Source organism: Shinella pollutisoli, from assembly GCF_024609765.1.
Taxonomy (GTDB): Bacteria; Pseudomonadota; Alphaproteobacteria; order Rhizobiales; family Rhizobiaceae; genus Shinella; species Shinella pollutisoli.
In genome coordinates, this window is sequence record NZ_JANFDG010000013.1 from 1 (window position 1) to 108,477 (window position 108,477).

Consider the following 108,477-nt stretch of genomic DNA (forward strand, 5'->3'; position numbering starts at 1 on the left):
GCAATCATCCGAGACGGAAAACCATGGCAAAACGCTTGACGGCTAAGACAGTCGCTCTCCCCGCAAGCGGGGAGAGGGGACGTGCCCTACGCAAGCTTTGAGGATCGGGAAAAACGGCACGGCATATCTCCTTCTCCCCGCTTGCGGGGAGAAGGTGGCCGGCAGGCCGGATGAGGGGCAGCCTCTCAACCCTCCGGCGGCGTCGCGAGCGCCGCGCCGATCAGCGCCTTGGCGTCCTCGCTGTCCCAGGCGGCGGGGCCGTTCATGGCGGAGACCAGGCAGCCCTTCTCGTCCATCAGGAGCGTCACCGGCAGGCCGAAGGCCAGCCCCTCCTTCTTCAGCGTGTTGAACACGCCCATCGAGGCGTCGCGGTAATAGGCGAGCGCGTCGACGCCGGTTTCCGAAAGGAAGGCCTTGGGCTTCTCGTCGTCGCCCGTGTCGATGTTGACGGCGACGACCTCGAAGCGCTCGCCGCCCATGTCCTTCTCCAGCGCGTTCAGCGCCGGCATCTCCTCGCGGCAGGGCACGCACCAGGTGGCCCATAGGTTCAGGAGCACCGTCTTGCCGGAAAAGTCTGCCATCGTCCTCGCCTCGCCCGCGGGGCCCTTGAAGGCGAGCGCCGGCAGCGTGCGGTGCTCGTCCACCGTGCGCATGGCGGCGACCTGGCCCTTCGAGAAGGGGGTGAGCGCGGCGGCCTTCGCGGCGGCGTCCTTGCAGGCGCCGGCGTCGGCGACGGCATTGCCAGACCCGCTTTCCTTCACGTATATCGCTGCGGCACCGGCGAGAAGTCCGGCAAGGCCGGCGATGGCGATCCATTTCATCGACGGCAGGCCGAGCGTCTTCCTCACTGTCATTTCACTCTCCAGGATGGGCATGCCATGGCTGACGGAAACTCCAAATCCTCGAACCAGATGTGGGGCGGCCGCTTCGCCTCGGGCCCGGATGCGATCATGGAGGAGATAAATGCCTCCATCGGCTTCGACAAGAAACTATATGCGCAAGACATCCGCGGCTCAAAGGCGCACGCCGCCATGCTCGCCCATCAGGGCATCATTTCGGCGGAAGACAAGGACCAGATCGTCGCAGGCCTCGACACGATCCTCGCGGAGATCGAAAGCGGCCGGTTCGAATTCTCGCGCCGGCTGGAGGACATCCACATGAATGTCGAGGCGCGGCTCGCGGCGCTGATCGGCCCGGCCGCCGGCCGGCTGCACACCGCCCGCTCGCGCAACGACCAGGTGGCGCTCGACTTCCGCCTCTGGGTGAAGGAGGAGATGGGCCGGACCGAAAAGGCGCTGACAGGGCTGATCTCGGCCTTCCTCGACCGCGCGGAAGAACATGCCGACACCGTCATGCCCGGCTTCACGCATCTCCAGACCGCCCAGCCCGTCACCTTCGGCCACCATTGCATGGCCTATGTCGAGATGTTCGGCCGCGACCGCTCGCGGGTGCGCGACGCCATCGCCCGCCTCGACGAATGCCCGATCGGCGCGGCGGCGCTCGCCGGCACCGGCTTTCCGATCGACCGGCACATGACGGCGCAGGCGCTCGGCTTCCGCGAGCCGACCCGCAATTCCATCGACACGGTCTCCGACCGCGACTTCGCGCTCGAATTCCTGTCGATTGCCGCGATCGCCGCCACGCACCTGTCGCGGCTGGCGGAGGAGATCGTCATCTGGTCGACGCCGCAGTTCGGCTTCATCCGGCTGTCGGACGCCTTCTCCACCGGCTCCTCGATCATGCCGCAGAAGAAGAACCCGGACGCCGCCGAGCTGGTGCGCGCCAAGACGGGCCGCATCAACGGCGCGCTGATCGCGCTGCTCACCGTCATGAAGGGCCTGCCGCTCGCCTATTCCAAGGACATGCAGGAGGACAAGGAGCAGGTCTTCGACGCCGCCGAGAGCCTGGAACTGGCGATCGCCGCGATGACCGGCATGGTGCGCGACCTCACCGTGCGCGCCGACCGCATGAAGGCCGCCGCCGGCTCCGGCTATTCGACGGCGACGGACCTCGCCGACTGGCTGGTGCGCGAGGCGGGCCTGCCCTTCCGCGACGCCCACCACGTCACCGGCCGCGCGGTCGCGCTTGCCGAGGAACGCGGATGCGAGCTTTCCGAGCTGCCGCTCGCCGATCTCCAGGCGGTCAACCCGGCGATCACCGACAGGGTCTACGGCGTGCTGACCGTCGAGGCGTCGGTCGCGAGCCGCACCTCCTTCGGCGGCACGGCGCCGTCCGGCGTGCGCAGGCAGATCGCCTGGTGGCGCGAGCGGCTGTGACGGAATCGGGGTGCACAAGGCGGGGCGAATTCGCTATAGCAATTCCAGCAAAAGTGCTTGAGCGGGATTGCGTGGAGACACTCCAAGGAAGAGTCCTCCCGTCATCGGCCGCAGGCAGGGAAGGTTTCATGACACGCATCGACATCGGCAGGCTGGCGCTCGTGCTCTGCCTTTCCGCGGCGGTTCTTTCCGGCTGCGGCCGCAAGGGCGACCTCGACCTGCCGGGCGGCGGCAAGCCCGTCGTGAAGACCGTCAACGGCAAGCAAGTCGAACAGGTCGAGGACACCCCCTTCGTCCTCGATCCCCTTCTCTGAGGCAGACCCCGTGAACCATTTCGAATATCGCGACGGCATCCTTCATGCCGAGGACGTGCCGGTTCCCGAGATCGCCAGGGCCGTCGGAACGCCGTTCTACTGCTACTCGACCGCGACGCTGGAGCGCCACTACAAGGTCATGGTCGATGCCTTCGCGGGGGCCGACATCATGGTCTGCTATGCGATGAAGGCGAATTCCAACCAGGCGGTGCTGAAGACGCTGGCGAGGCTCGGCGCCGGCATCGACGTGGTCTCGGAAGGGGAATTGCGTCGGGCGCTCGCCGCCGGCGTCCCCGCCGCGCGCATCATGTTCTCCGGCGTCGGCAAGACGCCGCGCGAGATGGACCTCGCGCTGGAGGCCGGCATCTACTGCTTCAACGTCGAATCGGAGCCGGAGCTGGAGGTGCTGAACGCGCGCGCCGTGAAGGCGGGGAAGACGGCGCACGTCTCCTTCCGCATCAATCCCGACGTCGACGCGCGCACCCATGCGAAGATCTCGACGGGCAAGAAGGAGAACAAGTTCGGCATCACCTTCGAGCGCGCCCGCGCCGTCTATGCCCGCGCCGCCGGCCTGCCGGGGATCAAGGTGACGGGCATCGACATGCATATCGGCAGCCAGATCACCGACCTGCAGCCCTTCGACGACGCCTTCCGGCTGCTCAGCGAGCTGGTGGAGACGCTGCGCGCCGACGGGCACGTCATCGACCACGTCGACGTCGGCGGCGGCCTCGGCATCCCCTACCGCACCGACAATTCGCCGCCGCCCTTGCCGGACGCCTATGCGGAGATCGTCAAGAACCAGCTGAAGGGGCTCGGCTGCAAGATCGTCACGGAGCCGGGGCGGCTGATCGTCGGCAATGCCGGCATCCTCGTCACCGAGGTGATCTACGTGAAGGACGGCGGCGAGAAGACCTTCGTCATCGTCGACGCGGCGATGAACGACCTCGTGCGGCCGACGCTCTACGAGGCCTGGCACGAGATCCAGCCGGTGGTGATCTCCGCCGCCAGCGCCCCGCGCATCCGCGCCGACGTGGTCGGCCCGGTCTGCGAGACCGGCGACTACCTGGCGCTCGACCGCGAGATGGCGATGCCGAAGCCGGGCGATCTCATCGCGGTCGGCTCGGCGGGGGCCTACGGCGCGGTGCAGGCCGGCACCTACAACAGCCGCCTGCTGGTGCCGGAGGTGCTGGTGAAGGGGGACGCGTTCCACGTCGTGCGCCCGCGGCCGACCTACGAGGACCTGATCGGCCTCGATTCGCTGCCGGACTGGCTCGCCTGACGCCGCCGGCGGCACGATCACGATTTCGCGCCTGCCCTCGTCTTCGCCACAAAGAGTGCTATCTTGCGCGGGAAAGACCAGCAACGGAAAGCGGCGAACGATGGCGACTGACAGGGAAAAGCCCGGCGACGGGGCGGCGGCCACGCCGGTCGCCCGCCGGCTTGCCGCAAAGCGTGTCGCCGCGCAGACGATCCTCTACCTGGAGGCGCTGGCGCCGCGGCTGCTGCCGCTTCTCTCGGTCGTCGCCGTCTTCCTCGCGCTCGTCTGGTTCGGCTATTTCCGCCACGTGCCGGCCTGGCTGCACATCGCCACGCTCGCCGTCTTCGGCCTCGCCTCCGTCGGCCTTGCGCTGCGCCTTGCCGGCATCGGCTGGCCGAGCACCGACAGCGCCTGGCGGATGCTGGAGCGGCGCAACGGGCTCGCGCACCAGGCGATCCGCCTGCAGGAGGACCGGCCGGCCGGCGGGGACGCCTTCTCCGATGCGCTCTGGCGCGAGCATCAGGCGCGCATGGCGCGGCTCATCGGCCGGCTCGACGTCGGCACGCCGCAGCCGGACATCGCCCGCCACGACCGCCATGCGCTGCGCGCCGTGCCGCTGCTGCTGCTGGCGGTCGCCTTCGCCTTCTCCTATTCCAACCGCGGCGGCCTGATCGCCGACGTCGCGGCCTTCCGCGCGCCGGCCGAGGCGGCGCCGGACGTGCGCATCGACGCCTGGGTGACGCCGCCGGCGCATACGGCGCGCGCCCCCGTGTTCCTCACCGGCAGCGAGGCGGCGGAGAAGGCCGAGGTGCGTATCCCGCAGTTCAGCGAGCTCACCGTGCGCGTGACCGGCGGCAGCGGCACGGAGGCGGTGCTCTACCGGGCGGCGGGCGAGGAGACGGTGACGGCGCTGAGGCCCGAGGCCGGGACGGCGGAGGCGGGCAAGGCGCCCGCCGCGGCCGTCAAGGGCGCGGAGACGATGCGCTACACGATCCTGAAAGACGGCACGCTCGACATCGCCGGCCGGCAATGGACCTTCTCGGTCATCCCCGACCGCGTGCCGGAGATCGCCTTCGACGGGACCCCGCGCCGGACGGTGGCCGCCGCACTCGAGATCGGCTTCGTCGCCAAGGACGACTACGGGCTGCAGGAGGCGCATGCGGAGATCGTGCCGGTGGACGAGGCGCCGGACGCCAGGCCCCTCTATCCGCTGCCCGAATACCGGCTCGACCTGCCGCGCCGCAGCGCCCGCGAGGCCAAGGGCACGGCGAGCCGCAACCTTTCCGAACATCCGCTCGCCGGCAAGCGCGTGAGGATCACGCTCGTCGCCAGGGACGCGGCCGGGCAGGAGGGGCGCAGCCAGCCGGTCGAGATGGTGCTGCCGGCGCGCACCTTCACCGAGCCGCTCGCCGCCGCCGTGGCCGAGCAGCGGCAGGTCTTCGCGCTCGACGCGCGGCGCATGCCCGAGGCGATCGCGCTCGCCGAGGCGCTGACGATCCGGCCCGAGGAGACCATCCCCAACCTCACGCACTATCTCCTCATCGAATCGGCCGCCGCCCGCATGCGCCTGTCGCGTACTGAGGACCAGATGCGCGAGACGGCGGACTATCTCTGGGAGATCGCGCTCGGCATCGAGGACGGCAACCTGTCGCTCGCCGACCGGCGCCTGCGCGACGCGCAGAAGGCGCTCGCGGAGGCGCTGGAGCGGAACGCCTCCGACGAGGAGATCGCCAAGCTGATGCAGGAGCTGCGCGACGCAATGCAGGCCTATATGGAGGAGCTCGCCCGCCAGGCCGCGAAGAACGGCGAGATGCGCGACAACGCCATGCAGCAGCGCGGCCAGGTGCTGCGCCAGCAGGACCTGCAGCGCATGCTCGACCAGATCGAGAACCTCGCCCGCTCCGGCGCGCGCGACCAGGCGCAGCAGCTTCTTTCCGAGCTACAGCGGATGATGAACAACCTGCAGGCCGGCCGGCCGCAGCAGCAGGGACCGCAGAACGACGCGATGCGCCGGGAGATGGACCGGCTCGGCCAGCTGATGCAGCGCCAGCAGCAACTGATGGAGGAGACCTTCCGGCTCGACCAGGCCCTGCGCGACCGCATGCTCGGCGCCGGCCCGTCGCCGGAGGAGAACGGCGAGATGCAGCCGGGCGACCGCGGCGAGGGCAAGCCCTCGCCCGACCAGATGACCGAGGAGCAGCTCCGCCAGGCGCTGAAGGACTTGAAGGCGCAGCAGGATGCGCTGGGCGAGATGCTCGGCGAGCTGCAGAAGGGCCTGAAGGGCATGGGGATGGAGCCGGGCGAGGGCTTCGCCGAGGCCGGCCGCGAGATGGAGGGCGCCTCCGAATCGCTGGGCGAGGGCCAGGGCGAACCCGCCGTCGGCAGCCAGGGCCGGGCGCTGGAGGCGCTGCGCAAGGGCGCGCAGACCATGATGAGCCAGATGCAGGCGATGATGGGCGAGGGCCAGGGCGAAGGCCAGGGCCTGCCGCAGGCGGGCCGCAACGGCCGCGATCCGCTCGGCCGCGAGCGGCAGGCCGACAGCCAGGGTCCCGATTTCGGCGGGCCGACCAAGGTGCCGGAGGAGATCGACATCCAGCGCGCGCGGGAGATCCTGGAGGAGATCCGCCGCAGGCTCGGCACGGGCGCGTCCCCCGGCTTCGAGCGGGATTATCTGGAGCGGCTGCTCGGCATCCGGTGATCGATCGGGATGCGGCGTCGCAGCTTCCCCTTCTCCCCGCGGGGAGAAGGTGGCCCGAAGGGCCGGATGAGGGGGTGGAACGTACCGCAATCTCGCCTTCGGCGTCCCCCTCATCCCGCTGCCGCGACCTCTCCCCGCAGGGGGGAAGGGGTAAAAGGCGGACTCTGATCCAGTCCGCCGCAGGCTCGGTACGGGCGCTTCTCCGGCTTCGAGCGGGACTATCTGGAGCGGCTGCTCGGCATCCGGTGATCGATCGGGATGCGGCGTCGCAGCTTCCCCTTCTCCCCGCGGGGAGAAGGTGGCCCGAAGGGCCGGATGAGGGGGTGGAACGTACCGCAATCTCGCCTTCGGCGTTCCCCTCATCCCGCTACCGTGGCCTCTCCCCGCGGGGAGAAGGGGTAAAAGGCGGACCCTGATCCAGACGGAATTGTTTTTAGGCGGCGAGCGCCTGCGCCACCGCGAGCCTGATGTCGGGCAGGCTGAAGGGCTTTTCCACCACGTCGACGATCTTCGCCGAGAGGTCGTCGGCGCGCTCGCGCTGGTCGGCATAGCCGGTCATCAGCAGGATCTTCAGCGCGGGATGGGCGGCGGCGGCCTTGTGGGCGAGCTCGATGCCGTCCATCACCGGCATGCGGATGTCGGAGAGCAGGAGGTCGAAGCCGCCTCCGGCGAGCGCGTCGAGGCCGGCCGCGCCGTCCGCCGCCTCCACCGTCTCGTGGCCGTCGAGCCGCAGGGCCCGCGCGACGAAGACGCGCAGCGAATCCTCGTCCTCGGTGATCAGGATCTTCGCCATCAATCCCCCTTTCCGGCCGTCCATCCGGCCGCATTGCCACACGACAAGACCAGAGTTTCCTTGTCGATCGGTAAACGGGCGATGAGGATTTCTTCGAGGGTTCAGTCGGCGTCGCCGGTCACGATGCCGACATAGGGCAGCTCGCGGAAGGCATAGGCGACGTCCATGCCGTAGCCGACGACGAAATAGTCCGGACACGTGAAGCCGACATAATCGGCCTTGAGGTCCGTCTTGCGCTTCTCGTGCTTGTCGAGCAGCACGGCCACCGTCACGTTGCGGGCGCCGCGCTCGTACATCAGCTCCTTGGCGAAGCTCAGCGTGCGGCCGGATTCGAGGATGTCGTCGATGAGGAGAATGTCGCGGCCGGTGACGTCGCTGTCGATGTCCTTGATGATCTTCACGCCCTGCGAGACCGTGCCGGTGCCGTAGCTCGACAGCGTGATGAACTCGACCTCCGGGGCGATGCCGGCATTGTGCATGGCGCGGATGAGGTCGGCGGCGAAGATGAACGACCCCTTGAGCACGGCGATGACGAGCAGGTCGTGCGTCGGCCCCTTCATGATCTCGGCGGCGAGCTCCGCATTGCGCCGGGCGATCTCTTCCGGGCCGTAGAGGGTCTCGATCTTCTTTCCGCGGACAACCTGCATCGCCGGAAAACTCCTTCGTTGGACAGGCAAGCCGCTTAGCACAGTCAATCGGCGACGGAAACCGAGACTTTCGGGAGTTTGCCGCCGGCATGCGGGATGCGCAGCGCGAAGCGGTCGCCTTCGCCCGGCGCCAGGACCCGCGCGGCGACGGTGACGCGGCGCTGCAAGGCCCTGCCGGCGGTCTCGATCGTCACGTCGAGCGGGCTTGCCGCCTGCACCACGCCGCTGACATTGTCGAGCCGGCCGTGGATCGCCAGCACGCGCATGCCGTTCCTGTCCTCCAGCCGGACGGAAAGGTCGCCGACGGCAAGCGGCGCGGCCGGCTGGCCCGCGGGAAGGGCGGCCCTCAGCGCGCCGAGGCCGCCCGCATAGGCGAAGACGAAGACGCAGAGGGCGGCGACCAGACCGGCGAAGGCGCGGGCGGGCAGGCGCTGCAGGCCGCGCTCGCCGAGCCGGGCGGCCGCGGCGAGGAGCCGCAGGGTCGCGGCCAGCCGCGGCGCGGTCCCGGCCGCCGTCCGCAGGCGGCGGTTGTCGTTGGAGGTCGCCGCGCGCCGGGAGATCACCACGAAATGGGCATCGACCACGTCGCGCCGCGCCGCGGTGCGGGCGGCGTTCCGGCCGGGGGCCTTCGGCTCCGGCGGCAGGAGGTCGATGCGGGGCTCGGCCCTCGCCCTGGAAGCGGTCATCGCAAACTCCACGCTCGGGTCCCCTTTTCGCAAAAGCCGACCGCGAAAAGTGGGGCATTGAATGAAATCCTTACGAAACGTAAACCATAGTGGTTAATGCTTCGGAAACCGGGAGGCCCTCGCGCCGCCGTTTCACAACCGGGTTGACCATTGATCCACTTCGAGAACGTCGGATTGCGCTACGGGATGGGGCCGGAGATCCTCCGCGACCTCACCTTCGATATTCCGCACCGCTCCTTCCAGTTCCTGACGGGACCGTCCGGGGCGGGCAAGACGACGCTGCTGCGTCTGCTCTTCCTGTCGCTGCAGCCGACGCGCGGCATCATCCGCACCTTCGACCGCGAGATCTCGGCCATCCCGCGCGACGAGCTGCCGATGCTGCGCAGGCGGATCGGCATCGTCTTCCAGGATTTCCGGCTGCTCGATCACCTGACGACCTACGAGAACGTGGCGCTGCCTTTGCGCGTGCGCGGCAAGGACGAGGCTTCCTATCGCGCCGACGTGCTGGAGCTCTTGAAATGGGTGGGCCTCGGCGAGCGCATCAACGTGCTGCCGCCGGTGCTGTCGGGCGGCGAGAAGCAGCGCGCGGCGATCGCGCGCGCGCTCATCGACAGGCCGGAGCTGCTGCTCGCCGACGAGCCGACCGGCAATGTCGATCCGCCGATGGCGCGGCGGCTGCTCAGCCTCTTCCTGGAGCTCAACCGGCTCGGCACGGCCGTCGTCATCGCCACCCACGACCTGTCGCTGATGGACCAGGTGGAGGCGCGACGCATGATCCTCTCCGACGGGCGGCTCGACATCTATGACTGAGGGGGAGCCGAAAGCCCAGGGCCCGCGGCGGCCGGAAATGCGGGTGCGGCCGACCGCGCCCATCGTGCCGCCGTCGAACGTGTCGGGCAACGCGCTGATGCTCGTCATCGCCATCATGGCCTTCCTCGCCTGCCTCACCTTCGGCGCCGTCTCGATGGTGCGGGCGACGGCGGCGAGCTGGCAGAGCCAGATCTCCCGCGAGGTCACCATCCAGATCAAGCCGGACGACGCGCTCGACATGGAGCAGGCGCTGAAGGACGCGCGCGACCTCGCGCTCACCTTCGCCGGCACGCGCGACGGCACGATCGTCGACCGGGCGGCGACGGCCCGCCTCCTCGAGCCCTGGCTCGGCGAGGGGCTGAACCTCGACGAGCTGCCGGTGCCGCGCCTCGTCATCGTCACCATCGACGAGCAGAACCCGCCGGATTTCGCCGCCATGCGGCAGGCGCTCGCCGGAAAGATCCCGCAGGCCTTCCTCGACGACCACCGCACCTGGGTCGACCGGCTCGTCGCCATGGCGCGCACCACGGCGCTGATCGGCACGGGCGTGCTCGTGCTCGTCTTCTCGGCCATGGTGCTGACGGTGGTCTTCGCGACGCGCGGCGCTCTCTCCGGCAACCGGCACATCGTCGAGGTCCTGCATTTCGTCGGGGCGGAGGCGGGCTTCGTCGCCTCCGAGTTCCAGAAGCATTTCCTGAAGATCAGCCTCAAGGGCTCGTTCGCCGGCGGCTTCCTCGCGGCACTCTGCTTCGCCGTCGCCGGCTTCTGGCAGGGCCGGTCGATCGCCACGCCCGAGAGCGACCAGGCGACGGCGCTGTTCGGCACCTTCTCGATGGGGCTCACCGGCTATCTCGGCATCGCCGCGACGATGGTCGTCATCGCGCTGCTCACCACGCTCACGGCCCGGTTCACGGTGATGCGGACGATCTACGAGATCGACCTCATCCGTTCCGATCCGTCGCGCACCGACCAGTTGCCCGACTCATGACGCGACGTCGGCGGAGGGTTGCCGCAAACCGGACTATCGGTTGCCGCAATCTCGGATTATGGACGAAGACATGAATGCGCTGGAACGGGTGAAGCCGGGGTTGCCGCAGGGCGCCCGGGCCGAGGGCGGACGGGGCGGACGCCGCCGCGGCCCGCTGCGCATCGCCGTGCGCGTCGTTCTCCTCTGCCTGTTCCTCGTCGCCGCCGCCGGCGTGGCGGGCTTCCTCTATTTCGCCGAGACGGTGGCCGGGCTGGAAGTGCCGGCCGATCCCAAGGCGGACGCCATCGTCGTGCTCACCGGCGGCTACCAGCGCATCGACCACGCGATCGGGCTGCTCGAAAGCGGGGCGGGCGGGCGGCTCCTCATCTCCGGCGTCAACCCGGCGACCAGCGGCAACCAGATCCGGCGGCTGACGCAGAGCTCGTCCGCATTGTTCGAGTGCTGCGTCGACATGGGCTACGACGCGATGGACACGATCGGCAACGCCAACGAGACGGCGCGCTGGATCAGCGACCACGGCTTCCGCCGCGTGCTGGTGGTGACGAACAACTACCACATGCCGCGGAGCCTGCTGGAGCTGAAGCTCAGCGACCGGCGGACGGAATTCGTCGCCTATCCCGTCGTCAACACGGACCTCAGGAACGGCAACTGGCTGCGCCAGCCCGGCATCCTGCGCGCGCTGCTTTCGGAATACATCAAGTACAGCGTGGCGCGGCTGCGTGCCGTCGCCGGCGCGCGCACCTCCACCGGGCTTCGCGGCGACATGATGGGGGTCGCCGGCGGCTGATGCCGTGCGGGGAGTTTCCCCGTCTGCCAATATCGTGTAGGGCAGCACGACGCGTTCCGCTCACAGGCTGCCCGAATGATCATTCTGCGTTCCGTCCTCTTCAACACCCTCTTCTACCTGAACCTCATCGCGCAGATGATCGTCATGACGCCGGCCTATTTCCTGCTGCCGCGCAAGAAGGCCTACGGGATCGCCAAGACCTGGGCGCGGTCCTGCCACTGGCTCTTCGCCAAGGTGGTCGGCACGACCTTCGAGATCGAGGGCCTGGAGAACGTGCCGAAGGGCACCGGCTACATCTTCGCACCGAAGCACCAGTCCTTCTGGGACACCTACGGGCTGCTGCCGTGGATGGACGACCCGTTCTACATCCTCAAGCGCGAGCTCATGTGGATCCCGCTGTTCGGCTGGTATCTCAGGAAGCAGCGCATGGTGCCGGTCGACCGCAGCGCCCGCGGCAAGGCCATGGCCGCCGTCATGGAGCGCGCCAAGGCGGAGATGCGCGCCGGCCGCCAGCTCATCATCTACCCGGAAGGCACGCGCCGGCCGCCGGGGGCGGCGCCCGAATACAAATACGGCATCGCCCGGCTCTACCGCGATCTCGGCGTGCCGGTGGTGCCGATCGTCATGCATCCGGGCCTGTTCTGGCCGCGGCGCAAGTTCATCCGCTATCCCGGCCACTTCAAGGTGCGCGTGCTGCCGCCGATCGCGCCGGGCATGGAGCCGGACGCCTTCCTCGCCCACCTGATCGACGTCATGGAGACGGCGAGCGACCGGCTGCTCGTCGAGACGGCGGAGGCGAACCCGAACCTGCCGCTGCCATTCTCCGCCGCGGCCCGGCTCGCCGAGCTGAAGGCGCGCGCCGCCTGATCAGCGCGCAGCCGGGGCGAGCGCCTCGGCGGCGCGGCCGACGTCCTCCAGCCAATGGTCGCGGATGCCCATCTCGCGCAGGTGAAGCAGGGTGTTCCTGACATAGTCGATGTTCGGCCCGGCCCGGCCGACGGCGGAGCCCACGGCCGATGCCGCCTCCTCGATCGTCAGCGCGCCGGCATACTGGTGATGGGCGCGGTCGATGATGTAGGCGAGTGCGGCGACCCGGCGGCCGTCGCCGAGCGTCGCCGGCAGCGTGCGCTCCAGGTAGACATGCGTCACCAGCTCGCGCTCGCGCAGGTAATCGACCACGGCCTCCCAGCGGTCGGGGGCGACGCGGAAGGCCATGCCGCGGCAGGAGCCGCCCCGGTCGAGCCCGAGCACGAGGCCGGGCCGCTCCTCCGTGCCGCGATGGACCCAGGAGCGCACGCAGAGAGAGCGGCGGAAGCCGTAGAGATGGGCCGCCTGCCGCTCCTCGTATTCGAAGCCCGGGTTCCACATCAGCGACCCGTAGCCAAAGACCCAGAAATCGTTCATATCCACCGTCATCCGGACCCATTCCCCAAAAGCCGCCGCAATTGCCGGCCTTTGTCGCGCTCGCGGACAAATCATCCGCCTCACAATTGGGAGAACAGCATGGCATCGTCAAGCCGCGCCGCGACGTCGGGCACCACGCGCAAGCTCGCCTGGCTCGCGGCCGCCGTCGTCCTTACCGTCGCGCTCTATTCCGGCGGCTGGTTCTATGCGGCGGGCTGGCTGAGGGACCGGCTCGCCGGCCGGCTGGATGCCTCGCGCGAACAGATGGTCTCGCTCTCCTGCGGCGACCTCTCGGTGCGCGGCTTCCCCTTCCGCATCGGCGTCTTCTGCGACACGGTCGGCGTGGACGACCGGCCCTCCGGCCTGTCGGCGACCTTCGGCGCGCTGCGTTCGGCCGCGCAGGTCTACCGGCCGGGCCATGCGGTCCTCGAGCTCGACGGGCCGGCGCAGGTGCGGGTAACGCCCGACCGCGTCTTCGTCGCCGACTGGTCGCTGATGCGCGCGAGCGCCGTCGCCTGGACCGACGGGCTCGACCGCGGCTCGCTCGCCTATGACGGGCTGAAGGGGCGCCTCAACGCGCCCTCGGCCGGCCTGTCGCTCGGCGTCTCGGCCGCGCATGGCGAGGCGCATCTGCGCCGGTCGGGCGAGGCGCTGGACGCGGCCGGATCGGCCGCGGGGCTGGCGCTCGACGTCGGCGGCCGCGTGCTGCCGCCGCTCGACGCCGCGGTCGACATGACGATCGCCGACGCCGCCCGCTGGATCTCGGCGGAGGGCCCGCCCGAGGACGCGCCCTACGGCGTGAAGCTGGAGCTGCGCCGGCTCTCGCTCGATCTCGGCGGCGGCCGCCGGGCCGCGCTCTCCGGCCCGCTGACGATCGGCGAGGACGGTTTCCTGTCCGGCACGCTCGATCTCGACATCGAGGGCGTCTCGGCCTGGCGCGACCGCGTCGTCGAGGCCTTCCCGGAAGTGGAGGAGACGGCGCGGCGCATCGCCCAGGCGATCCTCGGGCTTTCGGGCGGCAGGGAGCGGGCGGTGGTGAAGCTCAACCTCCGCGACGGCACCGTCTATCTCGGGCCCTTCCCCATCGCCTTCGTACCACCGATTTGACGGGCCTCAGCCGTCCTCGCCGACAGGGCGGCCGAAGTTGGGGGCGGCCGTGTCCTGGCCGGCGTCGATGATCGAGCGGCGGATGGCGCGGGTGCGGGTGAAGAGGTCGAACAGCTTCTCGCCGTCGCCCCAGCGGATCGCCCGCTGCAGATAGGCGAGGTCCTCGGAGAAGCGCGCGAGCATCTCCAGGATCGCGTCCTTGTTGTGCAGGCAGACGTCGCGCCACATGGTCGGGTCGGAGGCGGCGAGGCGCGTGAAGTCGCGGAAGCCGGAGGCGGAATACTTGATGACCTCCGATTCCGTCACCGTCTCCAGGTCGTCCGCCGTGCCGACGATGTTGTAGGCGATGATGTGCGGCAGGTGCGAGACGATGGCGAGCACCTTGTCGTGGTGCTCGGCGTCCATCTCGTCGACGTTCGAGCCGAGCGCGCGCCAGAATGCGGCGAGCTTGCGCTTGGCCTCCTTGTCGGTGCCGTGGACGGGGGTGAGGATGCACCAGCGGCCCTGGAACAGCTCGGCGAAGCCCGCGTCCGGGCCGGAATGCTCGGTGCCGGCGATCGGGTGCCCGGGGATGAAATGCACGGTCTTCGGCATGTGCGGCAGCATCTGCGCCACGACCGAGCTCTTGGTGGAGCCGACGTCGGTGACGATGGCGCCGGGCTTCAGGTGCGGGGCGATCTCCTCGGCCACCTTGCCGGAGGCGCCGACCGGCACCGAGACGATGACGAGGTCGGCGTCCGCGACGGCCTTGCCGGCGTCCTGCACGTAGTCGGTGCCGAGATCGAGCGCGCGGGCGCGCGCCAGCGTCTCCTCGCTGCGGCTCGACACCGTCACCCTGTCCGCCAGCCCCTTGGCCTTCACGGCGCGGGCGATGGAGGAGCCGATCAGGCCGATGCCGATCAGCGCGATCCTGTCGAAATGGACGTCCGTCATGTGCCTTCGAGCCCCCGTTTTCCGTGCAATTAACGGCGGGGCCGCGATTTGTCGAGGCCTACAGGCTCTCGCGGGTGGTCGGCACGCCCTGCGGCGCCAGCACCGGCACGAAGACGCGGCGCGAGGCGCGGGCGGCGACCGGCAGGCCCTGGTAGAGCCGCTTCTGCGCCTCGACGACGATGACGCCGGAGAACATCGGCCAGAGGCTGCGGCCGAGCCGCTCGAACAGGCCGCGCAGCTTCTGCACAGTGCGCAGCTTGGAGGGCGGGAAGAACAGCGCCTCGGCCGTCGCGCCGGGCGTGAAGTTCGTCTCGCGCAAAAGCGCGGTGAGCTGCCCGCGCGAATAGGGCCGGCCGGAGCCGAAGGGCGTGTGCTCCATGCGCGCCCACACGCCGCGCCGGTTCGGTACGACGATGACGAGGCGGCCGCCGGGGGCGAGCACGCGCCAGAGCTCCTTCATCGTCTCGCGCGGGTTCTCGGCGAATTCCAGCGAATGGACCATCAGCACGCGGTCGACCGAGGCGTCCGGCAGCGGCAGTTCCTCGTCGAAGACGAGCGCCGTCGAGGAGAGCTCGCCGGGCGGCCAGTTCACCGCGCCCTGGCCGGCGGGCATGAAGGCGAAGGTGCGCTCGGTATCGGCGCGGAAACGGTCGAGATAGGGTACGGCATAGCCGAGGCCCACCAGCCGCTCCTCCGGCAGGCGCGCCCACAGCGAGACGAGCGCCATCGTGATGGAGTGGCCGGCGAGGCGGCCGAGGCGCGAATGGTAGAATTCCCGAAGGTCGACGATATCGGTGTGCATGGCGGGAATGTGAGCGATGGGCCGGTGGACTTCAAGGCCGGTTGGCTTACATTCCCCCTGACCGCTCGACGAAGGATGGATGCCATGGCCCCGCTCGACATAGACCTTTTTTCCTGCCGCAGCGACAATTTCGGCGTGCTCGTCCACGATCCCGCGACCGGGCTGACGGCGAGCATCGACGCGCCGGAGGAGAAGGCGATCCTCGATGTGCTTGCCCGCCGCGGCTGGACGTTGAGCCATATCTTCACGACCCATCACCACGGCGACCACGTCGAGGCGAACCTGCCACTGAAGGCGCGTTTCGGCGCGACGATCGTCGGGCCGGCGCGGGAGGCCGCGCGCATTCCCGGCATCGACCGGACGGTGGACGGGGGCGACGCGTTCGATTTCGCCGGCCGGCGGGTGGAGGTGATCGCGACGCCGGGCCATACGGCGGGCCACGTCTCGTATCACCTGCCCGAGGAGAAGCTGCTCTTCGCCGCCGACACGCTGTTCGCGCTCGGCTGCGGCCGGCTGTTCGAGGGCACGGCCGCCGACATGTGGCAGTCGCTGTCGAAGCTCGCCCGGCTGCCGGACGAGACGCGCGTCTATTTCGGCCACGAATACACGCTGTCGAACGCCCGCTTCGCCGTCACCGTCGACCCGGACAATGCGGCGCTCGCCCGCCGTGCGGCCGAGATCCAGCGGCTGAGGGCGGACGGCGCCTTCACCGCGCCGACGACGATCGGCGTCGAGAAGGAGACGAACCCGTTCCTGCGCGCCGGCGACCCGGCGATCCGCCGCCATCTCGGCATGGAAGGGGCGGGCGATGCGGAGGTCTTCGGCGAGATCCGGGCGCGCAAGGACCGGTTCTGATATCAGGCCGTTGCGGGCGCGCGCCTGCGGAAGATCATGTCGCGGGCGGCGAGCACCGCGCCGCCGGTGACGAGCAGGCAGGCGAGGCCGATGCGCCAGGACGGCTCGGCGAAGCCCGTGACGACGAGGACGAGGGTGGAGAGCAGCGGCGCGGCATAGCTCGCGGCGCCGAGGATCTGGATGTCGCCGTTCTTCACGCCGTAGTCCCACGCGTAGAAGGCGGCCCCCACCGGCATGAGGCCGAGGCCGGCGACGGCGAGCCATTCGAAGCCCGTCTGCGGCCAGACGGTCGTCTCCAGCATCAGGTGGCAGAGGAAGGAGAGGAGCGAGGTGGCAAGGCAGAAGCCGGTGACGACGTCCGTCGAGACCGCGCCAAAGCGGCGGGTGGCGAGCGAATAGGCCGCCCAGGCGAAGGCGCAGAGGAAGGCCGCGGCGTAGCCGAGGAGATAGGCGCCGTCGAAGGAGAAGCCGTTGCGGCCGACGATCAGCACCGTGCCGGCGAGCCCGGCCAGCGCGCCGGCGACGTGGTGCCCGCGCAGCCGCTCGCCCGGCAGCAGCGCCGAGCCGACGACGATGAAGAGCGGCCAGAGATAGGCGATCAGGCTCGCCTCGACGGCCGGCGCGTTGCGCAGCGCCGTGAAATAGAGGAAGTGGTAGCCGAACAGGCCGGCGATGCCGGTGGCCCACACCTTCGCCGGCTGCCTGAGCAGGCGCATGCGCTCCGGCCTCGCGGCGAGCACGGTAATGCCGGGCAGGCTGCCGATCAGGAAGCAGATCGCCGAGAGCTGGAACGGCGGCATCCGGCCGGAGGCGGCGGTGAAGAGCGCGAGCAGCGCCCACATCAGGATCGCCGAGAAGCCGATCAGCGTCGCGCGCAGGGTCAAGGCCTGTCCTTTCCGGGGGAGTTCGCGTTCACTTGCCGAAGCGCGTCGCCGAAACGGTGACGGGGCCGAGCCTGGTGGGGATCTGCGCATAGACGGGCGCATAGACGTCGGCACCCTCCGCCTTGGCGAACCAGACCTCCATCGTCGTCAGCTTGCGCAGGTATTCGACGTCGTGGCGGCCCTTGCGATAGCCGGACTTCGGGATGAAGCGGATGCCGCAGACGACGGCCTCGCCCTCGAAGCCCTGGGTGGAGAAGGGCCGCGTGCCCTTGGAGCTGAGCTTCAGGTCGAGGCGCGATTCGCCGTCGAAGATCGGCAGGGTCTTCGGGCAGACGCGGCTGCCGGCGGGGATGATGAGGCCGGAGATCGGATCGAGCACCGAGCGCATGTCGCCGCGCGTCACGGGAACCCAGTTCTTCGGCCGCCGGCGCGGCGGCGTCATGCTGGCCTGGACGACGTTGCCGTTGCGGAAGGTGACGTCGATCTCGCGGCTGCGCTTGCCGCTCCGGTAGGAGACGGAATAGCTGGTGGCGCTCAGCCGGTTGCGGCGGATGACGCCGGAGACCGAGGTGGTGCCCTGGGTGCTGGAGAATATGTCGGCGAGGCCGGCCGAGCGCAGGCTGCCGGAGATCACGTAGCGGTTGCCGTCGAATTCCGAGCGGAAGGAGGCCGTCGCCACCGGCAGGCCGGAGAGGCGGATGCTGTAATCGGTGCGGTGCTCGCGCTCCGCCGAGGCAAGCGGTGCGGCGAAGCCGAGAAGGGCAAGCGATGCGGCCGCACCTGCAATCCATCCACGCCAGTTCATTTTCCCACGACTCCCGTTCGAGACGTTCCGCAACGTGCCAGAAAGGCAAACCAATGCGGCAAATCTGCGCCGCGGCCGATCCGCCACCCGTTGCTATTGCCTGCGAATCGCGGCACTTGGCAACTGAAATCCGCCGACGCCGCAGGTTTGGCTTGACGTTGCCGCCCGGTGTGACTATAGAACCGCGACTTTCCTAAAAGGCCAGACGGACCGCGGCCGGTTACGGTGCCGGAAACGTATTGTCCCGAACACAAGAAAAATAGGTGTAACCATGTCCCGTAGTTGCGAATTGACCGGCAAGGGCGTCCAGTCGGGCAACAATGTGAGCCACGCGAACAACAAGACCAAGCGCAAGTTCCTGCCGAACCTGTGCAACGTCACGCTGATCTCCGACGCTCTCGGCCAGCGCTTCCGCCTGCGCGTTTCCGCTGCAGCGCTCCGCTCGGTCGAGCATCGCGGCGGCCTCGATGCCTTCCTGCTGAAGTCGGACGAGAACGAACTGTCGATGCGCGCCCGCCTGCTGCGCCGCCAGATCGCCAAGAAGACCGCCGCCTGATCAAGGCTGCAGGCCGCACCGATCCGATCGAGGCTTGACCGCACGCCGGTCAGGCCTCGCTCTTTTGCCGGCATCGTCGTTTCTCCAACTGGTGGCATCACCCAGGATAAAAAAATGCAAGCGAACCGCATTACCCTCGTCTACGTCCTCCTGATGACCGCCGTCGTCGTCGCCTCGAACGTGCTGGTGCAGTTCCCGCTTTCGGGCACGCTCTTCGGCATCAGCCTCGGCGACCTCCTCACCTACGGCGCCTTCACCTATCCGGTCGCCTTCCTCATCACCGACCTCACCAACCGCCAGTTCGGGCCGCGGGTGGCGCGGCGCGTGGTGGCGGCGGGCTTCATCGTCGCGGTGTTCTTCTCGTTCGCCGCCTCGACGCCGCGCATCGCCATCGCCTCGGGCTCGGCCTTCCTCGCGGGGCAGCTCCTCGACATCTCCGTCTTCAACCGGCTGCGCCGGCAGACCTGGTGGCGCGCGCCGCTGATCGCCTCGCTGATCGGCTCGATGCTCGACACCGTGCTGTTCTTCTCCTTCGCCTTCGCGCCGGCCTTCTCGCTGTTCGGGCCGAACGACGACTTCGCCATCGAATGGGCGCCGATCCTCGGCGTGCTTTCGGCCGAGGCGCCGCGCTGGATCTCCTGGGCGATGGGCGATTTCTCGGTGAAGGTGCTCGTCGGCTTCGTCATGCTGCTGCCCTACGGGGCACTGATGAGCAGGCTGAAGCCGATGCCGGGCGTGGAAAAGCTCGCCTGAGGACGATAGCGCTTCAAGCCCCCTCATCCGGCTGCCGCCACCGTCTCCCCGCACGGGAGAAGGCGAAGAACGCAAACGTCTCGTCTTTCCTTCTCCCCTGCGGGGAGACGGTGGCCCGGAGGGCCGGATGAGAGGGCGGCGCGGCTCTACTTCTCCTGCAGCAGGCGGAACTCCAGCATCAGGTTGCGCTGGAGGATCGAGTGGTTGTCGTCGGAGACGACGACGATGCGGATCTCGCCGTCCTCCATCGCCACCACGTCCATGCCTTCCATGTTGTCGATCTGCTGGCTGAGGTCGGCGTCGATCAGCACCTCGCCGTCGAGGACGGCGCCGGGGCGGATCGCCGCGCCGTCGAAACGGCGGATGCGCATGCCCACGCCGTCCGACAGGCGGAAGCGGCGTTCCAGAAGCAGGAGGTCGCCGTTCGGCAGGAAGGCGCCGTCGGTCACGTCCCACGGGTCCTCGCGCCGCACCGCGAAGGTGCCGGCACGCGGGCCGTCGAGGACGGCGGCGAGCAGGTGGCCGTCGGCATCGAGGCTGCGCTCGGCGACGGTGACGGGCACGGCGCCGAGCGGCCCCGCCTCCGGCGCCATGGCGAGCGTCTCCAGCCCGCGATTGGTGCGCATCTCCGAACGCGGGAAGGGGAAGGGCAGGCGGCGCGACGGCTTCGCCTCCATGAAGCCGGGGTCCGGATAGGCGTCGATGCGGTGGCGGCCCTCGTAGCTGACGAGAAGCTCGCCCGCGCCGATCGCCAGCCCCTCCGCATCCATCCGCGCCTTGTTGCTCTCCGTCCGGCCGTTCTCGTCGAGCATCGAGCGCACCGCCACGTCGGCAAGTCCGCCGAGCCGGCCGTCCGCGCCGCGCGTGACGCGGCCCGTCAGCCAGTGGCCGGTGTCGAGCACGGCGACGAAATGCTCGCGGTCGGCGCGGAAGCGGATCGCCGAGACGGCGCCGAGCAGCGGGTCGGACGAGGAGTAGACGATGCCGCCGAGGAATTCGAGCTTGCCGAACACCTGTCTGTCGGAGCCGAAGGCGAAGCTCGACAGGGCGCGGCTTGCGACGGGGAGATCGGTGCCGTCGGCGGCCGCCGGTTGCAGGCTCGCAAGCGAAAGGCAGGCCGACAGCGCGAGGAGGCGCAGGTGGCGTCCGACGCGAAGGCCGGCCACGCCCTCAGCCCGCCCGGCGCCGGCCGGCCGGCCGGCGGCTCGTCGATTCGTCGGCGAAGAGCGAGGCGAGCTGCTCGGTCATGGCTCCGGCGAGCTCGTCGGCATCGACGATGGTGACGGCGCGGCGGTAGTAGCGGGTGACGTCGTGGCCGATGCCGATGGCCAGCAGCTCGACCGGCGAGCGCGTCTCGATCTGCTCGATCACCGCGCGCAGATGCCGTTCGAGATAGTTGCCGGGGTTCACCGACAGCGTCGAATCGTCGACCGGCGCGCCGTCCGAGATCATCATCAGGATGCGCCGCTGCTCGGAGCGGCCGAGCAGGCGGTTGTGCGCCCAGATCAGCGCCTCGCCGTCGATGTTCTCCTTGAGCAGGCCCTCGCGCATCATCAGGCCGAGGTTGCGGCGCGCACGCCGCCAGGGGGCGTCGGCGGCCTTGTAGACGATGTGGCGCAGGTCGTTGAGGCGGCCCGGCGATTGCGGCTTGCCGCTCGCCAGCCATTTTTCGCGCGACTGGCCGCCTTTCCAGGCCTTGGTGGTGAAGCCGAGGATCTCCACCTTGACGCCGCAGCGCTCCAGCGTGCGGGCGAGGATGTCGGCGCAGGTGGCGGCGACCGTGATCGGCCGGCCGCGCATCGAGCCGGAATTGTCGATGAGCAGCGTCACGACGGTGTCGCGGAAGGTCGTGTCCTTCTCGCGCTTGAAGGAGAGCGGCTGCATCGGGTCGATGATGATGCGCTGCAGGCGGGCGCTGTCGAGGTAGCCCTCCTCCAGGTCGAATTCCCAGGCGCGGTTCTGCTGCGCCATCAACCTTCGTTGCAGGCGGTTGGCGAGCCGGCCGACCGCGCCCTGCAGGTGGGCGAGCTGCTTGTCGAGGAAGGCGCGCAGCCGCTCGAGCTCGGCCTCGTCGCAGAGTTCTTCCGCCGTGATCGTCTCGTCGAATTCCTCGGTGAAGACGGTGTAGTCGACCTTCTCGTTGAAGTCGGTGAAGGGATCGGCCGGGCGGCGGGTCTCGCCGGGCGTCTCGCTGTCGTCGCTGTCGTCGTCGGCGAGGTCGTCGTCGGAAATCTCCGCGCCGTCCATCTCGCCTTCGTCCATCTCCTCGTCGGAGGTCTGGTTCTCCTCGGCGGGTGCGGCCTCGTCGCCGGCCTCCTCCTGGGATTCCGTGTCCTCCTGCTCGTCGCTGCGCGGCTGGTCCTCGTCCTCCGGCGTCTCGCTGTCGTCCGGCTCGATCTCCTCGTCGCTGAGGTCTTCGGCGACGTTCATGGAGGCGAGCATGTGACGCACGACGCGGGCGAAGGCCTGCTGGTCGTTCATCGTGCCGGCAAGCCCGGTCATGTCCGTGCCGGCCTTGTCCTCCAGGTAGTCGCGCCAGAGGTCGAGCACCTTGCCGGCGGAGGCGGGCGGGGCCTGGCCCGTCAGCTTCTCGCGCACGATGAGGGCGACGGCCTCGGCGAGCGGCGCGTCGGCCTGGCGGCTGATCGCGCCGAAATTCGCCTTGGTATATTTCTCCGACAGCACGGCGTCGAGATTCTGTGCCATGCCGCGCATGCGGTTGGCGCCGATCGCCTCGACGCGCGCCTGCTCGACGGCGTCGAAGATGGCGCGGGCGTCCGCGCCCTCGGGCGACATGGTGGCGTGGACGCGGGCGTCGTGACAGGCCTTGCGCAGCGCCATGGAATCGCCGAGCCCGCGGGTGACGGCGACCTCGGACGGCGTCGGACGCTTGGAGAGCTCCGGCAGGCGGATGCGCTCGCCGGTCATGCCGGGACGCTCGTTGGCGAAGGAGACCTCCACCTCGGCGTCGCCGGACACCGCGCGCACGCAGCCCGTCACCGCGCGGCGGAACGGCTCCACGTCGACCACGCCGCCGGGCTTCGGCCTCAGATTGTCACCGCGAGCAGCCATGGCCTTCTCCGCGCGGCCCTCAGGCCGTCGCCTCCAGCACGATGTTGGCCGCGCTCTCCTTCAGCTCGACGCCGAAGGCGCGCTGGTAGAGCTCGGCCACCAGCGTGCGCTCCAGCTCGTCGCACTTGTTGAGGAAGGTGACGCGGAAGGCGAAGGCGATGTCGCCGAAGATCTCCGCGTTCTCCGCCCAGGTGATGACCGTGCGCGGGCTCATGACGGTGGAGAGGTCGCCGTTGATGAAGGCGGCGCGCGTCAAGTCGGCGACGCGCACCATGCGCGAGATCGTCTCGCGGCCGTCCTTGGCCGAAGCGAGCTTCTTCACCTTGGCGGCGACGATCGACACCTCGTTGTCGTGCGGCAGGTAGTTGAGCGTGGTGACGATCGACCAGCGGTCCATCTGCGCCTGGTTGATCTGCTGCGTGCCGTGGTAGAGGCCGGTCGTATCGCCGAGGCCGACCGTGTTGGCAGTGGCGAACAGGCGGAAGGCCGGATGCGGGCGGATGACGCGGCTCTGGTCGAGCAGCGTCAGCCGGCCGGAGGATTCCAGCACGCGCTGGATGACGAACATCACGTCCGGACGCCCCGCGTCGTATTCGTCGAAGACGAGCGCGACATTGTGCTGGTAGGCCCAGGGCAGGATGCCGTCCTTGAATTCCGTGACCTGCAAGCCGTCCTTGATGACGATCGCGTCCTTGCCGACGAGGTCGATGCGGCTCACGTGGCTGTCGAGGTTGACGCGCACGCAGGGCCAGTTGAGGCGGGCGGCGACCTGCTCGATATGGGTCGACTTGCCGGTGCCGTGATAGCCGGAGACCATGACGCGGCGGTTGTGGGCGAAGCCGGCGAGGATGGCGAGCGTCGTCTCCCGGTCGAAGAGGTAGTCCGGGTCGAGATCGGGCACGTAGGCGTCCGGCTTGGAATAGGCCGGCACCCGGATGTCCGTGTCGATGCCGAAGACCTCCCTGACGGACACCGTGGTGTCGGGGAGGTTGGAAATGTCGATATCCATCTTGCTCATCACGTCTCCGCGGGCGAAAGCCGCGCGTGCGCCCGCCCCAATATCTGCTGTCGCCGTTCAGGCTTTCGCCTAGCCGCATTCGTGCAACGCCGGATGATTCCATCCGGTTGCAAGATGCTCTAGCAGAAGCCGGCCTGCTTTAACAATTGATATGCCTGGATGACCGCCCGAAAACGCTCCTCCGAGCCCCTGTCTCCGCCATTTGCATCGGGATGATGCTTTTTGACAAGGGCCTTGTAGGCCGACTTGATGTCGTCCGCGGTGGCGGTCGCCGTCAGGCCCAGCGTGTCGTAAGCCTTGGCCTCCAGGGTCTTCAGTTTTCGCGCGCGCGGTTCGGGCCGCGCGTTGCGGCCCTGTTCGAAGAAGCCGAAGGGGTCGCGGATGCGCTGATTTGCCCCGGCGGTGCCGGAGCGTGCCGTGCCCTGCGCCGGGCCGTTCTTCGCCGCCTTGTTGACGCCGATGGTCCAGGTCGGGCGGTGGCCGGTGATCGCCTCCTTCTGGTAGCGGGCGATCTCGCTGTCGGAAAGGCCGGAGAAGTAGTTGTAGCCCTTGTTGTATTCCTTGACGTGCTCGAAGCAGAACATGAAATACTGGCCTTCCGCGTTGCGCCCGACCGGCGCGCGGTGCACGGCATTCTCCTCGCAGCCGTCCCACTGGCAGGTGGGCGCCGTGCGTTCGGGCCGCTCCACCCGCCGCCGCGTGCGGATGCGGTCGAAATATTTGGAATCGAGTTTCATGGCCCTGATTATGGGGTCGCGGGGCCCCGCCAACAAGAATTGACAAAGCGGATTGTTGCTGGCTTGGTGGAACCATTTGCGAGGTTTTCCGATGTCCATCCGCACAAGCATCGAGGAGAAGCTGACGGCCGCTTTCGCGCCCGAGCGTCTCGAGGTGATCAACGAGAGCGGGCTGCATGTCGGCCACCAGCCGGGCTTCGACGGCGAGGGCGAGACGCACATGCGGGTGCGCATCGTCGCGCCGGCCTTCGCCGGCATGGGCCGCGTCGCCCGCCACCGGGCGATCAACGACCTGCTGACGTCGGAATTCGACGCGGGGCTGCATGCGCTCGCCGTGGAAGCCGCCGCGCCCGGCGAGCCGGTCCGCTGGTGATCAGGACGCGGCCGGCGGCAGGTCGGCGGGGCGGATGCGCAGCCGGGTGAGGCGGTTCTTCACCCGCTTCATGACGATGAAGCGCTTGCCGTAGAAGGTGAAGGCCTGGCGCTCCTCGGGGATCGACTTCGATTCGTGGATGACGAGGCCGGCGATCGTCGTCGCCTCCTCGTCCGGCAGGTTCCAGTCGAGCGCGCGGTTGAGATCGCGGATCGGCACGCCGCCGTCGACGACGATGGAGCCGTCCGCCTCCTGGCGTACGCCCTGCAGGTCGATGCTGTGCTCGTCGGAAATGTCGCCGACGATCTCCTTCAGGATGTCCTGCAGCGTGACGAGGCCCTGCACCTCGCCATATTCGTCGACCACGGTCGCGAAGATCTCCTTGCGCCGGAAAAAGGCGTTGAGCTGGTCCTTGAGGCTGGTGGTCTCCGGCACGAACCACGGCCTCTGCGCCACTTCGGTGATGTCGAGGTTCCTCGGCTCGACGCCGGGCTGGGCGAGCGCGCGCAAAAGGTCCTTGGCATGGACGACGCCGACGATGTTGTCGGTCGAGCCGCGCCAGAGCGGCATGCGCGTATAGGGGCTTTCGAGCATCGCCTTGACGATCGTCTCGGGCGGGTCGTCGGCATTGAGGCCGCGCATCGCCGTGCGGTGGATCATGATGTCGGAGACTTCCAGCGCGGAGAGGTCGAGGCCGTTGCCGACGCGGTCGGCCCGGCCGGCGTCGGACTGCGACGGGCCGGCGCGGCGCTCGCCCTCGCTCTCGGCCGCCTGCGGGCGGCGCAGATATGCGTCCCTCCAGCGCAGCAGGAGGACGAGGCCGACGAGCAACCCCGCGACCAGCGGCAGGAAGAGCCAGTAACCGGAGGCGACGGGCACGGCGCCGTTCATGCCGACAGCTTCTCCTTCAGGAAGGCGAGGACCTCGGACTGCGGCACGTCGTCGGCGACGAAGGACCGGCCGATGCCGCGCGTCAGGATGAAGGTGAGCTTGCCGGCCTTGACCTTCTTGTCCTGGGCGATGGCGTCCATCAGCACCTCGGCCGGCGGCAGGCCGCCGGGGATCTCATGGACGGATGTCGGCAGGCCGACTTCCCTGAGATGCGCCTCGACGCGGCTGCCGTCGTCGGGGCTCGCGAGGTTCATGCGGGCGGAGAACTGGTGGGCGAGCACCATGCCGATCGAGACCCCCTCGCCATGGACGAGGCGGGCGCTGTCGTATTGCGTCGCCGCCTCCAGCGCGTGGCCGAAGGTGTGGCCGAGGTTGAGCAGCGCGCGCTGGCCGTTTTCGCGCTCGTCGGCGGCCACCACGTCGGCCTTGGCCTGGCAGCTCCCGGCGATCGCCTCGATGCGGGCGGGACCGCCGGCGAAGACGTCGCGCCAGTTCTTCTCCAGCCAGTCGAAGAAGTCCGGCTTGTCGATCAGCCCGTATTTGGCGACCTCGGCATAGCCGGCGCGGAACTCGCGGGGCGAGAGCGTGTCGAGCACGTCGGTGTCGGCGAGCACGAGGTCGGGCTGGTGGAAGACGCCGATCAGGTTCTTGCCGTGGGGGGAGTTGATGCCGGTCTTGCCGCCGACGGAGGAATCGACCTGGGCGAGCAGCGAGGTCGGCACCTGGATGAAGCGCGAGCCGCGCCGGACGATGCCGGCGGCAAAGCCGGTGAGATCGCCGATGACGCCGCCGCCGAGCGCCACCACCGCGTCGTTGCGCTCGATGCGGGCGGCGAGCACCTTGTCGCAGACCGCCATCAGCGGCTCGAAGCTCTTCGTCTTCTCGCCGGCCGGCAGGACCAGCGAGACGGCGTCGATGCCTTCGGCGGCAAGGGCCGCCATGAAGGCGTCGAGATAGAGGGGAGCGACGTGCTCGTCGGTGACGACGGCGATCTTCCGGCCCTTCAGGCGGCCGGCGATCTCGCGGCCGGCCGAGGCGATCAGGCCGGGGCCGATCAGGATGTCGTAGGCGCGCTCGCCGAGCTCGACGCGGACGGTGCGGCGGTTGGGGGTGTCGGCGGTCATTCGCTTCCTGCGTTCCTGCGGGTGGAGGCGATGGCGGCGAGCACCTCCTCCACCATGGTTTCCTTCTTCACGTCGCGCGACATGACCGTGAGATCCGCCTCGGCATAGACCGGGTAGCGGGCGTTCATCAGGTTCTCCAGCGTCTGGCGCGGGTTCTCCGTCTTGAGCAGCGGGCGGGTGTCGCGCTTGTTGACGCGCTCCCAGAGCACGTCGAGGTCGGCCTTCAGCCAGACGGTGAGGCCGCCGCGCTTGATGTGCTTGCGCGTGCGCTCGTTGATATAGGCGCCACCGCCGGTGGAGACGACGCGCGGGCCGGTGCGCAAGAGCCGCTTGATCACCCGGGTCTCGAGCGCGCGGAACTCCTCCTCGCCATAGGCGGCGAAGAGGTCGGTGATCGACATGCGCGAGACGCGCTCGATCTCGTGGTCGGAATCGATGAAGGGAATGCCGAGCGCCTGCGCCGTCAGCCGGCCGATCGCGGATTTCCCCGCCCCCATCAGGCCGATCAGCACGAGGTTGCGCCTGCCGAGCGCGGCGCGCGCCTCTTCTGCGAGCGTGAGGGGAGGCTGCTGGAGCGTCTCGGTCATGGGGCGGCCCGGTTTCTGTCCGCTCCGGTATCGGACAAAATTGTCCGAAGCGTCAAGCCTGCGGTGGGTCCTCGGCTCGACCCCGAGGATCCACATCCCTTGCGCTCGGCAGATGGCGGGGCGATATAGGAAGGACCCTGCGGAGAGCATCATGCCGACCCTGTTCCGATTCCTGTTCTTCTGCGCCGTGATCGCCGGGTCGATCTACGGCACCATGGTCGCGCTCGTGACCTTCGTCGAGCCGACCGAGCGCGAGGTGACGATCCGCATCCCCTCCGAACGGGTGAACCCCGCGCCATGAGGGACCCGTCGGCGCTGCAGGTGGAATCCTTCCTGGAGATGATGAGCGCCGAGCGGGGTGCAGCCGCCAACACGCTGCAGTCCTACGAGCGCGACCTTTCGGATGCGCGCGCCTTCCTCAACGGGCGCGGCGTGCGGTTGACGGAGGCCGCCTCCGGGGATCTGAGCGCCTATCTCGCCCATCTGGCGGGGCAGGGCTTCGCCCCGTCCTCGCAGGCGCGGCGGCTGTCGGCGCTCCGACAGTTCTACAGGTTCCTCTACGGCGAGGGGCTGCGGGGCGACGACCCGACCGGCATCCTCGACGCGCCGAGGAAGGGCCGGGCGCTGCCGAAGACGCTGAGCGTCGAGGACGTCGGCCGGCTGATCGAGCGGGCGGCGGCGGAAGCCGCGGAGCCCGGGCCGGACCTGCTCGTGCGCCGCCGCCTGCATGCGCTGGTCGAGCTCCTCTATGCGACGGGCATGCGCGTCAGCGAGCTCGTCTCGCTGCCGGCGAGCGTGCTGTCGCAGGCGGGGCGCTTCCTCGTCGTCCGCGGCAAGGGCAACAAGGAACGGCTGGTGCCGCTGTCGCGTGCGGCGATCGCGGCCCTTGCCGCCTATGGCGAGGCGCTCGCCGCCGGGACGGGCGACGATCCGGCGACGGGAGACTTCCTCTTTCCGGCGAAGAGCAGGGAGGGCCACCTGCCGCGGCAGGTCTTCGCGCGCGACCTGAAGGCGCTCGCCGGTCGGGCCGGAATCCGCGCCGCGAGCCTCTCGCCGCACGTGCTGCGCCACGCCTTCGCGAGCCATCTGCTCCAGAACGGGGCGGATCTGAGGGCCGTCCAGGAACTCCTCGGCCATGCGGACATTTCGACGACACAAATCTATACGCATGTGCTGGAAGAACGGCTGCATGCGCTGGTTCAGGCCCATCACCCCCTTGCCAAACAGGCAAAAAAGCCGGATTAGGACCCCCACCGCTTGCGACCGGCCCCCGGGGCCGCGTGCGCCCGAGGCGGTTTGAGCAAACGATCGGAAACGCATCTCATGCACAATTACCTCGATTTCGAAAAGCCCATCTCGGACCTCGAAGGCAAGATCCACGAGCTGAAGAAGCTCGCCGAGGACGATGAGAGCATCGATACGACGGACGAGATCGGCCGTCTGGAGGTCCGTGCCCGCGAGGCGATGGCCGACATCTATTCCAAGCTCACCCCCTGGCAGAAGACGCAGGTCGCGCGCCATCCGCAGCGGCCGCATTTCCTCGATTTCGCCGGAAGCCTGTTCGACGAGTTCACGCCGCTCGCCGGCGACCGCAAGTTCGCCGAGGACGAGGCGATCCAGGCCGGCCTCGGCCGCTTCCGCGGCGAGCCCGTCGCCATCATCGGCCAGGAGAAGGGCAACGACACGAAGTCGCGGCTGCGCCACAACTTCGGCAGCGCCCGGCCGGAAGGCTACCGCAAGGCGATCCGCATCATGGAGATGGCCGACCGCTTCGGCCTGCCGGTCGTCACCCTCATCGACACGGCCGGCGCCTATCCGGGCATCGGCGCGGAGGAACGCGGCCAGGCGGAGGCCATCGCCCGCTCCACCGAGATGTGTCTCAACGTCCGCGTGCCGATCGTCTCCGTCGTCATCGGCGAGGGCGGCTCGGGCGGCGCGATCGCCATCGCCACCGGCGACCGGGTCTACATGCTGGAGCACGCCATCTACAGCGTGATCTCGCCGGAAGGGGCGGCCTCCATCCTCTGGCGCGACTCCACCCGCGCCAAGGAGGCGGCGAGCAACATGAAGATCACGGCCGAGGACCTGAAGGCGCTCGGCGTCATCGACGGCATCATCCCCGAGCCGGTGGGCGGCGCGCACCGCGATCCGGAAACGGTGATATCGCGCACCGGCGACGTGATCGCCGCGGCGCTGAAGGATCTTTCCGCCAAGCCCGGTGACCAGCTTCGCAAGGAGCGGCGCCAGCGCTACCTCAACATCGGCCGCCAGCTCTGAGAACCGGGGCTTCCGCCCCATCTCGGCCACATTCCTCGTGTCTGAACGGGGCGGTCTTCCGACAGCCTCGCGAAAGAATTTCCGGTTAACGATTTATGAAGTATAAGCCGGGAGAATTGCGCGTCCGCCGGTCGGCGCGACGGTTTACGATCTGATGATTGTCATGGGCTTTCCGTAATGCGCCTGAGAGTTCTCGCTGCCGTATCGCTCCTCGCCGTGGCCGCCGCCGGCTGCACGAACGAGACGCTCGACACCGTCGACATCAAGTCGGTGAAGAACAAGGTCGAGTACCAGCTTTCCGGCAAGGTGCTCCAGAAGATGGCGTCGATGAACATCGACCGGCTCGCGCCGGTGATGGTCCGCATCTTCAAGGAGGAGGGCACGCTGGAGGTCTGGAAGGCCGACCGCACCAACCGCTTCCAGATGGTCAAGAGCTACAAGATCTGCGCCTGGTCGGGCAAGCTCGGGCCGAAGCGCAAGGAGGGTGACCGCCAGGCGCCCGAGGGCTTCTATCCGCTCTCCCGCCACCATCTCAATCCGAATTCGAGCTATTATCTGGCGATCAACACCGGCTTTCCGAACACCTACGACCGCGCCAACAACGCGAGCGGCAGCCATCTGATGATCCACGGCGCCTGCTCCTCGTCGGGCTGCTACTCGATGACCGACGAGCAGATGGTCGAGATCTTCGCCTTTGCGCGCGACGCCTTCAAGGGCGGGCAGGAGACGATCCAGCTCCAGGCCTTCCCCTTCCGGATGACGGCGGAGAACATGGCGCGGCATCGCGACAATCCGAACATGGAATTCTGGAAGATGCTGAAGGTCGGCTACGATCACTTCGAGGTGACGAAGCGGCCGCCGGAGGTGAAGGTCTGCGAGCGGAAGTACGTCTTCAACCAGCAGTCGGAGAAGGCCTTGTCGCCGACGGCCGCCTGCCCGGCGATGACGACGCCGGCGGCGCTCGAGATGGCGCTCGCGAGCTACAACAAGTCCTACGAGACGGCCTACGCGACGGCGATGAAGAAATACGAGGGCACGGTCTGGCTCGAGCCGTCGGAAGCGCAGCGCAAGGCGATCGTCGCCGACCAGCGCAAGGGCCGCGAGCTCGCCTACGCCCCGACCGGAAGCTCGATCGACGCCGGCAAGCTGATGACGCTGCGTGAGATCGAGGAGCAGAAGAAGCGCGCCGAGGAGGCCGAGCGCCGCAAGATCGAGGCGGAGGCCCGCGCCGTGCAGGAGGCCGAGGAGCGCAAGGCCCGCGAAGCCGAGGCGCTTGCCGCCGACGTCGCGGCGAAGAAGGCGGAAAAGGCGGCTGCCGGTGCCGCCGCGGCCTTGCCGGTGCCGGAGGAGAACCCGGGCGTGGACGTCGCCGCGGAGATCCAGCCGAAGAAGCCCTTCTGGAAGTTCTGGCAGAAATGACGGACGTTGCCGCCGCATCGGACGTCTATGACCTGCGCGGCCTGAAATGCCCCCTGCCGGTGCTGCGCACGCGCAAGCGCCTCTCCGCCATGGCGGCCGGCGCCGCGCTCTGGGTCGAGACGACCGACCCGCTCGCCGTCATCGACATCCCCCATTTCTGCCGCGAGGACGGCCATGTGCTGGAGGCGAGCGAACGGCTCGCCGACGGGCACCGGTTCTTGATCCGCAAGGCCGGGTGAGGCGGACGGGGCTTTGCCCCTCGTCCGGCTGCCGCCACCTTCTCCCCGCAGGCGGGGAGAAGGGGATGGGGCGGGGTCTTCCTTCCTTCTCGGGCACAGGAAACCCGTGCCCCCAGCGCTCCCCGCCCCGCTTGCGGGGAGAGGATGCCGGCAGGCAGGTGAGGGGCAATATCCCGTACGTCTTCTAAAACTTGAACCCCGGGACCGCCAGCGGGTTGTCCTCCAGCGCCGCGCGGTCCGGGCGGTCGATCTTCGGCGTGCCGGTGAAGGCGTCGAAGAGGTCGCGCACGAAGGCCTCCGGCAGGTCGCGGGTGATCAGCACCATGCGCGTGCGCCGGTCGGACGGGTCCGGCCAGGCGGCAAGCCGTTCCGGCGGGTGGAACACGCTCTGCACGCCGTGCAGCACGACGGGCCGCTCGGGATTGGTCGAGAGCTGGACGATCGCCTTCATGCGCAGGAGCTTCTCGCCATGAGCCGAGCGCAGCAGGTCGACGAACATGTCGAGCGCCATCGGATCGATCGGGCGATCGTGGACGATGGAGAAGGAACGGATCGTCGCGTCGTGGCGCGTCACGTCGTGGGCGTGCTGATGGTGGTGATGGTCGTGCCCGTGCCCATGCTCGTGGTGATGATGGTGGTGGTGACCGTCGCCATGGGCCTCCTCGTGCAGCCAGCGGCGCACGTCCGGGCTCTTCGTCTCCGGATCGTAGAGGCCGTTGACGAGAAGGTCGGGCGTGATCGGCGCCTCGGCGTCCGTGACGGCGGCGCGCGGGTTGAGCGCGGCGATCTCGCCTCGCACGGCGGCGACGGTGCCGGCGTCGGCAAGCGTCGTCTTGGTCAGCACGATGCGGTCGGCGACGGCGGCCTGCTTCACCGCCTCGGCATGGCTGGCGAGCGTCGAAAGCCCGTTGACGGCGTCGACCACCGTCACCACGCCGTCGAGGGCGAAGGACTGGGCGATGACGGGATTGCCCATGATCGCCTGCAGCACCGGCGCGGGATCGGCAAGCCCGGTCGTCTCGATGACGACTCGCTTCAGCGACCGGATGCGGCCCGTCTGCAGGCGGTCCATCAGGTCGGCGAGCGTGTCGACCAGCTCGCCGCGCACGGTGCAGCAGAGGCATCCGTCGGAAAGCTCGATGATGCCGTCGCCCGAGCGCTCGACCAGCAGGTGGTCGATGCCGACCTCGCCGAACTCGTTGACGATGACGGCGGTGTCGGAAAGCGACGGCTCCTTGAGAAGACGGTTCAGGAGCGTCGTCTTGCCCGCGCCGAGGAAGCCGGTCACGACGGAGACCGGTACGCGCTGTTCGGCCGAGATCATGGGGACTCCTGTCAGAAGACGGGGCGCGGGATCGGGACCGGCACGTTGGCGATGTCGCCCATGCCGGCGGCGACCGCCTTGCCGCCCGCCGCCGTCTTCGGCTCGTCGCCGCCGATCAGGCCGGCGAAGACGAGCTTCAGCGGCCGGTTCAGCTCGTGGATGTGCGGCGAGGTGAGCTTCTGCCGGCCCGCCTCGTCGCGGCCCTCGCTGCGCACCTTGGCGGCGTGCTTCGAGCAGATCTCCTTCGAGACGTCGGCGACCATGTCGCGCGTCTCGCCGTAGGGGCGGAGCTGGCCGAGGGTGGGCGCGTTGCCGGCATTCATCGTCAGGCCGCGCTGGAGCATGTCGGCGGAGATGTCCGCCCGCGCCCCGAGGCTGTCGGAGCCGAGCACGACGGAGACGACGCTGCGGCCGCCCCGGGTGGCCGAGGAGACCTGGTTGAAGCCGGATGCGCAGATGAAGCCGGTCTTCATGCCGTCTGCGCCGTCGAAGCGGCCGATCAGCATGTTGTAGTTCGGATACTGCTTCTTGCCGGTGGTGAAGCCTTCAAGCGCGAAATAGCCGGCATATTGCGGGAACTCGCGCTTCAGCGTCACGGCGAGCACGGCGAGGTCGCGCGCCGTCGTGTACTGGCCCTTGCCGGGCAGGCCGTTCGGATTGATGAAGCGGGACGAGCTCATGCCGATCCGCTGCGCCTCGGCGTTCATGCGGTCGACGAAGGCCTGCTCGGAGCCGGCGACCGATTCGGCGATGGCGACGGAGACGTCGTTGGCCGATTTCACCAGGATGATCTTCAGCGCGCTGTCGAGCGTCATCTTCTGGCCGGGCTTGAAATACATCTTGCTCGGCGGCTCGGCGGCGGCGTGCTTGCTCATGACGACCGGGCTTTCCAGCGTCAGCTCGCCCGCCTTGATGGCGCGGAACACGGTATAGGCCGTCATCAGCTTGGTGAGCGAGGCGGGATACCACTTCTGGAACGCGTCCTCGTGGTCGAGGACCTTCAGCGTGTTCACGTCGACCAGCATGCGGGGGCCGGCGGCGGCGCCGGTGGCCAGGAGGGAAGCCATCGCCAGAAGCGCCGGGCCAAGGAGCCGTCCGCGCCGGCGCGTCGTTCGTCCAGTCATCTCGTTTCCTCGAAATCGGGAGTTGTTTCCAACCGTCGCCCTATTTAACCTATGTGGCACCGCGATGGCAAAGCCAACGAAAGACGTTCGCCGGTTTCCGGCGCAAAACACCGACAGGAACATTGCATGCCCATATTGAACCGCGCCGCCGAGATGCAGGACGAGATCGCCGGCTGGCGCCGGGAACTGCACCGGCAGCCGGAACTGCTCTTCGCCGTCGAGAAGACGGCGGCCTTCGTGGCGGAGAAGCTGCGGGCCTTCGGCGTCGAGGAGGTGGTGACGGGCATCGGCCGCACCGGCGTCGTCGGCCTCATCCGCGGCAGGGCCGAGGGGCGCACCATCGGGCTTCGCGCCGACATGGACGCGCTGCCGATCGAGGAGGCGAGCGGCAAGCCCTGGGCCTCGACCGTCCGGGGCAAGATGCACGCCTGCGGCCACGACGGCCACACGGCGATGCTGCTGGGGGCTGCGAAATATCTCTGCGAGACGCGCAATTTCGCAGGCCAAGTCGCCGTGATCTTCCAGCCGGCGGAGGAAGGCGGCGGCGGCGGCAACGAGATGGTGAAGGACGGCATGATGGAGCGCTTCGGCATCGCCGAGGTCTACGGCATGCACAACCTGCCGGGCATGCCGGTCGGCGCCTTCGGCACGCGGGCGGGCGCGATCATGGCCGCGACCGACGAGTTCGTGATCGCCGTCAAGGGCCGCGGCGGCCATGCGGCGCTGCCGCACCGGACGGTGGACCCGATCGTCATCGGCGCGCAGGTCGTGACGGCCCTGCAGACCATCGTCTCGCGCGTTGCCGACCCGATCGCCTCGCTCGTCGTCTCCGTCACCAAGTTCAATGCCGGCTTCGCCCACAACGTCATTCCCGAGGAGGCGCAGCTCGCCGGCACGGTACGCACGCTCAGCCCGGCGATGCGCGACGAGGCGGAGGCGCGCATCCGCCAGATCTGCGCCGGCATCGCGGCGGCGAACGGCGCGGAGATCGCCGTTTCCTATCACCGCAACTATCCGGTGACGGTCAACCATGCCGAGGAGACGGGCCACGTCGTCGCCGTCGCGCGCGAGATCGCCGGCGAGGCGGCGGTCGAGCCGGCGCTGGCGCCGATGATGGGGGGCGAGGATTTCTCCTACATGCTGCTGTCGCGGCCCGGCGCCTTCGTCTTCATCGGCAACGGCGACACCGCCGGGCTGCACCATCCGGCCTACGACTTCAACGACGACGCCATCCCGCACGGGGTGACCTACTGGGTCAAGCTCGCCGAGAGCCGGCTCTCGGCATAAAAAGCGCCCGGCTGCAGGGACGGTCAGCCGGGCGAGGCGGGGAGGATCGAGGGGACGGGCAGGCGTCAATCGCAGATGCGGACGCGCTTGACGACCAGGTTGCCCCACTTGTCGTAGCGCTTGATCTTCTTCCAGAAGCAGTGGTGGCCGTAGTCCTCGTAGACGGAGACGTAGCCGCCGTGGCCCCAGCCATGGCCGAAGCCGAAGCCGATGGACAGGCCGCCGGCCTGCGACGGGGCGGCGAAGGACAGCGCCGCGAGCGCGGCGACGGCGGCGGAAAGAACGATTCTGCGCATGGGAACTCTCCTGTGGTCCGGCGGGATGGAACCATTTCCATCCGATGACCCACTTTCCCACGGCCGCCGGCCTTCCGCTGTTTCGCACGGAACAGGCCCGCGACGGCCGCAAAATCGCTTGGCTTCCAGGACGAGCTTTTGTATGGGTTCTGGTCAGTGGTCCCGTAGCTCAGCAGGATAGAGCACCAGATTCCTAATCTGGGGGTCCCGCGTTCGAATCGCGGCGGGATCACCAATAAAATCAATAAGTTAAGCCGCTGAAATCCCCGACTTTCATGTGCCATCGCTTGCCGAATTTTACCAATATTTACAGTGCTTCCGCGAGTTAGCGGGGATTCCATGGCGCAAAATTGGCGCAAAATGGCTCGCGGCGTCATGGGATATTGGGGAGCGGAACTAGCTTGTTCCGGGATAGCGGAACAATGGAATCAGCCGCCCGACTTGATCCAGCGCATCGCGATCAGCATCAGCGCATCGCTGATCCACATCGCGCAGGCGCCGATCAGAAACCCCACCGTGCCGATCGTGACGGCCGGGTCCTCGGGGAGCGGTAGCGCGGTCTTGTAGAGTGCGTGCACCGCGAACGACGTCAGATAGCCGGCGGCGATGGCGCCGCAGATGGGGGAGACGATGCGCTCCCGCAGGGTATGCCTGCGGGAGGAAAGAGCGCGTAGGACACCGCCCGCGCCGCCCGCGACGAGCACCGAGCCGTTGAGCCCGAGCGCGTCGAGCGTGCTCTGGATGATGGTGGCGAGTTCGAGCTTCATTGTACCTCGTCCTCAGCGGGGGTGATCGGATGGAGCGCGGCCAATGCCTCTACGCCCCCGCCCTGTCGATTTCGTCCTGGATGCGCCGCAACGTTTCCTTGTCCACGACCGGCGGCTGAACCTTGGCGAGGCCGGAGATCCCGTCGCGCAGGACGTTGATCGCGCCTTTCAGGACCGCCATGGCGGTGATGGCGACGCTGGCCCACGTGGGGCTGAGCCAGGACTGCGAGCATTCGAGCGCACCGGTGACGATGGTGGTGCACCCCGTGGCCAGCATCACGGTGGTCACGAGCCCGACGAGGGCGATGAGGACATTGAGGAGGTTGTGCACAAGGTTCGTGTTCATCGGGATTTCCTTTCGTCTGGGGATCAGGCGGCGAGGCCGAGCGGGTCGCGCCGGACGTCGAAGGACGGGCAGGCCTTGGCCGCCACCTCGTTGTGGCCACGTACCCGCTTGATGCCGCGATGCTTTGCGCGGAGAGCGTCGGTGAGCCAGAGCAGGGATGAGCGCTGTGCAGCCGTGCGGGTGTCCTTGGCCGTCTTTCCGTCCGCGGCGAGCCCGCCGACGTAGACGATGCCGACCGAGTTGAGGTTGTGCCCCTCGACGTGCGCGCCGATCTGCCCGATCGGACGACCGAGATGGATGCTCCCGTCCCGGTAGATGACATAGTGGTAGCCGATGTCGCTCCAGCCGCGGGCCTTGTGCCACGCGCGGATGTCGGCAACGGTATAGTCTTTTCCCTCCGGCGTTGCCGCGCAATGAATCCAGATCGTGTCGATCGCCCTGGTCGTATCGAGGAGGATGAGGCTTGCCGCGTTCGGCGGCGGGTTTGCCCCGCTCGGGACAACAGCGGCCGCCGGCACAGCGCCAGCCATCGCCGATTTGTCGGGTTCGGGCCGGCCGGACGTTACGGGCGTTGTCGCCCGTTTAAGCGCCGTCGTCGTTTGCTGGCCGACCAGTCCGTCGACAACCAGGCCGAGGCGCGACTGGATCGCCCGGACCGCCGCATCGGTCTTTCCGCCGAAATCGCCGTCAATGGACAGGGGGGGCGCGGCTCCCGCGAGATTGAGGAGCCGCTGCAGTTCCTTTACCGTGGCGCCTTTGCTGCCGCGTTTCAGGATGCTCGTATTCGGGGTGGAGGGCTTCGTCGCGGACATGGGCAGCTCCCGTTGGGGTTGCCGCACTCATGCGCGAGGTCGAGCTTTCAATATCACGCGCGTCTTATTGCAACAATGCGGAAATTCCAGTAGTTTCCGCAGCAACGCGCATGAGTGCTGACCCTTCCCCTTCAGGAGACTGGCACTCATGACCCAGACCGTTGTCGCCTTCGGCGACCCCAAGGCCCAGAAGAAATGGTCCGGCGCGCTCTTCATCGACATCACGAAAAAGAGCTACTTCGACCGCAAGTTCATCGGCACCAGTGACGAGTTCGCGATCCAGCGGCTGACCGATCTCGAATCGGAAGCCGGCGATACGATCACGTTTGATCTGTCGATCCAACTCCGCAACAAGCCGACCTATGGCGACAACCGGCTGGAAGGCAAGGAGGAGAACCTCAAGTTCGCTTCCGACCAGATCAAGATCGACCAGATGCGCCACGGCGTGTCGGCCGGGGGCAAGATGTCGCGCAAGCGCACCGCCCACAACATGCGTCAGGTCGGCAAGGCCCGTCTGTCCGACTACTGGTCGAAGTTCAACGACCAGATGATCTTCATCTACCTGTCGGGCTCGAGGGGCATCAACGAGGACTTCATCGAGGATGTCGCCTGGGTGGGGCATGCCGAGAATCCGATCCAGGCGCCCGACAGCGACCACATCCTCTACGGCGGCGCCGCGACGTCGAAGGCGACGCTTGCCGCCAACGACAAGATGACCCGCGCCGTGATCGAGCGGGCCCAGGTGGGCGCCCGTATGATGGCGGCGCGCGATCCCAAGAACGCCAGCATGACGCCCATCATGATCAACGGCGAGGCGCACTACGTCATGGTCATGAACCCGTACCAGGAACATGACCTGCGCAATTCGGACCAGGGCGGCTGGCTCGAAATCCAGAAGGCGGCGATCACGGCAGAGGGCCGTGCCAATCCCATCTTCAAGGGCGGGCTCGGCATGATCAACAACACCGTGCTGCATTCGCACGAGTGGGCGATCCGCTTCCGCGACTATGGCGCCGGCAGCGACGTGCATGCCGGCCGCGCTCTCTTCATGGGTCGCCAGGCCGGTGTGATCGCCTTCGGTTCGGCCGGCGGGTTCCGCTACACCTGGACGGAGGAAACGAAGGACCACGGCAACGAACCCGTCGTTGCCGCCGGCGTGATCAACGGCGTCAAGAAGACCCGGTTCCAGGGGCGCGACTACGGCGTCCTGTCGATCGACACCGCCAGCAAGGACCCGAACGCGGCCTGATATCGGCGTGCCCGGCACGCCGGGCGCGCTGCTCGTCCCACTTCACAAGGATCTTCGTCATGACGCTCATCCAGAGCAAATACGCCAAGGGCATCGCTCCCATCGCCTATCCCTCGGTCGCCGGTGGCGTCGTCGCCATGAGGTTCGCGCACACCATCGCCGCGGCGATGCAGGTCGGCGACATCCTCGAGCTCGGGGTGATCCCCGCCGGCACGCGCGTCGTGGATGCCATTCTCGACTGCGACGACATCGACACCGACGGCGCGGCGGCGGTCTCCTTCGACGTCGGCATCATGTCGGGCGACGTCGGCGCAGACGACGGTGCCAGGACCTGCGGCAACCAGTTCTTCAGCGGGTCCACGATCGGCCGCGCCGGCGGCGTCGAACGTGCCTCGATCAAGACGGCGTTTCGCACGGCAGCGGCGGCCGCGGACCGCGCCATCGGCGTGAAGTGCACCGCCGCGGCGGCCGCCTTTGCCGCCGGCCAGATCGGCCTGACCGTCCTGCTCGCCACCGAATAGGCCGACCAGCGCCCGTAGCCGAAACCGGGAAAGGGGGCGCAGTGCCCCCTTTCTGTTCAGAAGAGATCGGAGAGAGCCATGAAACCCATCGAATGCCTTCTCGGAGCGGTAGCCATCACCGTCGGCAGCGAGACCTATCACTTCGAACGCGACGAGCATGGCCGTTTCGTCACCGAGGTCGAGAACCTGGTGCACCGGTCGTGCCTGCTTTCGGTCGCACACTATCGTGAGGTCGAAGAAGAGCCTCCCGTGCCCTCGTCGGAGACCGAGGACGACGATACTCATGACGAGCACGACGGCGACACCCCCGACGCCGACACCCCCGACGGCACCCGGGCTCAGCAGCGCGGGCGCGGCCGGCGCAAGAGGTAATTTCGCATGATCGTCGCCAGCGACATCATGACCAAGGCGGGCGTCCAGCTCCTCGACGAGGACCATATCCGTTGGCCGCTCGCCGAGCTGGCGGGCTGGATCAATGAGGGCGTGCAGGCGATCGTGCTCGCCAAGCCCTCCGCCTCCTGTACGACGGTCGCCCTGCCGCTGCAGAAGGGCACGCGGCAGATCCTGCCGGATGCGATCGACGACAAGGCGACGCTGCAGCTCGTCGGCATCAACCGCAACCTGAAAGGTGCGGCGGAGCCGCGCGAGGGCGGCCGGGCGATCCGCACAGCGGCACGCGCCTTGCTCGACGCTCAGGAGCCCAACTGGCACGATCCCTCCTATGTCCCGTTCCGCCGGGAAGTGCGGCAGGTCATCTACGACGAGAACGTGCCGACCGAGTTCTACGTTTACCCGGGAAATGACGGCACCGGCCTGGTCGAGGCGGCCGTGTCCACGCTGCCGCCGCCGGTGGCCCCGGCTCCCGACGCTGACCCCGACGCGCTCGCGAGCTGGCTCGCGCCGGTCGGTCTTGCCGATCCCTATAGCGGGCCCCTGCTCGACTATGTGCTGTCGCGGTGCCACCAGAAGGACGACACGGCTGCCGACGGGGTAAAGGCGCAGTCGCACTACCAGCTCTTCGCCGCGGCGCTGGGGATCAAGGTCCAGTCCGAGGGCACGTCCAATCCGAACCGGAGGCGATGATGGGCCTGCGCGTCGACATCGACGAATTCCTGCCGTGGGCACTGGTGCACGCGCCGAACTGCTCGGACCTGATCGCCTACCGCTACCTGCGCGAGGCTGCCCGCGATTTCTGCGAGCGCACCAAGGCGTGGCGCGAGACGGATGAGATGCGGCTCGATCCGATGGGATGCGAGGCGATCTGCACCGTCCCGGATGCCGATATCGTCAGCATCGAGAATGCGGCGGTCGACGGCGTTCCCCTCGAGCCGGTCACGCTGGCCTGGCTCGACGAGCATCGTGCCGGCTGGGAGCGGCGGACCGAGGAGGGCTCGCCGCAGTTCATTACCCAGGTCGAGCCCAACACCGTCGCGGTTTTCCCGCGTTCCAGCGGCAGGCTGAGCATGCGCCTCGTGCTCAAGCCCTCGCTGACGGCAATGACCATGCCGGCCTTCCTCCTGGGCAAATGGGCGAGCGATATCGGCAAGGGCGCGGCGGCGCAGATCCTGCTGCTGCCGATCGACGACGGCGGCGGCGATCCGGCCAAGGCGGCCGACCTGGGCGCCGCGTTCCAGCGCCGCATCAACGCGGAGATGTTTTCGGTCGCCAAGGGTCAACAGCGGGCACCGCTCCGCACGAAAGCGAGCTTTTTCTGATGGGCCTTTCCACCTACGCCGCGAATGCCCTGATCGACCTGTTCACGCGGGGCGTAGCCGTGACGCCGCCGGACCGCGTCTACATCTCGCTGCACACCGGCCCGTCCGACGACGGCGCCAACGAGGTGGTGGTAGGTCTGTGGCCGAGTTATGCCCGCGTCGACCTGGCGCAGGGCGGCGCCATCGCGACCGGGTTCAGCGCGGCCGACGCGAAGGCGACCGAAAACCTCAAGCAGCTCCTGTTCCCGGCGTACGACGGCAGCGACCCCCTCGTCATATCGCATTTCGCCATATGGGACGCGCCCATCGGTGGCAACGCGATCTGGTGCGGCGGTCTCCTTGCCGACAAGAACCTTCTGCCGACCGACGAATGCGTCATCTATCCCGGCGATATCGATCTATCGGTGATGTGATGCTGAGCCGCGGCGCCCTCAATGGATCGGAGATCAACGCATTCGACCTCGACGGCGGACGTGTCGTGCAGGATCTGGCCGCCGGCGCCGTCAGCTCGGTCGCCGCTGATCTGCGCATCATCCGGCGGCAGAGGGCCAGCGGAATCGGGACCCCCGTTATCTCGGCCTCGCTGCACCTTCGGGGCATGCGGCTGCGCGGATGGTCCGTGGCCGTGGCCTTCGGGATGGCGAGCGCGCGCCGGCGCGTCGGCGCGGAAGGGTTCGATGCGGTCGGCACCGGGGCGATGGCGCGGGCAATACGGCGCCATCGCGTCCGCGTCAGCGGGGAAGCGGCCGCGGCGGCAATGCTGCGGCTTTCCGTCTCCTTCACCGCCCCGACGGAGTTCCGGCGCGTGATGCGGCTCCGGCAGCCCATGTCGATGCGCGCCGCGCCGCAGGCGTCCGCGCTCGTCGTCGGGGCGGAGCCGCGTACCATGGTCGTGCCGGCGGCGGAGGGGCTTGCGTGACGGACGTTATGCAAAAGGCGCCAGCCGACGAGCTCGACTACGACATCGACTTTTCGCGGTGGCTGAAGGGCTCGGACCGCATCATCGATGCCGAGACGACGATCGCCGGCGAGACGTCCGTTTCGGTTGTGCGCACCGACTTCGCAGATCGCTCCGTCCGGGTCTGGCTCTCCGGCGGGATGGCTGGCGAGAACGGGTTGATTTCGGTCCTCGCCACCACGGTCGAGGACCGGAAGAAAGAATTCTGCTTCGTTATCAAGGTACGGGACTGCTGCTAATGGCTGTTTTGCTCTCCAACAATGCGACAACCGTCCTTTCCGTCGCGGTCGAAGCGGGGGACACGGTCCTTTCGGTTCCGGTGGACGATGCTGCGAAGTTTCCCGTGCCGACGGTGGCGGGGGCCTGGTTCCCTCTGACCATCATCGACCCGCTCGGTCAAATGGAAATCGTGCACTGCACGGCCCGCGACGGCACCGCCCTTACCGTGACCCGGGCGCGGGAGGGAACCGCCGCGCGGGACTTTCCGGCCGGCTCCCGCGCCGATCTCCGTCTCACCGCCGCGGCCCTGGCGGATTTCAGGACCCAAGCGAGCAACGCCGCCAACCTGACCTCCGGTACGGTGCCTTCGGCGCGGCTCTCCGGTTCCTACACCGGAATCGTTGGCGTGGGTGCACTTAACGCCGGATCGATCTCGTCGGGCTTCGGCAACATCAACATCGGGACCGCAACCTTCACCGGCAACGGCTCCGGCCTCAGCTCGCTGAACGCCTCCAACCTGACGGCGGGAACGCTGCCGAACGCTAGACTGGCAGGGAACTATTCCTTCGAGAACCTTAGCCTCACCACGCGCCTAACCTGTGACAACGTCTATATGACGGGCGGCGTCGCCTACTTCAGCAGCAATGATTGGCTGAGTTTCAGCGCCACGACGAACATCTACACGTTTCTGGCAAACAGCAGCCCCCAGTCCTCGACTGTGGTGGCCGGGAAGTTCGGCAGGAGAGGCTCGGGCACCGGTTATGAGAACTGGGACGTCACCCAGAATGTCGAAGCCGTCGCCGTCGGCATCATCAGCAGCACGGTGCCTTGTGGCCTTGGCGCAGCGACCAACGATGCGGCTGCGCTTCAGATCAACAGGTTTCAGACCGCCGGCGCCGTTGCGGGGTGGCGCTACAACGGGACCGTGGTCGGCACCATCTCCTGCAATTCCTCATCGACGTCGTACAACACGACGTCGGACGAGCGCAAAAAGGAGGATTTCCAGCCGATCGACGTCGAGCTTATCGACCAGATCAACGTCTACGATTTCAAGTGGATCGATTCCGACGAGCGCGGCCAGGGCGTCAAGGCGCAGGAGACGTTCTCGGTTTTCCCGAACGCGATTTCCTACGATCCGAATGAAGATCTGTGGGGCGCCGACTACAGCAAGTTCGTGCCGCTTCTTCTGGCGGTCGTGAAGCATCAGCGTGGGCAGATCGCAGATCTGCTCGCCCGCGTCGCCACGCTCGAAGGTTCGTGACGTCGTCATCGCATCGAGGTGGTGAATGGTTGCGCTGAAACTCTCAGCCTTCGGTGGCGAGCAGCCTCTGATCAAACCGCGGTTGTTGCCGGACACCGCGGCCAAGGAAGCGATTGACGTTCGCCTGGTGAACGGAGCGCTCGGGCCGGTCAACAAGCCGACCAAGAAGGCGACGGTCGCCAACAAGGATCACAAGACGATCTATCGCCACCTCGGCACGTGGTTGTCCTGGGCGGGGCATGTGCATGCCGCCCCAGGCCCCGTCGCGCAGGACCGCCTGTATTTCACGGGCGACGGCGCTCCCAAGGTCCGGATCGGCGGCGTGAACTATCCTCTCAAGGTGCCGCGCCCCAGCGCGCGCCTGACGACGTCCAAGACAGGCACGGGCTCGGGAGACATCCAGAGCCGCCTCTACGTCTACACGTTCGTGACGTCGTTCGGCGAGGAGAGCGCGCCGGCACCGGCGAGCGCGATCGTGACGTGGCGCCCGGGCCAGACGATAACCCTGAGCGATTTTCAGGCCGCGCCGGCGGGCCGGTCGATCACGCGCCAGCGCATCTACCGCAGCCAGACCGGCACGACGGGAACGTCGTTCTTTCTCATCGCCGATCGTGCCGCATCGACGGCAGATTTCGTCGACAATGTCGCGGTCGACGCGTTTCAGGAGCCGCTGAAGACGGCGAGCTGGTCGGAGCCGCCGGACGGGCTGTCGGGCCTGATCGCCATGCCGAACGGCATGATGGCGGCGTTCGAGGGCAAGAACGTCTACTTCTGCGAGCCGTGGCACCCCCATGCGTGGCCCGAGAAGTATATCATGCAGGTCGATTCCGAGGTGGTCGGCCTCGCCGCGGTCGGCGGCATCCTCGTCGTCATGACAAAGGCGCATCCGTATCTGATGTCCGGCGGGCGTCCCGACGCCATGCGGAGCGAGAAGCTTGAACGGAGCTACCCGTGCATCAACGCCCGCTCCATTGTCGATCTGGGCTATACGGTCTGCTACGCGTCGCACGCAGGCCTCGTATCGGTCGGCATTGACGGCTCGGTCGCGCTGTTGACCGAGAGCCTTTTCTCCGTCGAGGATTGGCGCGCGTTGTCGCCCACGACAGTTCTCGGCGGCCAGTTGCACGGCCAGTACGTGCTGTTCTACGACACGCTCCATCCGGACACGGGCGAGCGCGATGTCGGCGCGATGTTTCTTAACACGGCCGGGCAGCCCTATATCGTGCGCACCTCGGCAAAGGCGGCGGCGTGCTATTTCGACGTGGCGGAGAACGTCCTCTATTTCAAGGAGGCCGGCAGTGTCATCGTGCTCCAGTTCGACCCGCCTGCCGGCGTGCCGTCGACGCTGCACTGGCGATCGAAAGAGTTCTGGCTCACCGCGCCCGTCTCGCTCGGAGCGATCCTGGTCGATGCGGCCCCCGATATCTCGGAAGAGCAGATCGCGGCGATCAAGGCCGAGATAGACCGCATCGTCTCGGAGAATGCGGACCTGCTCGCCGGCGGCGCGCTCGATGGGGAGCTGAACGCCTGCCCGCTTAACCATTTCGCGCTCAATGGCGACGCGCTGCAGCCGGTCCCGCGCTTGGCGGATTTCGCGAGCGTGACGATAGCGGTCTATGCCGACGGGGAACTGCTGCAGGTCCTGACGCGCACGGGCAAGATCATGAGGCTCAAGGCCGGCCGCAAGGCGCGGTGCTGGGAAGTCGGTGTCTCCGCCAGCCGGGAGATCGAGCAAATCGTGGTGGCGAGCAGTGTCGAAGAGCTGAAGGGAATTGTCTGATGTCTTGGAACGAGCGCCAACTGGTCGAAGCTGTCGAGGTGCTGGAAGGGAGCCGTCCAGGCACGCGTGAGAACGCGGCGGTGCGGATCGAGGATTTGGCCGGGTTGATGGAATTGCAGGATCTGCAATCCTCGGAGGTCACCGCCGCCCCGAGCATGGACGACTTCAACTTGCTGCGCCAGGACGTCCGCGAGCTCCATACACGTCTGACTGCCGTCATCCGCGCGCTGGAAACGAGGCTCGCATGAAGGAGGTGGTCTACGAGCCTGCCGACGAGATGATCGCGTGGGCTCGCGAGCGCATCGACGGCGCGGGCTTCCGTGACGATGCAAGGGCGATCGGGCTGCGCGAGGATGGCGCGTGGCGCGGTGTCGTCGTCTACGACAATTTCACGACCACGGGCTGCTGGATCAGCGTCGCGTCGGATGCGAGCCGGCGCTGGCTTACAAGAGAATTCATCGTCCGCTCTATGATCTATCCGTTCGTCCAACTGGGATACCCGCGTATAAATGCCTGTGTGTCCTGCAAGAATGCCGCATCGCTCGCCTTCTGCGACGGCTTCGGCTGGACACAGGAAGGTGTGATGCGAGAGGCGGGTAGCGAGGGCGAGGATCTGATCATCTTCGGCTTGCTTCGCCGCGAATGTCGCTGGCTACCCGGGCGGCTTACTGGAAAAGTGAGCCGTCACCGTCTATAGTCACGGCGCCGGCGCATGAGTGCGGGTTTCCTCTAGGGAGATCGCATCATGGGAAAGCCCTCCAGCTCTAGCGCGCCCGCTCCTGATCCGAAGATCGGCGAGGCTGCCCTCAAGCAGGCCGAGACCGGCGAGGACTGGCTCACGTTCGCGCGCGATGCGTTCAAGATCTCGACCTCCCGCCAGACGAGCCTCGACAAGCTGACCAAGCGCGTCACCGAGCAGCAGCTCGGCCTTGCGGACTTGCAGGCGTCCTGGGCCAAGAAGGACCGGGCACGCTATGACAAGGTGTTCAAGCCGGTCGAAAACTCCTTCATCCGGCAGGCGAAGAACTATGCGACGAGGGCGCGTCAGCGCCAGGCCGCGGCGGAGGCCCGTAGCGACGTGCAGCGCGCGGCGGCGACCCAGCGGCAGATCGCCGAGCGAGACGCCGCAGCGCTCGGCATCAATCCCGCGTCGGGACGCTATGCCGGCATCCGCGCCGAGCAGGATCTCGATACGGCACTGGCGTCGGCCGGCGCGGAAAATAACGCCCGGCAGATGGTCAGGGACAAGGGGCTGGCGCTCAAGGCGGACGTCGTCAATCTCGGTCGCGGGCTGCCGGCGCAGGCCGCCGCGGGCTCCGCCGGCAGTGTTGCCGCCGGCGGAACGGCTCTTTCCGGCACCCAGGCGAGCAATAGCCAGTTCCTGGCGTCCACCGGCATCATGTCCGGTGGCTTCGGCGGAGCGATGCAGGGTTATGCCGGGCAGGCGAGTACCCTCAATCAGCAGTACGGATTGCAGCTCGACGGCTGGAAGACCGAGCAGCAGATCGCGGCGCAGAACGCCGCCGGCATGGGCAGCTTCCTCGGCGGCATCGGTGGTCTCATCTTCTCCGACGAAGAACTGAAGGAGAACAAGGAGGAGCTTCCCGAGGGCGCTGCGCTGGATGCGGTGCGCGAAATGCCGGTCGAGGAGTGGGACTATAAGCCCGGGGTGGCTGATGAGGGACGTCACGTCGGCACCTATGCCCAGGACTTCCAGCGGGAGACCGGACGTGGAGACGGCAAGACCATTCCCGTGCAGGATGCGATCGGCATCACGATGGCGGCGGTGAAGGACCTCGACAGGAAAGTCGACGAGCTCGGCGCCTCAATCGGGCTGGCTGGTGTCGGCGAGCGCAGGAAGAAGCGTAATGTTGACCGGCCCCCTCCGCAAGACGAGCGTGCCTACGCCGTATAGAGAACACGCGGTTGACCGGTGAGAGCCGCGCATCGCAAACGGTGAGAAACAGGAGAGACCTCACATGCCCCAGAACCCCGTCCGATTCACTTACGCGACCAGGCCGGTCGAGGCGCTCGCCTTCGTCTGGCCGGGGTCCTCCGACCTGAGTCCGGAGGAGATCGCCGCCATCCAGGCGCTGAGCGAGCAATACGACGTGCTCATTCGCGCGGATGCGGCGAGCGGCAACCTGAAGCTCCAGGGCTCGAACGGCAACTGGTCGGCTGCGCCGGGCGACATCGTGGTCATCCGCCACGACACGTACGAGATCTTCGTATCCTACGATCTTTTCCACGCGAAATACGCCAAGGCGGCCTCGGAGCTTGGCGACGGCATCCCGCTGGCGCGGCCCGAGGCCCCGGCCGATGATGAGGAGGACGCGTAATGCTCGGAATCGGCCTCGGTGGCTTCATGGACGGCTTCCAGCGCGGTCAGCAGGTGCGCGACAGGATGGATGCGCGGTCGCGCCGGCAGGCCCTGCAGGAGCGCGAGGACCTCGACTACAATCGCGAGCTCGAGCAGCGTAACAAGATCGAAGCCATCGGTACGCAGGCACAGAGCGAGTTCGACAGCCAGGTGCAGTCCGGCGCGCTCTCGCCGGAGGACTTCGACAATTTCTGGAGCCGGTACACGATCCCCAAGCTGAAGCAGCAGTATCTGCTCAACGGTGACATCGACAGCGCCGAGCGCGTTCAGAAGTGGGGTGACAGCGAAGACGCCCGCGAGGGTGGCAGGTTGTTCACGAGCGCGCTCTTGAAGGCCCAGACCGGGGACGCGGCCGGCGCCCTTGATGACGCGATGAAGCTGGGCAAGCTCAAGGGCTACATCTCTCACGGCTATGAGATTCTCGGACAAGATAGCATTGTCCTGGAAGAAGGCGGGCCGATCGTCGGCTATGAGATTAAGCTCAAGGGGCCGGATGGGAAAGAGCTGCTGCAGTCCGTGAAAACTGAGAATTTACCGCAGCTTATCGCGACCTTCGGCAACCCTAATTCGGCGTGGGAAAGCCAGGTCGCGGCCGAGAAGGAACGAGCGAAGAGCGAGCAGGAGCTGAAGACCTATCGCGACAAGAAGCTGATCGACAAGGAGTTCGGCCTCGGCGGCGAATCGAAGCAGCGAAGCGACGCGGTGACGAACCTGCGCAAGCGGATGGACGGTGGGCTGGCCGGCGATGAGACGAAGTTCGACGACCTGCCGCGCGAGGAGCAGGAGAGACTGATCCAGCGGGAAATCGAGCTGATCAGTGGTCAGCCCGGCCTCGCGGCGGAGAACCAGGAGACGCTGCGGCGGAAGGTTCTGGTCGACACGGTGACGGGCAGGGCGATCGATCCGGCCGCGGAGGCGTCGCGGCGGGAGCGGGCGGCCGCGTCACAGGCGGAGAAGGCGCGCAAGCGTGCCGAGGCCGAGAGGCGTCCGCCCGAGGAGAAGCGACAGTCCGACGTGGAATTCATGCTGCGTTCCGCCGAGGAGGCGGTGCTGGCCGGCGAGCCGGCGGAGCGCATCGAGCGCGAGCTGCTCAACGAGGGCATTCCCGTCGAGCAATGGCCGGGAAGCCTCCGTCAGGCCCTTTCCGAGGCGAAGCAGAAGTCGATCGGGCTGCCGTTGATGCGATAGCTCAAGACTGGTTCCGCCGCGGCGAAGATCGTTCCGAATTTCAGAGTCTTCCTTCTGCCGAAATTCTACGGCATCCCGTGACGCAACAACGAGGTGAAAAATAACGAAACTTGATGAACCCAGCGTAGATTTCAACCGTTTCTTAAGGTAGGAGCAATCCACGAGGCCCATTATGGTGTGACGGCGCACGCCAGAAAACCCAGGGGAAGAGCATGGACAGGCATCTTGAAGTCACTCGGATGTTCAACGAGATGATCGAACAGGGCTACATCAAACCTCGTCCGCTGACGGAAAGCACGGAAGATTTGCGCTTCCCGGGAGAATTGCCGTATATTCCGACTATTGCAACCTATGGAACAGTTGATGTTCCTACAGTAGGGAAAGTCGGGGAGCATGCCGAATTGGGATACGGTTCTTAAAGAGATCGCAGTAGAGCGCGCAGCGTCGCTTCCATCGCCGCATGACACAATTCGGCGAAGATACTTGAAGAAGCTGTTCGATTATACCGGCCGTAATGTGATTGCCTATTATTCAGGCTTCCTTACGAAGTCAATAAACGGCATGGAAGTGAATGACGAGGACAAGAATGCGTTTATGCTCTGTATTAATGAGCTCGAACGCGACAAAGGTCTCGATCTGATCCTTCACACGCCCGGCGGAGATTCGCAGGCAACACTTTCTCTGGTCGACTACCTGCGAAGTATGTTCGGCGCGGACATGAGGGCAATCGTGCCTCAAATTGCTATGTCCGCTGGAACTATGATCGCATGCTCCTGTCGGTCGATCGTGATGGGGAAACATTCGAGCCTGGGACCGGTGGACCCCCAGTTTGGGCATATCGCGGCAGCAAATCTCCTGAGCGAGGTCAGGAGAGCTCGAGACGAGATTCTTGCGGATCACCGCAACGCCTTGTTTTGGAATCCGATCCTGTCTCGGATCACTCCGTCTTTTATTGAGCGCTGCGAACTTGCTGTCGCCGATTCCAATGAGTTCCTTGAGGCGACGCTTCGCGAAAACATGCTCTCTGACCTAAAGGGCGCAGAGCAAGACAGTACGGTCGAGAAAATCAAGGAAGTTTTCGCCAATAACATAGGCAAGGCACACAATACGCATATCCCGGCGAAGCAATGCGCGGCCCTCGGCTTGAAGATCGAGGAATTGGAGGCGGATCAGACATTTCAGGATTTAGTCCTGACGATCCACCATTGCTATATGCATACATTGGCCAACACGGCTGCGTTTAAAATAACCGAGAATCATCTGGGTAGAGCGCTCGTCAAGCAGCAAGCCTCTCAGGTCGTAGAGGTTCCAATGAGTCAGTTGGTGCCATTTGAGATGCCTTCGGGTAGTCCGCCTCCGAGCCAAGGAAGTGAGATGCTATCTCCTCCGCCGCTGCCCACCAAAGAGCCGCGCGCAGAAAGGCCGAGAGCAGCAAGAGTTGGCAGCGGGTGAGGACGCTGCCAAAGGCTTTCCCAGCCGGCGAGGTTAATCAGGCCGATAGCGAAGCTCATCGCGCGAACCAGATTCACCTCTGGGAGTGGGCTTGCCCGCCGAAGGGCATTCCCGTCGAGCAATGGCCGGGAAGCCTCCGTCAGGCCCTTTCCGAGGCGAAGCAGAAGTCGATTGGCCTGCCGCTGATCCGCTAGCCTGGGGCTGAACAAAACGAAAGAACGAGGCCAACAGAGAAAGAGGGAGCCCGCGGCTCCCTCATACTTTATATGATTGATTTAACGTTGTGGCTCGAGCTTCTTCAACTCGCGCTTCAAGGTTTCCGTGAAGGCCTTTGAAGCCGTTTCCACAACGGTCCGCGTCGTCTCTTCACGTTGCTTCTTCTGAATGATGAGCGGCAGGCGTGAATCGGACGCTCTTCGTCTGCCGGTAGCCGCTTCTCTTTGATCAAGCGTTGCCATCTGCGTCTCCGTTCCGTTTTGCGGCTAGAGGATGAAATCTCCCTTCACGAAATCTGTTCGCGCATCGATGAGTATGGAGAAATCTGCCTTGCCGTCGCCGTTGACATCGCCGTAAACGTAGGTGTCGCCCGACTTCTTTTGGTAGCGCAGCTCACCAGCGTCTTTGGAAAACTTCTTGGTTCCGATGAAGTCGAAGGACTGGTTACCCCTGGCGTGGGTGTCGGCATCGATAGCCTTGAGGTCGATCTTGTCGCCGGCCTTTCGCGAAAAGTCCTTGATCGTATCGCGACCGGAGGCGGCGACGGTCGAATCCTTCGTTGAGTTGAAGACGAAGGTATCTTTGCCGGAGCCGCCGTAAAGCGTGTCACGGCCCGTGCCGCCGTAGAGCTTGTCGCTACCGGAGTCGCCTCTCAGCGTATCGTGGCCAGAGCCGCCCAGCAGCCGGTCGTTCCCGGTGCCGCCAGAAAGCAAGTCGTTGCCTGCCTTGCCATCAAGCGTGTCGTTGCCGGCATTGCCCTTCAGAACGTTGGCACTTCCGTTGCCCTTGAGCGTGTCGCTGCCCTTGCCGCCGCTCACGTGTTCGAAGTTGCGGATCAGAAAGGTGCCGTTGCCGGTGTTGACGACGTCGACTGTTGCGAGGTCGACGGAAAGGCCCTTCTTGAAGCGTGAAAAGTCGACCGTGTCCGAATTGGAGTCGCCCTTGCTCGATACACCCGAGCCGCCATTGATCGAGACGAAGTCGCTCTTGTCGGTGAGAGGGCTCAGAATGATCCTGTCACTGTCACGGCCGAGATTTATGTAGCCCGCTCCGCCAGCGCCCAGATCGACAGTGTCGTTTCCCCGTTCCGTATCGAGAATGGAAATATATCCTTTGCCCGTTTTGATCGTATCCTTGCCGCCGCCGCTTAGGATTGTATCTACCTCGACGTCGCCGATGGTAATCTTGTCTGCGCCACTGCCGCCCGAGATGATCCCAACTGTCGTCTTGTTCAACGCGATATCGCTTCCGCCAGAGTTGACCAGCGAAATGAACTCGACAAAGCGGTTAGTCCCTCCCGAGGTCGAATCCTTTATGATCGCCTTCGTGTTGAAGGCAAAGCGCAGCATTGCCACGGTCCACGAATCACCAGAGAGCGTAAATTCCGCGGTCTGGACAGCATTCGTCTTGGCTTGAGTCTCCACCGACATGATGAACCCGTTCGAGCCCCAGACATAGCTTTCATTGCCGATTGTAAACGAGGTCTTTCCGTCAAGTGATCTGCTAATATTTGAAGTGATTGTTCCCATAATGCTACCCCTCATCGAGAATTCGTCATAAAACGGACACAGCGGTGTCCCGAAGTTTTGTAACCTTGGGTCGCAGACTTGGCAAGGTTCAAACGGATATTCGAGGGTTGAGGCCCTCCAGATGCAAAAAAAAGCCCCGCACGACGGCGAGGCTTGAAGGCGTCGCTCTTGGCTCACAGCGACGCAGGGGAGACCTTGGGAGGTCCCTTGCCCATCTACGACTTTCGTCTAATGCGGGGAAGGTCTGATTCCGCGATTCCGGTACGCTCGGCGAAATATTGCCTGGCTACTATCCCTTCTTCATCTTCTTAGCCACAGCGTTCGCCTTCTCGTGCGAGCCGCTGCGGAGGCCTACTCGCTTTTAGCGGCTGCCACCCCATGCTTCGCTTCGGACTCTGCCTTTTTGGCCTGCTCCACCTCCTTCAGCTTCTTCCATCGCTGCGAATACTTCCGGAAATATTCGAAGTATCGGTCATTGCCGGTTTCTTCGCGCAGGACGTCGAAAAAGGGGGCCAGAGTCTTGTAGTCGTCGATCCACGCAGTTCGGAAGGTGTCCCGGATCAGCCCTTCGTCCAGGACGTGCTTTTCTATCCCCGCCGCCATGATTTCGTAGTCATTGGCGATGTTGAGAACGGCCTCGAACTCCTTCACGAACTGCTCGTCCCCGTCGGGGGCTTTCCGCGCGTATTTTGAGAAGGCAGTTTTCCGTCGCTGAAGCTGGACGTATGTCTCGCGCGCCGCGATATAATCCTTGTCCCATTGCTTTTTCGCCAGAGCGTCCCACGCGGCCTTCACCTTGGCGTTGCGCGTGTTGGCCTCTGCAGTGAAGCTGGCGACGACGATAGCCGACAGGACCGCGGCGACGGCAGCGATCATGCCGGCGACAGGCGTGAAGATTTCCTTGTACTCGGCAATGAATTCCGGGTGATAGATTCTCACCCAAACCAAAGCCGCCCCGACCAGTGTGGGCGGAGCGGCTGCGGTGAGAAGTCCAGGAAGGCTGACATTATGGGTGCCAAGCCTCATTTTCCGATGGTGCCGCCCCAGCCTTCGCGGGCCGCCTTCTTGCATTTCCGCATGTAGAATCTCCTTTGATCGAGGATTTTCGTCTTACCGTGGCGTCAGTCATATCCCTTTAATAAGGAAAAGCAATGACTTTGTGACGCCAACGGATTTCGGGTCCGAGCTGATCGTGCGGAAGATAGGTTAAAAATCCTCCAACGCCCTGTGGGGCTCTCCGTTCCAGACGGAGAGAGCACCTTCGGCTGATAATGTCGAGTTCCCGGCTCGGCCGGTGCGGCGGAGCCGGAGTGGCTCTATCGATAGATCGTGTCCGGCAGCCGCTCGCGCAATTCCCGGCCCAGGTCCTGATTGGAGACCAGCACGCCATCCTCGCGTTTGGCGGCGTTCCTCGCCCGTGTCCGGATGGAGCGCTGGAGCGTTTCCTTCGTGATCGCGACCCCGGCATGCAGCTTCACGGCGTTGAATGCCTTGATCTCGCCCAGGGCGTCGCCGGCTGCCGCCTTGTCCCCCATCATCGTCGCCAGAGCCCACCGGTTGATAAGCCGCTGCCGCTTTTCGCGGACCCGCGTCTCGGCGTTCTTCAGCGCGCTGTTGCGCTCCCACGTCTCCGCGACTTTCGCCGGCGTGAAGCCGACGGTCTGTGCGAGGAGATCGGAATAGTCGAGGCCGCTCGCGGGCAGGACCTCGTTGCCGCCGATCGACGTTACGCCTTCACTGGCGTAACGATAGGACCGTATCAGGTCTCGCACTGCCTTCGGCGCAACCATTTCCAGTCCGCGCGCGATGTCGCCGTCGGTCGCGAGCTCGAAGCCGCGATAGATCTGCTCGCCCAAGCTGACGGTGGCGCCAAGGCTTTGCGACAGCCAATACTGATACTCGTCCTTGCCCTGCAACTCGCGGCCGGGGGAGCGGAACCAGAGATCGGGCATGCCGATGCGTGACGCGAGGTCGATGCCGAGATAGTGCCCGGGCGCGCCGTTCAGGACGACCCCGCCGAGTTCCGGACCGAGGATGTCGATGACGCTGCCGCGGAAACGCTGCTCGAAATCCAGAGGGTCGTCGTCGTCGCCGAATATCAGCCCGGCGAGCGTCATGGCCAGATTGAACCCGAACATGCCGGTCACGCCGGCCATGGCGCCCATCATGCCCAGCACGCCGGCGAGCTGGTGGCGCGCCTCGCGCCTCGCCGCCGGCGTCTCGCCCTTGAACGACTGGTGCAGGTCCCGGAACATGCGGTAGAGCATGTTGATGTTGTGCTGGCGGAAGACGAGCGCCACCTTGGCGAAATCGTTCTGCATCAGAGCCGGGCGGCTGCTGTTGGCATAGTCGAAGTGGGTCTTCCAGGTGAGGTCGTGCGCGGTGTCGATCGCGGCCGACGTGCTCTGTCCGGCGGCGCGGGCCATCCGGTACGCGGCGAGCGCCGTCACCTCGCGGTTCCAGACCTCGGCGCGATGGAACATCCACGAAATCGCGCTCATGACCTTGGCGCGCAGCGGGGTGTATTCGACGCCGGTCTCCCCGACGCCAGCGAGATCGTGCGATTGCGTGCGATCGATCAGGCCCGATTCGTAGAACGCCTCCATGGCCTTCCGCTCGTCGGCCGTCAGGTCCGCGTCGAGCACGGAGCCGCGGCCCGAGATCGTGTCGCGCGAGGCGCGGCCGATGGCGGCGGCCGCCTTCGCCAGGCCGCCGAAGCGGGCCCCGAGGATCGGCACGCCGAGCATGACGGTCTGGGTCATGTTGACCACGGCCGCGGCCGGCGAGGCGGCGAGGAACCATACGAAGGCCGTGCTGGTCATGGTCTGCGCTAGCTTGCCGCCGGTGGGGTTCATGACCCATTCGTGGCGGCTGGAAAGCTCGTTGGCGAGCGTCATTCCCCGCGCCTGATCGTCGGCCTCGCGCGCCTGGTCGACGGCCTGGTCCACGAGCTCCTGGAGCTCGAGGCCGTATTTCAGGCGGGCCATCTGGTGGGAGGCGTGGAACATGTGCGACGAGAACACGCGCAGCGCGTCGCGGGCGAAGCCGGCCGTGCCCTTGCGATGGATGAAACGCTTGCGCGTCGACAGGTCCGGCATCGATTCGAGGTAGCGCTGCCAGATCTGGTCCATGATGTCGGCGCCGACACCGGCACCGCCGAGAATTTCCTCGATCTCGGCCACGATGCGCGGATCCATCGCCCGGCGGAGGTCGCTGCCGGCCTCCATCACGCCGCTTTCGATTTTCGCCGTTGGCAGTTCGCGCTGCAGCTCGCGCACGGCCCGCGTGCGGGCCGCCTCCGTCTCGTGCTTGGAGAAACTGAGGATGCGGCCATCGATGTCGCGCGCCGTGACGAAGTAGCGGCCGAAGCGTCCGAGCGGGAAGTAGGGCGCCTGCACCCGGCTGGCCTCGAAGGCGAGGCGCATGCGCGTCATGCGGGCCTTGGCGGCCCAACGCGCCTTCGTCGTCTCGGCCTTGTGGGCGCTCGCGGCATCTTCTTCGGCGTTGCGCCGGTCGATGCCGGAGAGGCCCGCGTCGCGGATCTTCTGCAGCGTTCGCTTGTAGCGCTCGTCGGCCTGGCGCAGCGCGATCTCTTGCGCCTTCCGGACGTTGTCGAGCAGGATCGCGTCCAGCTCCTCGGCCTGCGCCTTGTAGGCGTCGCGGACCTGCTCGAAGAGGGTGCGCCCCTTCGGCGGCAGCTCCATGAAGCGTTTGCGCAGCGCGGTGTAGCCGGGCAGCGCCTTCGTCTCCTCGTCGGTCCTGGACGGGTCGATGCCCGCCAGTGTCGCCTCGTGCATCAGGTCGGCGAGCGCCTGCGCCTTGGCCTTGTCCTTGCCGGCGAAGCCGAGGCGCGTGTACCTCAACCACTCCTGCGCGACCGCATCCGCCTCGGCGTGCTTCTTGCCGCGGAACGCGTCCATCAGCCGCTTGACGCGCAGGTACTCGCCGACCGCGGTCATGTTCGGCCGGGCGAGCTCGCTGAAATAGTTGAGCGGAATGGCTTTGAGCAGGGCGGGCTGCAAGTCTGTCAGCTTGCCGCGCAGTTCCTCGACGATCCGCGCCTCGGTTACGCGCTTTCCGGCTCGTCCTTCTCCCCGCCGGCGAGCTTCTCGCGAATAATCGTTCTGGCTTCCTTCAGCGAACTCGCCCGCACCGGGTCGCCGGGCGGGAGTTTCTCCAGGTAGGCGAGGTGCGTCCGCCAGCTCTGCAATGTGTCCCAGGGCGACGGCGGGTCGATGAACCCGATGGATGGTACGCGCTCGATCATTGAAGAAGCTCCTTGCCAAGGCAACCGCTGCCTCGTCGATGGCCTGGTCGAGGCCGCGCAAGGTGGCGGGATCATATTCGTTTTCCGTCCAGGTGTCGACAAGACCGGCGCGCTCGGCGGCCCGGAGAAGCGCCCATGGATGTGCGCGTGTCGCCTCCTGCGGCTCGATGTGGCCGTTCGTGATCAGGTTCTGGAGAGCCTGCCGCAGCCGGTCGTGTGCCTGACCCAGGGCCACGTCGAGATGTCGCCGGCGCGCGCCGGGATCCTCGAAGCCGGCCAGGACCTCGTTGCCGGAGTGCGAAAGGGCTGCCCGGCTCTGTGCCCCGCCGGCCCCGATGGCCCAGACGGAATAGAGGCCGGGATAGGCGAGATTGGCGAGGTCCTGCCGGCTCAACGGGCCGTTGCGCGGATGGTTGTGATAGACGACGACGCGCCGATCCGGGTTGACGAGTGCCGCGAGCAGCTTGTTGTTCATGCCGGTGGCGCTGTCATCGCCTGCTGTGCCGTAGTCGATCAGCGCACCGTCGTCGTCGAAGGCGACGAGATATTCGTGTCCCGTCTCCTCTCCCATTCTTCGGACGAGATCGACGGCGTTCGCCCTGATGCTCCTGCCGGCATCGAAACCCGGTGCGGGCAGCGAGCGCAGCTTGCCGTCGGCGCCTGTAACAGGCGTGTCCGGACGCTTGTCCTTGACGGCCGGCATGGGCGCGACGTCGCTGCTCGCGGCTTCGGCGCCGATCGACGGCAAGGTAGCGGCGCCGGCCGGGCGCGGCCGCAACGCATCGAGCAGGCGCCTGTGACGCGAGGCGGTTTCCTCGAGCTCGGCCGTCCGGTTCCACGAGCCGATCTGCTTTTCGAGCGCCGGTACCTGTGCCTCGATGTCCGTGAGGCGGCTGCTGTCGGCCTCCGGAATGCCGACGAGGCGCCGGACCGTGTTGACGATGCGCATGGCGAGGCCGGTGGCGTCGACGTCGGCGGCATCGTGGACATCCACCTCGTAGCGGCGCGCGCCGGTGATCGTCACCGAGAAGGCCCGGTCATGGAGATGTTCGATGCCGATGTCGAACCCTGCATAGGAACCGATCTTGTCGGCGCCGCCGTGCTCGATCAGTTCCCGCCGCATCTCGGCCGCGACGGTCGCGCCGAAGTCCTTCGGCTTGTCGAACGTGGTGCTGCCGACCGCGGCGCTGAACGGGGCGTCCGCGGCGTCGCGGGCCAAGGCCGCATCAGCCTCGACGGCGGCCCGCCGCGCGCGCAGCCGCTCGGCCTCGTCCTGAAGGGAACGGATGCGGCCCTTGATCCGGTGCTGCTCGCGATCGTGCTCGATTGCCTGGCTCTCGAGCTGGCGAAGCTTCCGGCGCGTCTCCATCTCTTCGAGGATCAGCGGATTGCCCGAGGCTGCGGCCTTCATTTCCGCCGCATTCGCGGCTTCGCCCGCGATGTCCTCGATCTCGCGCGTTTTCACGTCACCCTTGCGGAGCTGCTGGATGAACCGGGCTTTCGCCTCGATGGTCTGCCACTGCCGTGCGTCGAGCGTGTTCTTGGTCGCATAGCGGAGGATCTCGATCTCGAACCCGTCCGGGTCCTTGATGTAGAGCTCATTGCCCTGACGGATGCCACGGCCGTCGCGCTGTTCCAGGTCGGACGGTCGCCACGGAGCGTCGAGGTGATGCAGCCCCACGAGGCGGTTCTGGACGTTGGTGCCGGCGCCCATCTTTGCCGTCGAGCCGAACAGGAATCGCACCCGGCCCGTCCGGACCTTCCCGAACAGCTCCTCCTTCTGCGCCTCGGTATTGGCGTCATGGATGAAGGCGATCTCCGCCGGCGGCACGCCGCGGTCGATCAGCTTCTCGCGCAGATCGTCATAGACCGAGAATGGGCTCTGGAGCGCTAGGAAATCGTCCGGCGACATGTTGTCGAGCGCTTCCTGGGCGGCCTCGTCGCCCTCCTCGGCCCGCTTCATGAGATCCCGGATGCGGCCTTCCTCCGCGGCCCGGACCTTCTTCGGCGTCGACAGGTCGATGAAGACGAGCTGGGTGCCGCGCTCCTTGTCCCAGGCGTCGTACATGCGCTTCATTTCGTCCGCGGCGCGGTGGACCTTCGAGCCGGTGTGATCCGGATATGCAGTGTCGATCAGGCGCATGTCGAGCGCCGCCTTCCGGGCGTCCGACATGACCTTCAGCATGTTGTCTGCGCCCTTCTCGACCTTCTTGGGGAGATTTTCGGCCCGGTGAACCAGAGAGCCCTTCGGGAAGACGAGATTTCCGTTCTGGTCGGGCTTGCCCTCGCCGATATAGGCAGCCTGGTCGCTGGACCGTTCGACGACGATGTTGGTGGGCTTGCCGCCCTTGACCTTGGGCAGCGGCAGGGTTTTGCCGATGGCCGCGAGCTGGGCCTTGATGTCGTCGTTCGTCACGACGTCGGCGAACGAACGGTATCGCTGCATCAGCTCCGGCACGTTCACGAATTTCGCGAACCGGCTGTTGAGCCTGTACTGACCGGAGGGGGAGAGCTCCCAATCCGTGACGATTTCGCCGAACACGCGCGCCCAGGCGTCGAAATGGGAAATGCCCATGGCGCGCAGGACGTCCTCGGCCAGGTAGCGGAGAATGGTGTACATCTCCGCCATCGTGTTCGAGACCGGCGTGCCCGACAGGAACACGACGTTGTTGCCGCCGGTGCGCTCGAGGATGAAGCGGGTCTTCATGAAGAGATCGGCCGCCTTCTGGCTGCCCGCCGTATTGCCGAGGCCGGCCACGCGCTGCATGGAGGTCGAGTAGGCGAGGTTCTTGAATTCGTGCGCCTCGTCGACATAGAGCGCATCGATGCCGAGCTCGTCGAACGTGAGCCCGTCATCCTTCTTGCCGGCGTCGAGCAGACGCTCCATCTTGGCCTTGAGGTTGTCGCGCCATTTGGTGAGCTGCGCGACGTTGCGGCTCCTCTGTCCCGTTTCGCGCCGTAGCTCGTCGATCGACGCCTCAAGGTCGTCCATCTGCGCGGCGATGAACCGGGCCTCGTATTCCGGGCTCATGCCGATGCGGCCGAACGACGAATGGGCGACGATGACCGCATCCCAGTCGCCCGTGGCGATCCGGGCGAAGAGAAGCTTGCGGCGATCCTTCTCGAAATCCGCCTTCGTCGCCGCGAGGATCTTGGCGCCGGGATAGAGCCGCACGAAATCCGCCGCCCACTGGCCGACAAGGTGGTTCGGCACGACGAACATCGGCTTGCGGGCCTGCCCGATGCGCCGCTTCTCCATCGCGGAAGCGATTGCGGCGAAGGTCTTGCCGGCACCGACGGTGTGGTCCGCCAACGCCGTCCCGCTTTGCAGCGTCCGCCACACGAAATTCTTCTGGTGCGGCCGGAACGCGATGATATCGTCGCCGACCTTTCCCGGAAAGGTCAGGTGCGAACCGTCATAGGTCCGCTCGACGTCGGTGTTGAACGTGTCGTTGTAAAGGCGCGCCAGCTCCGCCCGCCGGGTGTCGTCGGCCCACAGCCAGCGTCGCCATTCCGCCTTGACGCGTTCCGCCTTTTCGTTCGCGGCATCCGTGGCGGCCTGGTTGACCACCGACTTGCCGTCGCTCGTCCGATCGTGGACGGTGATCTGCTGGCCGTTGAGCACGGCGCTGAGGACCGTTCCGACACCGGCTCGATCGGTGCCGTACATCGTGGCGGCGGCGGCCGACACGCTGGGCACGTCGATTTCCCATCGGGCGTTGGCGCGGGAGTAGACGGCCTTGCTGCCGGCGGAAGAAGCCGAGCCGGCGATATGGGTGATGAAGTCGGCGACATGGCGGGCGGGAAGCCAGGGCGCACCCGGCTTGACGTCGATGTCGACAGCCTCGATGTCGGCGGGGATGACGTCGCGCAGCGCGGCGACGTTGCGCCGGAAGGCCGGGTCGCGCTCGGCGGCGCGTTCCGCCTCCGCGAGCTTCGCCTTCACGTTCCTGGAAAGATAATGGTCGGCTGTCTCGTAGGCGCCCGCGGGCGTGCGGAACAGCAGGGGCCCGAGCTCGTCGATGATGGCCTCGACGGGTTTGCCATAAAGGGCGGACATGGCGTCGAGGTTGACGCGGCCATGGTCGTTGAGCACCGTCGCCAGCGCATCCTTGGCGCTCGCCGCGCTCGTCGGCCGGCGGTAGGGCTGTTGGGTGCGCCGCGTGAAGATGGCGGATTTCCCGGCGGACGGCGGCTTCGCCGTCTCGCCGGTCTTCTTCGCCATGGTGGCGCTCACGCCCTTGTCGAATGAGTGTTCGAGCGCACTGATCTGTGGCCACGTCGGGTCGTCTCGGAACAGCCGCTTGTTCACGTCCGCATTGATCGGGCCGTGCTTCTTGACGAAACCGTCGTAGAGGACGTTCAGGCGCTTGCGCAGGTTCTCGACCTGACCGTCGGTGGCGCGCTCGTCGATCTGCGCCCGCCGGAGCTTGGCGAAGGCATCCCGCACCCGCACCATGCCGGCGACGCGCTCGCGTGCGGTCTCGTTCGGGAAGGCGACGGCTTCGGAACGCGACTGGCCGATATGATCCGGCAGACGGACATGTACCGTCCCGTCGGGCGCGGAAAACATCGTGCCGACCTCCACGTCGGACACCGTTTCGGGCACGGTGACGGCTTCCTGTGCCACCGGAGCGCCGGCCGCCGGCATGACGTTCTCGGGAAGGCTGCGGACGGCCTCAGCGAGATCGGCGGCGAGATCTGCACCGTCTCGCGCGACGAGGGCGGGATCGTCCGGGCCGTACATGGTGCCGAAGGCGCCGAAATCGCCCAGCATCATGTCGGGATTGTCGATGAAGTAGCGGTTGAGCGGCACCGGCTTGCCGTCGCGGCCGGTCCATGTGCCGACCTCGACCCACCGCTTGTCGGCCGTGTCGCCATCCTGGCGCCGGCGCAGCAGCACGATATCCGTTGTAACTTCGGTGCCGGCGTTCCTGAGGAACGCATTATTCGGAAGGCGGATCGCGCCAACGAGATCGGCGCTCTTGGCGATGTGCTGGCGGGCGGCGGCGTTCGCGCCGTCGAGGAAGCGGTTCGTCACCACCATGGCCAGCACCCCACCCGGGCGGAGCGCTTCGACCGATTTCGCGATGAAGAAGTTGTGGATCGAGAACTTGTTGAGGTGCCGGCGCTGACGGTCGTAGAGCCGCTCCGACCCGAAGGGCGGGTTGCCGGCGACAACGTCGAAATGATCATCGGGCACGGTGAGCTTCTCGAAGCCTATCGGAGCCTGGATGTTCGCGGTCGGATACAGGTGCTTCGCGATGCTGCCGGTGATCCGGTCCAGCTCGACGCCGGTGATCGCCGTTCCGCTACGCAGGTCGCCCGGCATCAGTCCGAGGAAGTTGCCGGCACCGACTGACGGCTCCAGCATCTGGCCGCCCCTGAACCCGAGCCGGCGCATGATGTCCCATATCGCGGAGACGACCTCCGGCGCCGTGTAATGCGCGTTGCGCGTCGAGGATTCGGCGGCGGAATACTCTTCCGGGGAGAGCAGCGCCTTGAGCTCGGCGGCTTCCTTCTCCCAGCCCCCGGCGACGCTACCGTCCTCGCGGGGAAAGGCGGCGCGCAGTCCGCCCCAGCCGACCCATTTGGCCAGCACCGACTGCTCGTCGCGTGTGGCGGGGCGTTTCTCCTCTTCCAGACGGCGCAGGAGCTTGATGGCGCGGACGTTCGTTGCGAATTTCGCCTTCTGGCCGCCGGTGCCGAGCTCGTCGGCGTCGGTGATGACGTAGTCGACCGGTCGAGCCTGCGCCGGCACGGCGGCGGATTGGACTTCGGCCGCGTTCGATGCTACATTTTTCGCGCCGGTTCGTCGGCTAGCGTTGGCATCCGACGGTTTCGCAGGGGCGGTGTCTGACCTGGCGTCCCTGCCGGCATTTTCTCCCTTCCACAGATCCTGCAGCGTGGCCGTCGATCGGTCCGATCGGCGCGGCACATCGGTTCGGAAAGCCGTCAGCAGCCATGTCTTGGCCGTGCCGTCGAAATCGAGCCTGACGCCGGCGCGGCCCGTCTCGTCGATGAGCTGGATGCGGCGTGGGCTACGCTGCGCCTCGTCGACGTGCAGCCCGTCGATGAAGCCCTGTAGATCGGTGAGGACCTCGGGATGCCATGCAAGCAGCTTGGCGAGGCCTGCGCCGTTGTGCTGGTTGGTGCCGGCGTTGCCCCAGACGAGATCGATCGGGCCCACGTCCGGGTGAGACAGCGCGCCGACGGCGTCTCCGGTCTGCCGGCGCTCGAGTTCCAGCGCGGCGTCTCGCCACCGGCCCTCATATCCGCGGAGGATGGGGCCGAACGGGCCTTCGTCTACGTCACGTCGAGCGTCCGGCTGCCCGTCCGGGCGGCGGCGTCGAGCCGATGCGTCACCGGCGTCCCGCTGGTCTCCGTCCTCGGCGCGTTCTCCGGCGGCAGCAGCAAGTAGGTCTCCCTGACCATCTGCCACGCCTCGTCGGGCTGGAACCCGCTCCGTTCGAGCTGATCCACCTCGCGATACGTCTGCTCGGCCGCGTCCTTCAGCGCCGTTTCCAGCGTCCCGGCCGCTTTCAGTTCCTGGTACCGGTTCGGAAGGTGTTCCTTCCAGTGCTCGCGGCCCAGGCTGATCCAGTTCTGCAGGTTCATCGATCGTGCTCCCGATCTTGTCGACGTCGGCGGCTTCCACTTCGGCCGCGCTGGACATGCCGTCGAACGCAGCGGCGCGCGGATCGTACTTGACCCCCATATACCACGATTTCAGGTAGGGACGCGCACCTTCGCCGAGGTCCGCCAGCATCGCTTTCGCATATGCGGCGAAGGTGCGCGCCCCTTTCTCGATGTGGTAGCCGGCGAGCGTGATGCCCGCTTGGAGCAGCTCGGGGTCGATGCCGCTGTTCAGCGTGTTACCGGCGAGCTTGCGGCGGAGCAGCGCTCGCGCCTTCTCGGCCGCGTCATCGGTGAAGATCGTGTTGGCGGAGATGTCCGGCTTGGGCTTCGCAGGTGTTCTGGCCGCCTTGGTCTTGGTCGCTTCAGGCCCCGGGCGAGACTGCGACAGCTCCTGGTAAGCAGCCTCCTGGGTCGAGGCCCGGATGACGCGAGCCTTGCCGTAGCGCGCGGCGGCATATCCCATGTAGTAGGGCTCGATCGGGTCGACCCCGCCGCGGAAATACGGCACCTCCTGGTGCGTTGGCGGGCGCCCCGCCTTCTCGTCCAGCCAGCCGCGGACCATTTCGTAGGCCACGGGACTGTCCGGATGCGGAGTGCCCATCTGGCTCTGTGCGATCTCGGCGTAGGCCTGCCTGAATTCCTTGGAGCGCAGAACGTCTCGTACCTCGGACCTGCTGACGTCGGAGCGTCTCTCGCGCCCGGTATCGCGCGGCTCAGCCGGCGACGGCTGGTGTTCCTTCGCCTTCTCCCGGATCTCGAAGCGCTTGCCGTTCTGGACGACGTGATGCGTGTCTCCGAGCTTGCCTCTCGCGATGTGGGCCTCTGCCTTCTCGCGCGAGGCGAACCATTTCGTCGCGAAGGGCTCGGCGGTCTTGCCGGACCGCAGCCACGCCTTGAAATCCGCCATGGTGGTCGGCGTGATCGAGCCGAGCCCGGTCCAGCCCTTGGTGTAGTTTTCGAGATAGGCGGCGCGCGCTTCCTCCTCGTTGGTGTAGCCGGCCATGACCTTGTGCTCGTCGAACCGGCCGCGCGCCGGATCGCGCTGGTCGACGACGAAGACCGGCGCGTCATCGTCGATCGCCTCGGTTCCCGGCTTCACGAAGATGTCGATGTGATCCTTGTCGCGGCCGACCGTGCCGCGGATGTAGCCGTAATGGCTCTTCATCGTGACGGACCAGGCCTTGCCGGAGGCAGAGACGCCCTTGCGCTCGGAGCCCGCCGGGTTCTCGATCGAGATGTCGAGCCCGCCGAGCCTGATGCGCCCGACCTTATAGTTTCCGGCCTCCTTCTGCGCCTGGGACGGCTCGGGCAGGTCGTTGGCCGGCGAGGTGGCGGCCTCGTGCGCCGCAGCATCCGTCACCGTACCGATGTCGCTCGCGATCCGCTCGGCCTCGCGCTGCGCGTCGCGTACGGAGAGCAGCTTGGCCTTGATGCCCGGCGTGAGGTTCCGCCACATGACGCGGTCCGGCCGCTTGACGCCGGCTCGGGCCAGCACGTCGCGGCGCCCGACCTGGGTCAGGTCGACGTCCCACCACTGCGCGCCGTCATCCACCGCGCCCGGCGCCGAGGCCTCCTGCCGCGCGCGGGCCGCCTGGCGCTGCTTGAGCAGTCGCTCGTTGACCGCGTGCATCTTCACGGGCAGGCGGGATTTCGCCTCCTTCGCGGCGCGCTCGGCCCGGTACCGGTAGTCATCGGCCATCGCGGCGATGTCCTCGACGGCGACGCCGAAGGCGTCTGCGAGCCGCTTGCGCTCCGCGGGCAGGACACTGGCCATGTCGACCTGAGAGGTGCCGCCGAGCCGCTTGGCGATGACCTGCTCGCGGGCGAGGTCGTAGAGCCGGGCGTGGTTGTCGTCGGGCAGCACAAGGGTCTTGTCGCCGATACGCCGGCTGTTCGGCCCGGCGTCGCCGATTTCGCGCTCGACCGGAGGGTTGCGCTCCAGTTCCTGCGCCTCGACCTCGGACGGAGTGAGCTTGCTGACGGAGAGCCGATCGACCGGCACCTGCAGCGCGGTCCCGTCGTCGTCGACCACGACGGCCTCCCGCCCGTTCTCCTCGTAGCGCTCGATCCGGACCGCGCGGCGGCCTGTCTCGGGCGTGTCGATGATGACGCGCTCGCCGGGCCGCGGCCGATAGGGCCGCTTCTCGTCCGCCGGCATATCCTCGGTGCTCGGCGGGATTTCCGAGGTCGTGACGCCGGGCTGCGGGTCGAGAGGCTCTAGCGCCGGGTCGCCCGATTCCACGGGGAGGGGATCGGCGCGGCGGGACGGGTCGGCGCCGACCGCGGGTGCGATCTGCGTGATGTTCTCGATCGGGACCTGATAGATTTCGCCGCTGCTGCTGTCGATGATGACCGCCTCGTCGCCCTCGTAGCCGTCGATCCGCGCCATGAAGGGGTCGAGCCCGTCCGCGTCGACGCGCACCGTCGCGCCGATCTCCGGCCGTCCGTCCGCCGTCACGCCGGCCCCGGTCGTATCCAGCGGCGCCGTGACGGGCGCCCTCTCGCGCTCGCGACTTGCGGCATGATCGACGGCGCGACGCAGCGGCCCGCCCCGGGATTCCGGGTCCGGCAGCTCGCCGGCAGTCCCGGTCTGTGCCGGCAGATCAATATCGCTTCCCGCGCTCGGGCTCGCGGCACCGCCGGCGGCCCCCATGCCGCCGCCCATGACGCCGCCCGCCGCGATACCGCCGGCCACGGCCTCGCCGACGCCTTCGGTCAGATCCTGGTCGGGGTTGACGGTCTGCACCGCCCGGTTCTGGGCGATGGTCTGCGCGGCGCCCTGCGGCGCTTCCTCGAGCAGGCCCTCCGCGACGGCACCCCGGGCCGCACCGCGCAGGATCCGCTGCGCGACGGTGCCGCCGACACCTTCGGCGAGGATCTTGGCAAGGGCGCGGTCGCCCATGCCGCCGAATGCGCCTGTCGCCGCGCCCGCCATCAGGAAGGCCTGCACGCTGGCGTCCTCAGTGACGGCCTTGATCGCCTCCTCCTGCGACATGCCGCCGGCGACCATGGCCTTGACCGCGTCGGACTGCGCGACGAGGTCGGCCGGCAGTCTTGCGATCTGCTCTTTTACCGCGATCGACGCGTCGGCGCCGCCGAGCATGCCCTCGGAGATGGCGCCGGCGATCGTCGCGGTGCGGGCCGCAGCGGCGGCGGCGGCACGCTGGCTCGTACCCGATGCGACGGCCGACAGATACGAGCCACGGGCCAGCACGCCGCCGGGCAGCATGGTGACCACCGTGCCGGGCGCGCTCTCGCCGACGGCGCGGAGATAGCTGCGCGGATCGCTCCAGGCCGGACCGAAGGTACCGCGCTCGCTGTCCCACCAAGTCTTCGCGTCGGCCTCGGCCTGCGGTGCGGTGACGGAGGCGCCGGCCCGCTCGGAATATTCGCGGAGCCGCTGCGCGACCGGCTTGCCGGTAACCCATTCGTCGATCGCGTCGAGGGTGCTGACGACATGGTCGCCGACGCCCGGGATCATACCGACGGCTTCGCGGACGGCGAGGCCGAGGTTCGCGTTGCCGGTGCCGACGATGCGACCGACGTCGCCGCCGACGCCGCCGGACCGGTTCTCCTCCTCCCAGCGCTGCTGCCACTCGGGCAACTCGTCTTCGTCAATGAGCTGGTAGCGGTCCGGGCTTTCGGCGGCGAGCTCGCGCTGGAGGCCGCCCGCCGCGTCGTTTGCCGCCGCGATCCGGGCGTCGGCCCGCTCGCGCTCGGACCGTGCTGCAGCCTCTTCCTTGGCTTGGCGGATGGCTTCGGCCTCGGCGGCGAAGGGGTTCTCGCCGCCGTAGATCCCGAGCGCGTCGGCCGGCTTGAAGTTCTCGTCGATGACGATGGACGGCCGGGACGACTGACCGTCTGCGACCTTCGCGGATATCGCGCCCGGATTGGCGGCAATCTCGCGGAACCAAGCCGGCGCCTTGCTCAGCCGGGCGTTCGTCGTATCGTGCATGAACCAGGCGGAGCCGTCTCCGCGCTGATCCTTCATGTCGACGTGCAGCATGTCGGGCGAGCCGGAATAGGTCCCGAACCGCTTCACGCCGCGCGCATGGAGGCGGCGCACGAGTTCGGCGCGCTCGGCGTCGCTCATGCCGCGCATGGAAATGTCGGCGGCGGTACGATGGCTGTGCTGGCCCGGCGACTTCTTGCGCCGCTCGACGCGATGGCTGGGCGAGCGGTATCCGGACGTGATCGTGAAATCGCGTCCCAGCTCTGCCGAGGTTTCGGTGAGGATCGAAGCGAAGGCGGGATTGATCGCCTCCTGTCCGGGGTGCACGAAATTCAGCCTGCCGCCGCCGCTGTTCTTCGCCGCGGGCTTCTCGGACACGAGCCGGGCAAGCCCCTTCGCCTTCGGGTTCGGGACGCGAGCCCCGTCCCTGCCGGCGAGCGCCGGCTCGTCACCTGTGTCGAGGCCGAGCGACACCTGCTCGGGTGCGATCTCCTCGATCGCCTCCGCGGCGTTGCCGGGCCGCTTGCCGGAGGCGTAGAAGATATGCCGCCCGATGCGTCCGGTCTCGGGCATTGCCTGCGACCAGTCGGGTGAGACGCTGCTGGCATGGTAGTGGTCCGCGCCGCCGGTCGGGTCAGGCACGGTTCCTCCGAAGACGCCGTCGACGATCGCCGCGGCGCGGGCGCGGGTCGCAGGATCCTGCTGCGCCTTGCGCACGTCGGCGCCGGGGTTCTCGTAGCCGGTGAACTGGCGCGGCTCGCGGACGATCTCCCCGGCCGACTTCCCGCGCACGCTGGCGCGGTTTCGGATGACGCTCGCGACGGCCGCCATGCCCTCGTCGCCCTCGCCGACGGCCTCGGCGATGACGGTGTCGACCAGGTCGGAATAATCCCGGTCCGACATGCTGGGAATCGGAGCGGTTCTGGTCGCGGACCCGGTCTGCTGCTCACCGCCGAGGCCGAACGTCGGCGTCGTGCCGCCATAGAAGTTGAGCGGGTCGTTCCATTCGGCGTCGCCGCCGAGACCGAGGACGATGGGCATGCGCGGGCTCCTGATCGAGAGCCGCACTCATGCGCGGAACGGACAACAGCCGTTATAGATTGAGGCGGAGGAGTTGGGAAGCGCGAAGGCCGACCGGCTTCACGACGAACTACGCCCGCCGTTACAAGATGGCGCCCCGCCATCCGTCCGGGGCGCCTACCTCCGAAGCGTAGTGCGGGAGATTCTACCCGAAATCGACATCCTGCGGCGTGAATTCCGTGACGAGTTTCTTCGCCTCCGCCGGCGCGTGGCGCAAGATCGCTTCAAAGTCGGACTGTTCGAAGCGCTCGGAAAGCTGAATGTATTCAAGGGCGTAGCGCAGCTTCATGCGGACCGCTCGCCCACCAAACTCATCCTCCATCTTGCAAAAAGTAAGATTCTCGGATTTCTTCTCGTCGCTGTTGGCGTCGATGTATTTCGAGACCGAATCTACAAACGCAGCGTCGATAGCGTAGACGGACGAAAAGGGGTCGCCGCCGTAGATTTCACGAGCCGTTTGCTCATGAAATATGGGCTCGATGCGATGCTGGTAGGCGAATGCCAGCGCGCTATCAAAGCGATCCGGTGCTTGGATGAAGCCCAGGAGGAAGGACTGGCGTTTGGTTTCGTAGAGCGCGCGCAGCAAATTGTCGTTCATTTGAAATCCTTTCTGAAAAACGGGATTGCAATTGCTGATAGATAAGAACTCGTTAATTGAGCTTCAAGTGATGCTCTGCACTAGCTCCGCAACGGCCCTTCTCCTGTCGCTGCTCGCCTGCCTAAGGCGTTCCCTATGGTGGATCGTGGCCGCCGCCGTGGCGAACGCTGGCGCGGCGGCCATGGTTCTCGTGACGCTGATCTAGCTTGTTGCCTCCTGTCGCAGCGTCACCATCCATCTGCCGATGCGTGGCACTGGACGACGGGCAGCAAACTCGGACGCCAACCAGTTCATCAACTTCGTCGAGTGCGAGTATCGCTGGGCAGCTTCTGGCGAGCCGGTCACCGCCATTCTCCCCGCCGAAACTACCGTCTTTCTGTCCGTCTTGCTCGTTTCCGGCCAGATGTCGCGGATGAATGCCATTGGTGAATGACGCGACCAACCCATCGCATTTTACCGATTGATTTGACGTACCATTGAAAACTCTATGGTTGAGTGCGCATGGGCATGACACCTTGATAAGCAGCATGATGTCGCTGCGAGCATTTTCTTCAAAGGGTTTACGATGTTAGTTGCCTCAGTCGGAACAGCATTGCGCATGAGCGATGCACCTTCGCGCGTCCGCGAGATCGGAAGCACTCACCAGCCCACGAAACCGGCGGTCGATTCTCCTGCTTCCGGTTCGCCTGAAAGCCTGAGGACCCAAGGCATAGGAGGCCTGACCGCTTTACTGACCGCTGGCTCTGACGGGCAATTGGACTCGGCTTCTCAGATGGAGCAAAGCCAAAAGGAGCAGATGCGGATGCAGCTCGACGCTATCAAGACGCTCGTCGAGGCATTGTTGAACGCATACCGTGAGATCAGAGATACCCAGGATCAGGCGAAATCGGACATCGTGCGGTCGGATATCCCTGCATACCTTGGAGCTTCAACGGCTCGTGACGAGGAAAACAGGACCTTTGTCCGAAACCTTGTCGACGCCAACAATCGTGGCATCGGCCAACTTGTCGACGCGGATCTGAACGAAGAGTCCTCCAAGCTGAAGGCTCTGCGTGTCCAGGAACAACTGGCCGTGCAGTCGTTGGGGATGGCGAACAACTCAACGCAGAGAAGCGTCCCACTCTTCCAGTAACTCGTCGACTGGTGGTTATTCGGCCCCTTTAGGGCGTGACAAAACCGGTGGGAAGACTGCGGAGACGGGCACTCATGCGCCCTGGTGGATCAGTCCGCGTGCGGCCGCTGCTCGGTGGGCCGCCGGTCGCCCTCCGCATCGACGATGCGGATCGGGCCGTACTCTGTCTCGAAGCCGAGCTTGACGCAGCGGCCCGATTTCTCGTCGACATGGATTGTGCCGACGCCTTCGATCTGGACCTGCTGTCCCACCTTGACGGTCAATCGCAGCATGCCGTGGCCTACTGCGCGAGATAGCGCTCGCGCGCCTCGTCGGACATCTTGGCAAGCGCGGCCTCGTATTTCTCGACGTCCTGGGTCGCGAGACGGTCGAGATAGGCGAACTCGCCGCCGTCGTCGGCATCCGTGATGTCGGACGTCGGCACGTTGGCCAGCGTCGGCGGGATCTCGCGCTTGGGCGCGGCCGGCTTCGGGTTCGGGTCCTTCGGCTTGGGCGCCGTGACATCGACGCCGAAGGCCTTGCGGACCTGGCCGGCGATCTGCTCGTGCGCGCGCTCCAGAAGGCGCGGGGACAGCGGGTCGCGCGACGACTGCTGGAGCTTGCGCAGGGTCTGGTCGAGCATGGTGTAGAGCGGCGATTCCGGATCGGCGTATTCCGGATGTGCTTCGAGAAAGCCCGGCACGGTTTCGGTCTTGTACCGACGGATTTCCAGATCGCGCTCGACATTCGCCGCGGTGCGCCGATCCTTGAGCTCGTCGAGCTCCTTCTCGATCGGCTTGAGCTTCTCGCGATACTCCTTCGCGGTCAGTTCCCCGTCATCGAATTGCTCGGCAAGCGCGTCACGCGCCTTGTCGAGCTCATCGATCTTCTGCCCGAGCTCGGGCGGCAGGATCCAGCTCGCCGCGCGCTCCTCCGGCTCCGCGACGGCCGCCGCGCCCGTATCCGCCGCCGCCGCCGCTGCCACTGCGTCCGCGGCTGCCGCTGCTGCCGCATCCGCACCGCCCGCGTCGGCGGACTGCTCGTCGGCCTCGTCGCCGCCGTCCGGCTCGCCGCTGCCGGCGTCGCCGCTCTCGGTTGCGGCCGCGGCTGCGCCGTCGTCGCTCTCGCCGGCGCCAGCATCGCTGCCGCCGTCCTCGTCGTCGCCGGCGTCATCGTCCAGCCCTTCATCGACGATCGCGTCGTCGAGCAGTCCCTGCCGTTCCTCTTCGGTCAGCAGGTCCAGATCATCATCACTCGGTTTGGGAGGCATCGTGCGTCCTTTCTCAGCCAAGGCCGATTGCGGTTTCGTGGGTGGGTTGGTCGGGTGGCGCAGCCTGCGCCGCCGCCTGTTGCTGCGCGGCGGCCTGCGTGGCGAGGGTCTTCATGGTTTCCTCGCCCTCGGTGCGGGAGACAAATCCCGCCTCGTGCAGGATGTGGTCGGCGATGTCGGCGAGCGAGGGTACGGCTGCGGCCGTGCCGGCCGCTTCCAATGCCGATTTCTGCGCCCCGACGTTCGAAAGCGCCGTTCGGGCCTTGATCTCGCCGGCCTGTGCCTGGTTCCTCGCCGCCTCCGCCTCCTTCTTGGCGATGGAGGCGAGCGCGTCGCGCAGGATGAGCTCCTGCTGTTGCTGGGCGGCCTGCGCCTTCGCGATATCCTCGGGGCTTTCGTCGGTCGCGTCCGGATCGCGCATGCCCGTCACCTGGCGGATGCGCTTGACGAGCTCGTCGCGCTGCGGGATGTCCATCGCCTCGACGATGAGGTCGAGCACGGCGACGGCGAGTTGCGGCGCCACGGGGGCGAGCTTGGCGAGCAGATCGAGCAGGCTGTCCACCTGCGCCTGCCGCACGCTGGCGCGCCAGTCGGCCTCGTCGATGACATAATCCGCCTTGGTCCGGACGATGTCGTTTTCGGGCAGCCCGTCGTTGACGGTGACGTATTCCGGCTTCCCGCGCATATTCGTGATCCGGAACATCTTCTGCTCCGACATGAACTGCTCGATGTTGGCGAGGATCTTCTCGCCGCGGAGCTGCTGGGCGAAGCGGTGATTGTCGAAGAGCTTGGCGGTGGCGAGCGCGCCCTGCTCCTGGCGTGCCTGGATCGCGACGCCGGACACGGCGTTCGTGCTGCGGCCGAGGTTCTCGTCCGTCACGCCGCCGACCTGCTGCACCATGTTGATGTTGCGCGACATCAGCTCGAGTTGCCATTGGCTCAGGTCGCGGTCGGCGTTGAGCTCCAGGTGCGACCCTCGCGTCTTGACGATGACGCCATCGGGGCGCGCGACCTCATCGAGGAACTCCTCGACCGTCGTGCTGGCGGGGATGGTGTCCTCGTCGATGACGACCTTGTTGGTCGACAGGATGTGCAACGCCTTGCTGGCCCGCTTGTTGATGTCGATCTGGATGTCGCGAACGTTGCGCACGAGCCCGTAGGGCATGCCGTCGCGGCCTCGGCGCTTGTTCCAGATGGGGGTGAAAGGAAACTGGTTGTGACGGTACGGCGAGGGAGAGAGCCAGAGCATACCGGCCGTCGTGAAGAGCGCGACATACATGCGCATGCCGGGCTTCTGGATGACTTCCCCGTCGCCCTGCTCGATCGCCTCCACATGGCCGCGCGAGAGCGGATCGAACAGCTCGCCGCCGAAGGTGCCGCCGGAAATCCGCTCGGCCGTCACGGGCATCCGCACCCACGCCTCGATGATGCGCACGCGCCGACGCTGATAGCCGGTGACGTTGTCGGACGTGTAGCTGCTGTGGAGGCCCTTGCCCTGGGCCTCCAGCTCGGGTCCGTCCATCGCCTCGTCGCCGTAGCCGTCGACCATGGCGAAGTTGTCCGCGTCGTCGACGCTGCGCTGAAGGAGCGAACGGCGCTTGGGGAAAAGGGCGCAGGCGACGTCCAGGTCGAGCCACTTGGACCGGAAAACATAGCGCGCGTCCGACAGCGACGGCTCGACGGAGGAACTGTCCCAGAGGATGTTGCGCCACGATTCATAGCGCGAGAAAAGCGGCTCGCCTTCCTCGTCTCCCTGATAGCCGTCCTCCATCCAGCCGATGCCGACTTTTGCCGCATCTTCGAACGCGCGCGAGACCGCGAAGGTGGAATGGTTGACGTCGGACAGGTACTTGAGCAACTCGCTCTTGCGCTGGGCGGGCTGCCCGTCCTCCTTGCGGCGCGGCAGCACCTTGAAATCCGTGCGGGCGCGCTTCTCCGTGCCGAGAACCCAATCGATCGAAGTCGCCGTGACGTTGAAGACGAGGGGGACCTGGCCGCGGCCTTCGACCTGCGCGGCATCCGCTTCATCCCACTGGATATTGTCGTAGATATCCTCGTCCTTGGCCATGTCGCGGCGGGATTCGGCCTGCCGATCCATCTCCCGCGTGTAGAGGCCGAGGAGATCGTGATGCAGGCGGACGTTCTTCGCGCTGTCGAGCGCATTTCCTGCCCGGCGCCGCGCCGGCGCCGGGCTGTCCGGCAGGGGGGACTTGTAGCGCTTCTTTCTGACGGATCCGTCGTCGGCGGCGAGGTCGAACATGCTATTCCTTCAGCTCGGTCTCTATGGTCCGGCCTGTTTTCGTGTCGACCATGGTGATTTCCGCCACGGTCTCGACGTCGTTGTTCTGATAGGGGGGGATCGACAGGAGGTCGCCGAGATGGTCTGCGATGAACATCGCGAGCCGGATGACGGTACGGGGGTTGTGCTCGTTGAGACCGAGGCAAGCCGCGAACTGATACGCGGTGCGAGCGGCTTCAGCGGGATCGCCGACTTCTTCCGACCAGATCCATGCACGGTCCATCGTGACCACGCACGGCGTCAGCCTGTCGTCATATTCCCTGTCCGCCGGAATAAGGACCATGCACGGACGGAAGCGGCCTTCCACCCGTAGCCAGGTGCCAATAGCGGTAACGCCGTCGCGGCGAAAAGTCCAGACGCGGCGCGAGAGGTCGAGATCGGGTGTCATGCTTTTTCTCCTGGTCTGGGGCGGGATAGGCGATGGATGCTGCCGGTGGCGCTGCTGGAATGGACGATGGCGGCTTGGACCGCGCCATAGGCGTCGGCGCCGGCATGGAGCGCGCCGAGTGCGACGGCGGCGGCGCCGCCGATCGCGAAATAGTCCGCGGTGTAGAGGGGCTCCTCGCCCCAGGCCGAGATGAGCGAGATGAGCCCTCCGGGCGAAACGACCATGACCACGAAGGAGGATTCCTGGCCCGGCAGCTTTTCCGCCATGGGCATCGGGCCGGGACGGCCGGTCTCCACCCATTCGATGAAGCGGGCACACTCCGGCGCGTGGCCGATGGTTCCGTAGAGCGTCCCGTCGGCGCCGATGGTGATCTTTCGGGAAAACGGATGCTTGGCGTCGCCGACCCAGCCGCCGGTGTCCGCCGCGATTACCCCGTTCCGATAGGCGATGATTGACATGTCTTCCTTTCCGGCGGCTCAGACCGCCATTCCAGAGCGGTTGCGTCGGCGCGGCACCGTGCTGCCCGTCGAAAGCGCGTGGCGGCGCACCATGTCGCTCGCCTGCGCCTTCTGGCGGATAGCGTCGGCGGCGTGCTGGTGGCCGTTCTTGGCGGGATACTCGGACCAGACGCCCATGCCCTGGTTCCAGGCCTTGCGGTAGTTCTCCAGATGGACGAGACCCGGCGAGCACTTCTCCTCGTCGAAGCAATAGGTCGCGAAATCGGCGCGCAGCTCCTGAATTCCGATCGCCACGAGGTCGGCGGTGCGCGGGACGATGACGATCTGGGAGAGCCCGAGGCCTTCGAGCATGTCGCGCGGCGTCTGCAGCGAGATCTGGCCGGGACGGCGCTGGTCGCCGTCGTGCGGCAGGTAGTGCCGGCCCCAGATATAGCCCTTGGCCTGCATCGCGCGGACGACGAAATCATAGGCCTCGTTGCTGCACTCGAAATAGTCGATGAAATGATCCATCGCGCCGACGGTCTGATGGAACCAGATGGCGATGTCGTCATCGACCCCGAGGTCCCAGAACGTGTTGACCGGAATCCCGGGCCGATAGGGGAAGCGGCCGATGCGGCTCTGCTGGCGCGCCGTCGTGAGCTGCTTGGCGAGATAGACGCCCTCGGTCGAGACCTTGAACGCCTCGTCGAGCGTCGTCGGATACTCCGACCACATCTTCTCTTCGTCGCCGCCGAAAGTGTTGTCCCGGGTCGAGACGTACCAGGCCCGCTTGCGGGCAGGGAGCGGGCGACCGATTTCCCGCTCCTTCTCGTCGAAATATTGGTGGTCCTTCGCCGTGATGATCACGCCCTCGGGGTCGAGCTCGTATTCATCGGCATCCCACCATGACGCGAAATGCAGCTTGTATTCCGCCTTCGTCAGCTTCTTGCCGGCCTCGGCATTCGCCTTCGCGGTCTGCACGATCTTGTAATACTCGCCGTCGCGGCCCTTGGCCGTCGATTCGATGACGGTGATGCCCGCTTCGGCCGCCGGCAGTGCGCCGGTGATGATCTCGTCGGCCTTCAGCGGTGACTGGAAGCAGATCACGCCGAATTCCGAGACGTGCAGCCAGGACAGCGTGGTGCCGCGCGCCGAGGTGGAAACCGTGATCGACGAGCCGTTGGAGAAGACCTTTTCGGTGACGTTGTCCTTCGTCAGCGGGATCAGGCGCCGCAGGAAATCGGGCAGCCGCTCGTAAGCGAACTCGATTTTTTCCCGCATGATCTTCGATGCGGTTACCTGGTCCTGGGCGATGATCGCCGCAGTGGTGTCCTGGTTGAACAGGCACGCGTCGAGCATCATGAGCTGGACGACGGTGCTGAACCCGCGCTGCCGCGCTTTCGGCACCACGTTGCGGTACCAGAGCTCGGCGATGAATTTTTCCTGCACCTCGTTCGGCTTGAACAGGACGGTTTTGCCCTGCTTGTCCTTGATGTAGTAGAGGTTCCGGATGCGCCAGTGCGGGTCCTTCAGCCGTTCCGTCAACTCGGCCCGGGAGAGACCTGCGAGGTGCTGGTAGAGCTGCTCCGCCATCACTTATCCACGGGCTTGAAGGTCCTGCCGCCGATCTCCTTGAGGAAATCGGCGAGCGGATCGTCTTCATCGACGCCATGCTTCAGGTTCTTGGTGTCGCGCCAGTCGGCGGCCTTCCGGTTCTTGAGCCAGAAAATCGCAGCCGTGGTGTCGGGCGGCACGTGCTGCATCGTCTCGACGCGCTGCACCACGCCGCCGGCGGTGACGATCTTCTCGCTGTCGAACGTGTACCCGGTCGCCCGCTTGAACAGGCTCTGCTCGACCAGACTGTCGGCCTCCTCCTTGCCGAGCCTGAGCGCCTCGGCGAACTCGGGATATTCGAGCTTCCAGCGGTGGATCGTGCGGACCGAGACGCCGAAGGCCTGCGCCACGTCGAGGTCGGTCGCGCCGAGCTTCGCCAGCCCCTTGGCGATCTCTACGTTGCGATCGTCCCACAGCGTCGGACGGCCGCCGGTGCGCGGGTCGCGTTCGAAGGCCCGGTCGAAGGCCGGATGCTCCTCGCGCCAGAAGGCGATGTCGTCGAGGTCGCAGCCCAGCGCCTCGGCGACCTGCTCGTCGCTGCCGCCGAGCGCCACGATCGTGCCGGCGGTGACGACGAAGCGTTCGTCCCACGGCGGCCCGTGGCGCACCGGCGGGGCGGTCTTGCCGATCTTCCGCGCGCGGCGCGTGGCGGGCTGCGGCTTGGCCTTCGGCGCGGCCTTGGTCCTGGCCTTGCCGGATTTGCCGGCGGGTTTCGGGGCGCGTGCCATCAGTGCCTCCGTTTGCGGTCGGCGATGAGGGCGTGCAGCGCACCCCGGCCGTCCCGCCGGGTTCGCTCGAGCGCGGCGACGAGGTGGTTCCCGTCGGATTGGTCGTGGCCCCCGCCTCCGACGAAATAGGCGCCGGCGGGCGAAGCGCCGATGTTGCGCGACAGCGGCGGCGGTCGATAGGGAACGGCGTCCAGCGCATGGTGGGAAAAGCCGGTCTCACCATGACGAGACCTATCCGTATTCCTATCTTTATATGGCTCTGGCTCTGGTATTACAGAGCAATTGCTGAGCAAATGCTTCGCGGCGGCATTGATTTTCCGTGGTTTTTCGGAAATTTCCGTGCCGTTGCCTTTGCGTTTTCCGCCACTTTCCGCGCGTTTTTTGGAGATTTTCAGCGCGTTTTCGATCTCGACCTCGCAGCGATGGTTGCTGATCTGGCCCCGCGGAGTGAGGTAGATTTTGCGCAGCTCGATCAACTGCGCGACGAGCTTCTTGGCGCGGTTCACCGTCACGTCGAGATGGCCGGCGATCCAGCGCTCGTTGAAATCGATCGGCCCGCCATGGTCGTAGATCAGGTCGAGCAGCGTCGTGTAGGCGCCGCGCTGCTCCAGCGTCAGGCCGCGGTAGCCCTGGAGCGCGTCGCCCTGATACCGGCGGTGATAGGGCATGGTGCGTCGGCTCATGGTGTCGTGCCTCCGGAAATCTGTGATGGCTGTGTCGGGCCGGTGGGCGGCGCGGCACCGGATTTGAGAGCGATCGGCGGGTCGGCCTCGGCGAAGGTCCGGGCGCGGAGCTGGCGGCAAACGGCCTGCGCGACCTCGCGGCCGCTCATGCCCAGCGCCATTTCCCGGATCATCGTGAATCGCGTCGAGCGCGCCGCGACGGGGACCCCGTGGCGATGGCATTCGTGCTGCAGTTCTGTGGCCCAGAGCATCTGGAGCAGGTCGCAGCTCGCCGGCGGCAGCTTCGGAAAGATGTCGCGCCAGGGATCGAACAGCCAGCACTCGCCTTGGCGATAGGTGAACCGGCCAAGCCGCTCCGGCGTGGGAAGAGGGGCAGGCGGCGGGAAGCGCCAGACGTGATCCCGCATGCCGAACTTCCCGAGGAAGAGCGGATGGTTGAGATCGATCTCGGGCGGGACGTCGTCGCGGTAGCAGGGCTCCCGATATTCGGCGAAATGCTTCTCATGCGCCGCGACGATGACGAGGTGGCAGCATTTCCGGAACGCGGTCCACTGCTCCTCGAGCCGCTTCAGCGTGTCCTTCTTCGACTTGATCTCGACGCCGACGATATGGTTCGTGGTCACAGCCGCAACGTCGATCCGGTTCGTGCCCTGTCCCGCCACGTTCAGCTCGTGGATGATCCTGGCGCCGGGCAGCAGCTCGCGCAGCCTGACGACGACTTCGTTGCGGATGGCCTGTTCGTCGAGGGAGCGCGTCATGGGCGTCTCTCCTCGCGAGGAGCCCAGACGAGCTGGGCATCGTCGAGCCATTGGCGCCAGACCCGCACGACGCTCGTCTTCGCGCCGTGCTCGTCGATCGCGTCGCCTTCGGCGGCGCGCCCATGCTTGAACGTCAGGTACCAACGCCAATGCGCGCAGATGGGGCAGGGCGGCACGACATAGCCGATCTCGACGCGGCCGACAGAGGCGACACGGCGATCGGCGGCATAGAGGGGCGCGCTCCACCGGATCATGCAGCGGCTCCTGCGAATGTGTCGAGCTGATCGCCGAAGGAGTGCCAGCCCTCGCGGCGTTGACGGGCAAAGACGTCCGCCCGGCGCGCATAGGGCATCACCTGATCGCAGAGCGAATAGAACTCGTCGGGCTTCCTGCTGTGTTCGCGGGCAATCCCGTCGAAAATGGTCTGGGGGATGAGAGACTGTTTCGGGTTCCCGAGAGTTGCGACCACGACGATCTCGCCGGTGGTGCGAACGCGGTAGCCCGTACCCATGCGGACCTTGCCGGATGGCGTCGTCTTCCGCCAGACAAGCACCGACTTGTATTCGAAGCCCCACGCGCGGACACAGTCGATGGCAAGCGGAAGCTGCGGCGCCGTAGCCCAGCAGTACAGAAGGCAATCCATGGATGCGAGCGAGCCGACGGGAAGGGCTTTGACGTCGTCATCCGTCATCAGCTTGTACTTGGAGAGCGCGGACTTCTTCGCGCCCTCCTTGCTGTAGAGGTCAAACCCCCACGGCGGATCGATCACGATCAGTTCGTAATGGAGCGGGAGGAGCGGCTCGAAGAACCAGGTCATACCGGTTCCTCCGCTTCGTATAGCTGAAGCTGGCGGGCTCGCGGCTGCTGCAACGCATCCGCCGCGGCGGGGTTGATCCAGAGCACCTCGGTCCGCTTTCTCGCGCCATCGGCGAGCGCGATCTTCTCGACGCGCATCCAGTCGCCGAGCTGCTCGTCATAGAGCGGCGCCGGGTAGCCTGAGAGAACGACCATTCCTTCGCAGTTCCGCAGGAAGTCGAGCAGCTCCGCGTGGTCGTGGTTGGTCATCTCGTAGCGGTACATCCGCCAGCCGAGGTCATACTTGTTCCCCTGAGCCCGCGTCTCGTGCATGTACGGCGGGTCGACATAGTGCAGCGTGTCGGGGCGGTCATGATGCGACATGACCTCGATGGCGGGGCGGTTTTCGATGACGACCTTCGAAAGCCGCTTGACCATCGCGCGCATCGCGTCGGGATAGTTGCCCCAGTCGTGCGCCGGCGTCGTGCCGCTCCGGGAGGATCTGGCCCGGAAGCCGGTGGAGCGATGCCCCTTTTTCGCGGAGGCGTGGGCATTCGATCCGAACCCCATGAAGGAGCGGATGATCAGCCGCCGGCACCGCTCGATGACATCGTCGGTCGGCTCGTATGCCTCCCGGAATTCGTCTCGGGCGAACGGCGTCAGGCGAAGAAGAGCCTCCAGCGTCGAGGCCCGCACTGGGTCGCGCAACACGCGGAAGAGGTCGACGACTTCCTGATCCAGGTCATTGTACACCTCCCCGTAGGAGATCGGTTTGCGCAGCAGCACGCTCGCGGCACCGCCATAGGGCTCGACATAGGTACGGTGAGGCGGGAAATGCTCGATGATCCACGGCGCGAGCCGCCACTTGCCGCCATGCCAGCGAAGAACGGGGCGCGTCAGACTAGACATGGCCGACGTCTCCCGCAGGATCGATCAGCCGATACCCCATGCCGCGCTCGTTGTTGATGGCGTAGCCGAACCGGCGGATTTTCCGCCGCAGCTTGCTGATGTGCGATTCCAGCGTGTTCGGCGCGGGCATCTCGTCGATCCAGTGGCCATAGGCGGCGACCATGAGGCTCGCCTTCGTCACAAGAGGCTTCGTCTGCAGATGCGCGAAAATGCGCGCCTCTGTGGCGCACAGCCCCCAGCCGGCAGGAGCCGAGAAGGCGCTCGGCGCAAGCGCCTCCAGAGCCTGCCGAAGGCGCTCGCGGAGAACGTCGATCTCGCGCTGTTGTGCCTCTACAAGGTCGCGGTCGTGGGTGTGGTTCGTTGCGCTCATGCCACCCTCGGCTCCGAGACGTAGCGGCACCGGTCTGCGAGGGAATATCCCTGCCCCCAGACCGTCGTGATTTCGATCCCGAACGGCTTTAGCTTCTTCCGCAGCTTGCAGACGAACACGTCGACGATCTTGGGTTCGGGAGCATCGTCGGGCCGGTCGCTGTAGAGCGCCTGCAGGATCATTTCCTTCGTCGCCTTAGCGCGTGTGGCGAGGCAGGCGAACACCCGCGCCTCCGATGAGGTGAGCTGCCATGCCATATCGATGGCGACGACAGAGGGGGAAAGCGCGTGCTCGAGCTGGCGCACTCGTTCCCGGAGCATCGCGATTTCACGCTGCTGGGCCTGCACCAGGTCATCCATGGCGCGCCTTTCTCCGGTTCATGAAGATGACCGAGGCATAGGCGCGCCAGAAGGGCACCTTGCGCTCGATGGAAAAGCGCTTCGCCTCCTTCTCCAGCGCGTCGGCCCGTGCGCTGATCACCATGCCGATGCGTTCCGCATCGATGTCGTCCTGGTATTCCTTGGCGAAGAGCAGGTGCTCCACCGCCTTGATCATGTGAGCCGGCACCGGCGCGGCACCGCTCGCACGGCACACCTCGAGTACCTTGCGCGCCCCGGCGGAGAAGCGCCGGTTAACGAGCGTGTTGATCGTTGAGATGGCGACGGTCTCGCCGGGGGCGAAGCGACCCATGGTCGGCGGGTTGCGCAGGATCGTGATGCCGGAGCGCTGGCACACCTGCTCGATCGTCAGCGCATCCTCGTCGCCCGCTGCCACCAGCGCGGTATGAAGCTGGGTCGGAGTGACCTGGATGCGGTCGCGGTTATGTCGGACGAAGGCGCCGGCGCGCAGTGCATGGCTCTCGGCCTTGACGACGAGGACCGGTATCGCCGGAATCCCGCCGTGCGTCGCTGCGCCGATGGCGGTGTGCTGGCCGTCGATAACCTCCAGCCGGTCCTCGACCTCCACCACCACCGGCGGCTTGTAGGCGGTCCAGCACCATTCGCTGACGATCTTGCGGAGCAGCTTCACCGACCTCTCGGAAAGGCCGCGCTGATAGCGATCGTCGACATAGAGATCGGTCGGGCATACCAGGCGCATCTCTGGCGGGCTGGTGGTGATGGTGCACGGCGTGATGTCGGGGAGATGCAGGGCGGATATCGGTCGCATGGGCTACACCTCCATCAGTTCGTCTGGCACGTTCCCCCGCTGGTCGATCGCCAGCGCGAGCGCGATGGGCCGCACCCAGATCGGCTGGTTCGACAGCACGAAGGTCTGTCCGGTCATTGCCAGGAGCAGCGTCGTCCCCATCACGCCGGCGATTGCCTCGGCCGCGTCGGGTGGCACCGCGTTGCCGATGCGCTCGCGCCACGCCGAATCGGACTGGCCGTCGAGGGTGAAAACCTCGTCCGGATCGACGAGGCTCTGCAGCGCGGCGAGCTCGAGCGTGGTGAACGGCCTGTGCCACGTCCCGTCGAGGGCGCGGATGACGGCGACGAGGCGGTCGCTCGGTGCCGGCAGGCTGTCAGTCGTGTCGCCGGCGCCGCCGCGGGGATCGGCGACGGACCAGGCGCCCCGGTCATACTTCCCGTATGCCGGCACCGCGCCGGAGTTTTCCTCCCACGGCACCACGCCGTAGTGCCCGCCGGTCTTGTAGTGCTCGCGGCTTCGGTTGAGCCCCACGGGACGCGGATCTGCTACGCTCAAGGCCCCGCCGGCGACATGGCAGGCGCCGGTGACTGTCTTGGCGTTGTCGTCCCAATCCGTGACGGCAAGGATATTCTGGTGCGTGCCGCGGCCATAGCCGGTGCGGGGATCAGCGACGGCACCGGCGCCGGAACCAAAGCGCGCGCCGGTGACGGTAGGGCCGTGATCCCGCCAGTCGGTGACGGCGAGCTTGTTGCCATGGGTGTCGTCGTCCCACGTTGTCCTCGGGTCCGCGACCGCGAACGCACCGTTGCCGGTGGTCGACGCCGCGATGACCGTTCCGGCCGCCTCCTCGTAAGCCGTCACCCGGTACTTGGTCTGCTTGTAGTCGTCGCGCGGCGCGGGCCGCGGATCGGCGACGGCGAGCCCGCCGGCGGGACCGCCGGGACCGGCCACTGCTGGCGCCGTGCCGTCCCAGGCGACGATCCGGTAGACATTGTTGAAGCGCGGCTTGCCTTCCATTCGCGGATCGGCGACCGAAAACGTGCCTTGCCCGGGCGATTTCACATTGATCACGGCACCGCTCGGGTCGTTCCATTCGCGGACGCCGTACTGGTGGTATTCGAGGCTGCCCTCCGGCGGGCGCGGATCGGCGACCGAGAACGACCCCGCCGACGGACGGCCGTTTGCGGTGACCGCACCGGACGGAGCGTCCCATTCGCGAACGCCGAGGCTGCCGTTGTGCGGCGTACCAAACTCGCGAGGGTCGGCTACCGAGAAGCGGCCCGTCGTCGCCCCGGCGTTCGCCGTCACCGTCCTCGATGTGTCGCACCAGGGCAGGACACCGAGGATATCGTCACGCCAGCCGCCGACGGGCAGTATCCCGAAATCCCGCAGCACGCCGTCCTCGACCGCGAGCTTGTTGAGCGAGCGCCAGTCCGCGCCGGCCTCGACGAAGGCGAGACGTACCCAGGTCTTCCATTGGAGAGCCGGGATGCGGTGCAGCGGGCCGCCGCGTGGGTCGCCGGGCAGGGGCAGCGTTTCGAGGATCTCGCCGACGCCGCGCAGCCGGCGCTTTTCCGGCTCGTAGAGGAACGGCGGCACGGTCTCCTCGTGTCGGGCGACGAGGAGGAACCGCTTGCGGCTCTGCCCCAGCCCGCCGATCTCGCCGCAATCGTGCGTCGTCTCGGCCACGGCATAGCCGTAGCTGCGCAGCAGCGCGACGATCTGGTCGAGCAGCCCGCGGCCGCGGGTCGCGATGCGCGGGACGTTCTCGAAGATGATGAGCTTCGGCAGCTTTTCCCGGAACGTCTCCAGCATGAGCCAGACGCCGCGCAGCGTCAGGCGGTTGAGCGCCTGGTATTTCGCGGTCTTCGACGACGATTCCGGAAGCAGCCCGGAGAAGCCTTTGCACGGTGCGCTGAGGAACACCATGTCGGGGAACTCGTAACGCGCGGCGCGGCGAATGTCGTCCGTCGTGGCGGGCTGCCAGCCGCGCGGCGGTGCGGCACCGTGAAACGCCCTATACTGATCCTCGTCGAACAGGTCGAGCAGTGTGCCGGGCACGCCGGCGAGGCGGGAGAAGTCGCGCACCGCGGCCGGATCGTTGTCGATCCCGCCGAGGCAGCGGAACGTGGCGCGCAGATTGCCCACGCGTGCCGAGCCCTTGTTGAAGCCCTTCGCCGCGGCGCCGAGGCCGGCAAAAAAATGGAAGTGCGTGAATTCCACCGTCGTCGGCGGAAGAGCGAGGTTCATGCTCGGCCCTCCGCATCCGTGGCCTTCGGCGGAAGAGCAGCCGTTATGCCCTGCATGGCCCCGCATTCCGCGCACGCGGCACGGCGGGCGAGTTGCGCTGCGACTGCGAGCGGCATCGGCAGGCGGGCGACCAGGAAGACGTGGCCGCAGCACGGGCATTTCCCGTAAAGTCCGTTCGCTGCCATGGCGTCATGCCTCCGCCGGCAGGTCGATCATGCCGAGGGCCTGGAGATAGGTGTCGAGGATCGCCTCCTGCTCCATCCGCTCGTCCTTGTCCTGCTTGCGTATCTGGACGACCCGGCGCAGCACGGCGGTGTCGAAGCCGACGCCCTTGGCCTCGCCGTAGACATCCTTGATGTCCTCGGCGATGGTCTTCTTTTCCTCCTCGAGCCGCTCGATTCGCTCGATGAAGGCGCGGAGCTGGTCGCGGGCGACGCCGTGGGCATCCGACATGGTCTATTCCTCCTGGGTTGGTGTCGCCTCGCGCAGGATTGCGACGGTGGCGGTTGGTCGACGCCGGAAGCGGCGTTCGTTGCGTTTCGCGCGCTGGCGCAGCTCGCGCTCGGAAAGGATGCGGAGCCGGTGCTCGTCATGGGCGAAGGGCGGGTAGACGGTGGTGATGACGCCGCTGGGCTGCGAGATCGCCACGGCGAAGGTGCCGTTGCTCGCCGAGCGGACGCCGAACCGGCTCGCGAAGCGGATGCCCGGCGTCCAGATCAGCCGGCGCACCTCGTCGAGCGTCAGTTCGGCGGCGCGGGCGTGGGCCTCGGCGCAGGCGCGCCCGCTGGCGTCGGAAGCCGGCAGCGCCACGCCGAGGATGCGCTCGCAATAGCGCACCACGGCGTGATAGCTGACGAGCTCGTGCTCCAGCGTCATGGCGCCCCCCGCTCGGCGCGCGGTTTCGCCCTCGCGCCCCATGGGCGCCGCCAGATCGTTCCCTCGACGGCGTCCTGTGCGGCACGGTCGTCCTCATCCGCCGGGATCGGCTGCATGGCCGGCCTCCTTCTGGAGCATCCATTCTTCGAGGCGGAGGAGGACGGCGAGTTGCCGTCGCGCCTTTTCGACGTCGTGCGGGGGCCGCTTTTTCGGACCCGACGCGAAGGTCTGGATCCACCAGCCCTTGCTGCGGCACATGCCGTGCAGAAGCTCGCGGGCCTCGGCCCGGCCGATGTCGAGCGTGCGGATGTCGTCGAACAGGGCGTAGAGCCGCCGCTCGCTTTCGTCCCGCAGGAGCGCGCTGACGGAAGTGGGGTTGCCGAACTTCGTCACATCGCACCGCCATAGGACTGACGCTCGGAGATCAGCTTGGCGACCTGCGCGTCGATCTCGCGCCGGCGCTGGGTGCGCACCGCCTCGGCGACCCATGGGGGCGGGGAGGCGAGGCAGGCGGCGAGCAGGGCCGGGCCGAAGGTCTGGATCAGGATGGAGAAGTGCTGCACCGACGGCTGTGACCGCCGGTGCAGCCAGTTTTCGACGCTGGCGGCGGAAATTCCGGTCGCCGCGGCGACGTGGTGCACCGTGGCGCGGGGATAGAGGCCGCGCAGGTGGCTGACGAAGCCGTCGACGTCGAAAAGGATTGCGGTTCGCTTGCCGCAACCCTGCGGATTTTTTCCTGCGGAGATACCGCGCATCCCCGTGCCATGTTGGAAGCACAGGGGGTCCTCTTCGTGGAAGCCGGAGAAGATATGCCCCTGGGCGGTGGGAGCAGGGGCGCGGCGGTGCGTGGGCAGGGCAATCAGGCGATGCTTGATGCGGACAGGGGTCGCGATCATGGCCTGCCACGCGCTCCGCAGGAAAGCGGAGAGCGACGACGGGCGCGGGCCGCGCGGAGCGGCACCGGCCCGTCGGGGCAAGAGGGGGGGCGGGGCGGACGCAATACCGGTCGCCCCGCAGCGAAGGCGGAGAGGGGCGGCGGAACCGCCTTCGCGAGGGAAATCTTTGTTGAGAAGTGCGAGCATGGCGGAGGGTGGCAGGGATGATGCGGTCATCACGACACCGCCGACATGGTGGAGAAGTCGAACATTTCGGGCGCCAGGGCGGTCCGCGGAATGCCGGTCACCTTCTCGATTTCGAGGATGGTGCGCACGTCGCGCGGCGCGCCGTCGCGTTCCCAGCGGAATATCGTCGTCTTGTCGTAGGGCTCGGGGAAGAGTTCGCCGAACTGCTTCAGCGTCAGCCGGCGGCTGAGCCGATAGGCGCGGATCGGAGATTCGGTCGGGTGGTGCGTCATGGCGCAGAAAGTTGCTTTAAACTCAACTTCTGTCAAGGGTCGATGTTGAGTTTGGCTCCAACGCGAAAAAATGTCGCGTCGACTAAAGTTGCGCCATGAGCAACCGCACCGACGACAGAACCGATCGCCGCCGCCATTTCATCCCGGAATGGGCGGCCAAGCGCGGCGTGAAACAGGCCGACATCGTGAGAGCGACCGGCGCCGACAAGGGCGCGGTCCATCGCTGGTTCGCTGAGGATGTCATCCCGACGGAGAAATACCTGAAGCCGCTGGCCGACTTCCTGGACGTCGAAGAGGTGGTCGACCTGTTCCGCGACCCCGACGACGACTGGATGGCGAAGATGTTCCGTGACAAGACGGAGCAGCAGAAGGAAGCGGCAATCACGATGCTGAGGCTATTCTTCGAGCAGCACGCCGATCCGGAACCTCCTGCGCGCTCGAGATCCGGAAGATAGTCGCGAGGCCTAGCGCTTTAGGCCTTCGATCGTCCGGGCGGCGAAAAGGCACACGTCCCGCGCCGTAGTGGTCAGGGTGAAGCAGTTCTTCATGGCTTCCGAGGAGAGATAGGACCGCCACCGGCGTCGGTATTCCTCTTCTGAAATGCCCAGGCGCTGGGCTTCTTTAGCGGCGAAAGGCACGAGCCGGTGCCTGATCGAGAGATTGTGCCTCGTCAGCTCCTCGGCTGAGAACACGTGTATCTCGTCCGGAAAGGTCTGGCTCGCGATTTCGATGACTTCCGCCGCTACGCCCATCTCGCGCACGAACGCCAGTAGCGCTCCCGTCGAGTATTGCGTGAATTTCTGGCTCTTTGTGTCCTCGGCGCCGCCATAGAACTGATGGACGCCGAGCGCTCCCTCGGGATAGACGAACCGTGTCTCTCCGCCCACGAATGCGAAGAAGCAGGCGGATAAGCACCGGTGGCCCGGCATGACATAGGTCGAGAAGCCGTAGAGCCGGAGGACCTGTCCCAGCATTACGCCGCCCCACAGGCTGCCGCCTGGCGAATCGAACGCGATGATACGCTCGTCGGCGAGCCCGCCGTGGAGGATGCGCTCGATGCGGTCGTGGTCATCCGGTTCGATGCTGCCGGAGGCAAGGATATAGGTGGTGCCCGACGGGGTGGTCGCCTGCTCGAAGTCGAGCGCATGCGCTGGTGTGACGGCGATAAGAAACGCGGCCGCCGCGCCGCGAAATGCATTCCCCAACATTGACATCCGATTCCGCTGCCCGCCCGCCCGCTGTCGATCGCGACAATAGCATATCGGCGAACCGTTCCCTGATACAGGCAAATCACGCACGCAGCGGCGTTGCGCCAGAAACGAGGATCTTGAGAAGTGTCGTCGGAGAAGTTGCGTTAAAAGCAACAAAGCCGCTTGACATTAGTTGAGTTATACGCAACTTTTCGCTTCATGGCCGCGTCGAAGCGAACTCGCCGCGGCGCCGCAATTTCTGGTCCGAAGGGGGAACCAATGCCTCACCTGCTGCTGCTTGCGGGAGCGATTTCGCTCGCCCTGATGTCCGCCGTCACCGGCACCGGCATGGACCGCTGCATGGAGCGCGCCAGCTTTGCCACCTGCCACCACGCGCTGAACCGGTGAGGCGGGCCATGACGCTCTGGACCTGCATCCACTGCGGCGCGGTCGAGCGCCTGACCTTCTTCCCCGACGGCTGCTCGTCCTGCGGCGGGCCGATGGAATCGGAAGACCGTCGCACGACGTTCGCCGAAGAGCCGGAAATCCCTTTCGAAGTCTACCACCTCGCCGCCGAGGGCGACGCCGCCGCGACGATCGACCTCTGGCACGCCGGTGCGCCCCGGTCCGCCTATCGCCAGGACGTGCTCGACGAGCTGCTGCTGCGCAACCGCCACGAACAGCTTGTCGCGCTCTTCGGCGAGGTCGCGTGATGGCGTCGTTCGGGCTCATCGTCGCGGCCGCGGCGGCGGCGCTCGCTCTCCACGAGGCGGCCGCGACGCTCGGCCGTCGTCGTCGCCGGCGCGCGTTCCGGCGGCTGTCGGCCCAGATCCGCCGCTGCGCGGAGACTTCCCCCATCCCCACCGCGCCCGAGGCGCCCGTCCAAGGAGACTGACCATGCTCGACAAGACCGAAACGATAAAGCGGGCCAACGCTGTCGATATCCATGTCGGCGGCCGCATCCGCCTGCGCCGCAAGCTGATCGGCCTGAGCCAGGAGAAGCTGGCCGAGCGTATCGGCGTGACGTTTCAGCAGGTGCAGAAATACGAGAAGGGCACCAATCGCGTCGGCGCGAGCCGGCTCCAGTCGATCGCCGGCGTTCTGAACGTGGCGCCGTCCTTCTTCTTCGAAGGTGCGCCCGGCGCCGACGGCGGCGCGAACGACGCGGGCGGAGAGGTCAACGACATCCAGCGGTTCGTCATGACCGGCGAGGGCATCCAGCTCTACCGCGGCTTCACCGCGATCAAGGACGCGAACACGCGCCACAAGATCCTCGGCCTGATCAAGGCCGTGGCACACCTCGGCGAGGAGGCCTGATCTGCTCTGGTTTCCGCCCGGCCCTTCCGGGCGGTTTCCCGAACAGATGGAGACCAGGATGAAGTTGATCCCCCATATAAAGGAAGGCGCGCGCGTCGCCCTTCCGTGCTGCCCGAAGGCCGTCGTGATCGGTATCGATCTCGGCACCGATGACGCGTCCAGCAAGACCTGGATGCGTGCCCGCCCGGACGGCAGCCTGGAAATCCTGCACGTCGAGACGGTGGTGGCCGTGCCGATCCTCGGCACGATCGGGGAGCGTGCTGCGCAATGAGCGATCTTGAGACGCCGTCCTTCACGCCGGTTCGCCTGAATATCGCCGCCTGCTCCGCACTGGCAGAAGGCCTGTGCCTTGCCGCGAAAAAGATGGGCTATTCGCGCCTCACGCTGCTTACAGCCGTGGCGATGATCTCCAACGGGCTATCCGGCGACGCTCTGGATGATGAGCTGGACGTCGAAATGCGGGCCTTTCTGGCGGAAAGGTTCGACGCCAGCGCGACGGCGCTGCGGGCTGGTTTGCAATGACCGACCGTCCGATGTGGTGCGACGACTTCGATATGGACCTGCCCAAGGTCGTTCCCGGTGCGCGCGAGGCGGTGGGCGCTGCGGGTGAGATCGTGCTGTTCACGCATGGCCACACGACGCACGACGCGCTGAACAGCCCGACGTGCTGGAACCACGACGACGGCCTTGTCGCCTTCGCCGGCTTCGCGTCGCCGCGGAAGCCCGCCCCCTACTGGACGCGCGATCCGATCGTGCGGTGCACGGGCTGGGAGATGTTCCGCGATCTCTGGTGCCACGGCTGCATGCTGTTGGTCGAGGGCGAGAGGGTCTGGAACTCCCAGCGTCTTTGGCCGGACTTCGAGGCGATCATGTGGAATGTCCGCGGCTGGGGCGACGTGTCGTCGCTCGCGGCACACCGGCGGCGACGCATGGCCGAGCTGCGTGCCCTCATTTCGATCCGCCGCGCGGCGCGGCGCCTTGTTGATCTTCATCGCCAGTTTGGAGGCACGCAATGACGGCATTCCCGTATCCCTTGGCATGGCCGGGCCATATCCCGCGATCGTCGACGCGAGAGACGGGCAATTTCCGCACGCAGTTGACCGGGGCGCTGAACAACGTGCGCAAGGAGCTTCAGCTCTTCAGCCGCGACAGCGGCAAGACCGTCACCGACGTCGTGATCTCGTCGAACGTGACGCTGGGTGAAACCAGGCCGAAGGATCCCGGCGTCGCGGTCTGGTTCCGCTGGGACGGAATGCAGCTCTGCATCCCGGTCGACCGCTACGCCTCTCCGGAGGCCAATTTGCAGGCCATCTATCACGTGCTCGATGCGCGCCGCACCGAACTGCGGCACGGGACGCTGGCGCTGATCCGCGCGAGCTTCGCAGGACTGAGCGCACTTCCTCCGCCCGGGCCAGCGGCGCGGAACTGGCGTGAGGTCCTCGGTTTCCTCGAGGACGACCGCCCCACCGAGCGGGACATCGATGTCGCGTTCCGCCGGCGCGCGAAGACTGCCCATCCCGACAGGCCCGAAGGCAGCCAGGACGCCATGACGGAGCTCACCGCAGCACGCGCGGAGGCGCTCGAATTCATCAAGGGCGACACGAAATGACGGATACGTCCGACCTGAAGCAGCGTTGGCGTGACGCCGACGCCGAGGTGGATCGGCTCGATGAGGAGCGTCACAAGCTTCTGGAGCCGACCGATCCCAGCTATTTCGCCGCGATCGAGCGCTTCCGGAAGATCCTGTTCGAACGCCTCTGCTTTCTCCGGGACCATCACGGCGAACCGACCGGCGCGAAGACCGATTGGGGTAGCGACGAGCTCTATAATCTGCCGCGCAATCTGAGCGCCGACTACGATCCGGATAGAGAGCTCGCCCGCGCCGCGAGTGAGGCCGGAATCCCCCGCCAGGCGTTTTCTTGGAAATCCTCGGTCTCCTTCTGGGACGATACCTGCGTGACGGCGAGGTTCGGATACGCCGCGCCGGACTTGCATCACTACCCCTTGTCGGGCGGCCGCTGGCTTATTTGCCGTCTCCACGGCGAGGACATGCCCACCATTGTTGCTGCGGTCGAGGCAGGGACGCTCGGCGGCCTCACCGTCGAGCCTGCTCCGGAGCGATTCTGATGACATATCCCGCTCTGGACTATCGATTTTCATCTTCCTCTGCATTGAGGCGTGCGGCCGCGATCGTACGGGATCTTGCCCTCGTTGACGAGGAGAACCGTAGCTTGCGGCACTGCCGCGTGGTGTTGAAGAATTTGAAGTCCGACCTGTTGGAGAAGGGGGTATCGGATGGCCGATAATACTTCCTGCTTGCTCCCTTCCTCGACGAGCCGCGAAATCCTGAGATGGGGTGCCGTGTCGGTCCCCTATGCCGCGCTATGGTCCGGCGAGCAGGGGCGGATGCACGTCGCGAAGTGCCCCCATGCCGGCGTCCTGGCGGTCTGCGACCACGAGGCGCGCGGCACCGGTAAGCCGATTTTCGGCAAGCCGCACATGACCCGGCAGCGCGAGCTCATCATCGATCAGCGCTGCGATCTCTGCGCCCGTCCGCTCGCCGGCCGCACCAAGGTCTCGCTTTCCCACGCGACTTTCCGCGTCTCCGGCGCCGAGGGCGGCTGCATCATGCAGGTCGAGCCGCTGGTGCATAAGGACTGCGCCCTGGTTTGCGTGCAGCACTGCCCGTCGCTCAAGCGTGACATCGATGCCGGCACGCTCTTCGTCCGGCAGGTCCACCAGCATCGCGTCCAGCTCGCCCTGCTTACCGCCGCCGCGGTCGAAGAATTCTGCGGCGAGCGCCGCAACGGCATCGTGGGCCACGCGAAGGTCGAGCTCCAGCGCTGGACCGAGCGAGATCTGCGCTGGCTTGAAGCGGGCAACCTCAACATCGGAGAAAAGCTGGTGAGGTCGCGGAAATGAGCTCCATCCTACCAAAGCTAGCGCTTTCCGTCCGCCAGCCGTGGACATGGGCGATTGCCGCCGGCCACAAGCCGGTGGAGAACCGTTCGTGGCGGGCGCCGAATTCTGCCCTGCGCTATCGCGGCCCCGTGGCGATCCACGCCGCGCGCGGGATGACGCGCGACGAGTATGAGGATGCGGCGGATTTCATGCGCTCGATCGGCGTCGAATGCCCACCGGCCGCTGACCTGCAGCGCGGCGGTATCGTCGCTATCGCCATCGTCACCGACATCGTGAAGTCCATGGACAGTCCGTGGTTCTTCGGCCCGCGCGGCTTGGTGCTCGACGATGTTCGCCCGATCGATTTCATCCCGTGTGCGGGCCAACTCGGGTTCTTTGAATGGCGTCGTGACGACACCCTTGCCCCGCCTGCGCCGGCGCGCTGGATGATGCCGCGTCAACGTGTGCAAGCCGACATACCTGACTTGTTCATGAAAGGCTCTGGTCATGGTTGATCTCGCCCTCATCCGGGAGGCGCTCCTCGACCCGACAATCTCCTGCTTTCCCGACTTCACGAAAGCCGTAGGCGAGGCATGCGACGAACTGGAGCGCCTGCGCACGGCCACGGGCGAGGAGGGTCGCACTTTTATGCAGGCCCTCGTTGATGATGCGAGTCGAGAAAAGCAGAGACGGACGCTCGCCGAGACGCGTGCGCAGAGGCTTGAAACCGCGTTGCGAGCGATGCTCACCAACTACGGGCCTCCCGATAGCGTCGCGCCTCTGTGCCAATATCCCGACTGGCACCCTATCATGCAGGCCCGTCGCGCGCTCTCGGCTTCGACCGGAGGCAGTGATGGCTGATAAGCGCCTTACTGAAGCGCAGTTCTCCATGCAATGCGCTTTCATCGCGAAGAACGCAGCCGCATGGGCGGGCGATATTCTCACTCTCCCGGAAAACTACAACCGGAAGGCTGACGCGAAGACTGTCGCCCGATTCACTGATGAGATGCGCGCGCGCCTCGATCGGCTGGATGAATGGGCCGGTCGTTCCAACGCGCAAATACCCGGGCCGTTCGCTATTGGCGAGCGCGTGCGGAAGGTAGGCGGCCGCTATGGCGGGCCGGGTCGCATCGTCGGCATCAGCGAGGATCTCGATGGCCAAGGCTATCGGCTTTACCAAGTCGCGATGCACGTCGCCGGCGGCTACGGCGAGTTCGTCCACGTCTTCCCCGCCGCCGCCCTACGGCCCGATCCGCAAGCCCTCGGGCTGGCGGCGGTGGACTCCACCCTTATCACGACCGGAGGCGGCAAATGAGCGTCGTTCTCAGCATTTCCAGCATCGCCGTTATTGCGGCATTCCGAGATCAGAAGGTCTCGCTCCCGCTCCGTCTTTCCGACGAAGACATCGGCGTCGTCCTCGATGACGACGGCGTTGACGTAGTCACAGTTGATGTCAACGGCGAACGCCCGGACGGACAGGCCACCGCGATAGCCATGATGATCGTCAGCGCCGTCAACCATTTGGCGGGCATTGAACCGACCAACACGGCGGAGGGGAACGCCGATGAGTAAGGCTGTCGAAGATGTCCTTGTCGAGCGCCTCCGCCAGGTGGATGGCGAAGGCTGGACGCCTAAGCACGACGATGCGCACGGGGAAGGCGAACTGTTACTCGCTGCAAAAGCCTACTTTGCCCATGCGACCGGTCGCGCGCTGTCGCTGCCAAGCGGCGATCGGGAAGGCATACCGTTCGGGTGGCCGTGGGACAAAAAGTGGTGGAAGCCGAAATCACCGAGGCAAGACCTTATCCGTGCCGGAGCCCTCGCGCTGGCTGAGATAGATCGCATCAAGCGCCTCTACGCGATGCGGGCCGAGCATCGCTACGTGGATGCCGAAGCACACTATACGCTCATTATCGCCGAGATAGAGCGCATCGACCGTGCGGACGCTGCCCTCTCAGAGGGCGGAGGCCCGTGACCTCAGCGCGGCAGCTTCCCAACGGTCCAGGTGTTCGTTCCCTTGTTGCCGCACTTGAGACAGCGCAGTGCGGGCCGAAGGTCGGCGATGCGGGTTTCCTTGCCGTATCTCCCCTGCAGCTCCCATCGGTCGATCCATCCCTCCCGCTCGCAGCGGGAGCAATGCCCGCCGAGAACGCACCACTCCGGCAACGAGCCGAAGTTCGGATTTTCGGATGCGAACAAGGCGGCAAAGTCCTGCGGGACGATCTTGGCTTGAAACATGTTCCTATTTTGTTCCAGAGGTCGAGAGAGTCAATGCCGGTTCGATCTGGCCTTCAAGTGTTCGCATGCGAGTGTGAAATCTGTTCCTTATCCGTTCTTTTCCTTGACAAGATTTACCCCGGCGTACGATAGTTTCCATGCGGACAGGGTCTTTCGCCTGCAGCAATTGCTGCGCAAGACCAATAGCCGCCTCGCTCTTGGCGGGGCCGGCATTCCCGGAGTCCCGGATGTCCTCGCAAGCATCCCTCACCACAAATTACGAGTCGGCACCGACTGAAAAAGATCTGCTGATGGGCGCCGATGCGATCGCCGCATTCCTCGGTGTCACGCGCCGCCAGGTCTATCGCCTCGTCTATGACGGCATTATCCCTTCCTTCAAGCTCGGCGGCACCGTCGCAGCCCGGCGCTCCTCGCTGACGAAATGGATGGAGACCATTGAAGCGTCGTCCTGACCTCGCTAGCGTCATCCGCCGGCGCGGGCAGAGAGGGAACCATGGCGACGATCCGAAAGCGTCAGTGGACGAACAAGAACGGCATCCAGGAGGCCTGGCTGCTCAGCTACATGGATGCGAACGGAAAACGGCACCGGGAGCAATTTGAGAAAAAGCGCGACGCCGAGGCGCGCCGCAAAGAGGTCGAACACCAGATTGGCAAGGGCATCTATCGACCCGACGCCGTCACCACCACCGTCAGGATGGCCTGCGAAAACTATGAGAAGGTGTTGAAGGATCGTCGTGATCGCGGGGAAAGGGTCACGCCCGAATATTTCGACAACGTCACCGGCCACATGTGGAACTACATCGCTCCGACGCAGAAGCCTGTAGCAGTCGAGGGCAAGAGGGACGCTCGGGTCCGATTCGGTCACGGAATTGGCGAGAGCCGCCTCGCGCAGCTTACTGCGAAGGCCGTCGGCGACTTTCGGGATAATCTACGTGGGGCGGGCTGCAGCATTGCGACGACGCGGCAGATCCTGGGGACGTTGTCCCGCGTGCTTCAGAACGCGATCCACGACGATCTGCTCGCCGCAAACGTCGCCAAGGGCGTCCGCGTTATCGGCAAGCGGAACGAAGGTGCGAAGAAGGTGACGCCTCCATCAAAGGAGGAGATCGCGGCGGTCATCCAGGCGGCCGATGACGATTTCCGGGTCAAGGTAATTTTCGCGGCTGCGTCCGGACTGCGCGCCTCCGAGCTGCATGCCCTTCGCTGGAGCCATCTCGATCTCAAGAATGGCATGGTGAAGGTAGAAACCCGCGTCGATTCGAAGCGAAACGAAGACACGACGAAGACCATTGCAGGCCTGCGCGAGGTGCCGCTGGGTGCTCCGGTCGTAGCTGTGCTGAAGGAATGGAAGCTGAGATCGGCGCACAAGAAGGCGGGCGACCTGGTGTTTCCAAACAGCAAGGGCAATCATGAGAGCCATCGTAACATGCGCAAGCGTGTCTTCGGCCCGACGCTCGACCGCGCCGCCGCGGAGCTCGGCAAGCATGGCAAGAAACTGAAGCGCTTCGGATGGCACGCTCTTCGACACTTTGCGATCTCGACCTGGATCGAGGCCGGGCTGTCGCCGAAGACGGTCCAGACGTTTGCGGGGCACTCATCCCTGTCCGTGACGATGGATCGCTACGGCCATCTTTTCCCCAGCGAGGATCATCGCCGCGCCATGGATTCGATCGCCTCAACGGTCTTCGTGACTGGCGCATAAATGGCGCATGGCGGCCTGTAACGCCTGAGAATCAGGGGAAGACGTACACATTCCTAATCTGGGGGTCCCGCGTTCGAATCGCGGCGGGATCACCATCGATCCGGCCTTTTCGTTTTCCTTCAATGACTGTCTGACGAGAGGTCAGCAGAGGGCGATGGCGTTGCGGAGCATGATCGCGCCGTAGGTCACGTTGGCGTGATGGTGGTCGCCCTTTTCCTTCTGCTCGTAGGGCGGCAGCAGGAAGCCCTCCGGGTCGATCGTCTGCTCGGGCGGCAGCAGGATCGGGATTCCCGCCTCGCGCAGCCTGTCCGCGCAGGCGGTCCTCGCCAGCTTGTCGACCGTGAGCAGGGTGGCGGCCGAAATGCCCCGCCTGAGGCAGGGGTGGGAGCGGCGCGGCGGCGGCGCGGACATGGCGAAGAAATTCACGCCCGCCGCCTTGAGGGCCTCGAAGAAGGCGAGCACGTTGCGCTGCCTGTCCAGGCCGATCGCCCGGATCACCTGGCTGGAGACGGCCTGGAGGCCGAGCTTCGCGGCAAGGCCGGAAGGGGCGTGCCGAACCCAGGTGGGATCCCGGTAGATGCCGGCGGTGTGGAAGCCCATCATCAGGCCGTAGCGCATGTCCGACGAGGCGACGAAGTGGCGCGAGCCGGAGAGGATCTCGAGGCGCTTCTGGTAGGCGGAGTCGGTGAAGCGGACGCCTTCCCGCGTCACCTCGTGGAAGGGCTCGCGGAAGGCCGCGCCGGAGCAGACCGGCTTGCAGGTGATCTCGATATCCGTGCGCGGCGGGGCCGCCTCGAAGGCGTCGGACAGCGACTTCGTGTGGGAATCCCCGGTGATGACCAGCTTCACGACGCCCAGGCCTCCAGAACCGCTTCCTCGCAGACGATCTCGTCCCGGTGCGCCTTCCTGACCCGCGCCGGCCTGCCTTCCCCCTTCACCCTGGGCGGCGGGCTGTGGACCTTGAAGAAGTGGGACATGACGAAATCGACGCCGGCGGGATTCACTTCCCGCATGCCGGGCTCGAAGAACATGCCGCGCATCGGATGCGAGGAGATGATCTCGAAGGAGGGGAAGTAGTCGATGAAATCGTGCGTTTCGGAAAGCTCCCCGGCCGCCGCCCGCAGGACAGACTTCGAGTAGATCGTGGCGGGCAGCACGTGCCTGCGCGTCGCCGTCGCCGCCAGCGCGACGGGAGAGACCGTGAGCAGGATCCGGATCGTCGGGTTGATGGCCCGTACCTTGCCGATGAAGGCGCGAAGGTCGGCGATGACCTCCGCGGCGGTGAAGTTGCGGAACGCGTACCGGGCCTCGTCGAACGTGCCGGCGATGGTGCCCGGACAGGTCGGATAGACGGCGCCGTCGCGCTTCGACACCCAGGCCTCCGTCAGGCCTAGGGTGAACACGTAGATGTTCGCCTCGGTGAACAGCCTGCGCACGGCCGCGTAATGGGTGTCGCGGGCGGCGACGACCTCGTCGCGCGATTCGAAGCCGTTCTTCTCGATGTTCGGGCGGAATGCGTCGTACCAGCGGCCGCGCGTCTCCCAGATGTCGTCTGCGGGCGAGAAGGTGCCGAAGGCCCGGTCGTAGAGCTGGTTCAGCTGCGCCGCTGTATAAAGGTTGCCGTAGCGGGCGGAATAGACGCCGTAGCCGAAATCGGCATGCATCGCCCGCGGTAGCAGGCGCGGGGCGGGCTCGGCATCCATGTAGGCGAAGCCGGACCGCTGCATGCGCTTGCCGATATGCTGGGCGAAACAGCTGCCGCCGGTCGCGATCCTGTCTTCCGGGAGGATGTCGAACTTCTTCTCGTAGAGGTCGGCGAGATCGAAAGGGCTCCTGTCGGCGACGGCCGATTTCCAGAATGCCTTCGACGGCTGGCTCTTGTAGGGATGTGACATCGTCTTCTCGCTGCTTCGCATGCGCCTCGTGGCACGGCCTTTCCGACCGGCGGGAAATTAGTGGCCCGACCGGTTCGCTGCAATGCGAAACTGCCGGTCCGCGCCATCAATTCATACGTTACTCCCGATCGACGCCTTCCCGCAAATCCGGGCGGCCCGTTCAGGCGTCCTCGGTCTCGTGCTCGGGCGTGGTGACGGGCGGCGCCGCGCGCACGGCGGGAACGATGGATGGCTTGGCGACCACCTTCGGCTTCGGCGCCTTGAGGCCGAGCAGGTTGCGAATGCGGTCGCTGACGAGCGGGCGGAAGCGGCTGGCGCGGAAGGGCATGTCGACGGCGCCGTAGCCCTCCGGGCCGTCGTCCTTGCCGCGGTAGAGCTCCATCAGCTTGATGCCGTAGAAGTCGCCGTCGACGTAGTGGCGGTAATGGCCGACCCAGCGGACCGTGTAGATGCGGCCCTTGCGGATGCCCTGGTCGATGGAGACGTTCCTGAACCGGTCGTTGACGCAGACGACCTTCTGCCCCACGCGGAATATGGCCATGCCACCCGTCTCCCCTTCTTCGCCTCAACCCGTCTTGCGGCAGGCGAGCCCGGACGCCTCGTCCCCTTCGGTCAGGTCGCGGAGCGTCGCTTCGTCGCCCTTCGTCCACCACTCGTAGCGGCCGCCCGTATAGCGCGCGCCGGAGGCCGACAGGACGTTGACGGCGACCACGGTCTCCTCGCCGACGGAAAGGACCGCAAGCGCGGTCGCGCCCGCGTTGATATATTCCACGCCGATCCGCCGGTCCCCGTCGCAGAGATAGATCGCCGTCTCGCGTGCGACATCCTGCTGCGGCCCCGGCAGGCGGATGACGATGTCCGTGCCGGTCTTCATCTCGGCGAGCCGGAGCGCGGGCGCACCGTCCTTGCCGGTCAGGTGCAGGATGCCGTTCTCGAGCTTCCAGGACGTGACGGTGCCGAGCGCGTCGAAGAACTTCTGCTCCTGGTCCATGACGGCGGGCGCGCACATCTTGCGCGTCGCGGCGGCGGGCGCGAAGGCGATGTTGCCGTTCTGGACCTTCAGCTTGCCGCGATAGGTGTTGCAGCCGCCGTTGCCGCCGTAGGAACCGTCGGGCTTGATCTCCAGCGTCGTCTGGAGGTCGTCGATCACGCCCTTGCCGGCGATGTCCTCGGCAAGCCAGGTGCCGCCGAGGCCGGCCGGCACCGATTCCTGTGCGCGGACCGGGACGGCCGCGAGCACCAGGCAGGCAAGAGCCAGATGAACGGGGAGCAAGAGTCCGGGGCTGCGGCGCACAGATGTCTCCAATCGTCACGGCGGAATGGCCGTTCTTTGGCGACGTTATGGCCCTCCCGGCGAAAAGGTCAAGCCACGGAGCGGCGTGCGGTGCGGCGCGACGGCTTGTTGCGGCCGGCTTTCGCCTGTAGAGCCATTGCCGGGAAAACAAGAAACACGGACAGGACCATGGCTCCCGAAGCGCGGCGGAGACGCCGGATCAGCATCCTCGGCTCGACAGGTTCCATCGGCACCAGCACGCTCGACGTCGTGCGCCAGTGCGGCGGTCGCGAGCGCTACGAGGTGCTGGCGCTGACCGGAAACGGCAATGTCGAGCTGCTTGCCGCGCAGGCGCGCGAATGCGGCGCACGGCGGGCGGTGACGGCGGACGAGAGCCGCTACGGCGCGCTCAAGGAGGCACTTTCCGGCAGCGGCGTCGAGGTGGCGGCGGGGCGCGCGGCGCTCATGGAAGCCGCCGCCATGGAGGCGGACTGGGTGATGGCGGCGATCGTCGGCACGGCGGGGCTCGCGCCGACGCTTGCCGCCGCGCACCGGGGCGCCGACATCGCGCTTGCCAACAAGGAATGCCTGGTCTCGGCGGGTGCGCTCTTCGTCGAGGCGGTGGCGCGGGGCGGCGGGCGGCTCATTCCCGTCGACAGCGAGCACAGCGCCATCTTCCAGGCGCTGGAGGACGACCAGCGCCATGCCGTCGAGCGGATCGTGCTGACGGCGTCGGGCGGTCCGTTCCGCACCTGGACGCGCGACGAGATGGCCGGGGTCACCGCCGAGGTCGCCCGTGCGCATCCGAACTGGTCGATGGGGCTGAAGATCTCGATCGGCAGCGCCTCGATGTTCAACAAGGCGCTGGAGATGATCGAGGCGAAGCACCTCTTCGACGTCCGGCCCGAGCAGATCGAGGTGATCGTCCATCCGCAGTCGATCGTCCATTCGATGGTCGGCTATGTCGACGGCTCGGTGCTGGCGCAGCTCGGCGTGCCGGACATGCGCACGGCGATCGGCTATGCGCTGACCTATCCGCAGCGCACGGCCCTCGACGTCGGGCGGCTCGATTTCGCCAAGCTCGCGCGGCTCGATTTCGAGGCGCCCGACGAGGGGCGCTTCCCGGCGCTTCGGCTCGCGAGGGTGGCGCTGGAGCGCGGCGGCCTGCAGGGGGCGGTGATGAACGCGGCCGAGGAGACGGCCTTCGAGGCCTTCGTGGCGGGCCGCATCGGCTTCCTCGCCATGGCGGATATCGCCGGCGAGACGATGGAGGCGCTCGCGCACCTGCCGCCGGCCGCCGCGATGGACGACGTCTTCGCCGCGGACGCGGAAGCCCGGCGGGTGGCCGCCGGGCTTATAAGGTAGGCTTATCCTTACGCGACGGCGCGCGACAGCGCGCAGCGCGACCAGAGCGAATGCAGCGCGCCGACCAGATGGTCGATGTCGGCGTCCGAATGCAGCGGCGTCGGCGTGATGCGCAGCCGCTCGGTCTTCTTCGGCACGGTCGGGTAGTTGATCGGCTGCACGTAGATGCCGAAGTCGTTGAGCAGCAGGTCGGAGATCCACTTGCACTTGGCGGCGTCGCCGACCATCACCGGCACGATATGGCTCGGGTTGGGCATGTGCGGGATGCCGTTGCGATCGAGGAGCGAGCGCAGGCGGCGGACGCGTTCCTGATGCGCGAAACGCTCGATCTGGCTTTCCTTGAGGTGGCGGATCGAGGCGAGCGCGCCGGCGGCGAGCGCCGGCGGCAGCGACGTCGTGAAGATGAAGCCGGAGGCGAAGGAGCGCACGAAATCGCAGAGCGCGGCGGAGGCGGCGATGTAGCCGCCCATCACGCCGAAGGCCTTGGCGAGCGTGCCCTCGATCACCGTCAGGCGGTGCATCAGGCCCTCCCGCTCGGCGATGCCGCCGCCGCGCGGGCCGTACATGCCGACCGCGTGGACCTCGTCGAGATAGGTCATCGCGCCGTACCGGTCGGCGAGGTCGCAGATCTCCTTGATCGGCGCGATATCGCCGTCCATCGAATAGACCGATTCGAAGGCGATCAGTTTCGGCGCACGCGGGTCGGCGGCGGAAAGCTTCGCCTCAAGGTCCTTCAGGTCGTTGTGCTTCCAGATGACGCGCTCGCATTTCGAGTGGCGGATGCCCTCGATCATCGAGGCATGGTTGCCGGCATCCGAGAAACAGATGATGCCGGGGATCTTGGAACAGAGGGTGCCGAGGGCCGCCCAGTTCGAGACGTAGCCGGAGGTGAAGAGAAGGGCCGCTTCCTTGCCGTGCAGGTCGGCGAGTTCCTGCTCCAGCAGGACGTGGTAGTGATTGGTGCCGGAGATGTTGCGGGTGCCGCCGGCACCGGCGCCACACTGGTCGATGGCGAGCTTCATCGCCTCGGTGGCCTTCGGATGCTGGCCCATGCCGAGATAGTCGTTGGAGCACCAGACCGTCACGTTCTGGGTGCCGTCGGCCGTATAGCGCGTCGCCGTCGGGAAGTTGCCCTTCTGCCGCTCCAGCTCGGCGAAGACGCGGTAGCGGCCTTCCTGATGCAGTCCGTCCAGCTCGTTCCTGAAGAAAGTCTCGAAGTCCATGCCAATCTCCGGCCCGCCATCGTCGGGCGTTTGCGTCGTCGAGGATCGTTCAATCGGCTATACCCGGGGCCGGCCTGTCGCAACTGCTTCCGCTGCGGCAAATCGGCGCCACCTTTGAACGGTTCCAAGGTATATTGCCGGGCAGCAGTCCACCTTCCGTTGATGCATGTCAAGTTCGCGCGAAAAAAGGACGGCCGGGACCGTCCTTTTAATCGCATCGCGTCACGGTGGCGTCAGGATGCGGCGACCGCGCGCTTGGCCATCACCGTGACGAGATTCGCCCGGTATTCTGCGCTGCCGTGCAGGTCGGAGAGGAGGCCGGACGGGTCGACCGCGACGCCAGCGGCAGCCTCCGGCGTCCAGCTTCCGGCAAGCGCCGCCTCCAGGCCTTCGTGACGGAAGACGCCGTCGGCGCCCGCGCCCGTCACGGCGACCCGCACGCCGCCATCCGCCCTCCGTGCGACGAAGACGCCGGTCATCGCATAGCGCGAGGCGGGGTTGGCGAACTTGGAATAGCCCGCCCTCTCCGGCGCGTCGAAGGTGACGGCGACGACGATCTCGTCCTCCTCCAGCGCCGTCTCGAACAGGCCGGTGAAGAAGGCGTCGGCGGGGATCTCGCGGGCATTGGTGACGATCACGGCGCCAAGCCCGAGCATGGCGGCGGGATAGTCGGCGGCGGGATCGTTGTTGGCGATGGAGCCGCCGAGCGTGCCCATGTGGCGCACGTGCGGGTCGCCGATATGGGCGGCGAGGTGGCAGAGCGCCGGGCAGACGGCCTTGATCTCCGCCGATGTCGCCACCTCGTAATGGGTGGTGCCGGCGCCGATGCGCACGTGGCGGCCGTTGACAGAGATGCCCTTCAGCTCGGCGACGTGGCGCAGGTCGACGAGGTCGGAGGGCGCGGCGAGGCGCTGCTTCATCGTCGGGATCAGCGTCATGCCGCCGGAGACGTATTTCGCCTCCTCGGAGGAACCCCGCAGCCGGACGGCGTCGGCGAGCGAGGAGGCGCGGTGGTAGGTCGTTGCGTACATGTCTCTTCCTCCCTCAGTTTGCGGCCGCCCGCGCCGCGGCCCAGACCTTCTGGGGCGTGGCCGGCATGTCGAGGTCGTTGTTGCCGATGGCGTCGGTGATGGCGTTGATGAGCGCCGGCGGCGAGCCGATGGCGCCGGCCTCGCCGCAGCCCTTGATGCCGAGCGGGTTGTTCGGGCAGGGCGTCACCTGGTGCGAGACCTTGAAGGAGGGCAGATCGTCGGCGCGCGGCATGGCGTAGTCCATGTAGCTCGCCGTGAGCAGCTGTCCCGTCTCCCGGTCGTAGTGCACGCCCTCGAGCAGCGCCTGGCCGATGCCCTGGGCGAGCCCGCCGTGCACCTGGCCCTCGACGATCATCGGGTTGATGATGTTGCCGAAGTCGTCGGCGGCGACGAACTGGACGATCTCCGTCTTGCCCGTCTCCGGGTCGACCTCGACCTCGCAGATGTAGCAGCCGGCGGGGAAGGTGAAGTTCGACGGGTCGTAGAAGGCGCCTTCCTTGAGGCCCGGCTCCATGCCGGCCGGCAGGTTGTGGGCGGTGTAGGCGGCGAGCGCCATCTGGAACCAGGGCACCGATTTGTCGGTGCCGGCGACCTTCAGCGCGCCGTTCTCGATGACGATGTCGCTCTCGTCCGCCTCCATCAGGTGGGCGGCGATCTTCTTCGCCTTGGCCTCGACCTTGTCGAGCGCCTTGACGACGGCCGACATGCCGACGGCGCCGGAGCGCGAGCCGTAGGTGCCCATGCCCATCTGCACCTTGTCGGTGTCGCCGTGGACGATGGAGACGCTGTCGATCGGCACGCCGAAACGGTCGGCGACGAGCTGGGCGAAGGTCGTCTCGTGGCCCTGGCCGTGGCTGTGCGAGCCGGTCAGCACCTCGATCGTGCCGACGGCGTTGACGCGCACCTCCGCCGATTCCCAGAGGCCGACGCCCGCGCCGAGCGAGCCGACCGCGGCCGACGGCGCGATGCCGCAGGCCTCGATGTAGCAGCTCATGCCGATGCCGCGCTTTTTGCCGCGGCTTGCGGCTTCCGCCTTGCGGGCGGGGAAGCCGTCCCAGTCGGCCTCGGCCATCGCCGCCTTCAGCGAGGCCTCGTAGTCGCCGGCGTCGTAGTTCATGATCACCGGCGTCTGGTGCGGGAAGGTGCGGATGAAGTTGATGCGCCGCAGCTCCGCCGGCGAGAGGCCAAGCTCGCGCGCCGCCGTCTCCATCGTCCGTTCGAGGAGGTAGGTCGCCTCCGGCCGGCCGGCGCCGCGATAGGCGTCGACGGCGACCGTGTTGGTGTAGACCGCCCGGACGTTCGCATGGATCGCCGGGATGTCGTACTGGCCCGAGAGCAGCGTGGCATAGAGATAGGTCGGCACGGCCGCGGAGAAGAGCGACATGTAGGCGCCGAAATTGGCGATCGTGTCGACCTTGAGGCCGATGATGCGGTGGTCGGCGTCGAAGGCCATCTTGACGGTCGAGACATGGTCGCGGCCGTGCGCGTCGGTCAGGAAGGCCTCGGTGCGGTCGCAGGTCCACTTGACGGGGACGCCGGTGCGCTTCGAGGCCCACAGACAGGAGATCTCCTCCGGATAGATGTAGATCTTCGAGCCGAAGCCGCCGCCGACGTCAGGGGCGATGACGCGCAGCTTGTTCTCCGGCGCGACATTGTAGAAGGCGCTCATGACGAGGCGGGCGACGTGCGGGTTCTGGCTCGTCGTGTAGCAGGTGTAGTGGTCCTCGCCCGCGTCGTAGATGCCGAGTGCGGCGCGCGGCTCCATCGGGTTCGGCGCGAGCCGGTTGTTGACGATGCGCATCTCCGTCACATGGGCGGCGGCGGCGAGCGCCGCGTCGACGGCGGCGCCGTCGCCGATCTGCCAGTCGTAGATGAGGTTGTTGGGCGCCTCCGGATGAAGCTGCGGCTGGCCGTCCTCCAGCGCCGCCACGGTGTCCGTCACCGCCGGCAGGACCTCGTAGTCGACCGCGACGGCCTCCGCCGCATCGCGCGCCTCACCGACGCTGTCGGCCACGACGATGGCGACGGCGTCGCCGACATAGCGCACCGTCTCGTGCGCGATCGGCCGCCAGGCGCCCATCTTCATCGGCGAGCCGTCCTTGGAATGGATCATCCAGCCGCAGATCAGGTTGCCGATGCCGTCGTCGAGCATCTCTCTGCCCGTCAGCACGCCGACGACGCCGGGCATGTCCTCGGCCTGCGAGACGTCGATGCTCCTGATCCTCGCATGCGCGTGCGGCGACCGCACGAAGGCAGCATACCGCATGCCGGGCACGGCCATGTCGTCCGTGTAATGGCCCTTGCCGGTGAGAAACCGCTTGTCTTCCTTTCGCGCGACCCGCGCGCCGATGCCCTCGACACCCATGTTCTTCTCCTCCCGAGAGATGAGCGAATAGCGAATTGCGAATAGCGAGTAGGGGAACAGCGATCGAGGAGCGGTTGCGCTCTATTCGCTATTCGCCACTCGCTATTCGCTCATTCCGCCGCCTGCCGGCCCGCCGCGCCCATCTCCTGGGCGGCGGCGAGGATGGCCTTGACGATGTTGTGATAGCCGGTGCATCGACAGATGTTGCCTTCCAGGTTCTCCCGGACGGTCTTCTCGTCGAGGTCGGCGCCGTAGCGGTTGATCATGTCGACCGCGCTCATCACCATGCCCGGCGTGCAGAAGCCGCATTGCAGGCCGTGGTTGGCCTTGAAGGCGGCCTGGACGGGATGCAGGTCGCCGCCCGCGGCAAGGCCCTCGATGGTGAGGATCTCGGAGCCGGCCGCCTGCGCGGCCAGGATGGTACAGCTCTTCACCGCCCGCCCGTCCATGTACACGACGCAGGCGCCGCACTGGGAGGTGTCGCAGCCGACATGGGTTCCCGTCAGGCTGAGATGGTCGCGCAGGAAGTGAACGAGGAGCGTGCGGTCCTCGCACTCCCGGCTCACCTTGCGGCCGTTCACGGTCATTGCAACTCTCGACATTCGTTCCTCCCTGGCGTTCTTTCCGCGGGGAAGTCCGGTCGATCCGACGTCACAGCACGACGGGCGCCCTTCGGGCGCGCGGGCCGGGAATCGAACGACACCAGCGGTCCTCGCGTATTCGCATGCATTCCGGTTGCGTCAGTCCCGATGCGGTTTCCGGCAGGTCCTCCTCCCGGCCGGCGCCCGTATCGACGGGTTGCATCATTTGACGTTTTCGCTCCGCGATCAACCGCTACTTTCAATCGGCGGCGGAAATTTCTCGCGATCGCGGAAAGGCGGGGGGCTTATCGAACGAAATGGAAAGGATGTTTATTCGCACTGCAAAAAAATTGTTGAATGCCATGGACTTCCCTGTTCCCGGCTATATTTTCATCGTCGCACGGACCTCGCAGTCGAAGACGGGCGCGGTGCTGTGCCTGAGTAAAAAGGGATAAGCGCGGGCCCGGCGAGAAAGCCCGCCGCTCAACTTTGGAGAACAATCTCATGAAGAAAGTCATTGCGCTCGTCCTGGTCGCCCTGTCGGTCGCCAGTTGCTCGCAGACCGAGAAGGGTGCGGCCATCGGCGCGGCCTCCGGCGCGATCATCGGCGGTGCCGTCACCGGCAACGTCCGCGGTGCTGCCGTCGGCGCGGCCATCGGCGGCGTGTCCGGCGCGGTCATCGGCCATGTCTCCGAACAGCCCGGCCAGTGCTACTACCGCGACCGCTACGGCCGTCGCTACATCGATTCCTGCCCGCGCGGCTACTGATCGCCGCCTCGGACCTGTTCTTGCGGAGCCCCGGGCCGTCGGTCCGGGGCTCCCGCTTTTTGCACTCCACGGACAAAATGCCGGCCGGCGCTTCAAATCCCGCACCCTTGCGTGTAAAACCGGCGTTAATCTTACGGAAAACCTAACGCGGTAAGGTCTTTCCAGCCTGAGCCCCGCATGAGGCGGAGCACCGAAATTCGTGACGGAAGCATGCCGGCCTGCCGCGCGCGCCCGCACCGAACGAGAGAGGCGACGGACAGCAGCGGATGCGGGATATCGTGAACCGGCCGGACAAGAGTTTTGCGTTCCTCAGGGCTGGCACCGCGCTCGCGGTCGCTGCGGCGTTTGCGTGCGCCGTCGCCCCGGCCGCTCCGGCCTCCGCCTTCGAGCTGTTCGGCATGAAGTTCTTCGAGAGCGACGAGGAGGAAGCCGCTCCCGTCATCGATCCCGTCGAATACACGCTCACCCTCGACGCCGGCACGGAGGACGAGGCGCTGAAGGAAGCGATCGAGACCACGGCGCTGCTCAAGGCCGACGAGGGCAAGCCCGTCTCCGGCGACCTCGGCCTGGTGATCAAGGCACGCGACGACCGGGACCGCATCCTCGCCGCGCTCTACGAGAACGCCCGTTACGGCGGCGTGGTGGAGGTGACGGTCGCCGGCCAGGACCTCGACGCGCTGCCGCCCAATCCCGAGTTCGGCCGCCCCGGCGCCGTCCCGGTGACGATCCGCGTGCGGCCCGGGCCCGTCTTCACCTTCGGCGACATCGCCTTTGCCGGCGATGCCGAGGGGCGCAACCCGGCCGACTACGGTCTCGTGCCCGGCGCGCGGGCGGATTCGACCGTCATCCTCAAGGCGGGCGAGCAGATCGTCGCCGACCTCAAGTCCGAGGGCCGGCCCTTCGCGAAGCTCACGGACCGCAACGCCACGGCCGACCACGGGACGCAGACCGTCGACGTGGTGATCGCCGCCGAGGGCGGGCCGGTCGCCCCCGTCGGCGCGGTCGGCGTCACCGGCACGAAGACGGTCGACCCGGATTTCGTCGCGCGCTACTCGCGCATCAATGCCGGCGAGCCCTATTCGCCCGAGAGGCTCGCGAAGGCGGCCGACCGGCTGCGCCAGCTCGGCGTCTTCTCCAGCGTGACGATCCGCGAGGCCACCGCGCTCGCCCCCGACGGCTCGCTGCCGATGACCATCGAGGTATCCGAGGGCAAGCACCGCTATTTCGGCTTCGGCGCGCAGGTCTCCAACACCGACGGGCTCGGCCTGCAGGGCTACTGGGGCCACCGCAACCTGCTCGGCCAGGCGGAATCGCTGCGCGTCGAGGGGTCCGTCGGCCGCATCGGCGAGTCGAGCCTCGACAGCCTCGACTATTCGACCGCCATCCTCTTCTCCAAGCCCGGCGCCTTCGGCCCGGCAACCACCTTCAACGCCAGCCTCAAGGCCTCGCTGGTCGATCCGGACGCCTACAAGGCCGTCACCTTCACGGGTGCTGCCGGCGTCAGCGTCGAGCTTTCGGACGTCGACACCGTCTCGGGCGGCGGCGAGGTGATGTGGAGCGACATCGACGACGCCTTCGGCAAGAACAAGTATCTCACCGTCAGCACGCCGATCGAATACGTGCGCGACACGCGCGACGACAAGCTCAACCCGACGAAGGGCTATCGCGCGATGATCAACGCCAAGCCGAGCTACGAGACCTATCGCGGCACGGTCTTCTCGTCCTTCGAGGGGGCCGTCACCGGCTACAAGGCGCTCGGCGAGGAGGACCGTCTCGTGCTGGCCGGAAAGCTCGCCGGCGGCACGCTCGTGGGCGGCGACAAGCTCTCCGACATTCCGGCGACGCGGCGCTTCTTCCTCGGCGGCGGCGGCACGGTGCGCGGCTACGGCTACCAGGAGATCTCGCCGCGCAACGGCGCTGACAAGCTGACGGGCGGCCGCTCCTACGTGAACGCCTCGGCGGAGGTGCGCATCGGCGTCACCGAGACGATCGGCATCGTGCCGTTCATCGACGTCGGCACGGTCTCGGTGGACGAGGTGCCCGATTTCAAGGACATCCGCGCCGGCGCCGGGGTCGGCCTGCGCTACGCCACGCCCTTCGGGCCGATCCGGCTCGACGTCGCCGTGCCGCTCGACAAATATCCGGGCGGAACCTCCTTCGGCATCTATGCGGGGATCGGTCAGTCCTTCTGACAATCGCCCCAATTCTGGTCCAGCCTCTTGATCGATCGGGCAGAATCGGCCCCAAAGGGGGGCCGGGCGACTTTCCCGCCCTCAGACGCGACATGGAAGAGGCATGAACAGGCTGACCCGAATTCTCCGCGCCACGCTTCGTTACGCCGGCTACGGCCTGGCCGTCCTCCTCCTCGTCTGCCTCGCCGCCGTGGGCTTCGTCGGCTTCACCGATGCGGGCGCGCGCCTTGCCGCCTCCTACGCGGAGGACCTTGCCGCGGAGAGCGGCCAGATCGTCTCCATCCGCGAGCCGTCCGGTCTGCTGACGGGACGGCTGCGCGCCGCCGAGATCACGCTCGCCGACGAGAAGGGCGTCTATGCGGAGATCCGCGACCTCGCCGTCGACTGGTCGCCGCTCGATCTCGCCGGCCTGCGCTTCGACGCCGAGCGGATCGCCGCGTCCTCCGTCTCGCTGCACCGCCTGCCGGAATCGGGGTCGCAGGACACGTCCTCCGGCTCGGGCTTCTCGCTGCCGGTGGAGGTGCATGTCGGCGCGCTCGACGTGCCGGAACTCCTCGTCTCGGCGGCCGTCGCCGGCCGCGAGCAGCGGATCGTGCTGTCGGGCAGCGGCGACGCCACGGCCGAGCGGGTGGCGGTGAAGCTCGCCGCGGCCGAGACGGACCGGCCGGATGCGCGCGCGGCCGCCGACATCGTCTTCGATCCGGCCGGAAACGAGCTCAGGCTGGAGGCGGACGTCAGCGAGCCGAAGGGCGGGCTCATCGCCACGCTGCTGCGGCTGCCCGGCGCGCCGGCCGTGTCGATCCGGCTCACCGGCGACGGACCGCTGTCGCAATGGGCGGGACGGCTGACGGCCGCGCTCGACGGCGAGGAGATGCTGCGGCTCGACGGGCGCCACGATCTCTCGACGTCCGGCCTGCACCGGATCGCGCTTGCCGGCGGCGGCGCCTTCGACGCGCTGATGCCGCCGCAGCTGCGCCCGCTCTTCGCCGGCGAGACCGGCATCGACGTCGTCGCCGCCTTCGACGGGTCGGACATGCTGAGCATCGAGAAGGGCGACATCTCGACCGGGGCGATGACGCTCGCCGCCTCCGGCACGGTCAGCGCGCGGGGCACGAACGACCTCGACCTCCGCCTTTCCGGCAAGGACGGGCCGATCGACTTCCGCTGGCCATTGGCGGACGGCGACGTGCGCCTGCTGGTCTCCGGTGCGGAGGTCTCGCTCTCGGGCGAGGCGCGCGCCGCGGTGCTCGATGCGACGGCGACGGTCGCCTCCGCTGCGTTCCCCGCCGGCCGGGTCGACAACATCCGCCTTTCCGCGAAAAGCGCCGCCTTCGACGTGGCGAACCGCTCGGGCAAGGTCGACCTGACGGCGGAGACGGGCGCCACGGCCTT

Annotated in this window: 116 protein-coding genes, 1 tRNA gene and 1 pseudogene (1 of these 118 only partly in view); 60 read left to right on the forward strand and 58 right to left on the reverse strand. The window is 66.7% G+C overall.

Features of this window, described 5'->3' with window-relative positions:
- Positions 1-185 precede the first annotated feature (185 nt).
- Positions 186-854 carry a thiol:disulfide interchange protein TlpA gene (gene tlpA / locus NNZ72_RS11900; protein ID WP_257315535.1) on the reverse strand — a complete coding sequence of 223 codons (669 nt, stop codon included), beginning with the start codon at positions 852-854 and terminating at the stop codon, positions 186-188.
- 24 nt (positions 855-878) lie between these two features.
- On the opposite strand from tlpA, the gene argH reads away from it, so the two are divergent.
- The 4 genes from argH (at position 879) to NNZ72_RS11920 (ending at position 6,546) form a co-directional block, all read left to right on the forward strand.
- Positions 879-2,276: an argininosuccinate lyase gene (gene argH / locus NNZ72_RS11905; protein ID WP_257315536.1), complete on the forward strand. Its 1,398-nt coding sequence runs from the start codon at positions 879-881 to the stop codon at positions 2,274-2,276.
- A gap of 128 nt (positions 2,277-2,404) precedes the next feature.
- Positions 2,405-2,590, forward strand: coding sequence for an LPS translocon maturation chaperone LptM (gene lptM, locus NNZ72_RS11910; protein WP_257315537.1), 186 nt, complete (start codon positions 2,405-2,407; stop codon positions 2,588-2,590).
- A gap of 10 nt (positions 2,591-2,600) precedes the next feature.
- A complete protein-coding gene (lysA, locus tag NNZ72_RS11915) occupies positions 2,601-3,869 on the forward strand; it encodes a diaminopimelate decarboxylase (protein WP_257315538.1) in 1,269 nt (422 codons plus the stop codon).
- 100 nt (positions 3,870-3,969) lie between these two features.
- Positions 3,970-6,546 carry a TIGR02302 family protein gene (locus NNZ72_RS11920; protein ID WP_257315539.1) on the forward strand — a complete coding sequence of 859 codons (2,577 nt, stop codon included), beginning with the start codon at positions 3,970-3,972 and terminating at the stop codon, positions 6,544-6,546.
- Positions 6,547-6,979: 433 nt separating this feature from the next.
- Here the strand turns inward: NNZ72_RS11920 and NNZ72_RS11925 are convergent, their stop codons facing one another.
- The 3 genes from NNZ72_RS11925 to NNZ72_RS11935 all read right to left on the reverse strand — a co-directional run bounded on the left by NNZ72_RS11925 (position 6,980) and on the right by NNZ72_RS11935 (position 8,672).
- Positions 6,980-7,339: a response regulator gene (locus NNZ72_RS11925; protein ID WP_257315540.1), complete on the reverse strand. Its 360-nt coding sequence runs from the start codon at positions 7,337-7,339 to the stop codon at positions 6,980-6,982.
- Between the two features lie 101 nt (positions 7,340-7,440).
- Positions 7,441-7,986: a hypoxanthine phosphoribosyltransferase gene (gene hpt, locus NNZ72_RS11930; RefSeq protein WP_257315541.1), complete on the reverse strand. Its 546-nt coding sequence runs from the start codon at positions 7,984-7,986 to the stop codon at positions 7,441-7,443.
- Positions 7,987-8,030: 44 nt separating this feature from the next.
- Entirely contained in the window at positions 8,031-8,672 is a 642-nt protein-coding gene (locus NNZ72_RS11935) for a hypothetical protein (RefSeq protein WP_257315542.1), read from the reverse strand.
- Positions 8,673-8,822: 150 nt separating this feature from the next.
- Between NNZ72_RS11935 and ftsE the strand changes: the two genes are divergently transcribed.
- The 4 genes from ftsE (at position 8,823) to NNZ72_RS11955 (ending at position 12,124) form a co-directional block, all read left to right on the forward strand.
- Positions 8,823-9,482, forward strand: coding sequence for a cell division ATP-binding protein FtsE (gene ftsE, locus NNZ72_RS11940; RefSeq protein ID WP_257315543.1), 660 nt, complete (start codon positions 8,823-8,825; stop codon positions 9,480-9,482).
- On the forward strand, positions 9,475-10,470 hold the full coding sequence (locus NNZ72_RS11945; RefSeq protein WP_257315544.1) for a cell division protein FtsX: 996 nt from the start codon (positions 9,475-9,477) through the stop codon (positions 10,468-10,470). The genes ftsE and NNZ72_RS11945 overlap by 8 nt, the downstream gene beginning before the upstream one ends.
- Before the next feature lie 70 nt (positions 10,471-10,540).
- Positions 10,541-11,257: a YdcF family protein gene (locus NNZ72_RS11950; RefSeq protein WP_257315545.1), complete on the forward strand. Its 717-nt coding sequence runs from the start codon at positions 10,541-10,543 to the stop codon at positions 11,255-11,257.
- A gap of 75 nt (positions 11,258-11,332) precedes the next feature.
- Entirely contained in the window at positions 11,333-12,124 is a 792-nt protein-coding gene (locus NNZ72_RS11955) for a lysophospholipid acyltransferase family protein (protein ID WP_257315546.1), read from the forward strand.
- Here NNZ72_RS11955 and NNZ72_RS11960 read toward each other — a convergent pair whose 3' ends face one another.
- Positions 12,125-12,673, reverse strand: a complete 549-nt coding sequence (locus NNZ72_RS11960) for a gamma-glutamylcyclotransferase (protein WP_257315547.1) — start codon at positions 12,671-12,673, stop codon at positions 12,125-12,127.
- A gap of 87 nt (positions 12,674-12,760) precedes the next feature.
- Here NNZ72_RS11960 and NNZ72_RS11965 point away from each other — a divergent pair, with 87 nt between their 5' ends.
- On the forward strand, positions 12,761-13,768 hold the full coding sequence (locus NNZ72_RS11965; protein ID WP_257315548.1) for a DUF2125 domain-containing protein: 1,008 nt from the start codon (positions 12,761-12,763) through the stop codon (positions 13,766-13,768).
- A 6-nt stretch (positions 13,769-13,774) separates the two neighbouring features.
- On the opposite strand, the gene NNZ72_RS11970 is transcribed toward NNZ72_RS11965, so the two are convergent.
- A complete protein-coding gene (locus tag NNZ72_RS11970; RefSeq protein WP_257315549.1) occupies positions 13,775-14,701 on the reverse strand; it encodes a prephenate/arogenate dehydrogenase family protein in 927 nt (308 codons plus the stop codon).
- 58 nt (positions 14,702-14,759) lie between these two features.
- Complete coding sequence (locus NNZ72_RS11975) at positions 14,760-15,503, reverse strand: class I SAM-dependent methyltransferase (protein ID WP_257315550.1); 744 nt, start codon at positions 15,501-15,503, stop codon at positions 14,760-14,762.
- An 84-nt stretch (positions 15,504-15,587) separates the two neighbouring features.
- Here NNZ72_RS11975 and gloB point away from each other — a divergent pair, with 84 nt between their 5' ends.
- On the forward strand, positions 15,588-16,358 hold the full coding sequence (gloB, locus tag NNZ72_RS11980) for a hydroxyacylglutathione hydrolase (RefSeq protein WP_257315551.1): 771 nt from the start codon (positions 15,588-15,590) through the stop codon (positions 16,356-16,358).
- Between the two features lie 2 nt (positions 16,359-16,360).
- Here gloB and yddG read toward each other — a convergent pair whose 3' ends face one another.
- On the reverse strand, positions 16,361-17,242 hold the full coding sequence (yddG, locus tag NNZ72_RS11985; RefSeq protein WP_257315552.1) for an aromatic amino acid exporter YddG: 882 nt from the start codon (positions 17,240-17,242) through the stop codon (positions 16,361-16,363).
- A 28-nt stretch (positions 17,243-17,270) separates the two neighbouring features.
- A complete protein-coding gene (locus NNZ72_RS11990) occupies positions 17,271-18,047 on the reverse strand; it encodes a DUF3108 domain-containing protein (protein WP_257315553.1) in 777 nt (258 codons plus the stop codon).
- Positions 18,048-18,318: 271 nt separating this feature from the next.
- On the opposite strand from NNZ72_RS11990, the gene rpmB reads away from it, so the two are divergent.
- A complete protein-coding gene (rpmB, locus tag NNZ72_RS11995; RefSeq protein WP_257315554.1) occupies positions 18,319-18,603 on the forward strand; it encodes a 50S ribosomal protein L28 in 285 nt (94 codons plus the stop codon).
- A 114-nt stretch (positions 18,604-18,717) separates the two neighbouring features.
- Complete coding sequence (locus NNZ72_RS12000; protein WP_257315555.1) at positions 18,718-19,356, forward strand: VUT family protein; 639 nt, start codon at positions 18,718-18,720, stop codon at positions 19,354-19,356.
- Between the two features lie 146 nt (positions 19,357-19,502).
- Here NNZ72_RS12000 and NNZ72_RS12005 read toward each other — a convergent pair whose 3' ends face one another.
- From NNZ72_RS12005 to NNZ72_RS12020, 4 genes are all read right to left on the reverse strand, one after another.
- Positions 19,503-20,522 carry an esterase-like activity of phytase family protein gene (locus tag NNZ72_RS12005; protein WP_371747753.1) on the reverse strand — a complete coding sequence of 340 codons (1,020 nt, stop codon included), beginning with the start codon at positions 20,520-20,522 and terminating at the stop codon, positions 19,503-19,505.
- Positions 20,523-20,526: 4 nt separating this feature from the next.
- Positions 20,527-22,428: a cobaltochelatase subunit CobT gene (cobT, locus tag NNZ72_RS12010; RefSeq protein WP_257315556.1), complete on the reverse strand. Its 1,902-nt coding sequence runs from the start codon at positions 22,426-22,428 to the stop codon at positions 20,527-20,529.
- A 19-nt stretch (positions 22,429-22,447) separates the two neighbouring features.
- Positions 22,448-23,446, reverse strand: coding sequence for a cobaltochelatase subunit CobS (gene cobS, locus NNZ72_RS12015; protein WP_257315557.1), 999 nt, complete (start codon positions 23,444-23,446; stop codon positions 22,448-22,450).
- Between the two features lie 119 nt (positions 23,447-23,565).
- Positions 23,566-24,192 (reverse strand): J domain-containing protein, encoded by a 627-nt coding sequence (locus NNZ72_RS12020; RefSeq protein WP_257315672.1) that lies wholly within the window; start codon positions 24,190-24,192, stop codon positions 23,566-23,568.
- An 82-nt stretch (positions 24,193-24,274) separates the two neighbouring features.
- On the opposite strand from NNZ72_RS12020, the gene NNZ72_RS12025 reads away from it, so the two are divergent.
- A complete protein-coding gene (locus tag NNZ72_RS12025) occupies positions 24,275-24,556 on the forward strand; it encodes a BolA family protein (RefSeq protein WP_257315558.1) in 282 nt (93 codons plus the stop codon).
- Here the strand turns inward: NNZ72_RS12025 and NNZ72_RS12030 are convergent.
- The 3 genes and pseudogenes from NNZ72_RS12030 to NNZ72_RS12040 form a co-directional block, all read right to left on the reverse strand.
- Positions 24,557-25,267, reverse strand: a pseudogene (locus NNZ72_RS12030) (transporter associated domain-containing protein); the annotation flags it as partial. It abuts the gene before it with no gap.
- 176 nt (positions 25,268-25,443) lie between these two features.
- Positions 25,444-26,571 carry a 3-dehydroquinate synthase gene (aroB, locus tag NNZ72_RS12035; RefSeq protein ID WP_257315559.1) on the reverse strand — a complete coding sequence of 376 codons (1,128 nt, stop codon included), beginning with the start codon at positions 26,569-26,571 and terminating at the stop codon, positions 25,444-25,446.
- Positions 26,568-27,158 (reverse strand): shikimate kinase, encoded by a 591-nt coding sequence (locus tag NNZ72_RS12040; protein WP_257315560.1) that lies wholly within the window; start codon positions 27,156-27,158, stop codon positions 26,568-26,570. The genes aroB and NNZ72_RS12040 overlap by 4 nt, the downstream gene beginning before the upstream one ends.
- 151 nt (positions 27,159-27,309) lie before the next feature.
- Between NNZ72_RS12040 and NNZ72_RS12045 the strand changes: the two genes are divergently transcribed.
- The 5 genes from NNZ72_RS12045 (at position 27,310) to NNZ72_RS12065 (ending at position 31,093) form a co-directional block, all read left to right on the forward strand.
- Positions 27,310-27,459, forward strand: a complete 150-nt coding sequence (locus tag NNZ72_RS12045; RefSeq protein WP_257315561.1) for a hypothetical protein — start codon at positions 27,310-27,312, stop codon at positions 27,457-27,459.
- Positions 27,456-28,403 carry a site-specific tyrosine recombinase XerD gene (xerD, locus tag NNZ72_RS12050; protein ID WP_257315562.1) on the forward strand — a complete coding sequence of 316 codons (948 nt, stop codon included), beginning with the start codon at positions 27,456-27,458 and terminating at the stop codon, positions 28,401-28,403. The genes NNZ72_RS12045 and xerD overlap by 4 nt, the downstream gene beginning before the upstream one ends.
- 78 nt (positions 28,404-28,481) lie before the next feature.
- Entirely contained in the window at positions 28,482-29,435 is a 954-nt protein-coding gene (locus tag NNZ72_RS12055; protein WP_257315563.1) for an acetyl-CoA carboxylase carboxyltransferase subunit alpha, read from the forward strand.
- A 177-nt stretch (positions 29,436-29,612) separates the two neighbouring features.
- Positions 29,613-30,854, forward strand: coding sequence for a L,D-transpeptidase family protein (locus NNZ72_RS12060; protein WP_257315564.1), 1,242 nt, complete (start codon positions 29,613-29,615; stop codon positions 30,852-30,854).
- Positions 30,851-31,093: a sulfurtransferase TusA family protein gene (locus NNZ72_RS12065; RefSeq protein WP_257315565.1), complete on the forward strand. Its 243-nt coding sequence runs from the start codon at positions 30,851-30,853 to the stop codon at positions 31,091-31,093. Before NNZ72_RS12060 ends, NNZ72_RS12065 begins: the two co-directional genes overlap by 4 nt.
- Before the next feature lie 184 nt (positions 31,094-31,277).
- On the opposite strand, the gene NNZ72_RS12070 is transcribed toward NNZ72_RS12065, so the two are convergent.
- Positions 31,278-32,417: a CobW family GTP-binding protein gene (locus NNZ72_RS12070; RefSeq protein WP_257315566.1), complete on the reverse strand. Its 1,140-nt coding sequence runs from the start codon at positions 32,415-32,417 to the stop codon at positions 31,278-31,280.
- An 11-nt stretch (positions 32,418-32,428) separates the two neighbouring features.
- Positions 32,429-33,484: a D-alanyl-D-alanine carboxypeptidase family protein gene (locus NNZ72_RS12075; protein WP_257315567.1), complete on the reverse strand. Its 1,056-nt coding sequence runs from the start codon at positions 33,482-33,484 to the stop codon at positions 32,429-32,431.
- Positions 33,485-33,667: 183 nt separating this feature from the next.
- On the opposite strand from NNZ72_RS12075, the gene NNZ72_RS12080 reads away from it, so the two are divergent.
- Positions 33,668-34,828 (forward strand): M20 aminoacylase family protein, encoded by a 1,161-nt coding sequence (locus NNZ72_RS12080; protein WP_257315568.1) that lies wholly within the window; start codon positions 33,668-33,670, stop codon positions 34,826-34,828.
- Between the two features lie 65 nt (positions 34,829-34,893).
- On the opposite strand, the gene NNZ72_RS12085 is transcribed toward NNZ72_RS12080, so the two are convergent.
- Positions 34,894-35,124, reverse strand: coding sequence for a hypothetical protein (locus tag NNZ72_RS12085; RefSeq protein WP_257315569.1), 231 nt, complete (start codon positions 35,122-35,124; stop codon positions 34,894-34,896).
- A 158-nt stretch (positions 35,125-35,282) separates the two neighbouring features.
- Between NNZ72_RS12085 and NNZ72_RS12090 the strand changes: the two genes are divergently transcribed.
- Positions 35,283-35,359: transfer RNA gene (locus tag NNZ72_RS12090), tRNA-Arg, on the forward strand.
- Positions 35,360-35,552: 193 nt separating this feature from the next.
- Here the strand turns inward: NNZ72_RS12090 and NNZ72_RS12095 are convergent.
- Genes NNZ72_RS12095 through NNZ72_RS12105 form a run of 3 tightly spaced genes read right to left on the reverse strand, consistent with a single transcriptional unit; the run spans position 35,553 to position 37,049 of the window.
- Positions 35,553-35,891, reverse strand: a complete 339-nt coding sequence (locus NNZ72_RS12095) for a hypothetical protein (RefSeq protein WP_257315570.1) — start codon at positions 35,889-35,891, stop codon at positions 35,553-35,555.
- A 49-nt stretch (positions 35,892-35,940) separates the two neighbouring features.
- Entirely contained in the window at positions 35,941-36,237 is a 297-nt protein-coding gene (locus tag NNZ72_RS12100; protein ID WP_257315571.1) for a hypothetical protein, read from the reverse strand.
- A 23-nt stretch (positions 36,238-36,260) separates the two neighbouring features.
- A complete protein-coding gene (locus tag NNZ72_RS12105) occupies positions 36,261-37,049 on the reverse strand; it encodes an N-acetylmuramoyl-L-alanine amidase (protein ID WP_257315572.1) in 789 nt (262 codons plus the stop codon).
- A gap of 148 nt (positions 37,050-37,197) precedes the next feature.
- On the opposite strand from NNZ72_RS12105, the gene NNZ72_RS12110 reads away from it, so the two are divergent.
- From NNZ72_RS12110 to NNZ72_RS12190, 17 genes are all read left to right on the forward strand, one after another.
- Positions 37,198-38,298 (forward strand): N4-gp56 family major capsid protein, encoded by a 1,101-nt coding sequence (locus tag NNZ72_RS12110; protein ID WP_257315573.1) that lies wholly within the window; start codon positions 37,198-37,200, stop codon positions 38,296-38,298.
- A 59-nt stretch (positions 38,299-38,357) separates the two neighbouring features.
- Positions 38,358-38,819: a hypothetical protein gene (locus NNZ72_RS12115; protein ID WP_257315574.1), complete on the forward strand. Its 462-nt coding sequence runs from the start codon at positions 38,358-38,360 to the stop codon at positions 38,817-38,819.
- A 78-nt stretch (positions 38,820-38,897) separates the two neighbouring features.
- Complete coding sequence (locus NNZ72_RS12120) at positions 38,898-39,191, forward strand: hypothetical protein (RefSeq protein ID WP_257315575.1); 294 nt, start codon at positions 38,898-38,900, stop codon at positions 39,189-39,191.
- Between the two features lie 6 nt (positions 39,192-39,197).
- Positions 39,198-39,902, forward strand: coding sequence for a phage adaptor protein (locus tag NNZ72_RS12125; protein WP_257315576.1), 705 nt, complete (start codon positions 39,198-39,200; stop codon positions 39,900-39,902).
- Entirely contained in the window at positions 39,902-40,534 is a 633-nt protein-coding gene (locus NNZ72_RS12130) for a phage adaptor protein (RefSeq protein WP_257315577.1), read from the forward strand. The genes NNZ72_RS12125 and NNZ72_RS12130 overlap by 1 nt, the downstream gene beginning before the upstream one ends.
- Positions 40,534-40,947 (forward strand): phage tail fiber protein, encoded by a 414-nt coding sequence (locus NNZ72_RS12135; protein ID WP_257315578.1) that lies wholly within the window; start codon positions 40,534-40,536, stop codon positions 40,945-40,947. Before NNZ72_RS12130 ends, NNZ72_RS12135 begins: the two co-directional genes overlap by 1 nt.
- A complete protein-coding gene (locus tag NNZ72_RS12140; protein WP_257315579.1) occupies positions 40,947-41,453 on the forward strand; it encodes a hypothetical protein in 507 nt (168 codons plus the stop codon). Before NNZ72_RS12135 ends, NNZ72_RS12140 begins: the two co-directional genes overlap by 1 nt.
- On the forward strand, positions 41,450-41,731 hold the full coding sequence (locus NNZ72_RS12145; protein WP_257315580.1) for a phage fiber-tail adaptor protein: 282 nt from the start codon (positions 41,450-41,452) through the stop codon (positions 41,729-41,731). The genes NNZ72_RS12140 and NNZ72_RS12145 overlap by 4 nt, the downstream gene beginning before the upstream one ends.
- Positions 41,731-42,972, forward strand: a complete 1,242-nt coding sequence (locus tag NNZ72_RS12150) for a tail fiber domain-containing protein (protein WP_257315581.1) — start codon at positions 41,731-41,733, stop codon at positions 42,970-42,972. The genes NNZ72_RS12145 and NNZ72_RS12150 overlap by 1 nt, the downstream gene beginning before the upstream one ends.
- 25 nt (positions 42,973-42,997) lie before the next feature.
- Complete coding sequence (locus tag NNZ72_RS12155) at positions 42,998-44,752, forward strand: hypothetical protein (protein ID WP_257315582.1); 1,755 nt, start codon at positions 42,998-43,000, stop codon at positions 44,750-44,752.
- A complete protein-coding gene (locus NNZ72_RS12160) occupies positions 44,752-45,000 on the forward strand; it encodes a hypothetical protein (protein ID WP_257315583.1) in 249 nt (82 codons plus the stop codon). Before NNZ72_RS12155 ends, NNZ72_RS12160 begins: the two co-directional genes overlap by 1 nt.
- Positions 44,997-45,449: a GNAT family N-acetyltransferase gene (locus tag NNZ72_RS12165; protein ID WP_257315584.1), complete on the forward strand. Its 453-nt coding sequence runs from the start codon at positions 44,997-44,999 to the stop codon at positions 45,447-45,449. The genes NNZ72_RS12160 and NNZ72_RS12165 overlap by 4 nt, the downstream gene beginning before the upstream one ends.
- 48 nt (positions 45,450-45,497) lie before the next feature.
- Positions 45,498-46,667 carry a tail fiber domain-containing protein gene (locus tag NNZ72_RS12170; RefSeq protein WP_257315585.1) on the forward strand — a complete coding sequence of 390 codons (1,170 nt, stop codon included), beginning with the start codon at positions 45,498-45,500 and terminating at the stop codon, positions 46,665-46,667.
- 64 nt (positions 46,668-46,731) lie between these two features.
- Positions 46,732-47,091, forward strand: a complete 360-nt coding sequence (locus NNZ72_RS12175) for a hypothetical protein (RefSeq protein WP_257315586.1) — start codon at positions 46,732-46,734, stop codon at positions 47,089-47,091.
- Positions 47,091-48,320 carry a hypothetical protein gene (locus NNZ72_RS12180; protein WP_257315587.1) on the forward strand — a complete coding sequence of 410 codons (1,230 nt, stop codon included), beginning with the start codon at positions 47,091-47,093 and terminating at the stop codon, positions 48,318-48,320. Before NNZ72_RS12175 ends, NNZ72_RS12180 begins: the two co-directional genes overlap by 1 nt.
- Before the next feature lie 212 nt (positions 48,321-48,532).
- Positions 48,533-48,739 (forward strand): hypothetical protein, encoded by a 207-nt coding sequence (locus NNZ72_RS12185; protein WP_257315588.1) that lies wholly within the window; start codon positions 48,533-48,535, stop codon positions 48,737-48,739.
- A 64-nt stretch (positions 48,740-48,803) separates the two neighbouring features.
- Positions 48,804-49,772 (forward strand): SDH family Clp fold serine proteinase, encoded by a 969-nt coding sequence (locus NNZ72_RS12190; RefSeq protein ID WP_257315589.1) that lies wholly within the window; start codon positions 48,804-48,806, stop codon positions 49,770-49,772.
- 275 nt (positions 49,773-50,047) lie between these two features.
- Here the strand turns inward: NNZ72_RS12190 and NNZ72_RS12195 are convergent, their stop codons facing one another.
- The 5 genes from NNZ72_RS12195 to NNZ72_RS12215 form a co-directional block, all read right to left on the reverse strand.
- Positions 50,048-50,230 (reverse strand): hypothetical protein, encoded by a 183-nt coding sequence (locus tag NNZ72_RS12195; RefSeq protein ID WP_257315590.1) that lies wholly within the window; start codon positions 50,228-50,230, stop codon positions 50,048-50,050.
- Positions 50,231-50,254: 24 nt separating this feature from the next.
- Positions 50,255-51,517: a calcium-binding protein gene (locus tag NNZ72_RS12200; protein WP_257315591.1), complete on the reverse strand. Its 1,263-nt coding sequence runs from the start codon at positions 51,515-51,517 to the stop codon at positions 50,255-50,257.
- 351 nt (positions 51,518-51,868) lie between these two features.
- The gene (locus tag NNZ72_RS12205; RefSeq protein WP_257315593.1) at positions 51,869-52,588 is read right to left on the reverse strand and encodes a DUF4760 domain-containing protein; all 720 of its coding nucleotides are present in this window, start codon (positions 52,586-52,588) and stop codon (positions 51,869-51,871) included.
- Positions 52,589-52,833: 245 nt separating this feature from the next.
- Positions 52,834-67,416 carry a PLxRFG domain-containing protein gene (locus tag NNZ72_RS12210; RefSeq protein WP_257315594.1) on the reverse strand — a complete coding sequence of 4,861 codons (14,583 nt, stop codon included), beginning with the start codon at positions 67,414-67,416 and terminating at the stop codon, positions 52,834-52,836.
- Between the two features lie 184 nt (positions 67,417-67,600).
- Positions 67,601-68,053, reverse strand: a complete 453-nt coding sequence (locus NNZ72_RS12215; RefSeq protein WP_257315595.1) for a hypothetical protein — start codon at positions 68,051-68,053, stop codon at positions 67,601-67,603.
- Positions 68,054-68,651: 598 nt separating this feature from the next.
- Here NNZ72_RS12215 and NNZ72_RS12220 point away from each other — a divergent pair.
- A complete protein-coding gene (locus tag NNZ72_RS12220; RefSeq protein WP_257315596.1) occupies positions 68,652-69,185 on the forward strand; it encodes a flagellin in 534 nt (177 codons plus the stop codon).
- Between the two features lie 89 nt (positions 69,186-69,274).
- On the opposite strand, the gene NNZ72_RS12225 is transcribed toward NNZ72_RS12220, so the two are convergent.
- From NNZ72_RS12225 to NNZ72_RS12325, 21 genes are all read right to left on the reverse strand, one after another.
- Positions 69,275-69,457: a carbon storage regulator gene (locus NNZ72_RS12225; RefSeq protein WP_257315597.1), complete on the reverse strand. Its 183-nt coding sequence runs from the start codon at positions 69,455-69,457 to the stop codon at positions 69,275-69,277.
- A gap of 8 nt (positions 69,458-69,465) precedes the next feature.
- Complete coding sequence (locus NNZ72_RS12230; protein WP_257315598.1) at positions 69,466-70,455, reverse strand: hypothetical protein; 990 nt, start codon at positions 70,453-70,455, stop codon at positions 69,466-69,468.
- Positions 70,448-72,694, reverse strand: a complete 2,247-nt coding sequence (locus NNZ72_RS12235) for a portal protein (protein ID WP_257315599.1) — start codon at positions 72,692-72,694, stop codon at positions 70,448-70,450. The genes NNZ72_RS12230 and NNZ72_RS12235 overlap by 8 nt, the downstream gene beginning before the upstream one ends.
- Position 72,695: 1 nt before the next feature.
- On the reverse strand, positions 72,696-73,121 hold the full coding sequence (locus tag NNZ72_RS12240; RefSeq protein ID WP_257315600.1) for a hypothetical protein: 426 nt from the start codon (positions 73,119-73,121) through the stop codon (positions 72,696-72,698).
- Complete coding sequence (locus tag NNZ72_RS12245) at positions 73,118-73,579, reverse strand: hypothetical protein (RefSeq protein ID WP_257315601.1); 462 nt, start codon at positions 73,577-73,579, stop codon at positions 73,118-73,120. Before NNZ72_RS12245 ends, NNZ72_RS12240 begins: the two co-directional genes overlap by 4 nt.
- An 18-nt stretch (positions 73,580-73,597) precedes the next feature.
- Positions 73,598-75,151 (reverse strand): terminase large subunit, encoded by a 1,554-nt coding sequence (locus tag NNZ72_RS12250; RefSeq protein WP_257315602.1) that lies wholly within the window; start codon positions 75,149-75,151, stop codon positions 73,598-73,600.
- Positions 75,151-75,900, reverse strand: coding sequence for a hypothetical protein (locus tag NNZ72_RS12255; RefSeq protein ID WP_257315603.1), 750 nt, complete (start codon positions 75,898-75,900; stop codon positions 75,151-75,153). The genes NNZ72_RS12250 and NNZ72_RS12255 overlap by 1 nt, the downstream gene beginning before the upstream one ends.
- Entirely contained in the window at positions 75,900-76,583 is a 684-nt protein-coding gene (locus NNZ72_RS12260) for a DUF1376 domain-containing protein (protein WP_257315604.1), read from the reverse strand. The genes NNZ72_RS12255 and NNZ72_RS12260 overlap by 1 nt, the downstream gene beginning before the upstream one ends.
- A complete protein-coding gene (locus NNZ72_RS12265) occupies positions 76,580-77,341 on the reverse strand; it encodes a hypothetical protein (protein WP_257315605.1) in 762 nt (253 codons plus the stop codon). Before NNZ72_RS12265 ends, NNZ72_RS12260 begins: the two co-directional genes overlap by 4 nt.
- Positions 77,338-77,595: a hypothetical protein gene (locus tag NNZ72_RS12270; protein WP_257315606.1), complete on the reverse strand. Its 258-nt coding sequence runs from the start codon at positions 77,593-77,595 to the stop codon at positions 77,338-77,340. Before NNZ72_RS12270 ends, NNZ72_RS12265 begins: the two co-directional genes overlap by 4 nt.
- On the reverse strand, positions 77,592-78,158 hold the full coding sequence (locus tag NNZ72_RS12275; protein ID WP_257315607.1) for an MT-A70 family methyltransferase: 567 nt from the start codon (positions 78,156-78,158) through the stop codon (positions 77,592-77,594). Before NNZ72_RS12275 ends, NNZ72_RS12270 begins: the two co-directional genes overlap by 4 nt.
- A complete protein-coding gene (locus NNZ72_RS12280; RefSeq protein WP_257315608.1) occupies positions 78,155-79,045 on the reverse strand; it encodes a DNA adenine methylase in 891 nt (296 codons plus the stop codon). Before NNZ72_RS12280 ends, NNZ72_RS12275 begins: the two co-directional genes overlap by 4 nt.
- A complete protein-coding gene (locus NNZ72_RS12285; protein ID WP_257315609.1) occupies positions 79,038-79,415 on the reverse strand; it encodes a helix-turn-helix domain-containing protein in 378 nt (125 codons plus the stop codon). The genes NNZ72_RS12280 and NNZ72_RS12285 overlap by 8 nt, the downstream gene beginning before the upstream one ends.
- The gene (locus NNZ72_RS12290) at positions 79,412-79,774 is read right to left on the reverse strand and encodes a helix-turn-helix domain-containing protein (RefSeq protein WP_257315610.1); all 363 of its coding nucleotides are present in this window, start codon (positions 79,772-79,774) and stop codon (positions 79,412-79,414) included. Before NNZ72_RS12290 ends, NNZ72_RS12285 begins: the two co-directional genes overlap by 4 nt.
- On the reverse strand, positions 79,767-80,582 hold the full coding sequence (locus tag NNZ72_RS12295; RefSeq protein WP_257315611.1) for a DUF6551 family protein: 816 nt from the start codon (positions 80,580-80,582) through the stop codon (positions 79,767-79,769). Before NNZ72_RS12295 ends, NNZ72_RS12290 begins: the two co-directional genes overlap by 8 nt.
- Positions 80,583-80,585: 3 nt before the next feature.
- Positions 80,586-82,814: a DNA cytosine methyltransferase gene (locus NNZ72_RS12300; RefSeq protein ID WP_257315612.1), complete on the reverse strand. Its 2,229-nt coding sequence runs from the start codon at positions 82,812-82,814 to the stop codon at positions 80,586-80,588.
- Between the two features lie 189 nt (positions 82,815-83,003).
- Positions 83,004-83,267, reverse strand: coding sequence for a DUF2312 domain-containing protein (locus tag NNZ72_RS12305; RefSeq protein WP_257315613.1), 264 nt, complete (start codon positions 83,265-83,267; stop codon positions 83,004-83,006).
- A gap of 3 nt (positions 83,268-83,270) precedes the next feature.
- A complete protein-coding gene (locus NNZ72_RS12310; protein ID WP_257315614.1) occupies positions 83,271-83,690 on the reverse strand; it encodes a hypothetical protein in 420 nt (139 codons plus the stop codon).
- A 93-nt stretch (positions 83,691-83,783) separates the two neighbouring features.
- Positions 83,784-84,083, reverse strand: coding sequence for a hypothetical protein (locus NNZ72_RS12315; protein ID WP_257315615.1), 300 nt, complete (start codon positions 84,081-84,083; stop codon positions 83,784-83,786).
- On the reverse strand, positions 84,080-84,586 hold the full coding sequence (locus NNZ72_RS12320) for a hypothetical protein (protein WP_257315616.1): 507 nt from the start codon (positions 84,584-84,586) through the stop codon (positions 84,080-84,082). Before NNZ72_RS12320 ends, NNZ72_RS12315 begins: the two co-directional genes overlap by 4 nt.
- 215 nt (positions 84,587-84,801) lie before the next feature.
- A complete protein-coding gene (locus tag NNZ72_RS12325; protein ID WP_257315617.1) occupies positions 84,802-85,044 on the reverse strand; it encodes a helix-turn-helix domain-containing protein in 243 nt (80 codons plus the stop codon).
- 95 nt (positions 85,045-85,139) lie between these two features.
- Here NNZ72_RS12325 and NNZ72_RS12330 point away from each other — a divergent pair, with 95 nt between their 5' ends.
- The gene (locus NNZ72_RS12330; protein ID WP_257315618.1) at positions 85,140-85,499 is read left to right on the forward strand and encodes a helix-turn-helix domain-containing protein; all 360 of its coding nucleotides are present in this window, start codon (positions 85,140-85,142) and stop codon (positions 85,497-85,499) included.
- Positions 85,500-85,508: 9 nt separating this feature from the next.
- Here the strand turns inward: NNZ72_RS12330 and NNZ72_RS12335 are convergent, their stop codons facing one another.
- Positions 85,509-86,252 (reverse strand): COG3904 family protein, encoded by a 744-nt coding sequence (locus NNZ72_RS12335; RefSeq protein ID WP_257315619.1) that lies wholly within the window; start codon positions 86,250-86,252, stop codon positions 85,509-85,511.
- 261 nt (positions 86,253-86,513) lie between these two features.
- Between NNZ72_RS12335 and NNZ72_RS12340 the strand changes: the two genes are divergently transcribed.
- The 15 genes from NNZ72_RS12340 to NNZ72_RS12410 all read left to right on the forward strand — a co-directional run bounded on the left by NNZ72_RS12340 (position 86,514) and on the right by NNZ72_RS12410 (position 92,427).
- The gene (locus NNZ72_RS12340; protein WP_257315620.1) at positions 86,514-86,642 is read left to right on the forward strand and encodes a hypothetical protein; all 129 of its coding nucleotides are present in this window, start codon (positions 86,514-86,516) and stop codon (positions 86,640-86,642) included.
- 8 nt (positions 86,643-86,650) lie between these two features.
- A complete protein-coding gene (locus NNZ72_RS12345; RefSeq protein ID WP_257315621.1) occupies positions 86,651-86,947 on the forward strand; it encodes a hypothetical protein in 297 nt (98 codons plus the stop codon).
- Positions 86,947-87,129 (forward strand): hypothetical protein, encoded by a 183-nt coding sequence (locus NNZ72_RS12350; RefSeq protein ID WP_257315622.1) that lies wholly within the window; start codon positions 86,947-86,949, stop codon positions 87,127-87,129. Before NNZ72_RS12345 ends, NNZ72_RS12350 begins: the two co-directional genes overlap by 1 nt.
- Before the next feature lie 2 nt (positions 87,130-87,131).
- Positions 87,132-87,551: a helix-turn-helix domain-containing protein gene (locus NNZ72_RS12355; protein ID WP_257315623.1), complete on the forward strand. Its 420-nt coding sequence runs from the start codon at positions 87,132-87,134 to the stop codon at positions 87,549-87,551.
- A 58-nt stretch (positions 87,552-87,609) separates the two neighbouring features.
- Positions 87,610-87,822, forward strand: coding sequence for a hypothetical protein (locus NNZ72_RS12360; protein ID WP_257315624.1), 213 nt, complete (start codon positions 87,610-87,612; stop codon positions 87,820-87,822).
- On the forward strand, positions 87,819-88,073 hold the full coding sequence (locus tag NNZ72_RS12365) for a hypothetical protein (RefSeq protein ID WP_257315625.1): 255 nt from the start codon (positions 87,819-87,821) through the stop codon (positions 88,071-88,073). The genes NNZ72_RS12360 and NNZ72_RS12365 overlap by 4 nt, the downstream gene beginning before the upstream one ends.
- The gene (locus tag NNZ72_RS12370; RefSeq protein ID WP_257315626.1) at positions 88,070-88,567 is read left to right on the forward strand and encodes a hypothetical protein; all 498 of its coding nucleotides are present in this window, start codon (positions 88,070-88,072) and stop codon (positions 88,565-88,567) included. The genes NNZ72_RS12365 and NNZ72_RS12370 overlap by 4 nt, the downstream gene beginning before the upstream one ends.
- The gene (locus NNZ72_RS12375) at positions 88,564-89,160 is read left to right on the forward strand and encodes a J domain-containing protein (protein WP_257315627.1); all 597 of its coding nucleotides are present in this window, start codon (positions 88,564-88,566) and stop codon (positions 89,158-89,160) included. The genes NNZ72_RS12370 and NNZ72_RS12375 overlap by 4 nt, the downstream gene beginning before the upstream one ends.
- Positions 89,157-89,678, forward strand: coding sequence for a hypothetical protein (locus NNZ72_RS12380; RefSeq protein ID WP_257315628.1), 522 nt, complete (start codon positions 89,157-89,159; stop codon positions 89,676-89,678). Before NNZ72_RS12375 ends, NNZ72_RS12380 begins: the two co-directional genes overlap by 4 nt.
- A 168-nt stretch (positions 89,679-89,846) precedes the next feature.
- Positions 89,847-90,473, forward strand: a complete 627-nt coding sequence (locus NNZ72_RS12385) for a hypothetical protein (RefSeq protein WP_257315629.1) — start codon at positions 89,847-89,849, stop codon at positions 90,471-90,473.
- On the forward strand, positions 90,470-90,967 hold the full coding sequence (locus NNZ72_RS12390) for an ASCH domain-containing protein (RefSeq protein WP_257315630.1): 498 nt from the start codon (positions 90,470-90,472) through the stop codon (positions 90,965-90,967). The genes NNZ72_RS12385 and NNZ72_RS12390 overlap by 4 nt, the downstream gene beginning before the upstream one ends.
- On the forward strand, positions 90,960-91,313 hold the full coding sequence (locus tag NNZ72_RS12395; protein ID WP_257315631.1) for a hypothetical protein: 354 nt from the start codon (positions 90,960-90,962) through the stop codon (positions 91,311-91,313). The genes NNZ72_RS12390 and NNZ72_RS12395 overlap by 8 nt, the downstream gene beginning before the upstream one ends.
- Positions 91,306-91,767: a hypothetical protein gene (locus NNZ72_RS12400; protein ID WP_257315632.1), complete on the forward strand. Its 462-nt coding sequence runs from the start codon at positions 91,306-91,308 to the stop codon at positions 91,765-91,767. The genes NNZ72_RS12395 and NNZ72_RS12400 overlap by 8 nt, the downstream gene beginning before the upstream one ends.
- Positions 91,764-92,024 (forward strand): hypothetical protein, encoded by a 261-nt coding sequence (locus NNZ72_RS12405; protein ID WP_257315633.1) that lies wholly within the window; start codon positions 91,764-91,766, stop codon positions 92,022-92,024. The genes NNZ72_RS12400 and NNZ72_RS12405 overlap by 4 nt, the downstream gene beginning before the upstream one ends.
- A complete protein-coding gene (locus NNZ72_RS12410) occupies positions 92,017-92,427 on the forward strand; it encodes a hypothetical protein (protein WP_257315634.1) in 411 nt (136 codons plus the stop codon). Before NNZ72_RS12405 ends, NNZ72_RS12410 begins: the two co-directional genes overlap by 8 nt.
- 2 nt (positions 92,428-92,429) lie before the next feature.
- On the opposite strand, the gene NNZ72_RS12415 is transcribed toward NNZ72_RS12410, so the two are convergent.
- Positions 92,430-92,690, reverse strand: a complete 261-nt coding sequence (locus tag NNZ72_RS12415) for a hypothetical protein (RefSeq protein ID WP_257315635.1) — start codon at positions 92,688-92,690, stop codon at positions 92,430-92,432.
- 227 nt (positions 92,691-92,917) lie between these two features.
- Between NNZ72_RS12415 and NNZ72_RS12420 the strand changes: the two genes are divergently transcribed.
- Both NNZ72_RS12420 and NNZ72_RS12425 read left to right on the forward strand, forming a co-directional pair.
- Complete coding sequence (locus NNZ72_RS12420) at positions 92,918-93,142, forward strand: helix-turn-helix domain-containing protein (protein WP_257315636.1); 225 nt, start codon at positions 92,918-92,920, stop codon at positions 93,140-93,142.
- Between the two features lie 41 nt (positions 93,143-93,183).
- Entirely contained in the window at positions 93,184-94,392 is a 1,209-nt protein-coding gene (locus NNZ72_RS12425) for a tyrosine-type recombinase/integrase (protein WP_257315637.1), read from the forward strand.
- A gap of 141 nt (positions 94,393-94,533) precedes the next feature.
- Here the strand turns inward: NNZ72_RS12425 and NNZ72_RS12430 are convergent, their stop codons facing one another.
- The 4 genes from NNZ72_RS12430 to NNZ72_RS12445 form a co-directional block, all read right to left on the reverse strand.
- Complete coding sequence (locus tag NNZ72_RS12430; protein WP_257315638.1) at positions 94,534-95,241, reverse strand: hypothetical protein; 708 nt, start codon at positions 95,239-95,241, stop codon at positions 94,534-94,536.
- Positions 95,238-96,287 carry a GSCFA domain-containing protein gene (locus NNZ72_RS12435; protein ID WP_257315639.1) on the reverse strand — a complete coding sequence of 350 codons (1,050 nt, stop codon included), beginning with the start codon at positions 96,285-96,287 and terminating at the stop codon, positions 95,238-95,240. Before NNZ72_RS12435 ends, NNZ72_RS12430 begins: the two co-directional genes overlap by 4 nt.
- 160 nt (positions 96,288-96,447) lie before the next feature.
- Positions 96,448-96,828 (reverse strand): CAP-Gly domain protein, encoded by a 381-nt coding sequence (locus NNZ72_RS12440; RefSeq protein WP_257315640.1) that lies wholly within the window; start codon positions 96,826-96,828, stop codon positions 96,448-96,450.
- A 24-nt stretch (positions 96,829-96,852) separates the two neighbouring features.
- Entirely contained in the window at positions 96,853-97,560 is a 708-nt protein-coding gene (locus NNZ72_RS12445) for an META domain-containing protein (protein ID WP_257315641.1), read from the reverse strand.
- A gap of 189 nt (positions 97,561-97,749) precedes the next feature.
- Between NNZ72_RS12445 and dxr the strand changes: the two genes are divergently transcribed.
- The gene (gene dxr, locus NNZ72_RS12450; RefSeq protein WP_257315642.1) at positions 97,750-98,925 is read left to right on the forward strand and encodes a 1-deoxy-D-xylulose-5-phosphate reductoisomerase; all 1,176 of its coding nucleotides are present in this window, start codon (positions 97,750-97,752) and stop codon (positions 98,923-98,925) included.
- A gap of 8 nt (positions 98,926-98,933) precedes the next feature.
- Here the strand turns inward: dxr and hemA are convergent, their stop codons facing one another.
- The 4 genes from hemA to NNZ72_RS12470 form a co-directional block, all read right to left on the reverse strand.
- Positions 98,934-100,148, reverse strand: a complete 1,215-nt coding sequence (gene hemA, locus NNZ72_RS12455; protein WP_257315643.1) for a 5-aminolevulinate synthase — start codon at positions 100,146-100,148, stop codon at positions 98,934-98,936.
- A gap of 233 nt (positions 100,149-100,381) precedes the next feature.
- Positions 100,382-101,179, reverse strand: coding sequence for an FAD binding domain-containing protein (locus NNZ72_RS12460; RefSeq protein WP_257315644.1), 798 nt, complete (start codon positions 101,177-101,179; stop codon positions 100,382-100,384).
- Positions 101,180-101,192: 13 nt separating this feature from the next.
- Complete coding sequence (locus NNZ72_RS12465) at positions 101,193-103,544, reverse strand: xanthine dehydrogenase family protein molybdopterin-binding subunit (protein ID WP_257315645.1); 2,352 nt, start codon at positions 103,542-103,544, stop codon at positions 101,193-101,195.
- Between the two features lie 110 nt (positions 103,545-103,654).
- Entirely contained in the window at positions 103,655-104,146 is a 492-nt protein-coding gene (locus NNZ72_RS12470; protein ID WP_257315646.1) for a (2Fe-2S)-binding protein, read from the reverse strand.
- A 483-nt stretch (positions 104,147-104,629) separates the two neighbouring features.
- Here NNZ72_RS12470 and NNZ72_RS12475 point away from each other — a divergent pair, with 483 nt between their 5' ends.
- The 3 genes from NNZ72_RS12475 to NNZ72_RS12485 all read left to right on the forward strand — a co-directional run.
- Positions 104,630-104,893 carry a YMGG-like glycine zipper-containing protein gene (locus tag NNZ72_RS12475; RefSeq protein WP_257315647.1) on the forward strand — a complete coding sequence of 88 codons (264 nt, stop codon included), beginning with the start codon at positions 104,630-104,632 and terminating at the stop codon, positions 104,891-104,893.
- 266 nt (positions 104,894-105,159) lie between these two features.
- Positions 105,160-107,085: an autotransporter assembly complex protein TamA gene (locus NNZ72_RS12480; RefSeq protein ID WP_257315648.1), complete on the forward strand. Its 1,926-nt coding sequence runs from the start codon at positions 105,160-105,162 to the stop codon at positions 107,083-107,085.
- A gap of 103 nt (positions 107,086-107,188) precedes the next feature.
- Positions 107,189-108,477, forward strand: the 5' end (the start) of a protein-coding gene (locus NNZ72_RS12485) for a translocation/assembly module TamB domain-containing protein (protein ID WP_257315649.1). The gene runs 2,884 nt beyond the window's last position; 1,289 of the gene's 4,173 nt are visible here — the first part of the coding sequence; its start codon is at positions 107,189-107,191; the stop codon falls past the right edge of the window.

What these genes read in the sequence shown, in the direction of transcription:
- tlpA (WP_257315535.1), bottom strand. Translation starts at nt 854, where the DNA reads ATGACAGTGAGGAAGACGCTCGGCCTGCCGTCGATGAAATGGATCGCC.
- argH (WP_257315536.1), top strand. Translation starts at nt 879, where the DNA reads ATGGCTGACGGAAACTCCAAATCCTCGAACCAGATGTGGGGCGGCCGC.
- lptM (WP_257315537.1), top strand. Translation starts at nt 2,405, where the DNA reads ATGACACGCATCGACATCGGCAGGCTGGCGCTCGTGCTCTGCCTTTCC.
- NNZ72_RS11920 (WP_257315539.1), top strand. Translation starts at nt 3,970, where the DNA reads ATGGCGACTGACAGGGAAAAGCCCGGCGACGGGGCGGCGGCCACGCCG.
- NNZ72_RS11925 (WP_257315540.1), bottom strand. Translation starts at nt 7,339, where the DNA reads ATGGCGAAGATCCTGATCACCGAGGACGAGGATTCGCTGCGCGTCTTC.
- hpt (WP_257315541.1), bottom strand. Translation starts at nt 7,986, where the DNA reads ATGCAGGTTGTCCGCGGAAAGAAGATCGAGACCCTCTACGGCCCGGAA.
- NNZ72_RS11935 (WP_257315542.1), bottom strand. Translation starts at nt 8,672, where the DNA reads ATGACCGCTTCCAGGGCGAGGGCCGAGCCCCGCATCGACCTCCTGCCG.
- NNZ72_RS11945 (WP_257315544.1), top strand. Translation starts at nt 9,475, where the DNA reads ATGACTGAGGGGGAGCCGAAAGCCCAGGGCCCGCGGCGGCCGGAAATG.
- NNZ72_RS11950 (WP_257315545.1), top strand. Translation starts at nt 10,541, where the DNA reads ATGAATGCGCTGGAACGGGTGAAGCCGGGGTTGCCGCAGGGCGCCCGG.
- NNZ72_RS11955 (WP_257315546.1), top strand. Translation starts at nt 11,333, where the DNA reads ATGATCATTCTGCGTTCCGTCCTCTTCAACACCCTCTTCTACCTGAAC.
- NNZ72_RS11960 (WP_257315547.1), bottom strand. Translation starts at nt 12,673, where the DNA reads ATGACGGTGGATATGAACGATTTCTGGGTCTTTGGCTACGGGTCGCTG.
- NNZ72_RS11965 (WP_257315548.1), top strand. Translation starts at nt 12,761, where the DNA reads ATGGCATCGTCAAGCCGCGCCGCGACGTCGGGCACCACGCGCAAGCTC.
- NNZ72_RS11970 (WP_257315549.1), bottom strand. Translation starts at nt 14,701, where the DNA reads ATGACGGACGTCCATTTCGACAGGATCGCGCTGATCGGCATCGGCCTG.
- NNZ72_RS11975 (WP_257315550.1), bottom strand. Translation starts at nt 15,503, where the DNA reads ATGCACACCGATATCGTCGACCTTCGGGAATTCTACCATTCGCGCCTC.
- gloB (WP_257315551.1), top strand. Translation starts at nt 15,588, where the DNA reads ATGGCCCCGCTCGACATAGACCTTTTTTCCTGCCGCAGCGACAATTTC.
- NNZ72_RS11990 (WP_257315553.1), bottom strand. Translation starts at nt 18,047, where the DNA reads ATGAACTGGCGTGGATGGATTGCAGGTGCGGCCGCATCGCTTGCCCTT.
- rpmB (WP_257315554.1), top strand. Translation starts at nt 18,319, where the DNA reads ATGTCCCGTAGTTGCGAATTGACCGGCAAGGGCGTCCAGTCGGGCAAC.
- NNZ72_RS12000 (WP_257315555.1), top strand. Translation starts at nt 18,718, where the DNA reads ATGCAAGCGAACCGCATTACCCTCGTCTACGTCCTCCTGATGACCGCC.
- cobT (WP_257315556.1), bottom strand. Translation starts at nt 22,428, where the DNA reads ATGGCTGCTCGCGGTGACAATCTGAGGCCGAAGCCCGGCGGCGTGGTC.
- cobS (WP_257315557.1), bottom strand. Translation starts at nt 23,446, where the DNA reads ATGAGCAAGATGGATATCGACATTTCCAACCTCCCCGACACCACGGTG.
- NNZ72_RS12025 (WP_257315558.1), top strand. Translation starts at nt 24,275, where the DNA reads ATGTCCATCCGCACAAGCATCGAGGAGAAGCTGACGGCCGCTTTCGCG.
- aroB (WP_257315559.1), bottom strand. Translation starts at nt 26,571, where the DNA reads ATGACCGCCGACACCCCCAACCGCCGCACCGTCCGCGTCGAGCTCGGC.
- NNZ72_RS12040 (WP_257315560.1), bottom strand. Translation starts at nt 27,158, where the DNA reads ATGACCGAGACGCTCCAGCAGCCTCCCCTCACGCTCGCAGAAGAGGCG.
- NNZ72_RS12045 (WP_257315561.1), top strand. Translation starts at nt 27,310, where the DNA reads ATGCCGACCCTGTTCCGATTCCTGTTCTTCTGCGCCGTGATCGCCGGG.
- xerD (WP_257315562.1), top strand. Translation starts at nt 27,456, where the DNA reads ATGAGGGACCCGTCGGCGCTGCAGGTGGAATCCTTCCTGGAGATGATG.
- NNZ72_RS12055 (WP_257315563.1), top strand. Translation starts at nt 28,482, where the DNA reads ATGCACAATTACCTCGATTTCGAAAAGCCCATCTCGGACCTCGAAGGC.
- NNZ72_RS12060 (WP_257315564.1), top strand. Translation starts at nt 29,613, where the DNA reads ATGCGCCTGAGAGTTCTCGCTGCCGTATCGCTCCTCGCCGTGGCCGCC.
- NNZ72_RS12065 (WP_257315565.1), top strand. Translation starts at nt 30,851, where the DNA reads ATGACGGACGTTGCCGCCGCATCGGACGTCTATGACCTGCGCGGCCTG.
- NNZ72_RS12070 (WP_257315566.1), bottom strand. Translation starts at nt 32,417, where the DNA reads ATGATCTCGGCCGAACAGCGCGTACCGGTCTCCGTCGTGACCGGCTTC.
- NNZ72_RS12075 (WP_257315567.1), bottom strand. Translation starts at nt 33,484, where the DNA reads ATGGCTTCCCTCCTGGCCACCGGCGCCGCCGCCGGCCCCCGCATGCTG.
- NNZ72_RS12080 (WP_257315568.1), top strand. Translation starts at nt 33,668, where the DNA reads ATGCCCATATTGAACCGCGCCGCCGAGATGCAGGACGAGATCGCCGGC.
- NNZ72_RS12085 (WP_257315569.1), bottom strand. Translation starts at nt 35,124, where the DNA reads ATGCGCAGAATCGTTCTTTCCGCCGCCGTCGCCGCGCTCGCGGCGCTG.
- NNZ72_RS12095 (WP_257315570.1), bottom strand. Translation starts at nt 35,891, where the DNA reads ATGAAGCTCGAACTCGCCACCATCATCCAGAGCACGCTCGACGCGCTC.
- NNZ72_RS12100 (WP_257315571.1), bottom strand. Translation starts at nt 36,237, where the DNA reads ATGAACACGAACCTTGTGCACAACCTCCTCAATGTCCTCATCGCCCTC.
- NNZ72_RS12105 (WP_257315572.1), bottom strand. Translation starts at nt 37,049, where the DNA reads ATGTCCGCGACGAAGCCCTCCACCCCGAATACGAGCATCCTGAAACGC.
- NNZ72_RS12110 (WP_257315573.1), top strand. Translation starts at nt 37,198, where the DNA reads ATGACCCAGACCGTTGTCGCCTTCGGCGACCCCAAGGCCCAGAAGAAA.
- NNZ72_RS12115 (WP_257315574.1), top strand. Translation starts at nt 38,358, where the DNA reads ATGACGCTCATCCAGAGCAAATACGCCAAGGGCATCGCTCCCATCGCC.
- NNZ72_RS12120 (WP_257315575.1), top strand. Translation starts at nt 38,898, where the DNA reads ATGAAACCCATCGAATGCCTTCTCGGAGCGGTAGCCATCACCGTCGGC.
- NNZ72_RS12125 (WP_257315576.1), top strand. Translation starts at nt 39,198, where the DNA reads ATGATCGTCGCCAGCGACATCATGACCAAGGCGGGCGTCCAGCTCCTC.
- NNZ72_RS12130 (WP_257315577.1), top strand. Translation starts at nt 39,902, where the DNA reads ATGGGCCTGCGCGTCGACATCGACGAATTCCTGCCGTGGGCACTGGTG.
- NNZ72_RS12135 (WP_257315578.1), top strand. Translation starts at nt 40,534, where the DNA reads ATGGGCCTTTCCACCTACGCCGCGAATGCCCTGATCGACCTGTTCACG.
- NNZ72_RS12140 (WP_257315579.1), top strand. Translation starts at nt 40,947, where the DNA reads ATGCTGAGCCGCGGCGCCCTCAATGGATCGGAGATCAACGCATTCGAC.
- NNZ72_RS12150 (WP_257315581.1), top strand. Translation starts at nt 41,731, where the DNA reads ATGGCTGTTTTGCTCTCCAACAATGCGACAACCGTCCTTTCCGTCGCG.
- NNZ72_RS12155 (WP_257315582.1), top strand. Translation starts at nt 42,998, where the DNA reads ATGGTTGCGCTGAAACTCTCAGCCTTCGGTGGCGAGCAGCCTCTGATC.
- NNZ72_RS12160 (WP_257315583.1), top strand. Translation starts at nt 44,752, where the DNA reads ATGTCTTGGAACGAGCGCCAACTGGTCGAAGCTGTCGAGGTGCTGGAA.
- NNZ72_RS12165 (WP_257315584.1), top strand. Translation starts at nt 44,997, where the DNA reads ATGAAGGAGGTGGTCTACGAGCCTGCCGACGAGATGATCGCGTGGGCT.
- NNZ72_RS12170 (WP_257315585.1), top strand. Translation starts at nt 45,498, where the DNA reads ATGGGAAAGCCCTCCAGCTCTAGCGCGCCCGCTCCTGATCCGAAGATC.
- NNZ72_RS12175 (WP_257315586.1), top strand. Translation starts at nt 46,732, where the DNA reads ATGCCCCAGAACCCCGTCCGATTCACTTACGCGACCAGGCCGGTCGAG.
- NNZ72_RS12180 (WP_257315587.1), top strand. Translation starts at nt 47,091, where the DNA reads ATGCTCGGAATCGGCCTCGGTGGCTTCATGGACGGCTTCCAGCGCGGT.
- NNZ72_RS12185 (WP_257315588.1), top strand. Translation starts at nt 48,533, where the DNA reads ATGGACAGGCATCTTGAAGTCACTCGGATGTTCAACGAGATGATCGAA.
- NNZ72_RS12195 (WP_257315590.1), bottom strand. Translation starts at nt 50,230, where the DNA reads ATGGCAACGCTTGATCAAAGAGAAGCGGCTACCGGCAGACGAAGAGCG.
- NNZ72_RS12200 (WP_257315591.1), bottom strand. Translation starts at nt 51,517, where the DNA reads ATGGGAACAATCACTTCAAATATTAGCAGATCACTTGACGGAAAGACC.
- NNZ72_RS12205 (WP_257315593.1), bottom strand. Translation starts at nt 52,588, where the DNA reads ATGCAAGAAGGCGGCCCGCGAAGGCTGGGGCGGCACCATCGGAAAATG.
- NNZ72_RS12210 (WP_257315594.1), bottom strand. Translation starts at nt 67,416, where the DNA reads ATGCCCATCGTCCTCGGTCTCGGCGGCGACGCCGAATGGAACGACCCG.
- NNZ72_RS12215 (WP_257315595.1), bottom strand. Translation starts at nt 68,053, where the DNA reads ATGAACGACAATTTGCTGCGCGCGCTCTACGAAACCAAACGCCAGTCC.
- NNZ72_RS12220 (WP_257315596.1), top strand. Translation starts at nt 68,652, where the DNA reads ATGAGCGATGCACCTTCGCGCGTCCGCGAGATCGGAAGCACTCACCAG.
- NNZ72_RS12225 (WP_257315597.1), bottom strand. Translation starts at nt 69,457, where the DNA reads ATGCTGCGATTGACCGTCAAGGTGGGACAGCAGGTCCAGATCGAAGGC.
- NNZ72_RS12235 (WP_257315599.1), bottom strand. Translation starts at nt 72,694, where the DNA reads ATGTTCGACCTCGCCGCCGACGACGGATCCGTCAGAAAGAAGCGCTAC.
- NNZ72_RS12240 (WP_257315600.1), bottom strand. Translation starts at nt 73,121, where the DNA reads ATGACACCCGATCTCGACCTCTCGCGCCGCGTCTGGACTTTTCGCCGC.
- NNZ72_RS12245 (WP_257315601.1), bottom strand. Translation starts at nt 73,579, where the DNA reads ATGTCAATCATCGCCTATCGGAACGGGGTAATCGCGGCGGACACCGGC.
- NNZ72_RS12250 (WP_257315602.1), bottom strand. Translation starts at nt 75,151, where the DNA reads ATGGCGGAGCAGCTCTACCAGCACCTCGCAGGTCTCTCCCGGGCCGAG.
- NNZ72_RS12255 (WP_257315603.1), bottom strand. Translation starts at nt 75,900, where the DNA reads ATGGCACGCGCCCCGAAACCCGCCGGCAAATCCGGCAAGGCCAGGACC.
- NNZ72_RS12260 (WP_257315604.1), bottom strand. Translation starts at nt 76,583, where the DNA reads ATGAGCCGACGCACCATGCCCTATCACCGCCGGTATCAGGGCGACGCG.
- NNZ72_RS12265 (WP_257315605.1), bottom strand. Translation starts at nt 77,341, where the DNA reads ATGACGCGCTCCCTCGACGAACAGGCCATCCGCAACGAAGTCGTCGTC.
- NNZ72_RS12270 (WP_257315606.1), bottom strand. Translation starts at nt 77,595, where the DNA reads ATGATCCGGTGGAGCGCGCCCCTCTATGCCGCCGATCGCCGTGTCGCC.
- NNZ72_RS12275 (WP_257315607.1), bottom strand. Translation starts at nt 78,158, where the DNA reads ATGACCTGGTTCTTCGAGCCGCTCCTCCCGCTCCATTACGAACTGATC.
- NNZ72_RS12280 (WP_257315608.1), bottom strand. Translation starts at nt 79,045, where the DNA reads ATGTCTAGTCTGACGCGCCCCGTTCTTCGCTGGCATGGCGGCAAGTGG.
- NNZ72_RS12285 (WP_257315609.1), bottom strand. Translation starts at nt 79,415, where the DNA reads ATGAGCGCAACGAACCACACCCACGACCGCGACCTTGTAGAGGCACAA.
- NNZ72_RS12290 (WP_257315610.1), bottom strand. Translation starts at nt 79,774, where the DNA reads ATGGATGACCTGGTGCAGGCCCAGCAGCGTGAAATCGCGATGCTCCGG.
- NNZ72_RS12295 (WP_257315611.1), bottom strand. Translation starts at nt 80,582, where the DNA reads ATGCGACCGATATCCGCCCTGCATCTCCCCGACATCACGCCGTGCACC.
- NNZ72_RS12300 (WP_257315612.1), bottom strand. Translation starts at nt 82,814, where the DNA reads ATGAACCTCGCTCTTCCGCCGACGACGGTGGAATTCACGCACTTCCAT.
- NNZ72_RS12305 (WP_257315613.1), bottom strand. Translation starts at nt 83,267, where the DNA reads ATGTCGGATGCCCACGGCGTCGCCCGCGACCAGCTCCGCGCCTTCATC.
- NNZ72_RS12310 (WP_257315614.1), bottom strand. Translation starts at nt 83,690, where the DNA reads ATGACGCTGGAGCACGAGCTCGTCAGCTATCACGCCGTGGTGCGCTAT.
- NNZ72_RS12320 (WP_257315616.1), bottom strand. Translation starts at nt 84,586, where the DNA reads ATGATCGCGACCCCTGTCCGCATCAAGCATCGCCTGATTGCCCTGCCC.
- NNZ72_RS12325 (WP_257315617.1), bottom strand. Translation starts at nt 85,044, where the DNA reads ATGACGCACCACCCGACCGAATCTCCGATCCGCGCCTATCGGCTCAGC.
- NNZ72_RS12330 (WP_257315618.1), top strand. Translation starts at nt 85,140, where the DNA reads ATGAGCAACCGCACCGACGACAGAACCGATCGCCGCCGCCATTTCATC.
- NNZ72_RS12335 (WP_257315619.1), bottom strand. Translation starts at nt 86,252, where the DNA reads ATGTTGGGGAATGCATTTCGCGGCGCGGCGGCCGCGTTTCTTATCGCC.
- NNZ72_RS12340 (WP_257315620.1), top strand. Translation starts at nt 86,514, where the DNA reads ATGCCTCACCTGCTGCTGCTTGCGGGAGCGATTTCGCTCGCCCTGATG.
- NNZ72_RS12345 (WP_257315621.1), top strand. Translation starts at nt 86,651, where the DNA reads ATGACGCTCTGGACCTGCATCCACTGCGGCGCGGTCGAGCGCCTGACC.
- NNZ72_RS12350 (WP_257315622.1), top strand. Translation starts at nt 86,947, where the DNA reads ATGGCGTCGTTCGGGCTCATCGTCGCGGCCGCGGCGGCGGCGCTCGCT.
- NNZ72_RS12355 (WP_257315623.1), top strand. Translation starts at nt 87,132, where the DNA reads ATGCTCGACAAGACCGAAACGATAAAGCGGGCCAACGCTGTCGATATC.
- NNZ72_RS12360 (WP_257315624.1), top strand. Translation starts at nt 87,610, where the DNA reads ATGAAGTTGATCCCCCATATAAAGGAAGGCGCGCGCGTCGCCCTTCCG.
- NNZ72_RS12365 (WP_257315625.1), top strand. Translation starts at nt 87,819, where the DNA reads ATGAGCGATCTTGAGACGCCGTCCTTCACGCCGGTTCGCCTGAATATC.
- NNZ72_RS12370 (WP_257315626.1), top strand. Translation starts at nt 88,070, where the DNA reads ATGACCGACCGTCCGATGTGGTGCGACGACTTCGATATGGACCTGCCC.
- NNZ72_RS12375 (WP_257315627.1), top strand. Translation starts at nt 88,564, where the DNA reads ATGACGGCATTCCCGTATCCCTTGGCATGGCCGGGCCATATCCCGCGA.
- NNZ72_RS12380 (WP_257315628.1), top strand. Translation starts at nt 89,157, where the DNA reads ATGACGGATACGTCCGACCTGAAGCAGCGTTGGCGTGACGCCGACGCC.
- NNZ72_RS12385 (WP_257315629.1), top strand. Translation starts at nt 89,847, where the DNA reads ATGGCCGATAATACTTCCTGCTTGCTCCCTTCCTCGACGAGCCGCGAA.
- NNZ72_RS12390 (WP_257315630.1), top strand. Translation starts at nt 90,470, where the DNA reads ATGAGCTCCATCCTACCAAAGCTAGCGCTTTCCGTCCGCCAGCCGTGG.
- NNZ72_RS12395 (WP_257315631.1), top strand. Translation starts at nt 90,960, where the DNA reads ATGGTTGATCTCGCCCTCATCCGGGAGGCGCTCCTCGACCCGACAATC.
- NNZ72_RS12400 (WP_257315632.1), top strand. Translation starts at nt 91,306, where the DNA reads ATGGCTGATAAGCGCCTTACTGAAGCGCAGTTCTCCATGCAATGCGCT.
- NNZ72_RS12405 (WP_257315633.1), top strand. Translation starts at nt 91,764, where the DNA reads ATGAGCGTCGTTCTCAGCATTTCCAGCATCGCCGTTATTGCGGCATTC.
- NNZ72_RS12410 (WP_257315634.1), top strand. Translation starts at nt 92,017, where the DNA reads ATGAGTAAGGCTGTCGAAGATGTCCTTGTCGAGCGCCTCCGCCAGGTG.
- NNZ72_RS12415 (WP_257315635.1), bottom strand. Translation starts at nt 92,690, where the DNA reads ATGTTTCAAGCCAAGATCGTCCCGCAGGACTTTGCCGCCTTGTTCGCA.
- NNZ72_RS12420 (WP_257315636.1), top strand. Translation starts at nt 92,918, where the DNA reads ATGTCCTCGCAAGCATCCCTCACCACAAATTACGAGTCGGCACCGACT.
- NNZ72_RS12425 (WP_257315637.1), top strand. Translation starts at nt 93,184, where the DNA reads ATGGCGACGATCCGAAAGCGTCAGTGGACGAACAAGAACGGCATCCAG.
- NNZ72_RS12435 (WP_257315639.1), bottom strand. Translation starts at nt 96,287, where the DNA reads ATGTCACATCCCTACAAGAGCCAGCCGTCGAAGGCATTCTGGAAATCG.
- NNZ72_RS12440 (WP_257315640.1), bottom strand. Translation starts at nt 96,828, where the DNA reads ATGGCCATATTCCGCGTGGGGCAGAAGGTCGTCTGCGTCAACGACCGG.
- dxr (WP_257315642.1), top strand. Translation starts at nt 97,750, where the DNA reads ATGGCTCCCGAAGCGCGGCGGAGACGCCGGATCAGCATCCTCGGCTCG.
- hemA (WP_257315643.1), bottom strand. Translation starts at nt 100,148, where the DNA reads ATGGACTTCGAGACTTTCTTCAGGAACGAGCTGGACGGACTGCATCAG.
- NNZ72_RS12460 (WP_257315644.1), bottom strand. Translation starts at nt 101,179, where the DNA reads ATGTACGCAACGACCTACCACCGCGCCTCCTCGCTCGCCGACGCCGTC.
- NNZ72_RS12465 (WP_257315645.1), bottom strand. Translation starts at nt 103,544, where the DNA reads ATGGGTGTCGAGGGCATCGGCGCGCGGGTCGCGCGAAAGGAAGACAAG.
- NNZ72_RS12470 (WP_257315646.1), bottom strand. Translation starts at nt 104,146, where the DNA reads ATGTCGAGAGTTGCAATGACCGTGAACGGCCGCAAGGTGAGCCGGGAG.
- NNZ72_RS12475 (WP_257315647.1), top strand. Translation starts at nt 104,630, where the DNA reads ATGAAGAAAGTCATTGCGCTCGTCCTGGTCGCCCTGTCGGTCGCCAGT.
- NNZ72_RS12480 (WP_257315648.1), top strand. Translation starts at nt 105,160, where the DNA reads ATGCGGGATATCGTGAACCGGCCGGACAAGAGTTTTGCGTTCCTCAGG.